This window comes from Bacteroides sp. AM07-18, from assembly GCF_003602695.1.
GTDB classification, from domain to species: Bacteria; Bacteroidota; Bacteroidia; order Bacteroidales; family Bacteroidaceae; genus Bacteroides; species Bacteroides uniformis.
The window spans coordinates 231,168-346,510 of the sequence record NZ_QTLM01000004.1; the positions used below are offsets into that span (position 1 = coordinate 231,168).

Sequence of the window (115,343 nt, forward strand, 5' to 3'; positions counted from 1 at the left end):
ACATTTGTGCAGAATAACCAGCCATTTACTGACAGCAAGCCGAATCTCCCCCCTGCTGAAAGCACAATGCATAGAACACGCTACTTATGAAAGAAGAAATATCCTTTACCCAAGTCCCCTTCGACTACCCCTTATGCCTCAACGGGCAATGCCCCAAGGCTGCCACCTGCCTCCGCCAGCTCGCCATGCAGAGCATGCCTACCGAAAAGGATTACTGGAAAATCATCAGCCCCAAACGCCTTGCCACCGTCAAAGGGGAATGCCCCTTCTACCGCTCCAGTCAGAAGGCGCGTTACGCCAAAGGCTTCATGAACATGCTGAACAGCCTACCCTACAACAAGCGGGGAATCGCCATCGCCAACCTGATAGCCGGCTTCGGCCAACGCACCTACTACCGCGCCCGCAAAGGCGAACGCCTGCTGCTCCCCGAAGAGCAACAATCCGTACTGAACGTCTTCAGACATCTGGATGCCGGCATGGCTACAGAATTTGATAGTTACGCAGAAGGCTACCTTTGGTAACGCACTGACCATCAGAGACTAATTTTGCCAACTCTTTGCCTCACCTTTGGCAAAACTTTGCCATGCCTATGGCAAAAGTTTGCCAACGCGGTGGCAAAGTCTTGCCAATAAGGTGGCAAAAACTTGTCAACTTGTTGGCAAGAAGAGCAAAATACAGTTTAACGATTTTCATTCCCCATCAGCGCTTCATAAACTCCTTGCGCTCCTCCTCCGGAAACTTCTCTATGGCATAGCGCAACATCGTTCGCGGCATCGTCCTGCAATACTTCTCCAAGAATTGTACCAGCAAGTCCTTGTCCCGCTTACCCATCTCCCGGAGCATCCATCCTACCGCCTTTTGCATCAAGTCATGCTTATGATGGAGCAGCCGTTCCGAAAGGGCTAATATATCGATGAAATCACTATTTTTGATAAGAGTATAGGTAGATACCACAGCAATGCGCTGGTCCCAAAGCAGCGGACTATCCGCCAGCCGGTAGAGGTCTTTACGAAGTTTGTCTTTCAAATATTCGCCCACAATGCCGGGGGCAGACAAATCGACCAAATCCCAATTATTGATACGGCCCGTTTGCGAAAGGTAAAAGTCATAAATCTCCTTTTTCCCCTTTTCATCGCTCTTTTTGAATCGCTCCACCAACATCAGCAAGGCACAAAGGCGACACTCGTGCCATTCACTCTGAAGCAAGGTTGCCATTACCCCAAAAGGTTCGTGCTTGTGCTGCTTTGCCACCTGCCGGGTGTTGGGTACCACCACTCCCAGAAACTTATCCCCCTCGCCATACTGCCCCTTTCCGGTCTTGAAGAAACGGGGAAGATACTCCCTTTTCACCGGGTCGATATACGCCTCCAATTCCTGCTGAATCTGTACCGAGATGCACGCCACTTCTTCTGCCGAAAGCACACGTTCGCACAAGACGGTTTCCACTGCTTCATTCTTCTTTTTCATCCTTCTCTCATTTGATTTACACGGATTTGAATTCATCCACCAACGGACAAAAATACGACATTTATATCGGAACTATGGAAAGTTATCTTTAATTTTGCAACCGGTATGTCCAATCCTTAAAACCGTACGACATGTATAAAGCTGTTTTGGGAGCAATCTGCTGCCTTTCTTTCGCACTATCCTTACATGCACAATCTCCACAAGAAAAGGGATTGCAAAGCATCAGCCGCACTTCGGCCGAGGCTATTGTCGGTTTTCTTGCCGACGATGAGCTGCAAGGACGCGAAGCAGGCATGCACGGTTCACGACTGGCTGCCCGCTATCTGGCATCCTGCCTGAAAGAAGCCGGCATTGCCCCGCTGGAAAAGGACAATTATTATCAACCCTTCGAGGCATACAACAAGGAGCGCCAGCAACGGGGACGGTGGCAAGTGCATCCCGACTCCATCGCCATCCTCGAACAAGGCGTCCACCGCATCCTGCAGATGAGTAATGTATTGGGAACCATCCCGGGAGAACGACCGGATGAATATGTCATCGTAGGTGCCCACTTCGACCATCTGGGTGTGGACGAGACGCTGGCAAACGACCGGATATACAACGGTGCAGACGACAATGCCTCCGGTGTCTCTGCCGTCCTGCAGATAGCCCGTGCATTTCTTGCCACCGGACAGAAGCCTCTGCGCACGGTCATCTTTGCCTTTTGGGATGGGGAAGAAAAGGGATTGCTCGGCTCAAAATACTTTGTACAAAGCTGTCCTTTCATCAGCCAGGTGAAAGGTTATCTCAATTTCGACATGATAGGCCGTAACAATAAGCCCGAGCAGCCTCAACACGTTGTCTACTTCTACACCGCCGCCCACCCCGTATTCGGCGACTGGCTGAAGCAGGACATTGCACGCTACAGCTTGCGCCTGCAACCGGACTACCGCGCCTGGGACCGCCCCACGGGAGGAAGTGACAATGCTTCTTTTGCCCTGTGCAACATCCCCATCATCTGGTACCACACAGACGGACATCCCGATTATCACCAGCCTTCGGACCACACCGATCGGCTGAACTGGGAGAAAATGATAGAAATAACCAAAGCAGCTTTCCTCAACGCCTGGAATCTTGCCAACGAAAACAAATATTAATCCATTAGAACAAAGTAACGATACATGGTTTTAAATTACATCTGGGTAGCATTCTTCGTCATCGCATTCATCGTGGCCCTCTGCAAACTCATCTTTATGGGTGATGTGGAGATATTCACAGAACTCGTCAACTCCACCTTCTCCTCTTCCAAAACAGCTTTTGAAATATCCCTGGGACTGACAGGAATACTCGCCCTCTGGCTCGGCGTGATGAAAATAGGCGAAAACAGCGGTATGATCAATGCCCTCTCCCGTTGGTTGAGTCCGGTATTCTGCCGCCTCTTCCCCGAAATACCGAAAGGACATCCTGCCATGGGTTCCATATTCATGAATCTCTCTGCCAACATGCTGGGGCTGGACAATGCCGCTACTCCGATGGGGCTGAAAGCCATGAAGGAACTTCAGGAACTAAACCCGAAAAAGGATACTGCCACCAATCCGATGGTAATGTTCCTTGTCCTCAATACCTCGGGACTGATACTTATCCCCGTCAGCATCATGATGTATCGCTCGCAGATGGGTGCCGCCCAACCCACGGACATCTTTATCCCCACACTGATAACGACTGCCATCTCGACCATTGTCGGTGTCATTGCCGTCAGCATTGCACAACGCATCAACCTGCTGAACAAGCCCATACTTATCCTGATTGGCTGCATCAGTCTTTTCTTTGCCGCACTCATTTATCTGTTCACACAGATTAGCCGCGATGAAATGGGCGTATATTCCACTTTAATTGCCAACATACTGCTGTTCTCCATCATCCTGCTGTTCATCCTCTGGGGGCTATGGAAGAAAATCAATGTATACGATGCCTTTATAGAAGGAGCCAAAGAAGGCTTTACCACTGCCGTACGCATTATCCCTTATCTGGTTGCTTTTCTCGTTGGAATCGCCGTTTTCCGCACTTCCGGCGCCATGGATATACTGGTGAACGGTATCGGTTATGTAGTAGGACTATTCGGTGTAGATACCAGCTTTGTAGGTGCCCTACCCACTGCCCTGATGAAGTCACTGAGCGGCAGCGGTGCCAACGGACTGATGATTGACACCATGAAACAGTATGGCGCCGATTCATTTGTAGGACGCATGAGTTGCGTGGCACGTGGCGCTTCGGACACCACATTCTATATTCTTGCGGTGTATTTCGGCAGCGTAGGTATCACCAAAACGAGGAATGCCGTGACGTGTGGGCTGATTGCCGATTTTTCCGGCATCATTGCAGCCATCATCATCAGTTACTTATTCTTCTTTTAAAAGAACTAGCTTAATCGCAAGAACGTAATTTCAATCGTACATCGTAAATCATTAAATCGTAAATAAAATGATTAGTTATCAGACAGACGGCGTGGAAATGCCATCCATCAAGAAGCGTGAAACCACGGAATGGATAAAATCCGTAGCCGCCACTTACGGAAAAAGAGTCGGTGAAATCGCCTATATCTTCTGCTCGGACGAGAAAATACTCGAAGTGAACCGCCAATATCTGCAACACGATTATTACACAGATATCATCACTTTCGACTACTGTGAAGGCAACCGCCTTAGCGGTGACCTCTTCATCAGCCTCGATACCGTACGCACCAATGCGGAACAGTTCGCCGATAACAACTACGAACGCGAACTGTACCGGGTCATCATCCACGGCATCCTCCACCTTTGCGGCATCAATGACAAAGGGCCGGGAGAACGGGAGATTATGGAGGAGGCGGAGAATAAGGCGCTGGCGATGCGGTAATTCCAAAGAATAAAAACTCTGTCTTGATAAAGTGCTGATTTTACCAAGACAGAGTATTCCAAGAAAAACAAGTTACTTTGCCAACACAGCGATAACTAACGGTTGTTGATATTTGTCTGTTCCTGATTCGATGCGGGCATCCACACCATCTATAGTTACTCTAATAAGTTCAACACTGCCATAACCATCATTGTACTTCCAATGGGAAATAATGGAATGTTCCTCTCCGTCACCAAAGATATAGGGACAAACAAACGTACGCCTCAATACTTCAGTCTTCTTGTCATATTTATATCCATCCCATAGTGCATCAAAGATTGCCAAAGTAAAAAGTCCGTCCCTGCTTTCCACATAGATACAGTCCGGTCCGGTAAAGTCATCTTTAGAATCGGGTTCTACCAATTTATAGGAGTAATCTTTCTCTCTCAAAGCAGGCTTACCATTTCTTCCAAGACCGGTTTGCATTCCCTCAATCAAATCATTGCCATTTTCATCGACAAATGCTAAATTGTATCCATAATGAATAGGAGGATAAGAGTCTTCCTCACTTTTGCAACCCATGAAAATCAAAGGGAATAAAGTAGCCAATAAAAAAACACTAAAGTGTCTCATTGTATATTATATTTTAGATTCACAAAAAAGGCCATACAATAAGAGGGTATCAAAACGGTTGATAGCACACAGATGACACATCCCCTATATTTATTTCTTCACCGAGAAGCGATAAATGCAATGACTGTCATACTTCTCTCCCGGCTTCAGCAATGCAGAAGGCCATTCCGGCTTGTTGGGCGTATCGGGATACTTTTGAGTCTCCAGACAGACAGAAGCACGATGACCGTACACAATACCTTTCTTTCCGGTCAGTGTGCCATCCAGGAAGTTACCGGCATAAATCTGAATGCCCGGTTCGTTGGTATAGACATCAAGCACAATACCCGTTGAGGGAGATTCGAGGGTGGCACACGGGCGGGTGACATCGCCCTTCGTATTGAGTACCCAGTTGTGGTCATAGCCCTTGCCGTTCTTCAACTGCTCAAAGTCATTGTCGATACGGGCGCCAACAGCAGTAGGAGTGCGGAAATCCATATCCGTACCTTCTACGGAAACAATCTCACCGGTAGTCATGAAGGTACTGTCCACGGGGGTATAAGCATCTGCATCGATAGTGAGCAGATAATCCGAATTGGACTTGGAGGGGTCACCGTCCAGGTTAAAGTAAGAATGGTTCGTCATATTGACAACAGTGGTACGGTCTGTTTCGGCACTGTAACGAATGTCGATGGCATCGTCATCTGTCAGCGAGAAAGTGACCTTGCAGGTCAGGTTACCCGGGAAGCCCTCCTCTCCGTCTTTCGACAGATAAGTCAGCTCCAGAACCTGACTGCTCAACTGGCGGGCATCGAACACTTGATATTGGTATCCCTTGGGACCTCCATGTAGGCAATGACCGTAATTGTTGCGCGGCAGCTGATACTCTACCCCATCCACTGTAATCTTACCCTGGTTGATACGGTTGGCATAACGTCCGATGGTAGCGCCGAAATCCGAAGGGAACTTGATGTAGTCCTGAATGGAATCGAAGCCCAGCACCACATCACGCATAACGCCATCCTTGTCCGGCACCATCACTGATACAATACGTCCACCGAAATTCGTAATACAAACTTCCATACCATTCTTATTCTCCAAAACAAACAAGTCTGTCTGCTTGCCATCCACTTCCGTACGGAAGTTCGCAGGTTCCAGTCCAGAAGCAGTCTTTTCACTCGCCTGTTTGCCCGTGCAAGCCGATGCCAATAGCATCACGCTTGCCAACAAAGTCATCATCTTATTCATAAATACAATATTGGTTACTGTTTAGACTATCATTTTTTCAACAAGAACTGCTCCGCACGTCCCGGAGTGAACAACTCCCACAAAGAAGCAACCGTCCAGCCCGGAGCGAAGATATTGTTGTAATATCCCTTTCCGTTACGTCCGTAATCCCAATTGGTATGCTGCACCACTTCCGGGTAATAGCCTACTTTGGCAATGCCACACATGTGTCCTTCATACGGCAGTAACTGGCGCATGGAAGTGGATATCACCTCGGCAAAGTCAGAGAAGCGCGGCTCGTTGTACTCTTTGGAGAGCCAATGCAGCACATCGGCAAATTCGAAGATAAATACATCGATATGGTTATTCTCTACCGACACATTTCCCCAACCACGGGTTTTCAAGCCGATATCTCCCAGCATCTGACCTTCGGCAAAAGGAACATCCCAAGTATAATACCATGACAAGGCAAAATAAGCGGCTTTCTTTGCCAGACCGGCATAGTGTGCACGCTCTTCTCCTTTGGTAACCAAAGCCAGGTAATAAGCAGCCGTAGCAGCATACAAGGAGGCTTCCTTGTCCTCGCAGTTGGCATCCAGCGTAGAAGAGAAATAATCGGCTTTGGATATCAGTTCCTTCTCCAGATAGTCTACCGTACGCTTGGCGCTTGCCAGATAACGCTTGTCTTTGAAATACTTGGACGCCATCACCAAAGGCAATGTTGCCGAAGGCGTGCTACCACCGCTGGCATCCACGACAGAGAAATCATCCTTGAACTTGCGCGGGAAGCTGCCGTCCTCGTTCTGCAACTTGAGGAAGCTGTCCAGCATGCCCTTGATGCGTTTCTCCCATTCGGGGTGTTTACGCTTCTGCTGTTTCTCGTAGTTCAAATAGTTCAAGATGGCATACACTCCCTCGGACTGACGGCGGATGCTATGTCTGGTTTCCTTGAAGCCGCGGTTGTAGTGTACCACTTCGTTGAAGAAACCGGCAGGCGAAAAACCGTTCTGGAGATAAGTGTCAAAGATATGATTGGCATTGTCCACCAGGTCTTGGCGGTTCTGCTGTTTGCCATACTCCAAAGCATTGAAAGCGTTCAGCAATGTACGTCCCACAAAGCCCACTTCGGCAACATCGGTATTGGCACAAGTAGCAGTCTCCAACTCTACACCGGAATAATAATGAGTGGGGGTATTGCCAACATAGCTTTCCACGAAGAAGTTGCTCATCACCTCCTTCATGCGGTCTACCGTGTAAGGTGTGTCAACCGGTTTCGGACGGTTAGTGTCATAACAATACTCCCAGGTGCGCTGTACGCATTCCGAAAAATCGGCAGCATTCCTTTCGGACACCTCCCAAGTCATGGAGATGCTGTCACCCTTACGAAGCAACTGGAAAGCCTCAACGGCAGGAGCCAGCGTCAATTTGCGGATATATGTCTTCGGTGCTTCCTTATAGGGGAAACCGTATGCCAAGACAGTCATACCATCCACATTGCAGAAACCGGTATATCCGATGGAAGTCTCACCGGACAAGATTACCTCTCCCTCCTTATGAGTGGTCAAAGCTTCCTTGTCGAACTTGTCAATACGGATAACCGACATGGACGTACCACTTGCCGGATTGAAAGCTGCCGTCAGCGGAGTGCTCAAACGGTCCTCACGCACCAGCCAACTGTCCGATGTGTGGAAAGAAGGGGCTTCCTTCGGCGAACGCAGGTTGCGGCGATACCAGAAGCCCGGCATGTAGAACTGGCAGTCTGAATGCTTGTAACCGGTCTTTATCTGTTCCCCGTAGTTGAAATACACATTTTCCAGCGCCTTGAGTGTGACGGTAATGCGCTGTTTGCCATCCTTGTCCACCACCTGGCGGATGATGTCCAACGGTAACTTTTCCGAAGCCCGGCAGCTGTACATACCATCCTGCATCTTCTGCAAGGCCAGCGGATATTGCTTGGCATCATTCCCCGGCACTTTCAAGGAAATAGAAGCAGAGATGTCTTCCGGAGCAGCATTTGTCGCTCCGGCACCCGTAATGCCCACCAAAAGCATTACCCCCAAAAACAATCTTTTTAGTCTCATAGTTACATCTGTTTTATTGTTGTTAGAAAAATATCATTCAGACATGAATACATACTTGCCGGAGCCCAATTCGACTACCAGCTTACCGTCAGCCTCCTCCACGGAATGAATTCCCGCCTGACCGGCATCTACCTGTACATGGAAGTCAAGCGGCAGCTTGACCGTAGCGGTTGTATTGGCAGGAATCTCAACGTTCCACTCCAGCTTATTGCCATCACGTTTCCAGGAACTTCCTATTCTGCCATAAGGCGATACATGCGAAGCATTCACATAATTCAGTTTTTCCGGGAATACCGGTTCCATCAGAATCTGCTTGAACCCGACGGAAGCGGGAGTATTCTTTATGCCGGCAAGATCCTCATAGAACCATATCAGCAGATCTCCCAAAAGCATCACATGGTTTCTTGAATTCATCGCCGGATTTGCCGTGTCACCATTCCATAATTCCCAAATGGTGGTTGCACCCTTCTTAATCATGTAACCCCATGAGGGATAAGTGTCATTGGTCACTATCTTATAGGCAAGTTCCAGTCCGCCGTACTCGGTAAGTCCGCGCATCAGATGCTGGATGCCAAGCACACCGGCACTGACATGTCCCTTACAGTCTTTTTCCGTCTTCTCCACGACATTGGCAAATACTTTATCTTCATATCCGTCGGGAACCAGACCCAGTCTGAGGGAAAGCAGGTTTGCCGTCACCGTATTGTTGTCATACTGTGCAGTCTCAGTATTGAAGAATTTCTTGTTATAAGCGTCCTTGACCTTAATGGCAAGTGCTGCATACTCTTCAGCATCTGCCGGAAGTCCGTTCATTTGCGCGAACTTCTCCATCAGTTGCAGAATACTGTAAAACACCGTTGTACTCAACACTTCACCGTTCGTCTTACGGGCAGGGTCCTCCGAATGAATCAGCTCCGGCGACTCGGGAGGCATGCACCAATCCCCGTATTCATCCTTCACCAGAATATAGTCCTTCATTTTGGTCTCCGTCATGTGGTTTACCCAGCGCTTCATGGACGGATAGCGCTCTTTGATGGAGCTATCATCGCCAAACTGGCGGTAAAGCATGTCGGCTACGTAAAAATAGGCAGCCGGCCAAGTCACGTCATCATGGAAGATGGTCCAGTAACGGGGAGATACCACAGAGATACTTCCATTTTCATTCATGGACTCTTCTATATCCACCAGCCACTTCTTATACATCAAGGCATTGCCGAAAATGAAACTTTCACCATAGGCACCGGTAGTGCGGTCGCCCAGCCATCCAAGACGTTCATCACGCTGGGGGCAGTCGGTAGGCATACCGCGATAGTTTCCACGGATTCCCCAATAGGCATTCTTGTGAATTCTGTTAATCAACTCCTCGGAAGTCTCGAACGTACCGTTCGTTGCCATTTCATCATACACCACCTTACCGATGAAATCATCCGCTGCCGGTTCATAGTCCAAACCGGATATTTCCATAAAACGGAAACCATGGTAAACAAACAACGGTTCCCAAACAAACTCACCGTCAGCGGCAGGAGTATAAATATCCGTGACAAGGGCACTGCGCAGGTTGTCAAGATACAGTTCCGTACCATTGTCCTTCAGCACTTCGGCAAAACGCATGGTAATGGGCTTGTCCTTCTTGCCACGCAGTTTCACCTGCTGTATTCCTACCATATTCTGCCCCATATCCACGATATATCTTCCATCACCTACCGATTTAACGGATATTGGCTTTATTTCCTCCATCACCTTCAGACTCGGAGAGAGCTGTGCCACAAGTTTTCCTTTGGGAGCCTCCATCCGTTCGGCCGGTTTCCATCCGGAATCATCATAGCCGCTTTCCGCCCATTTGCCCAATTCCAAGCGGGCATCATACCACTCACCGTCAAACTCGTTGTTTGCGGTTATAGGACCGCAGTTCGTCACTTTCCAGGAGTCATCGCTGGCTACCGACACCGTCTCACCATTGTCGTACTCTATATTCAACTGCGCCATGAGACGGGGTAAACCAAAACCTACCATCCCATTGGCACGCATGGAAAGATACCGGCCGTTGCCCAGAGCCACGCCTATCGTATTGGTACCGGACTTCAACAAGGGGGTGACATCATAGGTCAGATAAGATACAGAAGCATCGTACCAGGTAGGCAAAGGACCGAATACATCGTTTCCAATCCTCTCGCCATTCATATAGCATACGGAAGAGCCTACTCCCGAAACATAAAGGACTGCACGCTTCGGCTGTGACGGCAAATCAAACTCCTTCCGCAGATAACGTGCCGGAAGGATGGTCCGCTCACCGTCCAGTTTCAAGTTTGTACTGTCGTTCAGTCCAATCCAGCCGGCTTTCCAGTCCGAACTGTCCAGCAAAGCCATTGACCAATATTGGATACTACTTTGCGCCTTGTCACCGGTATTTGTCCATACAGTGACACGCCACCAATATTTCTGTCCCGACTCCAAAGACGCCCCTGCGTACTTCACTAGCACCGATTGGCCAGACTCCACACGACCGCTGTTCCATACCAGCCCGGAGCCGGCCTGCAAGCCCTTTTCCGAGTCCGCCACTTCAATCTGATAAGCAGTCTGCATCACATCCTGCTTGTCGGTTACCAGTTGCCATGAGAAACGGGGAGCCGATACAGCTACTCCTTCGGGATTCTTCCGCATTTCAACAGTGGTTTCCTCCACTTTCAAGGAACTGCCACCCGATACTTGACAGCCCATCATCAATAGGGCCAACAAGGAGATTAAAATAGATTTCTTCATACTTGTCAGAATTTCGGTTTCTCCGCTTCCGTGGATGCAACGGAGCCTTCTACCGTCGGCCATCCGTCTTCCCAGCTAATCTTATCCAACATCAATACACGGCCTTCAGGCTTCTTTGTGCTCACCGCATGATAAAAGAACCAGTCATTGCCGGCATTGTCCGTCACAATCTCCGAATTATGACCGGTACCCACAAAGGAATTGCTTTTCTGAATCAGCACTTCGTGCTTGTTATCCATCATGCTACCGCCATTCTTGTCGACATAGGGGCCGAAAAGATTATCTGAACGGCCTACAACAGTAGTGTAAGTACTCTTCAATCCCTCACAACAACTTCCTATGGAAGCGAAGAAGTAGTAATGCCCGTCCTTCTTGTGAATATAGGTACCTTCGTAAGCGGTTCCTGCCACTTGCTGCGGTGTGGCGCCGTCCTTCAGAGAGAGTCCGTCATCAGACAGTTCAATCGCATAGATTCCTCGAAAACTGCCCCAGAAAAGATATTTCTTCCCTCCATCCTCTATATAGAAAGGGTCGATGGAGTTCTGTACATTGATTTCATTGCTGCGGAACATCTTTCCGTGGTCCGTAAAAGGTCCCTCAGGCTTATCGGCAGTAGCACAACCGATGCCGCAAGTTAACTCGCCTCCCCAAACAGACATAGAATAATAGAGCACGTATTTATCACCTATCTTGTTGATGTCCGGCGCCCACAAACCGCCGTTCGGCTCAAAATCAGGCCGCGTACGGTCCGTAAAGGCAGTACCTACATACTCCCAATCCACCAGGTTCTTGGAACGGTGAATCGGCAGATTGCGTATGTCCTCGGTGGCATACAAATAGTAGTATCCATCATCTCCCTCAATGACAGAAGGGTCTGGCAAACTATAATCTATCACCGGATTGCGATAGACATTCTTCGGCTGTTGTTCTTCCGGTTTATCCTCTTTTGTAGCCGATGACGAGGAACAGGCTATCAGACTGCATAACACTGATAATACAAGAAACTTCTTCATACAATGTATTCTTTTCATTCTTTCATTTTACTTTTCGAGTGATGTACTGCCCAATACCTGCGGACGGATAAGAGAGCCACCGATAGAAACCGTTCCCTGGTCGGAAATGGCAAAATCCTTGATATACGAAGTGCGCGGCTGTACTTTCGTGGAATCCCAATGTGCATGGAAAATGTATTTCCAGCTACCGTCCTTACAGCAGAAGGGTGCTCCATGACCGGTACCCATCAAGCCGTCGGCATGTTGCAGAATCGGATTTCCCTCGTATTTCTTCCACGGTCCCATCGGGCTGTTCGAAGTCGCGTAACCCACTCCGTAGTTCTTGCTTTCAAAGTGATTGGCCGAATAAACCAGGTAATAAACGTCCTCTCTCTTCAAGATGGAAGGCCCCTCGGCTACTTTGGCGGGCTTGTCCTGCGAGAGTTCCCAAGGCTCCCCTACTTTGATGCACTCCGTCAGTGTCTCCTGCTTGATGCCGGTCAGGTCATCGTTCATCTCTGCCACCCAGATGACGTTGCCATCCGTGAAACGCACGAAATAGAGGTAAGGCGTGCCGTCATCGTCGATGAAGAGAGAGGTATCGATACTCTTCTCATCCCATATCGGCTGCTTCACCTCCTGACGAAACGGACCTTGGGGAGCATCTGCCGTTGCCACGCAGATATGCTCTTCGGTGGAATAGAACAGATAGAACTTCTTCTTCGACCCGATGTAGTAGACTTCCGGTGCCCAGAATCCCCACGTGCCGTAGGAGTCGGTAGCCGACAATGCCTGGCCTTCACGCGTCCAGCTTTTCAGGTCATCGGAAGAGAAGCAGGCAAAGCCCTCCCCCTCCACCGTACCTCCGGTGCCGTAAGCATAATACTTGCCGTCGTAAAGCATTACGTAAGGGTCGGCAATCGGCAGATAGTCTGATTCTACAACCGTCTTCTCCTTGCAGCCTGCAAAGCAAAGACAAAGCAACAGCAGCAATATATAATTCTTCTTCATATCCATCTCTTATTTTACTATTTTGGGTGTCATATAGTCCTTGCTGATTCTCATGCGGTCCACACCGTCCACTTTCTCGAAAGAAACGTCACTGATGTACATGGCGCGCGGATGGATGCTACTCTTGTCCTTATGGGCATGGAAAACGATACGAAGCTTGCCCGCCTTGTCGGTGAAGGTGGCACTGTGCCCCACCCCAACCAGTTCTCCGGGTTTCTGCAGCAAGGGATTCTCCTCGTATTTGGTCCAGGTACCCATCAAATCGGTAGCTGTGGCGCAACCTATGCCGTAGAAAGGACTCTCATAGCTGTTGGCGGAATAGGTCATATAGTAGAGTCCATTGTGCTTGATGACAAACGGACCTTCATTCACGCGGGGCCACACTTCCTCCCATGCCTGAGAGACGTGGATGCAAGGGTGCATGGTCTCCTTCTTGATAGTCATGAGGTCTTTCTCCAATTCGGCCACCCAGATGTTGAGCCCGTCGTTGAAACGGTCGAAGAAGAGATAAGGCGTGCCGTCATCATCAATGAACAGAGAGTTGTCAATGCATTTCTCATCGGCAATCATCGGTTCCTTCTTACTTTGGGTAAATGGTCCTGCAGGTGAGTCTGCTGTTGCCACACAGATATGCTCGTCTGCCGAGTAATACATATAGAACTTCCCGTTCACTTCGTAGACCTCCGGTGCCCAGAACCAGCGATCGGCCCAGACATCCTTCTTCTGGAGCGCCATGCCCTTATACTTCCAAGTCTTCAAATCATCGGAGGTATAGACTTCGATGCCGTCATCCGCATGGGTGCCATAGGCATAGTAAGTGCCATCGTGCAACATGATGAACGGGTCGCCCAAAAGCACCGGCGTTTCAACTCCTTCGACAACAATATCGTCCACATCCTTATAGTCTGAAGAGCAGGACTGGCAGGAAGCCAGCGTGGCCAACAGAAACAGATACATACATATAAAATTCTTTTTCATGATTCTTTCTTAAACAATTGTTATGATGATAAATATTTACTTTCAAGAAGATGTTCCGTTACACCCGTATATTGAACCCTATTCAGTCGTATACTGAATCCTATTCAATCGTATACTGAAATACATTCAGTCGTATACTGAATCACCCCAGTCCATCACACTGATTCACAAGGAAATACAAACACCAGCTTCTATATACATTTTTCATTACATATATACGGAACGGCACATCCCACGATTGCGTCTAATCGCGCCTCTGCCCTACATGATAATACAACGTACCACTATAAACCGGAGAGCCGCCCTCCGAACAGAATCCGATGCGGGATGCAGGGTAGCGTATATCCAAAGCTCCCAGCTCCCTGCCGTCGACAAACAGATACAGCTTGTCTGCACGACGCACGGCACGGAAATTATAGGATTCCTTCCACAATTCATGTACACCTATCTTATAGATATGGCGTTCCAAATCCTCCGCCTCCTTGTTGATGAAGCGGATGCCTTCTGCCTTTACCGGAGTAAAGGTACAATAATTATATGCAGGATGTTCTGCTATCCCCCTATCTTTGTTTTCTATCGGATGCCATTCGCCGCCATTCAGGTATTCTATGTCGAACTTGCCGAACATGTCATCCACAAATTCGGATTTATTGCCTGCTTCGTGACGATTCAGGTAAAGTGTATCCAACCATGCAGGTGCGGCAAAACGATAACCTTTCTCAATGAAGTCGGTATACTTCACATCCGGATAGAGCGTTTGCAGGCATCCCAACGGGAATTCCTTCTTCCAGGCAGTTTTCCCTTTCTTCACGGCTGTCACCTCAAGCATACGGGTGATGCCATCGAACTGAGCCTTCACATAGTTATCCTTATCCACATAAACCGGATAGCTTCCTGCCTTGTCTTGTCCGGACAAGCCGGACAACTGGAAGCTGAATTCATAATCGTTCAAGAAATCGCCCTTCAACAACTCCTCATTCCCCGAAAGCTGGAAATGCACATCATCGAAGCCGATGGTATAGGTAGCCCCTTCGAACAAGGCAGACTTTGTCTCGTCAAATACTCCGGGAACACCCGCTTCTTCTACCGGAAGAGCCTCTGCAAAGACATGTCTCCCCGGTGCGGGAATCTCATCCAGCCAAATCTTCAGACAGCCACCGTTACGCTCAATGCGCAGATGATGGTACACACCCCAACGGAAATCTTCAGGCAGGGCATAGGATTCCTTATTTTCCTTACCGCCGACAAGTGTACGCAGGTACCAGCTCCGGTTCTCGGCATCCAGACCGACATAGGCACAGTTATCCGCATCCTTCCACCAGGCAACGATGCCGGCTCCACCCTCGGTCTTGACTCCCGTCTCGAACAAGTAAGCCACGGACGGCTGTACTTGTTGCAACACACCGAACGAAGCTGTCTCGCCTTTACCCGCAAAGGTAGGCATCGAAGGTTCGGGATGATAACCTGCCGTGCGAGGGCCGGTGATACCATCCACAAACAACGTCTTGTCGAAGAACTGGACACGGTTGATATATTGCCCCCGATGCTCATCGTTCTTGTTTGCCATATAAATCAGCCACCATTCAAATCCGTTGGGGCCTCTCAAAATATTGGGCTGACCGGGAGTCATCAGAATATCATCGGCAATACCGTCTTTCATATCGAACAGAGAAACGTCGAAGAATTGCGAACGTCCCTTGTTTGTTTCTACGGCAAGCAGATTCGTGCCTTCCTTCAAAGCAGCACGCAGCTTCTTGTCCAGGTTCACGATACAATAATCACGCCCCTGCTTCTCGTAGACAAGTGTTCCGTTCAGATAAATCCGGGTATCTCCGTCGTGAGCGACACGCAATGCCAGGTTGCCGGTTTCGCTACCGGCAGAGAAAGTCTTTCGCAACCATAAGGAGGGCGTATTCCACAAGGTGCCCAGATGCCGGGTGGTGGAACCTTTCACTTCACGGGACGAAAAGCCGGTCTCCCCCCTCGCCCAGCCGGAGTCATCGTAGGTCACTTTTGTCCAATCGCTTCCCGGTTTGCTCTCCGTATAAGCAAACAACGGCTCATACGTGCGGCCATACCGCAATAAATCCACTTGCTTCTCCTCCAGTTGTGTCTGATTGCAGCCTACAACCGGATAGCTATATTTATTACCATTTTGAAAACCTAAAGGAGAGTCTGCCTCAGCAACTCCCAACTGATAATTGCCCCACTCTGTAGAGGTGTGGTTGGCATTGTACATCATATAGTAGCGGCCTCTATACTTCATGACCCACGGTCCCTCCGCTACTCTGTTATCCATCGTTTCCCATGTATCCGGCAATGAGGCGAACTGGCACACCGGTTCGCCGGCAAACTCTGCCGGGTTCTTCATTTTACGTCCCCATATGGTATTTCCATCAGTAAAACGTACCATATACATGTATAGTTGTCCATCATCATCTCTGAATATTTTGGGGTCGATACGGTTATCCATCCATGTCTTCTTGTCCGGTTCTGTATAAGCGCCCAAGACATCTTTGCTCTGCGCATGTACAATGTGAACGGCATGCTTGTCCTTCCCCCAATAATTGACTGACCAGTACAAATGAAAATCTCCATTCAGATAGAACATGTCATTGGCATGAATCTGGTCATCTCCGGCTCCGCTGCCTCTGGTCCAGTCATTGTTCATGGATACGACATGGATAGGTTTCCCCCAATGAACCAGGTCATCGGATACATAGAAATCCCCGTTTGTACGGACCCCGCCAATATAATATTTGCCATTATATTTCATTACACCGGCATCCGCCACTCCCGGAAGTACCGGATTCTGGATGCTCTGCGCAAACAAGCTGCCGCAGCAAGCAAAAACGAATGGTAATAGTAGTTTTTTACAGACAAGCATATAGTATAAGATTTAAGAAAGAAAAGGCTATGCCGGAAGCATCCTGAATGAGAACAGGCTTCCAGGCATAGCCTTCTTTGGTTATCAATAGCCTGGATTCTGGTTGAGATGAATCTCGCCATTTACAGTACTTACATCCACTTCATCTCTAGGAATAGGCAACCGTCTATGCTTACCCACAACGAAGTTTTTGAAGTCTCTATCGCGTTTTTCCAGTTCCTCTATACCCGCTTCGGTATCAAGTAATCCCCAACGCTTCAAGTCGGCCCAACGCCAACCTTCAAAGCAGAGTTCCAAAGTACGTTCCATCTGCAGACGCTTGATAAAGGCATCTTTAGAGCTCAAGCAATCTTTCCATTGGCTGTCTTTCAACTTGGCCAGACCGGCGCGTTCTCTTACCTTGTCCACATAAACAGCAGCATCGGCAGGATTGGCACCCGTTTCAACAAGACACTCTGCATAGTTCATTAGGATGTCAGCATAACGCATGATGCGGTAGTTGTTACGTGCAAAGTAATCTTCAGCATCACGAAAGTAGGATGTGTTGTATTTACGGATGTAGCAATCCTCGGGATCCGTTCCCCAACCATCGTTCCAGTCGGCGTTCTCAAACCTATAATATTTCTTCGATTGGTCAGGGAAGTCCTGCGAAAATCCACGGTAAAGGATGCTGTTGTACAAGCGCAGGTCGTTCTTTCCATCCACGCGCTTCTCTTTCAAGAACTCATCCACCAGCCAGCGGCGTGCCTTACCGTCTCCCCAACCTATACCACTCGGGGCATAGAACTGAGTACGCTGGAAACCGAATGCCATGCTGGCATCATTACCCGTACCACCCTTGTTCTGGTCATCGAACTGAATTTCAAAGATACCTTCCTTGTTGTTCTCGTCCAAATCGGTAAAGTTGTCTTCACGGTTTTCAATAAGGCCATATAAAGAACCTTCCTTGTCAATCAGCCATTGAAGCTCTGCTTTGGCCAAGTCATATTTGTGTTGCTGCATATAAGCCTTGCCCAGCAATGCCTTGGCTGCACCTTTGGTAGCACGGCCCAAGTTGGCAGCATCCCAAGATTCGGGCAGATATTGCATGGCAAATTTCAAGTCTTTCTCTACTTGGTCCCAGATTTCCTGTTCAGAAGCATCTTTCGGAATATAGTTGGCATCAGTAGGTTCCAACGGCATGGTACCCTTATCCCACAACAGATTTACTTGGAAATACCACAAGGCACGCAAGAAAGATGCCTGCGCCAATACGCGGTTCTTCGTGGTTTCATCCATCTCTATGTTGGGCACATTGGCCAACACTTGGTTGCAACGGAAGATGCCTACATAAAAATGTTCCCAGTGAACTGTATTCCCTTCATAAAAGTTGTAGTTGTTGTAAAGGAAACGTGTCCAGTCACCCAATTCAATCCAAGGAGAAGAACTCCAGCCCTCGTCCGATGTCAAGTCGTAGCGGAAAGAGAGCCAACGCATCCAAGTACCTTCCTTATAGAGAAAACTATAGCAAGCATTCACCCCGGCTGTAGCGTCCTCCGGCTTGTTCCAATAAGTAGTGTTAGTCACTTCGTTGGGATTGTCTATATCCAGCAAGTCGGCACTACATCCTGAAAGCAACCCCATGGCACCGACAAGCATCATTTTATATATCTTGTTCATAATTTCTGATTATTAGTTATAAGTTAAAAGGTCAAATCCAGTCCGAACATCACAGAACGCATATTAGGATAGGCAAAGCTGTCCGTACCGCTGTTCCACACAGAGTTCACTCCCTTAAAGTCAGGGTCCAGACCGGAATAGCCGGTAAGGGTAATCAAATTGCTTCCGGTAGCATACAAGCGAAGTTTCTCAATACCCAGATTAGCCAACCATTTCTGACGGAAATTATAACCGACTGAAATGTTCTTCATACGGAAGTAAGAGCCATTTTCCAAGAAACGGTCTGATTGAACAGAGTTGCGGTCATCACCATAAATGATACGCGGAGTATTGGAATTAGGATTTATTTGATAAGGCTCCTCGCCACTCTTGAAGCGAATATAGTTGGAGTTGTCCGAGAACAGGCGACCTTGCCAACGTGCTACATTGAACACCTTGTTGCCAAACTGGCCGTTCCACATCATGCTGAAATCAAAATCCTTCCATTCCGCATTGAACACCAATGACATTTGCATCTTAGCCCAAGGACTACCGCAATAATCACGGTCTTTGTCCGTAATCTGTCCGTCATCATTCAAGTCAAGGTATTTCACATCACCCAATTGAGGACGCTTTCCGTTAATCAAAATAGGAGTACCTGCCTCCACTTTATTCTCAGTTCCTTCGGGTACATGCGTTCCTTTCGTCACATACTCATCTATTTCCTGCTGTGTTCTGAAAAGACCGTCAGTTTGTCTCAAGTAGAATTCTGCCAACGAATGACCTGGTCTCGTTCTTGCCTGCCCCGAATCAATATAATCTCTACGGCTACCGTCACGCCCCAAACTTAACACTTCATTGTCGATAGTAGTGACATTCAGCAAAGCGCTATACTTAAAATCGGATACTTGGTCTTTCCAACCCAGTGTGAACTCAAAACCCTTGTTGCGAAGGCTGGCTGCATTCTTCCACGGAGAGCCACCTTGATTACCGGTAGAGATGGCAATCGGAGTTTCAGCAAGCACATCATTTGTCTTGGAATTGTAATATTCGGCACTAAACGTCAATCGCTGGTCAAGGAAAGCTGCATCAAAGCCTACATTCACTGTTTCCTTTGTCTCCCATAGAAGACCTGCATTTACCAGTTTCACCTGAGCGGCACCTGAATTGATGGCACCACCAAACACGGTTACAATACTTTGGTTGATGGTTCCGATATAATCCCAATCACCGATGGAAGAGTTGCCGAGACGCCCCCAGTTACCTCTAATCTTCAAATCATTAATCCAAGGCACATCGAAGAAGTTCTCCTTTGAAATTCTCCAGGCGCCAGAAATAGAAGGGAAGTTGCCCCAACGGTTTTCCTTGGCCAGACGGGAAGTACCGTCACGACGGAAGGTAGCAGTCAGATAATATTTATCATCATAGATGTAGTTCGCACGTCCCAGGTAAGAAATCATCGCATTCTCACTAATGCTGTTCGAGTTCTGCTGGTTGCTCTGCCCGGCATTCAATACGGTCAGATAGTCACCGTTGCCCAGCATCGGGAAGTTGAGACGAGAAGCCCATAGACCTTCCCATTCGTGGTGCTGGTAAGTTGTACCCACCACGGCATCCACATGATGCTTGCCAAAATCCTTATTAAAGTTCAAGGTGTGTTCAATCAACATGTTGTAGGTATTGTCACGAGCCTTCTGCCCTTCCGGGTCGCGGTGCTCCTGGTTCTGAGTCCAATTACCTTCGCCACGGAACCATGAGTTCTCGTAGAAGTAAAGGTCAATACCCCCGTTGAATTTATAAGAGAGGAAATCGAACGGTTTGAATTCCAACCATAAAGAACCATTCAAACGATTCTGGCGGAAATGGCGGTATTCCAAATCTTCGCGGGCAATCGGGTTCACTCCGAAAGTATTGTACTTGGCAGCATCACCATAGCCATATCCACCCGGATTGTTTTCATCGTAGATGGGAATGGTAGGCATCATGCGCAAAAAGTCATTGTAAGTATTTGTCTGGTTCGGGTCTGTGTTTGTAAGCGAATAAGCCAAGTTTTCACCAAAAGAGAACCACCCTTTCTTGCCTTGTGTATTGACACGGAAACTGTAGCGGTCGAATGTATTGCCATAAGAGACACCGTCATTATTATAGTAACCTGCCGATACGAAATAGTTACCGGAATCTCCACCACCGGAAAGGGACACATTATAATCTTGTACCAAAGCAGTCTTCAATACCTCGTCCTGCCAATTGGTGTCAAACTCGGAATGCTTTTGGGTAGAGTTCACGGTAGCGACGCCATTTTTGATGGCTTCATTATAAGCGATGTCGTTGTACTTGATGTACTCTTTGGCATTCATCAGGTCGTACTTGGGACTCCATTCCAGCGTTTCCTTCACGCTTACATTCACCTTCATGGGACCTTTGGCACCTTTCTTGGTGGTGACGATAATCACACCGTTTGCCGCACGAGAACCGTAGATGGCAGCAGCAGAAGCATCCTTCAAAATTTGAATAGATTCCGCATCGGCCGGATTGAAGTCAACGCCCGGATTGGTAATCATTCCATCGATGACCCACAACGGAGAGTTGTTGCTCAACGAGCCTACACCACGAATCTGAATATCGGCATCCTCGCCTGCACGCCCACTGCTGCGAACATTGACACCGGTTGCCAAACCCTGCATCTGGCTCGCCAGTGTTCCTGCAGCGCTTTTCTTCATTTCCTTGGTATCAACAACGGCAACCGCTCCAGTCAAGTCGGACTTCTTCACAGTCTGATAACCGATGACAACCACCTCTTCCAGTGCTTTCGAATCATCTTTCATCACCACACGCAAGGCAGTTCCCTTATAGACAACTTCCTGCGTAAGCATACCGATATAAGAAAAAACGAGTGTACTTCCTTTCTTTCCACTCACTGAGAAATTACCGTCAATATCGGTAATGGCACCCGTGGTAGTACCCTTCACCAATACATTCACGCCCACCAAAGGCTCACTATTTGCATCCGTCACCGTTCCCGTTATGGTCACATCTTGTGAATAAGCGGTAGCTGCAAACACAACAAAGAATAAGAATAAGATTTTCTTGATCATTTTTTATAGAATTAGATTTTAAAACTATGCGGAAACTAACGTCCGCTTTTAAATACACTGCAGAAAGTGATTAGTCACTTCTGCCAATCATAGAACATTGATTAGGATTTGTTACGTCATAGGCATAGGGGTCATAGTATTATAAATTGTTGGTTTTCGGATGCAAATATATCCGCATAAAGCTAAAATTAATGCAAATATTGCTTCAATCTATGCAATTATAAATCCAATCAAATGCCCCTGAGGTGTCTCTCAGGGGCATTTGATTGGATTGTTATATTTAGCAAGCATTCCATGCTATCATTTCACGAAGTCTTTGGGCAGAATACCGAATTGTTTTTGGAAGCACTTGGTGAAATAGGAAGGAGTATTGAAGCCGGTCATGTAGCAAACCTCATTGATTTTGCACTCCCCTTCCTTTAAAAGCTGCGCCGCTTTCTTCAACCGCTCCAGGCGGATGTAGTCATTGGGAGTCATATCCAATATGCCCTTTATCTTCCGGTTCAGGCTCGACCGGCTCATGTTCAGCAGGCTTGCCATATCATCCAGGCAGAAATCCGGATTCTGCATATTGGCAACCACCACTTCCTTCAATGTTTTAAGGAAAGATTCATCTGCCTTTGTCATTGCCATACTGCCCGTCTGCACAAAAGGAGAATTGACAAAAGAAGCCCGTAGCTTCTCACGGTTGTTCAGCAGATTGGCCACACAAACTTTCAGATATTCCACGGAGAAAGGTTTCTCTATATATACGTCAGCCCCCAGCTTCATTCCCTCTATTTTGGCTTGAAGGGTCGTCTTCGCCGTAAGCAGGATAATCGGTATATGGCTATAGTCAAGCTCGGACTTCAGATGCTCGCACAGCTCCAATCCATCCATCTCGGGCATCATAATGTCTGAAATGACAAGATTTACAGTATGTTCCTTCAACACCTTCAAAGCTTCCACCCCATTCACGGCAGTCAGCACACGATATTCCGAAGAGAGCTGTTTCACAACAAATGCCTGCATTTCCAGACTGTCTTCCACCACCAAAAGAGTATACCGGTGCTGTTCCAAGGCAGTACCTGCACCACTTTCCTCAGAGGATTCCCCGCCCGTTACCGGTTCTTTATGCTCCATAGCCACCGTCTGCTCGTGCTTCAGCGGAAGTGACAGCAGGAAACAGTTGTTCTCCATCGAATCTTCCATGCACAACGTACCCTCATGGAGTTCGGCCAATGAACGGGCAAGTGCAAGCCCGATACCGGTGCCGGGCACAGAGCGCAAGGTACCGGTTTTATACTGGATGAACGGCTTGAAAATCTCCTCGCGCATCTCTACCGGAATGACAAGGCCGTCATTGCATACAGAAAGCAGCAGTCTTTCACCTTCCGAATATAGCCTGATGCGTATATAGGTCTCCGAATACTTTATCGCATTGGTCAGCAGATTGCTGATAATCTTGGTAAGCCCTTCCCTATCAACCGAAGCATACAAGCTTTCGGGAGTCTCTATACTCAATACCAGCCCCCTTTCACGTGCCAAAGGCTTGAAACGCTTATACGTCTTTTGTAAGAGCTCAGACACGTCACATTCCACAAAATTCAATTGGAAGCCTTGCGTCTCCGTCTTCCGGAAGTCCAGCAACTGGTTCACCAAGTCGAGCAGCCGGTTGGTATTCAGTTCCATGGTCTCCAAATCATCCCTGATGTCATCCGAAACAGAACGGGAAGCCAATACATTCTCGAGCGGACTCTTTATCAGTGTAAGCGGTGTACGTATCTCATGCGCCACATTCGTGAAGAAGTCTATCTTCGCAGTATACAACTCCCGTTCCTTTTCCCGCTCAAACTTGTCCATAGCCTGCTGATGCTTCTGCCGAGTCCGTTTTCTGAAATAGATGATTATGGCAGCCAGTGAGCATAACGCCAATACCGTATAAACAGCATACGCCCAAGTGGAGAGATAGAAAGGAGGACGGATATGGATGTCGAGCACACGTTCCGTCGCGTTCCACTTGCCATCGCTATTGGAACCTTTTATACGCAATGTGTAGCTTCCGTAAGGAAGGTTTGAATAGTTGATACTGGAATTCCGTCCCACCGCATACCAGTCGCGGTCAAAGCCTTCCAATTTACATTCAAGACCGTTCATTTCGGGTGCCTGGTAACTCAGGGCCGCAACCTGGAAAGAGAACGAATTCTGGTCGGCATCCAGCTCTATCTCATCCGCATAGGTGATGCTCTTCTCCAAAGGGGAATCCGGACTGTCCGCCGAAAGCCGTTTGTTGAACAGAAAGAAGTCCGTAATCACTACGGGAGGGAGAAAAGTGTTCTCCACAAAAGTCTCCGGGTCGAAGGCTATGAATCCGTTGATACTTCCCAAATAGATGCGTCCCTCCTTGTCAATGTAACCGGACTGGAAATTAAATTGGTTGCTCAGTAGCCCGTTGGCAGTGGTATAGACATGCTTGCTCTCCGTATCGGGATTGAAGCATACCAAGCCGTCGTTGGAAGTAATCCATAAGTTTCCCCGCTTGTCCTCGACCATCTTGTAGATGGTATTGCTCGGAAATCCTTTCGACATGTCATAACGGGTAAAATTATCCGTTTTCGGATTGTAGCGGCAGAAGCCCTCACCCAGTGTCATGAACCACAGACGCTTCCTGCTGTCTTCGTAGATACTGATTACCTTATTGTAGGGAAGAGAAGTCGAATCATTCTCATTAGACAGATAATTCCTCCACTGCCGGCTTCTTACATTGTAGCAGAACACTCCATTGGAAAAAGTAGCAAACCACAGATTTCCGTTGAAGTCCTCCAGAATGTTATAAGTAAACATATTCTTCAGCTGAGGAATCCGGGTAAAGTCATCTGTGGAGCGATTGTACTTCAACAAACCGGACGTGGTGCCTATCCACACGTCTCCCGTAGTGGTCCTGCAAATGGTAAAAGCGTCATTGGCGACCATGGAATTCTCACTCTCACCCTTGCTGTAATGCTTCACCTGCCTGGTCCGAAGATTCACCCTGTTCAGACCACCGGAGAACGTACCTACCCACAAATCATCCCCGTCCAGGCATAGGCCGTGGATGTTCTGATAAATGGCCGGATGCTCAAAAGGCTCTATCCTGCCGTTTTCCGGATTGTAATTGAACAAGCCTTTGTCTTCGGTGCCTATCCACAAGGTGCCGTCATTGCTTTCACAGATTTCCCGTACACGACGGCCGAAATGCCTGAGATTGTCTCTCGGATAGAACTTCTCAAAATAAGTCCACTGATAAGGGCAATAGTTCACCCCACCGAAATAAGAGCCTATCCACATGCCGTTCTCCTTGTCGCAGCAGAGCGAATAAATGGCATTGTCCGACAATGCATACGAATCATCCTGGCCGGGAACGGTCAAATGGGTAATCTTGTCATTCGCCAGGTTGTAAATATACAAGCCGGACTCCGCACCCACCCACAGTTCGTCGTCAGATTTGAACTGCAAAGCCCTCACATAGGTATCCAGCAGCCTGCGTGTCTTGCCTGTGGTCTGGTTTATCTCGGTCAGCCCGTTCTGCGAAGCGACATACACACAATTATGGGGTCCGCTGACCTGCCAGTTGATAATATCATTCTTGAAAATCTCATTTCCTTCCGTGTCCTTGAAAGGCTGCAGAGGAGTTTCAAAGTCAGCTTTCGCATAATAAAGATTATCCGCATACAAGGCCAGCCAACACGTATTCCCATTCAGCCAGAAGCGGGTGACATTGGGCAGTCCCGAATCGTGCAGATGGTTCAACAGCCTCCCTTCAGCCGGTTTATAGCAGAACAACCCCTGGTTTTCTACCGATATCCAGATATTGTCGTCCTCGTCACTTCCAATCATGGTGACGAAATCCCTGATGATACTGCCGTTATCACTGGCCTCATCGAAAGCGGTAAAGGAATCCAGTACCGGGTCGTAAATAAAGACTCCCCCATCGGTACCAATCCAGATATTGCCCCGGCGGTCCTCGTAGAGCGCAGTTATGAAATTCTTGCCTAAACCGGAATTCTCTTTCTTGTAAATACGGAAAGACAATCCGTCATAACGGTTCAGACCGTCCTTGGTTCCGAACCACATAAAGCCTTTCCTATCCTGCAAAATCTGATACACGGTGTTCTGCGAAAGACCGTTCCGGATATCCATCGTTCTGAAATAGTAATGAACAGCATCCTGCGCACAGACCGGCAATACCGCCCATAGGCACAGACTAAGGAAAAGCTTTATAATCAATCGTTTCATAACAACATTTTTAATGTACAATTTACCATTTACAAAGTACAATTTAACTATGCAGATGACAGCGCAGCCAAATTGTACTTTGTATAGTCAAACAGAAATGAATTGCGAAGAAAAGAGGTGAAATAGAGAGTAACTTAATTCCCCTCCTCCGGGGGAGGAGGGGTGCCCAACGGGCAGGGTGGTAGGGAATACAAAGTAATGAAAAACAATGCTATATATATCGCTACCACCTCCCCCTTCGGGTACTCCTCCTCCCCGGAGGAGGAGAAGTAAGTTACTCCGTATTTTTCGCAAATCATTTCTGTTCTACTATAAATGGTAAATTGTAAATGCCCCTATTTCTTAAGTGAATTGCAGATGCGTGTATTTATCTCCTTCACGCGTTTCTCATCCAGCTTTATCACCTTGCGGTCGTAAGTCATCAGACCGTTCACTTCCACCTCCACATCCGTGGTCTGTGTATAGACGGCTGCCGAGAAACCCTTGGAGACAAGCCGGTACAGTATGTCGGCATACTTCTCGTATTCATCCGTAACCTCCTTGGAAGAGTTGAACTGAACATATCCCCAATTGCGGTTCGGTTCCCAGATATGGTCTTTCAAGACAAGGCCGATACCGCCATACTCACCCAGAACTGTGGCACGCTGGCCGTCGTACAAGAACAGTTCCGGTTGCGGATAATGATGCAGGTCGAGCATGTCGCCACAGGGATAGTGGTTGCCGCCGCTTGCGGGGTTCACCAGGCGGGTGGGGTCATATTGTTTCGTCCATTCGGCTATCTCCACACACTTGAACTGTCCCCAGGCTTCGTTGAACGGTACCCAGGTGCCGATACACGGATAAGAGTAGAGGCAATCCATTATTTCCTTCCATTCCTTGCGGTAGGTTGCTTCCGATTCGGCAGAGCGTTTCCTCTCCGTGCCATTGAAGTACTGCCGCATTTGCCATTCCGGATTACGGTCACCGCTCGGCATATCCTGCCATACGATGATACCCAAACGGTCACAATGTGTGTACCAACGTGCCGGTTCCACCTTGATATGCTTGCGAATCATATTGAAACCGAAATCTTTCGTCTTCTGTACATCATACAGCAAAGCCTCGTCTGTGGGAGCTGTATACAGTCCGTCGGGCCACCAACCCTGGTCCAGCGGTCCAAACTGGAACAAAGCCTCGTTATTCAGTTCCAGGCGTACGATGCCATCCGCGTCACGACGGGTGGAGTACTTACGCATGGCAGCATAGCTGTCCACCTTATCCACTACCTTGCCTCCGCTTTTCAGCGTCACTTTCAGCGTATAGAGGAAGGGGGAATCCGGACTCCACAACTTGGCATTCCGGGGCATGGACACCTCCACCGGCTCTGCATTGATACTTTTGCCGGTGGCTACCAGTTGATTGCCGTCATACACATTCACTTCCACAAAGTCGGAAGGGCATGCACTATTCAATTCAGCCCTCACTGTCAACAGATTACGGTCAATATCGGGAGTGATACGGAGATTCTCGATATGTTTTCCGGCAACCGGCTCCATCCATACCGTCTGCCAGATACCGCTTACGGGAGTATACCAGATACCTTCCGGATTGCTGACCTGCTTTCCACGGGGTTGAGGTCCTTTATCCGTCGGGTCCCAAACCTTTACGACCAACTGATTATTGCCTTTGCCAGAAAGGGCGGCAGTAATATCGAAGGAGAACGGAGTAAATCCACCCGTATGGCTGCCTACTTTCACATCATTCACCCATACATCCGTTTTCCAGTCGACAGCACCAAAGTGCAACAGCACTTGTTTTCCCTTCCAGGCGGAAGGAATATCAAAACTGCGCTGGTAGACCAGTTCCTGGTTTTCATTGATTCTTTTTCCAACTCCAGACAAGGAGGATTCGATGGCAAAGGGAACAAGTATCTGCCCTTCGAACTCTGCCGGAAGATGCTCACCTTTATTTATAACGGCATAATTCCACAGTCCGTTCAAGTTCTTCCAGTCACTCCGTTCCATGATGGGACGAGGATATTCGGGCAACACATTCGCGGGATTGATCTGGGATGCCCAGTCCGTTTTGATTTTATCACCTGCCGGCTTCCATTGCGCCGAGCTTCCGATTGCAAACAACGTCAAGAATGACGATATGAGGAAAAATCTTCTCATAGTATTATAACTTTTTATTGGTTTCTACGAAAGCAAAGATAAGCCGATTCAGAAAAAAAGAATAGAAATTTCGAACCAATAAATAGTATTTTTGTGGAATATCAAGGTATTACCATCTCATTTTATCAAAGAAATTCATCAAAGGCACCTTTTTCCGCTTTTCTTGCCACGCCTATGACAAGGTTTTGCCTTCCCATTGGCAAGACTTTGCCACCGCGTTGGCAAAACTTTGCCATAGGCGTGGCAAAAGTTTGCCAAGGCAGTGACAACTTGTTGGCAAAATACCTCCCTGATATACAAGGAGTAGCAAACAATAGACAGCAGGGAACGACTAATATCCCGGATTCTGCTGGTTCTCCAATGCCGGATTGGCATTTATCTCATCCTGCGAAATAGGAAGCACAATCTTCTCGAAAGTACGGTCGATTGTTTTTCCACGGTGACTCACCGGAATATCTTGAAAATCGTCGTTGAATTCGATGGTTCTGCCCATACGCATCATGTCGAAGAAGCGTTGTCCTTCACCAAAAAGCTCCTTGCTGCGCTCGTCCAGAATCATATCATCGGTAATGGTAGCGGCAGTGGCCGGTGCCAGTCCGGGAGAACGCCTGCGGATTTCATTCAGGTAACCGGCGGCGGCATCTGCGCCTGCTTCCTGCTTCGTGGAGTGCAAGGCTGCTTCGGCGGCAATCAGATATATCTCGGAAAGACGGATTATCTTGATATTGACGGCTGTATTGGTTGCCTTGCCGTCACCTGCCAGGGTGGTACTGCCCATATACTTGTAGCAGGCTCCCTTGCGTTCAATCTCATTGTCCACCCAGTATTCATCGTTGTCCATGATTCCCCAACGCACATCCGTCTCGTCTTCACCCAGACGGTTCAGGAAATAATCGCTGGCAAGATACCAGCCCATGGCATTCTTCAACTGTCCGTAGCGCATCAGGTAAAAGCCCAAAGAAGAAGTTCCCAGGTCTGATTCCTCAGTGGTGATGCCCAGCTCAAAGATGGACTCGGAACCAAACTGCTTGCTCCAGGAAGCCGTCCAATCGGCAGGCTCATACAGTTTGTACACACCGCTTTCTATAATCTCCCGGGCAGCGTTCAAAGCACCGTCATAATCTTCCATATAGAGTTTCACACGCGCTTGCAGGGCTATGTTGGTGTAATAGTCCGCATATCCGCTCTGCTTTGTCTTCTTCTTGGCAAGAAGGGCCGCCCCGTCCGACAAGTCCTGCAGAATCTGGCGATAGTTCTCCTCCACAGTAGCACGGGTGGGCTGGGCGTTCACCGTAAGCGGCTCGGTTACATTGGGAACTCCATAAGAGGTCTTGTTGTAATTGTAAGGAAGCCCGTAGAGACGGACCAAATCGAAATAGAACAGCGCCCTCAGAGTCAACGCCTGCCCTTTGGCTTCGGAAAAGTCTTCCATACTGCCCGATTCTTCCAGCTTCTCAATGTTGCTCAACAAGGTGTTGACCTGCAGAATGCAGTAATATCCACGGCTCCAGAAACCGGAATAAGTATTGCTGTTGGAAGTGTGGTTGAACGTATAGAATGCATCCAGTCCGCGTCCGGCAGCAAAAATCGTGAGGTCACCGCCCTTAGCATCACCGTACATAAAAAGGTTTCTGCCGTAATAGGACGATGAGGTCATCGCACTCATCACACCGTTGATAACCACCTGCGCATCGGCTACCGTACCGACAGCACCTTCTGCATTTCCGGAGTTGGTGGGCTGCATATCCAGAAAATCGTCACACGAAGTGAATGTAAAGGCACCAAGTATCACAAGTGCCAATAAATGATATATCTTTTTCATTGTTAGTTCCTCCAGTTCATTAAAATTTCAATTCAACGCCAACGACAAATGTTTTTCCGATAGGGGTTTCCCAACCACGTGTGCCGTATTCGCTCACTTCGGGGTCTGCCTCCTTGTATTTGGCTATTGTCCAAAGGTTGCTGGCAGTGAAGAAAAGGCGGGCATTCTCGATGAAAGCCTTGCGGGTCATGGCTTTGGGCAGCGTATAGGCCAATGAGAGATTCTTCAAGCGCAGATAACTGGCATTGAACAAGTGGCGGCTGCTGTATTGTTGCGGGTCATCGAGGTCTACACCTTCGATACGGGGCTCTGTACCGTTCGTATGGTCTGGCGTCCAAAGGTTGTTGTAGTAGCTTTTAGCACGGATACGCTCCCAATAATAACCGTCGTCGGCCACATCCATGTAGGCTCCATCGTACAAGTCTCCTCCTATCTTATAGGTAAAGCCCAACGAAAGGGCTATGCCTTTGTAGGAGACCGAGGTATTGATGCCCCCATACACTTTGGGAACGGCATTGCCGATGATGGTGTAGTTGGCATTGTTATAGTCATAAGTAGCTCCGCGTCCGTTATACTCAAAATCTCCGGCCTTGCCATTCTTGGGGTCATTTACATAGTAGACGTTCTTGCCGTTGGTCTTGTCCACACCTGCCCATTCGTATCCATAGAAAGCCAGCGTGGACTGACCTTCCCGGTATACATATTGCGCACGGCTGTCGCTACTGGTGGGGTCGTACCAGATAATGTCCGCACCGCCATACAACTCTTTCACCTCAGAACGGAGGAAGGTTGCGTTGACACCGGCACTCCATAACCATCCTTTACTATCAATGATGTCACCACTCAACTCCACCTCTACCCCATGGTTGTTGATGCATCCTACGTTCCGCAACGTAGAGGAAAATCCCGTAACCATCGAAATGGGAACATCCTGGAGCAGGTTCTTCGAATCACGGTTGAAGTATTCCACCGTACCGCGCAGACGTTGGCCGAAGAAGCCGAAGTCGATACCCACATTCGTGTTGTAGCTCGTCTCCCAAGACAGCTTGTCATTGGTGACGGTAGTGATTGTACCGCCCGGGTTACCCATGTACTTACTGGTATAGCTCATCAAGCTCATATAGCCGTAATTGTCCGAAGGCAGCGTACCGTTAATACCATAAGAGGCACGTATACGCAGGTTGCTCAGGAAAGAATATTTGCTCATAAAACCCTCGCGCATGATGTTCCACGCTCCTGCCACTGACCAGAAGTTTCCCCAACGTTCCTGCTTGCTGAGCCGGGAAGAACCGTCGCGGCGGTAAGAACCGGAAATGAAGTAGCGTTCATCGTAATTATAATCCAACTTGGAGAGCACGGACACCATCGAGTTTCCCCAGGAATATCCGGCAGAAGTCTGCGTTCCGGCAGTAGAAACTGTATGAATGGTGCTGACCGCAAGATTGCTTCCTGTGGCACGCACATAGTCTGTCTTGTTCTTCTCCGCTTCGAAACCCACCATGGTGCCAACTGTGTGTTTGTCGAAGGTGCCGGTATAATTGGCGGTAGTGGAGGTAACCATCTTCTCGTATGTAGTACGGTATTCGTTGACATTCCCATTGTCTGCCGAGCCTTTATAGTGATTGGCACTGTAATAGATATGGTCTTTTACAGTAGTATTGTCGTAAGAGTAGATAGAACGAAGGTCCAGGCCCGGCATCAGATGCAGGGTGAGCGTCTCCGCAGCCATGATTTTGGTACTGGTAGAACCGTTCTCCCACTCTTTGTCATAATAAAGCCCATTGTAGGCGTAGCTACCGTAACGTTCGGTCCAGAGCTCGCCGGTCTTGTAATCAGTGGGCCAGTAGAGTCCCCACAGCAAGTTACGGGTCTGCATGAAGTAATTACTGCCCGTGTTGCGTGTATCATTATAACCGCTTTTCTTGGTACGCGCCAGGCTGGCATTGGTGGTCAGTTCAAGGAATTTCCCCACCTTCTGGGTGAGGTTCAGGCGACCGGAAACACGGTCGAAGCTGTTCATCTTCAAACGTCCCTCGTCCTGGGTATAGGAAAGGGAAGTGTAATAGTTGGTATTCTGCGTAGCACCACTGACGGACATATCGTAGGTCTGGTAAATGGCGGTACGGAAATATGCCTTGTCCCAATCGTAGTATTTGCCTCCACGCCCGGAGTTGTCGTACTCAAGGATATTGACGTTCTCGTAAGCTCCCGTACCATTTGTGGTAAATTGGTAGCCATGTTTGTTGAAACGGCTGTTCAACTGGCCTATGGCATAGGCTGCCGCCTTTTCGTCCGTTTCGCCCTTACCGCTTGTACGGGCATCGTGAAATACGGTGTAGAGCATATTCACATTCTCCTGTACGCTGGCCGTTTCATAGTTGTCCGTTGCCCAGCAGGGCGTGAAGCCCACTTCGGCTTTCAGCGTCACCACCGGCTTGCCAATCTGTCCTTTTTTGGTAGTAATCAGAATGACGCCGTTTGCCGCACGCGACCCATAAAGCGAGCTGGCCGCCGCATCTTTCAATACAGAAATAGATTCGATGTCTTCCGGGTTCAACGTATTCATGATGTTGTTGGTAGAATAGAGCTCACCGCTCATCTGCCCCGTATTGCCCGAAGAGACCGGAACACCGTCCACTACATACAACGGTTCATTCCCGGCATTCATAGAACCTATGCCACGGATGCGGATGGCCGGTGCGGAACCCGCCTGGCCGGAATTATTCGTCAGTTGCAAGCCCGCCACTTTACCGTTCAACGCGTTTTCAAAGCTGGTCGTCGGAATGTCTTTCAGCGCATCCGCTTTCACTAAAGAAGCCGAACCTGCATAGCTGCTCTTTTTGGCCGTGCCGTAAGCCACCACCATCACTTCATCCAGTAGTTCCGAATCCGATTTCAGCACCACCTTCATAGCAGGCTTTATGGCAGCTTCTACTTTCTGCATACCTACAAAAGAGACAATCACTGTCTTTGCCGTGCCCGGCACATTCAAGATTGTAAATTTACCTTCGATATCGGTCACGGCCCCCAGCGTTGTGCCCTTCACCAATACCGATGCCCCAATAATCGGCTCATTGTTGTCCTCGGCAAATACTGTTCCCGAGACCGTAGACGTCTGAGCCATCACTCCCGCCCCCATAACCAGGCAGACAATGATTAACAAGAAGAATTTCTTTCTCATGCTTCTCTTCCTTAAAATTAGTCAATCAAAACACTTTTTAATATCCAAACGCTGCAAAGGTATGTATCTTTTTCAAAAAGAAAAGCAATAGTATTCAAAAAGCTTCATTTTGATTGTATTTTAAGCCAAACACAAGCAATATGTCTACAACCTAAGCATTCCAAGCAATAAGTATGATGCTGGATACGGAAATATAAGCAATGCCAAAGAAGATATATCCGGATTTTAAGATATGACACGTCCCGGCATACAACTTTTTTCGTAACTTTGCACAGTTTTAAAATACACTGAACGAATGGAGTTTAAGTATGACGTTATTGTAATCGGCGCCGGACACGCAGGATGCGAAGCCGCTGCCGCTGCTGCAAACCTGGGTTCGAAGACTTGTCTTATCACAATGGATATGAACAAAATCGGACAGATGAGTTGTAACCCGGCAGTGGGAGGCATCGCCAAAGGACAGATAGTACGCGAAATAGACGCCTTGGGAGGATATATGGGATTGGTGACAGACCAGACAGCCATACAGTTCCGTATACTGAACCGTTCCAAAGGTCCCGCTATGTGGAGTCCGCGCGCGCAGTGCGACCGCAACAAATTCATCTGGGCATGGAGAGAGATACTGGAAAATATCCCCAACCTGCATATCTGGCAGGATACCGTGCAGGAAATCCTCGTTGAAAACGGTGAGATTACGGGAGTAGTCACATTATGGGGAGTAACGTTCCATGCCAAATGTGTAGTACTCACCGCAGGAACTTTCCTCAATGGACTGATGCACGTGGGACGTACCATGCTTCCAGGCGGACGTATGGCAGAACCTGCATCCTACCAATTAACCGAATCCATCGCAAAGCATGGCATCACCTTTGGACGCATGAAGACGGGAACCCCCGTACGCATAGATGGACGCAGCGTGCATTATGAGGATATGGAAATCCAAGACGGAGAATGTGACTTCCACAAGTTCTCGTTCATGGACACTCATGTACGCCATTTGAAACAGCTCCCTTGCTGGACCTGCTTCACCAACGAAGAAGCACACCGCATCCTGCAGGAAGGTCTGCCGGATTCTCCCCTTTTCAACGGACAAATCCAAAGTATCGGCCCACGTTATTGCCCCAGTATAGAAACCAAGATTGTGACTTTCCCCGACAAACCGCAGCACCAGCTTTTCCTGGAGCCCGAAGGGGAAACAACCCAAGAGCTCTACTTGAATGGATTCTCTTCTTCATTGCCCATGAACATCCAGATTGCAGCATTGAAACAGATACCGGCGTTCAGAGACCTCGTCATCTACCGCCCGGGCTATGCCATCGAATACGACTTCTTTGACCCCACCCAACTGAAACATACGCTGGAAACGAAGAATATAAAGAATCTGTTCTTTGCCGGACAAGTAAACGGAACAACCGGTTACGAGGAAGCAGCTGGACAAGGAATCATGGCAGGTATCAACGCCCACATCAATTGCCACGGCGGAGAACCGTTCACCCTTGCAAGGGATGAAGCATATATCGGCGTTTTAATCGATGACTTGGTAACAAAAGGTGTGGACGAGCCTTACCGTATGTTTACTTCCCGTGCCGAATATCGCATCCTGCTCCGTATGGATGATGCGGACATGCGACTCACGGAAAAAGCCTGGAAGCTGGGACTCGCCAAGGAAGAGCGGTACAAGCTGCTGACAGAAAAACGTGAAGCCGTGAACCGGATTATAGACTTCGCGCGGAATTACTCGATGAAACCGGCATTAATCAATCCGGTATTGGAGCAGCTCGGCACAACTCCACTGCGCCAGGGATGCAAATTGATAGATTTGATAAACCGTCCGCAGATAACGATTGAGAACATTGCCGAACACGTCAGTGCCTTTAAACGAGAACTGGATAAAATATCCGATAGAAAGGAAGAAATTGTAGAAGCTGCAGAAATACTCATCAAGTACGAGGGATACATCGGACGCGAACGGATTATTGCGGATAAATTGGCAAGATTGGAAAGTATCAAGATAAAAGGTAAGTTTGACTATAATTCCATTCAATCCCTTTCTACCGAAGCTAGACAGAAGCTGATGAAGATAGATCCGGAAACAATAGCCCAAGCGGGTCGGATTCCGGGAGTATCTCCAAGCGACATCAACGTGCTACTGGTACTTTGCGGACGATAGAGCGCAAAGTTCCACGTGAAACAAAGAATTCAATAAACGTATTAAACAAACTGATTATGAGTAAAGAAACTCTTACCAAAAGCATCCGAGAAATACCCGACTTCCCCATTCCGGGAATTCTATTCTACGATGTAACTACCTTGTTCAAGGAGCCTACCGCCTTGCAGGAACTCTCGGACACACTATACGAGATGTATAAAGACAAAGGCATCACCAAAGTAGTGGGTATAGAATCAAGAGGATTCATTATGGGCCCCATTCTCGCCACCAGACTGGGGGCAGGCTTCGTACCTATCCGCAAGCCGGGAAAGCTTCCTGCAGAAACCATTGAAGAAAGCTATGATAAAGAATATGGCAAAGACACCGTGCAGATGCACAAGGATGCCATCAATGAAGACGATGTAGTATTGCTACACGACGACTTGCTGGCAACCGGTGGAACAATGGAAGCCGCCTGCAAACTGGTGAAACAGATGAACCCCAAGAAAGTGTATGTAAACTTCATCATCGAGCTGAAAGAGCTTCATGGCAAGGATGTGTTTGGAGATGATGTGGAAGTGGAGGCTGTGCTGTCGCTTTAGCCATTTCATATTTCACCACAGATTACACAGATTAACACAGATTATTTATCCACCACAAAACACAGTTTTATCAAAGAGAAATCTGCGCTAATCTGTGTAATCTGTGGTGAAACGTCGGTATTATGGAAGAACTCAGAACTAACGACTACCTCAAAGGGATTGTATCCAACCTTCCCGAAAGTCCCGGTATTTACCAATATCTGAATACCGAAGGGACTATTATATATGTAGGAAAGGCAAAGAATCTGAAGCGAAGAGTGTCTTCCTACTTCAACCGGGAGCACGAACCGGGAAAGACGAGGGTGCTGGTCAGCAAGATTGCAGATATCCGATATATCGTGGTGAATACGGAAGAAGACGCGCTATTGTTGGAAAACAATCTTATCAAGAAATACAAGCCTCGCTACAACGTACTGTTGAAAGACGACAAGACGTATCCCAGCATCTGCGTGCAGAACGAATACTTTCCACGTGTATTCAGAACCCGGAAGATAATCCGTAACGGTTCCTCCTATTATGGCCCTTACAGCCATATACCTTCCATGTACGCATTACTCGACCTCATCAAGCATCTGTACCCTTTGCGTACATGCCACCTGAACCTCTCTCCGGAAAACATACGTGCCGGAAAGTTCAATGTTTGCCTGGAATACCACATCAAGAACTGTGCAGGACCTTGCATCGGGAAGCAAAGTCAAGAAGAGTATCTGAAAAACATCGCTGAAATCAAGGAAATACTCAAAGGGAATACCCAGGAGATAGAACGGATGCTTTTCCAGCAAATGCAGGAACTGGCAGCCGAAATGAAGTTTGAAGAAGCACAGAAGATAAAGAAGAAATACCTGCTGCTGGAAAACTACCGGGCGAAATCGGAAGTGGTAAGCAACGTGCTGCACAATATCGACGTGTTCTCCATCGAGGAAGACAGCGATGAAAAGTCCGCTTTCGTCAACTACCTGCACATTACGAACGGTGCCATCAACCAGGCTTTCACCTTTGAATACAAGAAACGATTGAATGAGAGCAAAGAAGAACTGCTCTCTCTCGGCATCATCGAAATGCGGGAAAGATACAAGAGCCTTTCTCGCGAAATCATCGTGCCTTTTGAGCTGGATATGGAGCTGAAAGATGTCGTCTTTACCATCCCGCAACGGGGAGACAAAAAGAAGCTGCTGGAACTCTCCATCCTCAACGTGAAGCAGTACAAAGCCGACCGCCTGAAGCAAGCCGAAAAGCTGAATCCGGAGCAACGGACCGTGCGCCTGCTGAAAGAGATACAGCAAGAGCTGCACCTGGACCGCCTGCCCATGCAGATAGAATGTTTCGACAACTCCAACATCCAGGGTTCCGACCCCGTGGCCGGGTGCGTGGTCTTCGTCAAGGGGAAACCTTCCAAGAAGGATTACCGCAAGTACAATATCAAGACCGTAGAGGGACCGGATGACTATGCCTCCATGAAAGAGGTCGTAAAACGGCGCTATCAGCGCGCTATAGAAGAGAAAGCACCCCTGCCCGACCTTCTTATCACCGACGGTGGAAAAGGGCAAATGAGCGCCGTAAAAGAGGTGATAGACGAGCTTGGCCTGAACATCCCCATTGCCGGACTTGCCAAAGATGGCAAACATCGCACTTCCGAGCTATTGTATGGCTACCCTCCCCAGACCATCGGATTGAAACAGAACACCCCCCTCTTCCGACTGCTGACGCAGATTCAAGATGAAGTGCACCGCTTCGCCATTACCTTCCACCGCGACAAGCGCAGCAAACGGCAGATTGCCTCCGCACTGGACGAGATAAAAGGTATCGGTGAAAAGACGAAAAGCACGTTGCTCAAGGAGTTCAAAAGCGTGAAGCGTATCCGCGAAGCATCTGCCGAGGAGCTTGCCGCCGTGGTGGGAGAAGCGAAAGCCAAAATCATCCAGACCTATTTCTCAGAGAAATAATGACTGATAAATCAGCCTGCAGAGCCATGCACACAACGAATTAATTCGTAACTTTGTCCCCTCAAAAAGACAAGAACAACATGAGAGTAGTGATACAACGTGCCGGACACGCTTCCGTCACCATCAACGGAACCTGCAAAGCCTCCATTGGAAAGGGCCTCATGATACTCGTAGGCATCGAAGAATCCGATGGAAAAGAAGATATTGACTGGCTTTGCAAGAAGATAGTCAACCTGCGCATTTTCGATGACGAAAACGGCGTAATGAACAAATCCATTCTTGAAGCAGACGGCGAGATACTGGTTATCAGCCAGTTCACCCTCCACGCCTCCACCAAGAAAGGCAACCGTCCCTCCTACATACGGGCAGCACGGCCGGAAATATCCGTCCCACTGTACGAACAATTCTGCCGGGAACTGAGTTTAGCATTAGGTAAAGAAATAGGTACCGGCGAATTTGGTGCCGATATGAAAGTAGAACTGATGAACGATGGTCCCGTGACCATCTGTATAGATACAAAAAACAAGGAATAATGACGTTAGAAGAAGCACAGAAACAAGTGGATTCCTGGATAAAGGAATACGGAGTGCGCTATTTCAGCGAACTCACCAATATGGCGATACTGACCGAAGAAGTGGGCGAACTCGCCCGCGTCATGGCACGCAAGTATGGCGACCAATCCTTCAAGAAAGGAGAAAAAGACAATCTCGACGATGAGATGGCAGATGTTCTTTGGGTACTTCTCTGCCTTGCGAACCAGACCGGAGTGAACCTGACAGACGCCTTCTGCCGCAACTTCGAGAAGAAAACCAGACGTGACCAGACAAGACATATCAATAACCCTAAATTGAAAGACCATGGAGAAGAATGAGCCTACCCAGAGTAAGTATGACGCCGCCCTGGCAAAGTACAACACCCAACTGGATGATGCAGAAATAGCTGCACAAGCTGCCAGAATCATTGCAGAGAAGGTACCGGCAAACAATACACCGGAGGTAAAGAAATTCCTGTTCAACTGCATCGACCTTACCACCCTGAAGAGTGAAGACAGCGATGAAAGCGTCATGAAATTCACCCAGAAAGTGAATAAATTCGACGAAGAGTTCCCCGACCTGAAGAATGTGGCAGCCATCTGTGTATACCCCAATTTTGCAGAAGTCGTAAAAGACACGCTGGAAGTGGAGGATGTAAAAATAGCTTGTGTATCAGCAGGTTTCCCCTCCTCCCAGACTTTCATTGAAGTGAAAGTGGCAGAAACTGCCATGGCACTGATGGAAGGCGCCGATGAAATAGACATCGTTATTTCGGTGGGCAAGTTCCTGGCTGGAGACTATGAAGGCATGTGCGAGGAGATACAAGAACTCAAAGCAACCTGCAAAGAGCACCACATGAAGGTAATCCTCGAAACCGGAGCTTTGAAGACGGCTTCGAACATCAAAAAAGCATCCATCCTTTCCATGTATTCGGGTGCCGATTTCATCAAGACTTCCACCGGCAAGCAGCAGCCTGCCGCCACGCCGGAGGCCGCCCTGGTTATGTGCCAGGCCATCAAGGAATATCACGAGCTGACGGGTATCAAGGTAGGCTTTAAGCCCGCAGGAGGAATCAACTGCGTGAACGATGCACTGATTTATTACACCATCGTCAAGGAAGTGCTCGGCGAAGAATGGCTGAACAACGAACTGTTCCGCTTGGGAACCAGTCGTCTTGCCAACCTGCTGCTTTCGGAAATCAAGGGCGAGGAAATGAAATTCTTTTAAGAGGAAGCTGCATTTACCTATAAATAAAGCCTGATGGAATCCACTCCATCAGGCTTTTTCATATTATCAACCGAAAACAGTTCTGTTATTTTTCCCGTTCCACCACATAGTCCAGATACCCGGTAAGCGCCGCTTTTACCTCCGTATCGGGCAAAGAAGCCAACAAAGAAAGGGCTTTTCCCTTATAATCATACATCACTTGCGAAGCATACTCTATGCCACCATACTGCTTGGTAAATTCGATTAAATGGGCTATTTCGCCAGGCGTTGCCTCCCCATTCTTTATCTTTACGGCAATTTCTTCCGCTGTTTTATCCTTCACGGTATTGAGCACATGAAGCGCGGGCAGAGTCAACTTCCCCTCCACCATATCATTTCCGGTAGGTTTGCCTATTTCCTTGCTCTCGGAGTAATCGAAAATATCATCCTTTATCTGAAAACAAAGCCCGATATATTCACCGAACAGACGCGCAGATTCCGCCTTTTCATCGCTAGCCCCCACCGAGAGAGCGCCCGCCTTCGTACAAGCTGCAAAGAGCACGGCCGTCTTCTTGCGGATAACGTCGAAATAGACTTCCTCGGAGAAATGAAGATTGCTGACGTTGGAAAGCTGCAGAAGTTCACCATCTGCCAAATCCTGCCCCAGGCAAGAGACGATATCGATAATGTCATGGTTACGGGTCATGCTCACTTGCACCAACGCTGTTGCAAGCAGATAATCGCCTGCCAGTACGGCTACTTTATTATTGAAAATGGCATTAACGGAGAGTTGTCCACGGCGTTCAGTACTTTCGTCCACTACATCATCGTGCACAAGGCTGGCGTTATGAAGAAGTTCCAACGCAACCGCAGCATGCAGGGTTGCAGGACATACCTTGCCAAAAAGCTTCGCAGCCAGAAGTACCAGAATGGGGCGCATCATCTTCCCGTTCTTCTGCCGGATATGCGCAATTACGCTGTTCAGCAAAAGGTTGGAACTGGAGAGGGTACTTTCAAAAAGCTTCTTGAAGTCCTCCAATTCCTCAGAAATCGGAGATTTTATCAATGATGAGTTGTCCATGCATCGCTATTTGCCTACAAAAATAGTAATAAAACGGTTAATACGGTATTTTTTTGTACTTTTACCATGAAAAAAAGGATTAAATGTATGAATTCAATCGATAAACTGTTTTTGCTCGATGCCTATGCACTGATATATCGAGCCTATTACGCGTTCATCAAGAACCCGAGAATCAATTCAAAAGGATTCAACACTTCGGCCATTCTGGGCTTTGTAAACACCCTGGAAGAAGTGCTCAAAAAAGAGAATCCCACACACATAGGAGTAGCCTTCGACCCGTCGGGCCCCACCTTCCGCCACGAGGCCTACGAACAATACAAGGCACAGCGCGAGGAGACGCCCGAGGCCATCCGCCTCTCCGTTCCTATTATAAAGGATATCATCCGTGCCTACCGCATCCCCATCCTCGAGGTAGCCGGTTATGAGGCAGACGACGTGATAGGCACGCTTGCCACCGAAGCCGGACGACAGGGCATCACCACCTATATGATGACTCCCGACAAGGACTACGGGCAACTGGTATCGGACAATGTTTTCATGTACCGTCCCAAGCACACCGGCGGATTCGAAATCATGGGTACGGAAGAGGTAAAGACGAAGTTCAGCATACAATCCACCGCACAAGTCATCGACATGCTCGGACTGATGGGCGATGCTTCCGACAACATCCCCGGCTGTCCGGGTGTGGGCGAGAAAACCGCACAGAAACTGATTGCCGAATTCGGCAGTATCGAAAACCTGCTGGAACATACCGACCAGCTGAAAGGCGCACTGAAAACGAAAGTGGAAACCAACCGCGAGATGATAACCTTCTCCAAATTCCTTGCCACCATCAAAACAGATGTTCCCATTCAGCTCGACATGGATTCGCTCGTCCGCGAAGAACCGAACGAAGAAGAACTCCGCAAGATTTTCGAGGAGTTGGAATTCCGCACACTCATCGACCGGGTACTTAAAAAGGGAAGCGGCAATTCGTCCTCCCCTACTCCAACCTCTCCGGTACCCGACCTCTTTGCCGGGACTCTGTTTGCCCAGTCGCAAACCTCCACTCCCGAAAACAGCGCCCCGATTCAAGGCGATTTGTTTGCAAATTTTGCGGGCGAGGGGACGGGCGTTTCTGAAAATTCAAACCTGACGCGGTTAGAAATGCTCGATGTAGACTACCAACTCATTGATACAGAAGATAAAAGAGCAGAAATTATTCAAAAGTTACTTACAAGCGAAATTCTCTCAATAGATACCGAGACTACCGGAACCGAGCCAATGGACGCCGAACTTGTAGGAATGAGCTTCAGCGATGCCGAAAACCGTGCATACTACGTACCCGTTCCCGCCGAACGAGAGGAAGTCTTAAAAATTGTAAACGAGTTCCGTCCCCTCTTCGAAAACGAGAAATCCATGAAGGTGGGACAAAATATCAAGTACGATATGATTATCCTCCAAAATTACGGCGTCCAGGTGAAAGGCAAACTTTTCGACACCATGCTTGCCCACTACGTGCTTCAACCCGAACTGCGACACAACATGGACTATCTGGCGGAAATCTACCTGCACTACCAGACCATCCACATCGATGAGCTAATTGGAGCGCGAGGCAAAAACCAAAAGAACATGCGCGACCTTCCACCCGAAGATGTCTACCGTTATGCCTGCGAGGATGCGGACGTCACCCTCAAACTGAAAAACGTGCTGGAAAAGGAACTGAAGGAGCAAGGTGCCGAACATCTGTTCTACGAAATAGAGATGCCGCTCGTCCCCGTACTTGTCAATATAGAGAGCAACGGAGTGCTGCTCGATACGGAAGCATTGAAGCAGTCGTCCCAGCACTTCACTGTCCGCCTGCAGGAGATTGAAAAGGAAATCTACGAGATGGCTGGCGAGACATTCAATATCAGCTCCGCCAAGCAGGTAGGCGAAGTGCTGTTCGACAAGCTGAAAATCGTGGAGAAAGCGAAAAAGACCAAGACCGGACAATACGTCACCTCCGAAGAGGTGCTGCAAAGCTACCGCAGCAAGCACGACATCATCGGGAAGATACTGGAATACCGCGGACTGAAGAAACTGCTGAGCACCTATATAGATGCCCTGCCCCAGCTCATCAACCCACGTACGGGCCGCATACACACCTCCTTCAACCAGGCGGTAACCGCTACCGGACGCCTCAGCTCCAGCAATCCCAACCTGCAGAACATCCCCATCCGCGACGAAGACGGAAAGGAAATCCGCAAGGCGTTCATCCCCGACACCGACTGCGAGTTCTTCTCTGCCGACTACTCGCAGATAGAGCTGCGCATCATGGCACACCTCAGCGAAGATAAGAACATGATAGACGCCTTCCTCAGCGGACACGACATCCACGCCGCTACCGCTGCCAAGATATATAAGATAGATATAAACGACGTAACCGCCGACATGCGCCGCAAGGCAAAAACGGCAAACTTCGGCATCATCTACGGCATCTCCGTCTTCGGGCTTGCCGAACGCATGGGCGTTTCTCGCCAGGAAGCCAAAGAGCTGATAGACGGCTACTTTGAAACCTACCCACAAGTGAAGGAGTATATGGACAAAAGCATCCAGGTGGCACGCGAGCAGGGCTACGTGGAAACCATCTTCCACCGCAAGCGCTTCCTGCCGGACATCAACTCAAGAAACGGGGTGGTACGGGGCTATGCCGAACGGAATGCCATCAACGCCCCCATCCAGGGAAGTGCCGCCGACATCATAAAAGTAGCGATGGCACACATCTATCAGCGCTTCCAAGCTTACAATCTGAAAGCAAAGATGATTTTACAGGTCCATGACGAACTAAATTTCAGCGTTCCAGAGGCAGAAAAAGAGCTTGTACAGAAAATCGTAATCGAAGAGATGGAGCAGGCATATCGCATGCACGTACCTCTGAAAGCCGATTGTGGGTGGGGAAACAACTGGTTACAGGCACACTAAACAGCCCAATAACTTTATTTAACTTACAATCAGAAAGCAACAGAAGCAATCCTTTCCAAATACAGTTTGCTCATCAGAATATCCGGCAACCTCGCTGCCGGATATTTTTTATTCACCAATCTTGCCAAAAGGAAAGCATACCGAAACCCTCACTACTGACATATTGATAAAATTTAATCCGATATTTATATTTATGTCAATTTAATACGTACCTTTGCAGCGAAATCAATGACATATTGATAGAAAATAGAAAGTTAAACTAAAAAAGACATAAAACCATGAAAGCAAAAGTATCTTTAAAAACAGTGATTGTTTCAGCACTTCTCTTAGTTTGCGGATTAAATGCCTCAGCCGACAATAAGAGCAACCTCATTTACAATTCGGAAGAAGTAAATGGCATGAAGGTGGCAGAGACCGTATACAAGATGGACGGAAACACGCTTGCCAACTATATGAAGTACAATTATAAGTACGACGACCAGAACCGCATGACGGAAAGCGAAGCCCTGAAATGGAACAGCACCAAGAATACATGGGGCAAGGACATGTGCATCCGCTATGCATACCAAGGCAAGACGATGACTACCACATACTACAAATGGAACAACAAGAAAGGCGAATACATACTGGTTCCCGAGATGACAGTAATCATGGACAACCCTAACATGTAATTGACAAACTCTCTCTTAAAGTAAGAAATCTTATTCCTAACAACAATAACCGAAACCTTTCATAAAAGAGCCGGAATGATTCGCACATTCCGGCTCTTTTATTATATCTTCGCCTCCTAAAAAGGAATGCCACATGATACCCGAGACCCTCATTACCTATATCGAGACAGCAATCATTCCCCGGTACAAGGAGTTTGACAAGGCACACAACCTCTCACACGTCCGCACCGTCATCGAAGAAAGCCTTGCCCTCGCCCGGCAATATCCCGAAGCGGACGAACGCCTGGCATACGTCATTGCCGCCTACCATGACACGGGACTGTGCCGCGACCGCGCCACCCACCACCTTGTCTCCGGCGAGATACTGATGGCGGACTCCACCCTGCGGCAATGGTTCTCCGACACGGAAATCCTCCTCATGAAAGAAGCCGTAGAGGACCACCGGGCCTCTACAGACCACGAGCCGCGCAGCATCTACGGCAAGATTGTTGCCGAAGCAGACCGCATCATCGACCCGGACATCACCCTACGCCGCACCGTACAGTACGGATTGAAACAGAATCCTGCCGCCGACAAGGAGTGGCACTACCAGCGGTTCCATCAGCATCTCATGGCAAAATATGCACCCGGCGGTTATCTGAAGCTCTGGTTTCCCGAGGGGAAGAATGCGGAACAGCTGAAGAAGTTCCAAGCCATTATCGCAGACGAAGGACGGCTGCGGCAAGTTTTCAACCGAATATTCGAAGAGGAAAAGCAATAGCGGTATCAATGAAGCATATGCCCCATTTCATTTTCGACTATGGAAACGGTTTGTTTCCCATAATGGAACAGAGTGTTCTCTATAAGGAAACAAAGTGTTTCCTATAACGGAACAAATCGTTTTATCCCGTCGAAACAAGTCGTTTCATACAAGAGAAACAATCTGTTCCGACGGGGTGTAACAAAGTGTTCAGTACTGTGAACTAATACAATAGCTCTATTTAGAAGGTCTCACAAGATAAGTATCCGCCTCCATAAGTATAAAGACTTATGGGCGTGCCAACATGAGGAAATCATAAAACTCACAGATGGACTGGCCTTCGGTCTCTGATTCGAAGACAAAGAAGAGCGGCTGCTTTCCCTTATGCAGCTTTGCCGGAATAGAGAGCGAAGCATAGAACTCCCTGCAAGTGCTGCCAGCCTTCACATTCACAAGTCCTATCTCTACACCGCCTTTTGTTGTCCAAGGGCTACCCAGCATGATGCGGATGCGTCCGTCGGTATCTTCAGCCTTCAACCTTAACTGCATCTGCAAAGACTTATCTCGCGGAACGGCATTCATATTCAGGTATTTATATCCTACAATCGACCCACTTGTGTTATTCACCACCGGAGCGAACGGGATTTTGTGGTTGTTATCGCCGGCATAGGGATTATTATCCCGGTACACAGGCCGGATATAAGACCCCGTATACACATAATGGGGATAGACCTCTTTGATTCCTCCGGGATTGGTGTGCCAACAAGCCAGCCCGGCCGAGATGCGCTGCATAGGATTGAGCCCTTCAAGAAGGAAACCTTCAGAGTTGAACTCTCCGCGTGAAATCACGACTTTCCCGCCTTTTCCTTTTTCCACCTTTACATCAATGGCCGACACCATAGCTTGGCGTGCATAGCAATCGGTACCTATCTGGCGATGATAGAACACGTACCATTGCTCACCTATCTTGCAGATACTGCCATGCGTATTTCCACCGGGCATGGCCGAAGCTATCACATTGCCTTTTTCATCATATTCGCGCGCCCGCGCATCGATGATTGTCCCACCATAGGTCCACGGGCCCAAGGGATGCTCGCTGTAGGCATAGGCCAACGTATAGTTGCTGGCGTTTGGCAGGCCATCTTCACCCTCAGCGGTAGTACGGCTATAGATAAACACATACTTATCCTCAATCTTGCGGATAGAAGATGCCTCAAAGAAGCGGAATATACCTTCCTGCCGATAGCCCGAAATCATGTTCTCCACCACTTCGGTACCGGGCTTTACCGTGCACATGGTAGCAGGGTCCAACTCCGCGCCATGCGAAATGCCAAATCCCCAATAACCATACACGCGTCCATCATCGTCAACAAACACTGCGGGGTCGAATCCCAAGCAACCGAAAGTCTCACGAGGACGTTCCTTGTTCCAATTGCATACTGTAAACGGACCATCGGGACGGTCGCTTTTGGCAATCATGGAATTGCGCCCGCCACCTTGATTATTCGGAAAGAGGTAATAAGTTTTCTTACCATCGGCATCGGTAGTTACTGTCACGTCAGGAGCAAAAAGCACGTCGTCGGTTCCATCAGCATTCAGTTTATACAGCTCGGGCGACTCATTGACTTTAAATATCACGCCGTCATATCTCCAACGGGTCAGGTCCTCTATGGGTGCCGACCACACCACTTGGTCACGTCCGCAATACATCCACTTGAGATTGTCGTGCGAACCATAAATATAGACACGGTACTTGCCGGGACAGTCAGGATCCTCAAACACATAGGGCTCACCATCAGGAATAAATTCCCAAAGCGGCAGATAAGGATTCTGTGCAGATAATGTAAAAGACAAGCTGATGAGACATGATAAAATCATCAGAATTTTTCTTACTTTGTTTTTCATAATCGCATTGATTTATAGAATGATACTTAAATTATAATTGCGACAAAACTATCAATTTATCGTTTCATCGTCATGCTTTTAATGCAAATTAACACGTTCAATACGAATTTCTAAATACCGTTCCGGCGGCTCTCCCATCTCCTCCTTTCTTCGTTGGTGTATGCAAAAATCAGCTATTTTTCAGTAAGTTTGTCCGGTTTGCACTATCTTTGCTTAAAAAAGCGAAGATAGGCTGCACCTCAGCATAAAAAATGAACGAGTTCATTTTATTCTGCATTCGGTTTGCACTATCTTTGCATCCAATTAACTGAACAATAACTAAAAAAACAAGATAACACTATGGCATTAAAAGCTGGTATCGTGGGCCTTCCCAACGTAGGAAAATCCACTCTTTTCAACTGCTTGAGCAGCGCAAAGGCACAAGCGGCAAACTTCCCGTTCTGTACAATCGACGCCCAAATGGGACAAGTGTCCGTACCCGACGAACGACTGACGAAGCTCGCCGAGCTGGTTCACCCGGGGCGTATCGTACCCGCCGTGTGCGACATCGTCGACATTGCCGGACTGGTGAAGGGCGCCAGCAAAGGTGAAGGACTCGGCAACCAGTTCTTGGGCAACATCCGCGAGTGCGACGCCATCATCCACGTGCTGCGCTGCTTCGACAACGGCAACATCGTCCACGTGGACGGTTCGGTGAACCCCGTGCGCGACAAGGAAATCATCGACACAGAGCTACAACTGAAGGACCTCGACACGGTGGAAAACCGCATCAAGCGTGTAGAGAAGATAGCCAAAGTGGGTGGCGACAAGGCGGCAAAGATAGAGTACGAACTCCTGCTCCGCTACAAGGATGCCCTGGAACAAGGACAAAGCGCCCGCACCGCCATTCCGCAGAACGACGACGAGGAACAATGCGCCAAGCAGATGTTCCTGCTTACTACCAAGCCTGTGCTCTACGTCTGCAACGTGGATGACGTCAGTGCCGCCAGCGGCAACCAGTACGTAGAGCAGGTGCGTGAAGCCATCAAGGGCGAGGATGCGGAACTCATCATCATCTCCGCCCAGACCGAGGCCGACATCGCCGAACTGGAGACATACGAAGAAAAGCAGATGTTCCTCGAAGACCTGGGACTGAAAGAAAGCGGCTGCAACCGTTTGATTAAAGCTATCTACAGCCTGCTGAACCTCGAAACCTTCATCACTGCCGGAGAGATGGAAGTAAAAGCATGGACCTATCGCAAGGGCTGGAAAGCGCCGCAATGCGCCGGCGTTATCCATACGGATTTCGAGAAAGGGTTTATCCGGGCAGAGGTCATCAAGTATGAGGATTATATCAAGTATGGCAGCGAAGCAGCCGTGCGCGAAGCCGGAAAGTTGGGTGTGGAAGGTAAGGAATACGTGGTGCAGGATGGGGACATCATGCACTTCAGGTTCAATGTGTAATGATATTCATTCCAGATGGCAATGTACTTTCTTTGTACATTGCCATTTTCTAATAAACTCCATACAATAACAATATGAAACAGATTATCTTCCTTTTATTCTTATTGTCCTGTACTGCCGTTTATGCACAACAGCAAGACTCGGTAACCATTCACGGACGGGTGACTGATTACAACGGACAGCCGATAGACAGTGCCAGCGTCTGGTGGCAAAACCCGCAGTTCAATGACATCATAGAAGCCATAACCGACAAAGACGGGCATTACACGGCCCGTATACCCAAAGGGAAATATCAAAGTGCAGCCTCTATTTATCTGCCCTCCTATGCGCACATTGCCATGAAAAGCGGGCTGCCCGAGACTGAACACCGCCTGGAGTTCTGGGCCTGGGATTTCATCGCCGACCGCGACACTACACTCGACATACGTTATCATCGTATGGAAGCTTATGGCCTGCGTGCTTTCTGCATCCCCGGAGCCATGCCTACTTATCAGATATACGTCCGTCCCATGAGCTTGACACGTACCTACCAATGGATGAAAGAAACAAAGCCCGAGTCATTGGTACACGGTGAAAACCTAAGTGACATTGAGCAACAAGAACAAAACAAAGAAGCCAGAGAATGCCAGATGGCTCCCCGCCCCGGGCAACTGAAAGTCACCGTCTGGATAGACGGCGAGAAAGTCCCCGTGCTGATGAAGCAGGAAATAAAAGAATATTTCGACAGCAACGAATATGGCAACGCCTATCTATTGACAGTAGACATGCCCAAGCATCCCAAAAAAGACCTTCCCTACCGTATCTTCAAAGTAGAGCTGGAAGACATGGAAAACGGTGACCGGGGCGAAGGGCTTTACTATATGGAAAAGGAAAACTACGTTCAATAAACCATACACAACAAATGGCAAACAGTAATCTGAAATACCTCATAGCAGGTACCGGCGGCGTAGGCGGAAGCATCGCCGCCTTTCTTTCATTATCCGGCAAAGACGTCACTTGCATTGCACGTGGCGAACACCTTGCCGCCATACGCGGGAACGGTCTGCAACTGCACTCCGATTTGAAAGGTGAACATTGTCTGAAAGTGGCGGCATTTACCGCAGAAGAATTCCAAGGCAAAGCGGATGTTATCTTCGTCTGCGTCAAAGGTTATTCCGTAGACTCCATTACGGAACTCATCAAACGTGCCTCACACGAGCGTACAGTGGTAATCCCCATCCTGAATGTTTACGGAACCGGTCCCCGTATCCAGCGGTTGGTCCCCGGCGTCACGGTGCTCGACGGCTGCATCTACATCGTAGGATTCGTATCCGGACGGGGAGAAATCACGCAGATGGGAAAGATTTTCCGGCTCGTCTACGGAGCACACCGCAGCACGATTGTTTCCCGTGAAACATTGGAAGCCGTGCAACGCGATTTGCAGGAAAGCGGCATCAAAGCCGAAATCTCCGACGACATCAACCGGGACACATTCGTCAAGTGGTCCTTCATTTCTGCTATGGCCGTCACCGGAGCCTATTACGACGTACCTATGGGCGAAGTCCAGAAACCGGGCAAAGTGCGCGACACCTTTATCGGACTGTCACAAGAGAGTGCAGCTTTGGGCAGGAAGTTGGGTATAGAATTCAAGGAAGACATCGTGCAGTATAACCTCAAAGTAATAGACAAACTCGCCCCTGAAAGTACCGCCTCCATGCAGAAAGATATGGCCAAAGGACATCAGAGCGAAGTACAAGGCTTGTTGTTCGACATGATTACGGCTGCAGAGGAACAAGGGATTGAGGTGCCGACGTATAGGATGGTGGCGGAGAAATTCAAATAAACTGCCACGATGAACTGCCAAACGAGATAATTTCATACCTTTGTCCCGAACAACCCCGTAATTCAGTAATTTAATTCTTCATAAATATGTTATCACTACTCACCATCAACTGGAACCCCGACCCCGAACTATTCAACTTCTTCGGCATATCCATCCGCTACTACGGTTTGTTATGGATTATCGGCCTCGCTTTTGCCTACCTTATCGTGCAACACCAGTACCGCGACCGCAAAATAGACGAAAAGAAATTCGAACCTCTTTTCTTCTATTGCTTCTTCGGCATACTGATAGGCGCACGACTGGGCCACTGCATATTTTACGACTGGGCCTACTACCAAGACCACTTCGTTGAAATGATTCTCCCCATCAAGCAGACCGCCGCAGGATGGAAAATGACGGGTTACACCGGCCTTGCCAGCCACGGCGGCACGCTGGGCCTGATTATCGCCCTCTGGATGTACTGCCGCAAGACGAAGATGCACTACATGGACGTGCTCGACATGATAGCCGTTGCCACTCCCATCACCGCCTGCTGCATCCGCCTTGCCAACCTGATGAACTCCGAAATCATCGGCAAACCGACCGACGTGCCCTGGGCATTCATCTTCGAGCGCGAAGACATGCTGCCCCGCCATCCGGCACAGCTCTACGAAGCCATCGCCTACTTCATCTTCTTCCTGGGGATGGTCTGGCTATACAAACGCGGACAGAAGAAACAAGAGACCAAGCTCGAAACAGATTTCAGCACCACCAAGCGGAAATCAACCACCGTGCAGGCCGAAGCCTCCCTGCCCTATCACCGCGGTTTCTTCTTCGGACTCTGCCTGACGGAGATTTTCACCTTCCGTTTCTTCATCGAGTTCCTGAAAGAAAACCAGGTGAACTTTGAGGACAGCATGACGCTGAACATGGGCCAGTGGCTCAGTATCCCGTTTGTGATTATCGGGGTATATTTCATGTGTTTCTACGGGAAGAAAGCTTCCAAATAAACATTTCAGCCCTACATAAGCAACATACCCACCCCTTTCATCTGTGTGGATTTCTCTACTTTTACGGCATCGAAACAGTAACCGTAAATCATATATTTATCATGAAAGAGAAACAACTGATGAAAGGGGCAGCTTTTATGCTGCTGGCAGCAACTGCCACCCTGCCTGCGCATGCCCAACTGAAAACAAATGCCGGCGTGCAATACCTGCTTTCCCAGTCGAAAGACATGAGCCAGGATTTTCTGGACCTCAGCAACACCTATTTCTTTGCCGACAGCCTGGTATCGTTCGACACCTCCACCGGCAAGGGGACTGTCCAGTGGAAACGCCAGCAACTGATGCCCCGCCAGGCATTCAATGCAAACACCTACCTGCACCAGCCCCTCCAGTCGCTGGACTTCCCGGAGACGGCCTACGACAACAATCCACAACTGACGTTCACCGTCGAACCGGTCAGCGAACGTACCCTCCGCATCCGTATGCTTACCTCGCCCATCGTACCGAAAGAAGATGCCGACGACCCCATGCTCATAGGAAAGCCTGCCGACGGACGCTCCTTCTGGAAAGCCGAGAAGACAGATAAAGGTACCCTGTACACCTCCCGATACGGCAGCCTGCTCATCGAGAATTACCCCTGGCGCCTGGTGCTGAAAGATGCCGACGGACGCCTGCTGACACAGACTCGTTGCTGGAGCGACAACGACTCCACACAGGTCAAGATACCTCCATTCAGCTTCATCAAGCGCGGCTCGGACAACTCACGCAGCATCAATCCCGTATTCAGCCTCGCGCCAAACGAGAAAATCTACGGTTGCGGCGAGTCCGCCACCGCACTGAACAAGGCCGGGCAGAAGGTCAACCTCTTTGTCACCGACCCGCAGGGCCCCGAAACTCCGGATATGTACAAGCCTATCCCCTTCTTTTTCAGTAACCGTGGCTACGGCATGTTCATGCACACTTCCGCCCCCGTGACCTGCGACTTCGGCTGTTCCTACATCGGAGCCACCAAACTCTTCATGGCAGACGAAGCGATGGACATCTTCCTCTTCCTGGGTTCGCCGAAGGAGATGCTGAGCGAATACACCGCACTGGTAGGACGGCCCGAAATGCCCCCCTTGTGGAGCTTCGGCACCTGGATGAGCCGCATCACCTACTTCAGCGAAGCAGAAGGCCGCGATGTAGCCCGGAAACTGCGTGAGAACAAGATACCGAGTGATGTCATCCACTTCGATACCGGCTGGTTCGGCGTGGACTGGCAATGCGACTACGCCTTTGCCGCCGACCGCTTCGACAATCCCCGGCAGATGCTCACCGACCTAAGGTCACAAGGCTTCCGCACCTGCCTCTGGCAACTCCCCTACTTCACTCCGAAAAACAAGTTCTTCCCCGAGCTGGTGGAACGCGGTCTGTACGTACGCAACGGTAAGGGGCAGCTCCCCTACGAGGACGTGGTGCTGGACTTCACCAACCCCGAAACCGTACAGTGGTATCAAGAGAAGCTCGGCAATCTGATTGAAATGGGTGTAGGCGCCATCAAAGTAGACTTCGGCGAAGGTGCCCCACTGGATGCCATCTATGCCAACGGCCGCAGCGGACTATACGAACACAACCTCTATCCCCTGCGCTACAACAAAACTGTGGCCGAGGTAATCAAGAAGATACACGGTGAAAACATTATCTGGGCACGTTCCGCATGGGCAGGTTCACAACGCTATCCATTGCACTGGGGCGGTGACGCCGCAACCACCGAAACCGGTTTCGAGGGAACCATCCGCAGCGGCCTCTCCATCGGACTAAGCGGATTCTGCTTCTGGAGCAATGACATAGGCGGCTTCGTGACCCAAAGCCCCGAAAGCCTCTACCGCCGCTGGCTGCCCTTCGGCTTCCTCACCAGCCACAGCCGCGTGCACGGAGCACCTCCCACCGAACCGTGGTACTACGGGAAAGAGTTCACAGACTATTTCCGCCGTTGTGCCGAACTGAAGTACAAGCTGATGCCCTACGTATATGCACAATCCAAAGAGTGCACCGAAAACGGCTGGCCGATGCTCCGCGCCCTGTTGCTGGAGTATCCCGACGACCCGGGTGCATGGCTGGTAGAGGACGAGTACATGTTCGGCTCCAATCTCCTCGTGGCCCCCATGCTCGAAGAGGGTAACGGACGGGATGTCTACCTCCCCGGACGACAGAAGTGGATAGATTACCAGAACGGAAAGGTGTATGCTCCGGGATGGAACCATATCGAGTGCGGCGTCCTGCCCATCGTCATTCTTGTAAAGGACGGTTCGGCCATCCCCCATATACCCGTGGCACAATGTACAGACCAGATGAAATGGGACAAGATTACGTGGAAGAAATATCTGGCAGACGAAAAGAAAGCCGAAGGGTTGCTCTGCCTGCCGCAGGACGGACGGTTGCAACGAATATCAATCCCATAACCGATATATCAAACACATTAAAACCCTAATACCCCATGCGAAACAAATTATTACTCCTCGCCTTGCCCCTGCTGTTCGGCTTGCAGGCAAGCGCGCAACACACACAAGCCTTTCAAGATACCACGCTCAGTGACGAACAGCGCGTGGAACATCTTCTCTCCATCCTGACATTGGATGAAAAGATAAACCTTCTTTCCACCGACCTCGGTGTCCCCCGCTTCAACATTCCCCGTTGCGGACACTACGAAGGACTGCACGGGCTGACCCTCGGCGGTCCTGCCATGTGGGGCGGACGCCAAAGAACGGAAGACGGGAAAGTAGTCCCCACAGACTGCCCCACCACCATATTCCCCCAATCCTACGGTCTGGGCTCCACATGGGACACCGATTTAGTGCGGAAAGTAGCGGAACAAGCCGCTGAAGAAGCCCGCTACTACATGCAGACCACCGGCAACAAGCGTCATGCCCTCGTAATGCGCGCTCCGAATGCCGACCTTGCCCGCGACCCGCGCTGGGGACGTACCGAGGAGAGTTTCGGCGAAGATGCCTTCCTCACCGCCCAACTCACCATTGCCAGCGTACGCGGCCTGCAAGGCAATCACCCCCGCTACTGGAAAACCGCCTCTCTGATGAAGCATTTCCTTGCCAACAGCAACGAGGACGGACGGGACAGCACTTCCTCCGACTTCGACACGCGGCTGTTCCACGAATACTATGCTTATCCTTTCTATAAAGGTATCACCGAGGGAGGCAGCCGCGCTTTCATGGCTGCCTACAACAGTTGGAACGGCATCCCCATGTCCATCCATCCCTGCCTCGAAGAGATTACCCGCAAGCAGTGGGGCAACAACGGTATCATCTGTACGGACGGTGGCGCCCTGAAACTGCTGATTGAAGCGCACAAGAGTTTTCCGAGCTTTGCGGAGGGTGCCGCTGCCGTAGTAAAAGCCACCACAGGACAGTTTCTCGACGCATACGTTCCCTACGTCAAGGAAGCACTGAAAAAGGGATTACTGACCGAAGCCGACATTGACAAAGCCATCCGCGGAAACATCTTCGTCGCCCTCAAGCTCGGCTTGCTCGACGGGGACAACTCCCGTAACCCTTATCTCTCCATTGGAAAGGACAGTACGGAAACACCGCCTTTCATGACAGCAGAAGCCCGCAGGCTGGCACGGGAAGTCACCGCCAAGTCTGTGGTGTTATTGAAAAACAAGAATCTCCTGCCTCTTGATGCCGGAAAGCTGCGCAAAATAGCCGTTATAGGCCCATATTCGGACAAAATCGTGCAAGACTGGTATAGTGGTACCCCGCCTTACGAAACAACGATTCTGAGCGGCATACGCAATGCTGTAAAGGAAGATACCGAAGTCATCCACGCCGAAGACAACCGCATGGGCCAGGCGGAAAAGGCTGCCGCAGCCACCGACATCGCCATCGTGTGTGTAGGAAACCATCCTTACGGTACACGTGCGGACTGGAAGTTCTCTCCCGTTCCCAGTGACGGCCGCGAAGCTGTCGACCGCAAATCACTGATGCTGCCCGATGAGGATTTGGTGAAGCTAGTGCTCAAGGCCAATCCCAATACCATACTGGTGCTCGTCAGCAGCTTCCCCTACACCATCAACTGGAGCCAGGAGCACGTGCCTGCCATCGTCCACATCACCCACTGCAGCCAGGAGCAGGGAAACGGACTGGCCGACGTACTCTTCGGCAAGGTGAATCCAGCCGGACGTACCGTACAGACGTGGGTGAAAGACATCACTGACCTACCCGACATAATGGACTACGACATCCGCAACGGACGTACGTATATGTACCACCAAGGCCCTGTGCTCTATCCTTTCGGCTATGGTCTGAGCTATTCCGACTTTACGTACGAGAAGATTGAATCCTTCAAGCAAGACAAGAAGAACATCCGCGTGACGGTATCAGTGAAGAATACCAGCGGACGCGACGGGGAAGAAGTCGTGCAGCTCTATGCCAGCTATCCGGAATCCAAAGTGGAACGTCCTTCCAAGCAGTTGCGCGCCTTCAGGCGTATCCCCATCAAGGCCGGCGAAACCCGGAAAGTGACGCTTACCGTGCCCAAAGAAGAGCTCGGCTATTGGAACGAAGGAAAGCAGATGTTCGTTGTAGAACCCGGAACGGTGAAGCTGCTGATAGGGGCTTCATCGGAAGATATACGGTTGGAGGGAAAGATCAGGCTATAAGAATGAAAAAGCCATCCCTTAACATACCGACTATAAAAATTAGCGAGTTATGCCACAACAACGTGGCAAACCCGCTAATTACATATTTGCAAGCATAAATGAAAAGTACAGGGTCACTTTACAATAAACTCATATCTTCCTGCCGCCAGTTCCACCACCCGTACATTCTCGGCCTTGTCAGGTAAAGTGAGTGTAGCTGTACTGTTAGCGGGCACTGTAACTTCATAATGCACACATTTCCCTTTCCATTCCCAGCGAGAAACAATTTCACCGTAAGGCGACCGATGACGAGCTTCAAACCGTTTCAATCCCTTTATGAAATGGGGACGGAGCAGAATGTTTTGAAAACCAGGTTGCACGGGATCAGGGAAAATACCTCCCAGCCCCTTGTAGAACCAAGCACCTATTTCACCGAACATCATATGATTGTCCGAGATGTCACGAGTAGCCTGCAAATCCCAGTTCTCGAGCAGCGTAGTGGCACCGTTCACCATCCACCAACCCCATGAAGGATAAGTGTCCTGTACAGCCACCTTATAAGCTGTTTCAGCATAACCATTTTCGCTGAGTGCATTCAGAATAGCTTTAGCTCCTAATACACCCACATCCAAGTGAAAACCGTCCTCCTCTACCTTATGTGCCAAGTTAGCTGCCACTTTTCCTATCAACTCTTCGGGCACAATCTTCCATTGCAAGGGAACACTCAATTCGGTTTGTGAACCTTCGGCATAGATGCCTGTTTCTCGATTCAGGAACTTATCATTGACAGCTTGCTTTATCTCCTCCGACAAGGCATTATAATATTCGTAATCGGCCTGTTTGCCGAAGAGTTTGGCAGCAGCGGCCAAAATCTTGGTATCTACATAAAAGTAGACCGAGGAAGTCAGCTCTTTATTGGATTTTGACTTCACCGGCACCCAGTCTCCGCGCCCCCACGTAGTGAGATGATTGTTAGAGATACGCTCCACATAATCCACATAACGTTTGATGCTCTCGTAACAATCGCTCAAGGGCTTGCTATCACCGTAGAAGAGGTAGATATTCCAAGGGATGATGGCAATAGTACTAGTCCAGTCCAGCCCGTTGTCTGTACCATATCCCCATCCACCAGTTGGAATAATATCGGGCAGCACTCCGTTGGGCTGCTGTTCGTCACGATGGTCGGCCAACCATTTTTCGTAAACGGTAATTCCATCAAAGTTATAAAATGCTGCCTCAATGGCAAAATGACCGTCACCAGTCCAACCGTTCTTCTCGCGCTGAGGGCAATCGGTGGGGTAGCCCATCAGATTGGAAAGGTAAGAGTGATTGGCAGCATGGAGCAGCTTGCCTATCAGTGGGCTCGAAGATTCCAAGCTACCTACTGCCGGCACATCACTGTGCATGAAGTAAGCAATCAAGCTGTTTTGGTCAAGCTCAATAGGCTTATCTGCCACTACCTCCACATAACGAAATCCCTTGTAATTAAATCGGGGCATGAACTCATCCTCTTCTCCACTCAGAATGAGAATGTCCGTCTGAAAAGGGTCTTTCTCCTTATCGCCTCGAAAGTAGACATCAATGTTCGAGAGATCGAGGCGGCCATTTGGATGTAAGCGTTCGCCATGTTTGATTCTGACCTCCGTTCCCCGTTCACCCGAAACATGAATACAAGTCACACCGGACATATTTTGCCCGAAATCATAGATGTATGTTTTCTCGTCCACTTTGCGGAAAGAGACGGCGGGGAAAATCTTTACATTACGGATGGGATGTACTTGCTGGGCAGTGACATTGGAAGAAGGTACACTCCGATAGGCTACTCCGCGCCACTTGGAATCATCGAATTCCGGAGTGCTCCATCCTTTCTGCTCCAGACGTGCATCGTAGTGCTCGCCAGTATAGATACTATTAAAAGTGATTGCACCCGACGCTGTCCGCCAACTGAGATCGGTGGGAATAGTCTCCACGCTTCCATCGGTGTAGGTAATGCGCAAGTCCAGACAGAAAGTGGGACGGTTGCGCCAAGGGGCACGGTCGAAGTCCCACACTGCTTTGGATTGATGGTTATACCAGCCGTTACCCAAAAGTACGCCAATAGCGTTGTCACCATTCTGTAATTGTGAAGTCACATCATAAGCCACATACAAGTTGCGGCGATCAAAGCGGGTATAGAGAGGGGCAAGGCAGTGGTCTCCTATCTTCTCGCCATTGATGTAAAGCTCATATAGTCCAGCAGCGGCAATATAAGCACGCGCTGACTTTACCTTTTTGCCGGTCTTGAACTCTTTTCGGAAGTAAGGGGCAGGCCCATAATGAATATCCTTGCCATCGCCAATCCAAGCACCTTGCCAATGTTGCATCCCCATCATGCCCGTTTCAAAGTAAGAGACAGGAGAAGCAGTCTCCTTATATTCCATGTCGCTGCAGATTACTTTCCAATAATATCTAGTGAAAGGCTGCAGTTTTTTGCCCGCATAGGCCACAAGCTGATTACGGGAATCGTTCTTTCCACTATCCCACATCCTGCCACAGCCATTGACCACATTCAACGAGTCTTCGTCTACCACAATCCGCCAGGAAGTCTGCACAGCTCCCTGCCTACCATCTTCCATCCGCCAAGAAAGGCGTGGAACGGGATTATCCAAACCTATAGGTCTGTCAAGATGTTCGCTCCTCAGATCAACCAAACGAACCGGAGTCTGCCCTTGTACAGTAATGCAAGCAAAGAATGTGAATAGAAGCAGTATATTTCTTTTCATAACTCCATTGTTTATCTATTCCGTAGTAATCACCAGTTCCTTGCCCTCCCTCAGTTGGTCATGGGTGATAAAGTAACCGTCAATCTTTTTACCGTCATAAGTAATGTCAATAATCTTCTTGCCGCTTCCTTTCTTCACAATCGTAAAGGGACGACCATTCAGATTGAACGTCACTTTATCGAACAAGGGAACAGTAACAATATATTCAGGATCGGCAGGCGAATAAGTGTAAAGTCCAATAGCATTGAGCACATACCACGAAGACATCTCGCCGGCATCATCCATCCCTGCATAAGCCAGCTTGTCGGCACCCATGTCATAGTAGTGGTTCATCAGGCTGTCGAGAATGCATTGGGCTTTCTCTTGTTTGTCTATGAAATAATAGGTGTAAGGAATGCTGTGTCCCGGCTGGTTTCCGTGACAATAGTTTCCGATGAATCCGGTCAGGTTGTGGGCCTCGTAACCTCTCCACGGTTCGCTGAATAAGGAATCCAGTTTAGCCTCCACCGCCTCTTTACTGGGATAGAGCTTAATCATGCCTTCGGGGTCGTGGGGGGCGAAGAAGAGGGCGTTCCATGCATTGGCCTCACGGTACATGTACTGGTAATAGGGATAATACGGATCGAAATCCTGAATCCAGCTACCATCGTCAATCTTACCTCTCCAAAAGCCGGTAGAGGGGTCGAATAGCGTCTTGTAGTTGTTGGAGCGTTCCATCATCAGCTTGTAGTTGGCTTCATCTCCCAGCTCCTTGGCTACCAAGGCTACGGCATAGTCATCGTAAGCATATTCCTGGGTCTTGGTCACAGCCCCTTTGTATTCGTCCCATGTGGGTACATTCACTGTGTCTTTTTCAGCAATCCAACCTCGCTCCATATACTCATCCAAATAGCGACGTCCTCCTTTACCGGGCACCGTAGCATTTTTCAGAATCAACTTATAAGCACGCTCCAGATCGAAATCATGCAAACCACGCAACCAAGAACCAGAAATAAAAGTGGAAGCGTGATCACCATGGAAGAAGGTGGGCATGTAGCCGTCACGCTTCTCGCCTTTGTCAATAATAGACCTAATGATGTCAGTAGTCACATCGGGAGAAATCATACCTATGAGTACCAGTTTGTTGCGATAATCGTCCCAAAAAGAAGGGTCAGTGTAATAGTGGAAGCCGTTATTCACTACTTCGCCACGGACATCAGTATATTCATGATTCACATCGCTACGCAAAGCCGGCCATTTAAAAGCATGGAAGAAAGTAGAATAAAACAATCTCTTTTCACGTTCCGTGCCACCTGCAACTTGAATCTTGGAGAGGAGTGCTTCCCAAGCCGCATCGGCTTCTTCTGCCACTTGTGCAAAACTTTTGTTCAACATTTCGGCCTTCAAATTCATTTGAGCATTCTCTATACTCACAAACGAGAAACCAGCCTTCACTTCCAAAGGTTCAACACCTTTGCTGTCGATAAAACGCAGCACAGCCACCTCATGTTTGTCGTCTTTTACCATTTCCACTTGGCCTATTTTATAGTTGGTCTTAGCGTAAAAGTAGATTTTACCATCGCCATCTTGATAACCCGTGAACGTATTATCGTCAACCTTCTCAATCTTCCAATCACGGACATCATTATTAGAACGGCGGATGTCTACCAATAATGACTTATCGTCGCCCTTGCCGAAAGTATATTTATGGTAGGCACAACGCAAGGTACTGGTCAACTCGGCGTTCACTTTATAGCGTTCCAGATAAACTTGGTAATACCCCGGATGCGCAGATTCCTTCTCGTGACTAAACCCGGAGCAATAATTACCCGGAGCGATAGTTCCCACCACTGGCAACATGGGGACATGCAACAAGTTCCAATGCCCTTTAGCAGTATGTGAAAAACCATAAATCACAGTGTCCTCATATTGATAGCCCGCACCGCTACGAAACTGTGTAACGGGGCTGAGCTGCACCATTGCGTTGGGCAAGGTAGCACCCGGATAAGTTTCCGCACCCCATGTACGTGACTTTATTTTGCGCGTATACCCTAAGTCCTCAGGCTCCCACAAAGTAGCCGTACCCAAGAAAGGATTGACATATTCGGTTAATTTCTTCTGCGTACCGCCACAGCCCGTCAGAACAATCAGGGCGAACAGTAGAAATAAATATTGATTCTGTTTCATCTTTTGTGTTTATTTTATATAAAAAACTGTTGTCTCTAAAAACATTATTTCCAAAATAACTGCCAATTAAAACTGGCTCTAAAAAAAAATGTGCCGAAACCCAATAACCAGATTGAGTTTCGACACACTTTTAATTGCTAACTTATTTCAGGCTCTTTTCAAAGAGAGCTTTGGCTTCAATCAAAGTACAACCACTTGTCTGCGTAGTCAAATGGTTGTTACCGCTATTGTTCATTGCCCAGTTAGTATTATACAGCAAATCAAGTTTATTGATTCCCTTTCGCCACAAGATTTCAGCATTATTGTTAAAGAAAGTGATGAATTTCTTCTTATATATGGGGTCCAAATTCGGTTCCATAATCAACTGCACATAATAACGCATGAAAATACCCTTAAACAAACCTCCGTCACCATCGCCTTCATCACGAAGTAAATTGTTTCCAGTATCTATCATGCTGCTATTACTGATACCGAAATTGGCAGCCTTACGAGCATCTTTCAAATAGGACTCTTCTCCTGTGATCTTATACAGTTCGTAAGCAGCACCCAAGAATGTACCTTGGTTATAAGAAAGAGAAAGTGTACTCAACTCACCCGTTTCACCGTTCACATTATCATAGATGGCGCCGGTAGCAGGGTTAAATAAATTTTCACGCTCCCATTTATAAATATTGACAGCCCAATCCAAATCCTCCTGATTCCCGTTAATACGGTAAAGACGAGCAGCAATCAAAGCAGCAGGACCGTTGGAACAAGCATTTTTGCTCCATAGCCGGTCGTGAGTCCAAGCAATGCCACCACCTGCGTAATCGTTCCAACCGGTCTTGATTTCATTCCACATCTCTTGAGAAGTTTCCAGATACTTGTTTTCATCAGTAACTTCGTACAAGCGAATCATGGTGAGAGCAATCCACTCCATATCATCATAAAAGTTGTTCCAATAACTGCCACCGTTCTTTGCCTTGATACCGACATACCATTTGTCGAACAAGTCGCTGTACTTGCTATCTCCGGTACGATTGTAAGCATCTATCATCACATCCATAGCATGAGCCTGCGGCCAATAATGGAAATCCTTGATTGAACCGTCATTCCCGTAGTTGAAATAATTCTCTTCCGTATTCCAGAAACGATCTATCAGGGTCACAGAACTGCTGTCGGCAGCCGCATCCCAATCTATGGTGTAAAGCCCCTTATCATACATATACTCATCTTCTATCTCGCACGATTGAAGTGCCAAAAGAAGCAGGGGCAGACAAAATAATATTTTTTTCATAATCTCTCCTTAAATTAGTTGGCCAATTCCACTTTATGAGTATAGTTCTCCACATTGAATATCACACTAATCTTGGTGATGGCACCCGGATTGTGGCCATCGGCCGCACCATCGAATTCATTGTTCAGTTTCCACTTCTGATCCCATTGGTTATCAGGAGTCTCCATAATGTAGAAATAAGGATCTTCGGGAGTAGCCGCACCAGGATTAGAGTCTGTAGTATTCTTGGTTCCCCAATACTGTATACTACCATCAGCATAAGTCATCAAGAACTTATAGCGTTGGTCGCGCCCCCATCCTTCTTGCTTGAACTCAATTTTATCCTGACCGCAGAACACACCGTTTCCAACATAAGGCAATTCAAAAGTTGCGGCACCACTCGGACAGAAGTAGAATTCCATCTTACTTACTTCCCTGACGGTTACAGATGCAATGGAGAAATCCATCTCAATGCGGTAAACTCCCGTCTTTTCTACGGTTGTCTCGCCTTCGCCTTCCATAATCTTATTGCCATTGATATAAAACACCTTGGCACCTTCGGCTGCTCTATCTACCAGTTTGTAAGTCTTTCCGCCTTCCAACTTCGTAAAGACTTCGAACTTATCCTTTTCGGGTGAAGCACACGCCACAGCCTTAGAAGCATCCATACCACCTTCAGTAGCACTTCCGGTCAAGTAAAGCTGTGCCGGAATCTCTTCAAATCCCACCAAGCGAGTGATGGTGAGCTTCTTGCTTTCCTTTGCCATTACAGAATTCAAACCTCTGGAAGCCATTACTGTCCAAACAAGTGTACCCGTCTCACCACTGTTCAATCCGGCAGCCGCACCAACCTTGTTCAATGTCTTGTGGCTGATGGTAGCATAGCTCAAAGAACCGCCATTGTCAGAAAGCACTTTGTAAATAGGCTTAGAAAAATCTCCACCTTCTTTATCGAATACCACTTCATAAAGAGGGGCACCGCTATCTTCAGCCTTGGCCGACTCCCATTCAAAGAACAGGCTGGCGCTGGCCGACGATTGCAAGACTACTTCCTTGCCGTCAGTGGGTTCATACAACTGATTTACTGAGGAAACTTTGGAATCCTTGTATTCTATGTCTTCCGTACAAGACGTAGCAAAGAGGACTGCCGAAAAAAGAGCTATTGTTGAGAATATTGTTTTCATTGTTCTATTGTTTTTAATGAGTTTAGATACACGTTAATTTCCATATCCCGGATTGTTAGGCGCCAGATTGGGATTCAAATTGATTTCACTGATAGGAACTGCCCAAAGATAATCTCTTGCCTCTTCGAACTTGCGAGTGTCAAGCTTGTTCTCGTCCACGAAGCTTGCACCGCGCACCTTGCCCGACAAGTATTCGTTACCAGCCTTCCAACGCTTAATATCATACCAGCGCAAACCTTCCATCGCCATTTCTACACGACGTTCGTCGCGAATAATCTGCCTCATCTCTTCCTTGCTCTTTCCGGCAGGAAAGTTCAAGGCTGCATCGGCAGTAAATCCGGCACGTTCGCGGATGGGACGGATGGTCTTGTTCCATACCTCTTCAGTCATACCGCTTGTTTCGTGAACAGCCTCAGCATACATCAGCAAGATGTCAGCATAGCGCATAGTGATGATATTCATACCGGAATTCTGGTCACCGGGAGCCTGCGGATTATAATACTTACGGGTGAAATAACCGGTAGAAGTGCCGTTTCCACCACCATCGTAGGCATCGGTTCCCGAACCCGGACGAATGTTGATGACTACGTCTTTACTGCCATCGTCCACATTGCCACTCCAGTCATAGCCATCATAAATGATAGTAGCGGTGAGACGTGGGTCACGGTTGTCGTAAGGATAAGCAGGGTTATAATCTGTCCCGGCTTCACTGATAGTCTTTCCACTAAGCATCAGATAAGTGTCTACCAACGATTGCTGCGGCACACGGTTCACGGCACGTCCGCCTCTTGACAAAGGAATCATGTCTACCATCTCACCCCAAGTAATCAAATTGGGTACATAAGAACGGTCCATGATAATCTCTTCATTATACTCATTGGCTTCATCAAAAAGCCCGGCATAATCAGGAAATAAGGCATAAGTACCATATTCGCCCTGTTTGTTCATCAGATTGTCGCAATAAAGCATCACATTGTTCCAGTCGCTATCCATCAAGTAGACACGAGCCTGCAAAGCACAAACGGCACCTTTAGTAATTTTGCCCTTGTCTTCTTCGGGCAATTGGTCGCGAGTGGGAAGCGCATCCTTGATGTCTTCCAATTCTTGGTGAATGAAGCTGATAATGGTTTCGCGGTCTGTACGACTTACACTCCGCGATTCTTCCAGCGTGATGTCCTCCGTAAAGAAAGGTACTGCACCATAAAGGTTAGTCAGACGGAAGTAGAGGCTTGCACGGATATAGCGTATCTCGGCAATCATACGTGCTTTAACAGATGCGTCCATGTTGGGTACCAGATCCACCTTTTCAAGGAACACGTGGCAGGTCTTTATGCCTCCGTAAAGGTCTTTCCATTCATTCTTGAAGATGTCGAGCGAGGGAGTAGCCATACCTTTGCGAATGGCACGTTGGTCGTCCACACTGCGACCGTCGTAAGCATTGTCACTCAAACTTTCATCGCTCCACATACGGCCTGCATTGTACATCTGGCTGTAAGCCATGTTCACCACATACTGGGCTTTGGTGGTGGAAGTCCAATAAGAGTTATCCGTAAATTTGTTTGTCGGTGCGTTCTCCATCTCGTTGCAACTGCAAAGCATCAGAACAGCCATTCCGGCAAAAGCTATATATTTTCTTAGTCTCATAGTTATCTGTTGTTTTTAGAATTCAATGTCTATACCGAAACCATAGTAACGGAGCGTCGGGTAGTTTCTACCAGAATTGGCGCCACTATTACCCATCTTAGAGTCGAACTCAGAAGATTCAGGGTCAATAAACGAGTTATTACTGAAAGTCAGCAAGTTTTGTCCGTTGACATAGATACGTGCCTTTTCCATACCCACCTTGCGGCTCCATGTTTTAGGGAATGTGTAACCAATCTGCAAGTTCTTCAGACGCAGGTATTTTCCATCCATCAAGAATAGGTCGGAACCTTGTCCGTTTCCGTAGTTGTTTCTGTTGGAAGTAGAACCCGGAGCAGTAAGTCTCGGCCAACGTGCATCGGTGTTGGTAGGAGTCCAGAAATCCAGTTGATGCTTATAGATATTATAAGAGTAATTGGCGTGGAACGGTTCAATCAATTCACCACGAAGCATCATGTCACGCTTGCCCACACCCTGCCAGAACATACCGAAATCGAATCCTTTCCATTCTACATTGTAGTTGAAACCGAAAGTAAGACGAGGGAAGGCATTACCCAAGATAAACTTATCCTTCGAGTCGATGACACCATCTTCGTTACGGTCTACAAACTTCACGTCACCCGGCTGTACCTTTCCACCTACAGGAATAGCCGATGCCTCAATCTCCTCGTAGCTTTGGAAAAAGCCGTCCATCTTGTAACCGTAGTAAGACTCCAACGGACATCCTTCACGGGTGATACGGCTCAACTCCTCTATTTGTGAGATTCTTTCGTGACCAGGGTACTTCAGCACTTCATTCCAAGAGTCACCAAGATTGAAGTTGAAGTTATGATTTGCGGCTCCCGTTTTCAAACGATAGTTGATAGAGAGGTCCCAACCTTGATTCTGCATCTCACCAATGTTGTCCATCGCCATATCCGTACCGAATACCGAAGGCACAAGGGGCTTCATTAAAATGTCGCTCGTACGCTTGTAGAAATAGTCGAACGTCACATTCAAAGCGTTATTGAAGAACGAAGCGTCTACACCCACGTTGAAGGTTTTGGTCTTTTCCCAAGTCAAATTATCCTTACCTAACTTAAAACCTGCGCCTGATACTGTCTGGTTATTATATGCGTAAGAGTTGTTGTACAGTTCGTAAACAGTAAAACGGTCATAAGTACCAATAGACTGGTTACCCAAGATACCAAAAGAAGTACGCAGTTTCAAGTCACCCACACGTTCCTTGTAAGCCTGCATAAAGTTCTCCTCGCTCAAACGCCAGCCTAATGAAACAGAGGGGAAGAAACCCCATCGGTAGTCTTTATGAAACTTGGAAGAAGCGTCATAACGGAAGCTGAATTCTGTATAATATCTGTCAGCGTAAGAATACCCCACACGTCCCAACAGAGAAGTCAGACTGGTACGGTTGGATTCATCTACAAATGTTTTTCCTGTGATGTTTCCCACAGTACTATTGGTAATGTCTGTACCGATACCCAAGTCGGGATCTACCCCCTTCTTCTCAATCTCATTGCTAGACGAAGTAAACGATTCATTGGTTACTCCAAAAAGCCCGCTGACATTGTGTTTACCGAATGTCTTGTTGTAATCCAACAAAAGTTGGCTATTAATAAGGTAAGCCGTATGATTCCAGTTACTGGTCCGATAGTCAGTATCTTTCACTGGACGTGGTTCGGTAGCCTCTTCATTCAAGTAATAGGATACGCCCAAATTGCGGGTAGAACGCATGTCGTTTATCACATCCGCACCCAACACTCCACGCAACTTCAATCCGTCAATAAGCCGGAATTCAGCATTGACATTAGCGTTCAGATAATTGTTACGATACTTGTTACGGCCACCAGCTTCCAATGCTCCCAATGGGTTAAATTCAGTCAATACATCATTTAACAAATATCTTCCATCTTCCGATTTCATTTTGTAATAATAATAAGTAGGTACACGGGCGGCATCCACTTCCAAACTCCCACCGGTGGTACTTACACTATTATTACGTGTATAAGCCAAAATAGCATTCAGTTTCAAACGTCCCACTTCCGTGCTAACATTGGTACGAAAATTATAACGCTGCACGCCAAAATCACTGTTGCCCACATAATTACTTTCCTGGTCATAATAACCCATGGACACCATGTAAGTAGTTTTATCACTACCTCCAGATACGCTTAGATTGTAATTCTGCTGTAAGGCTGTGCGGACTATCTGATCAAAAAACCAGCTTTCTTCATTTTGATGGGCAGCCAGGTCACGGATTTGATCGGGTGTATACAAAGGAGCCTCTCCAGCATTGGTGGCAGCTAAATTGCGCAAAGTAGCGTTCTGATAGCCTTTCACCGGAGAAAACAAGATATCCGGATTCTGCCATCCCATCATACCACTTAACCGAACTGTCGCACGCTGGTTCTTCTTACCTTTCTTAGTAGTAACCAAAACTACACCATTGGAAGAACGTGAACCATAAATAGCAGCTGTACCGGCATCTTTCAAGATGGAAATGTTCTCAATATCATTGGGATTCAATTTATCGAAACTACCGCCATCAGCTACCAATCCGTCTATGACAAAAAGCGGACTATTGTCATTCACAGTGCTGATACCACGGATATTAAAGTTAGTCTTACGATCATTAGGATTGCTACTGCGCTGCTGGATAACCACGTTGGGCGCAGCCCCTTGCAAAGCATCTGTCATGTTAGCCACGGGACGGTCTTCGATCATGGAAGCCTTTACCTGGTCTACAGCACCTACGGCACTCTTGCGGGTAGTAGTACCATAACCGATGACAATAACTTCATCCAGCACCTTGGTATCCTCCTTTAAGACAACATTCAATTGTTTTTGATTTTTCACAGCAATTTCCTGAGTGGCATATCCCACATAGGAAAAGACGAGAACATCTTGGGCACTACAAACAATGGAATAGTTTCCATCCACATCTGTAATGGTACCCACACCTTCTTTACCCTTAACAGTAACACTCACTCCAATCAGGCTTTCACCTGTGGCATCCTTAACGGAACCTCTCACCGTGGCATTGTTTTGCTGCACCACAGTAATAGTCTCCGCATGTGCATAAACCGCAGGAGCCTGCGCCAGCATAGTCACAGCAGGCAAGGCAATAAGCCAGAACTTATAGTTCCCACTTATCCGAGCCAGCAATGAATTTACTGTGTACACTCGATTCTTTTTCATATTCTTTAAGATTAAACATTATAATAAATCACGATAAAAAAAGGAAAAGAACACAAATAATACCAACGAACAACCAATTCATGCAATTTGTATCCTAATCCTCCTTCCAGCGCACTTTATTGATTTTAAATAATTCCTATTTTTACAAGCTGTTCAGCAAATCCACTTTACCCTCGTTCACTAATTTCAGAATCAATTCTCCAAACAGCGTGTTCTGCCAAGCAAACCATGCACGGGTAAAGTTAGTGGGGTCATCCTTGTGGAAAGACTCGTGCATGAATCCCGTACCGGCATCCGTATCCATCAGCATTTTGATACAAATCTTTATCTCCTCATCATTCTGGCTGGTGAATGCCTTCATCATGATACTCATAGGCCATACCATATCATAACCAATGTGCGGACCTCCGATACCTTCACCGGCTTTACCTTTAAAAAAGTAAGGGTTGCTGCCACTCCACACAAAGCGGCGTGTATTCTGATAGATAGGATCGTTTACGTCCACATCACCCAAATAAGGCATAGCAAGAAGGCTGGGTACATTGGCATCGTCCATTAACAGATGATTGCCGAATCCATCTACTTCAAATGCATAGATTGTCCCAAACTCAGGATGATTGTAAGTGGCATATTTCTTCAGGGCTGCCTCCACTTCGGCTGCCAAATCGGTGCATTCTTTGGCCAAGGATGTTTCCTTGTTTACTTCCGTCAGAATTTCAGCAGCCTTTCTCAAAGAAGAGACAGCGAAAAAGTTGGAAGGGACCAGGTACTGAAGCGTAGTGGCATCGTCCGATGGGCGGAAAGCGGAAACAATCAGTCCCACCGGTTTGACCGGAGCACCCAAGCCGTCGTTATTCAGCGTATCAAGAGCACGTTCCGTCTTACGTTGGAAACGGTAAGGGCCTACACCGTCCTTACGCTGCTGTTCCTTGAAAGTCTTCAGGATAGCAGTAATTGCCTTCATCCATTCACCGTCGAAGATACTGCTGTCACCAGTTACTTTCCAATACTGGTAAGCCAGACGAAGCGGGTAACAAAGAGAGTCTATCTCCCATTTGCGCTCGTGCAGTTCGGGCTTCATATCTGTCAAGTCAGTCATCCAGTTGCCACCCGTAGGTCCGTCGTTGAAAGCATTGGCGTACGGATCAATGTTGATGCAAAGGAACTGACGGCGAATGACACCTTCGAGCATCTCTTTCAATTGCGCATCATTGTTAGCTAACTGCACATATGGCCACACCTGCGCACCGGAGTCACGCAGCCACATAGCATGGATGTCACCGGTATAAACAAAAGTATCGGGTTTACCGTCCAGCATGCGAAAGTGTACAGTAGTGTCAAGCGTATTAGGAAAGCAATTCTCAAACATCCACGCCAACTTAGGATTGGTAAGCAGTTTCTTCACGCGAAGAATCTCAGCTTCCACCGCTTTTGAGGTGAAAAGGCGTTTCTTCATTTTTGGACGATTGCTCTTGTAAGCAGCAGTCATCTGAGCATAGTTCTCCACACAAGTGTTGTCACCTTTCAGGGTAAAAGTGTCTGCCTTAGCATAGCCTTGCATACAGAGCATGGCAACAGCGCACAAGGTAATGTTTCTCTTTTTCATTTGGTCTGATTCGTTTTAATTATAAAGACTGATTAGCGAACACGGCCAAACGCGCGTACATCTCTACCATGGCGGCTTGTGTCAGCAGCCATTTACGATTGTCGCAGCTCTTGCCGGTGAAATCAGTATTGAAAAGGCCGTTATCTTCACGGGCATGCGTCCAAGCATAGTCCAGACTGCGGGCAAAGGAATCAAGATAAACCTTGTTACCGTCCACCTGATAGAGCTCTATAAAACCACGCAACATAACGGCGGTGAACCACACATCGCCCTTCTTCAGCATACGGAACGGTTCTCCCTGTCCGGGGGTGAATTCCATGAAGAAATAATTATGGCAAGCGGCAGCAATCGCTTGCGCATCCTTCAGATACTGCCCATTACCGGTAAGCTGATAGAGCAAAGCAGCCGACTGCATCATCTGACCGCTGTTATAGGCAAATTTGGCACGTCCTATCTCACCGTCCAAACGCATGTTGTCGAAGTAAAGGCAGTCTGTTGTGTCCTGCAATGTTGCTTTAGTCCACTCGTACAAACTCTTCCCTTTCTCAAAATAGGAGCTGTCTTGCGTAGCCTTGAAAAGTTTCAGGGCAAAGACGGAACCAGGGGCGTTGGAACAAGTGTTCTTTGATTCCTTCTTCTGTTCGCACCAATAGATACCTCCTCCCAAACAATCGTCCATACCGCTTTCTATAAACTTCCAGATAAGCTTGGCGCTCTGCAGATAGTTCTCTTGGCTAGTCATCAGATAGACGTCTGTGAAGTCAATGCCGAGCCACACGTTGTCATCGTAAAAGCGGTCGGACAACGGAGCGTCCTTGATGTAAGAAGCATACGCTTCGGGCATACGACGAGTATCGAAATATTCAGCAAGTCCCGGAAGCACCTTCTCATCAAGCAACTTCTGATAGTTCCCGAAATCTTTCTTGTTATCTTTAGTGGCCTCCATCAACGCATTCACTGCGGAGAAGGTACCGGAATAAGGCCACAAATAAGAGTAGAGATTGGGACGGTTCTTCTGTTCCTCGGAAGCCAGATAAGTAGCGGTATAGCCTTCCACGTCCGAAGGATAATTCTCACGCAACAGACAAGTGCCCGGTGCGGAATAGTGAGCATATAAGGAATCAAGTGTTTGTGTAGATCTGACCAGCATTTCGTTGTCTGCTACAGCCGGTTCTTTCTGTGTCTTGCATCCGGTTACTGCCAAGGCGCATGACAATAGGCAGAGGAGTGCTTTCTTGGAATTTTTCATCTTTTTTCTACGGCATTAAATTGTTCGACTTGTTTTTCACTCCGTCGCAGGAGTCTTCTTTATAATATATAAACCCTATTAAAAACGATTGCAAAAATAGACAGTAAGGTTAAAAGCCAACTATAAATCCGTGACATAACCGTCCACATTCCGGACATGGCAGAATTCTGAAACAAGTTTGTCACAAAACAAACACACCGTTCCCCCCATACCTCGGAAACATCATTTCCCAACAACTGGAAATTCTGAAATACGCAGGGTTGTACAACCGTAGGGTATCAGCGTGATTTCTTGTTCTCCTCCTTCGGCACTGCCACAGAAAGAGAAAGGCTGGGGCCCTGCCATTTCATTATATACTGTCCAAGTAGGGATAAGACGAGCCTTCATCTTTATTTCAACCGGTGCATTTTCCTGATTCCAAGGAAAGTCCAATTGCTGTTTTTGGCTATTGATACTTACTTGGGCCACCTCGTTCATTCTGTTACGGTCAAAATCCACCAATCCGTAGTTCCATGGATCCGAAGAAGTCACCTGATAATAATAAGAACCATACCAACTATCCTTAAACTCTTTCTTTTCCCAATTTTCTTCCATTTTCAGGGCATATACCAACGGACCTCTTTCAATAGATACTGCGTTTTCATACCAAGTGCTAGTAAAGACCTCCATGGGCAGATACAGTTCAATCTTATCATTCCGCTTCCATATACGGTCTACGATAGCTATTTTCCCACCTTTGACAGTTTGCTCCATCTTTCCATTTACCCGTATTTCAGCTTGCTTGCACCACTTCGGAACACGCAGGTGAAATGGAAATTTCACTTGTTTCACCTTATTTCTCACCTCTTTAATGGTAAAAGTTATCTGATGATCCATCGGATAGTAAGTATCTTCACTGATAACCACCGGTACATTATCACCCACATTGGCTGTTACTTCCGACGGAGAATAGACAATGGCTGCAATGCCGTTATCAGGTGTGGCATACCATAGGTGCTGTGTAAATTTTGGCCAACCTTGGTGCATATTCGAAAAACAACATGGGTATCCAGTCAGAGTGCCAAAAGCAAGGTCTGTCCCTTCATGATCCTGGTCGAAGTTGCGACGATGGCGTGTTACCATCACCTGATTCGGTTGCTGGAAATATTGCTTAGTCATAAAGTCATCGGATATTTGGGCTGGTAAAGCATTAAAAGCAATGCGTTCCAAATGGTCGGCAAAGTCTATGTCTCCTGTAATCTCCACCATTTTTTCCAGCGAGTACATCAACTCTACGGCCGAACACAACTCCGAGCCTTGTGTAGGATTGTTTCCATGCAAAGCCTCATCGCCTCCATACATGCCTTGCGGCTGTCCATGGAACCGGCGAATATCTCGAAAGCCTTCCTTGACAGCATCAATATATTTCCGGTCGGTATCTTGCTGATAATAAATAATCGGTTCTTTGATGCCTTGTGCCAAATTAACACAGTGTATAGTGCAGGTTCTGCGCAAGTCTCCCCTATCTACCATATCTATGAAACTGAAACTCTGCCGGTGCAGCAAATGCCCCAATTCAAGCAAAAAATCCTCCCCCGTAAGATTATAAAGCCAATATACAGCTTGCAAATTGTCACAAGCACGGAATTCTGCCCAACTGCTCCAGTGTCCTAAAGGTTTTTGCGGCAAGGTATTCAGTTGATAACGGAAATATTTTGTCATAAAAGCGACGACTCTCTTATCGTTCGTTGCCGAATAATACTGCTGTAGGATTTTCAGCACGACCATACGCGGCCACCAGTCTTGCGAGTTATCACGTTGCAGTCCAGGCTCTCCCGGATAATCTTTTTCAGGACCGAAGAATCCGTCCTCACGCTGGCTCTGCAAAGCCCATTCTATCCAAGGTTGCACTTTGGCTTTCAAGACATCATCATCCAGTATATACGCCAAAGGAAGTAGACCGTCTATCCAGTATGGACCGCGTTCCCACTGGTCTCCATCACCACCTAACCAACCATTGCGTTTGCCCATAACCGAAGGGTAAAGAACATCCATCTGACCACTGGCGCCATTTTTCTGACGAACCAGCATTTCGTGCAACCAGCCTTTAGGTTTGATACTGCCTAAAGGAAGTTCCATTAAGGGCTTACGGAGTAGAGGATAGCGATTATTCTTGTAGTTTCCTTCTACTACCTGGCTCAAAAGAGCATCCACTTGTTTCTCCGCCTCAGGCGTAAACCACTTTTGAGCAGATATTGTAAAGAGATTAGCAGCTAATAAACATACAACAGCAAATATTCTAATTTTCATTTTTCAAGGTATTTGTTATTTCCAATAAATTTACTTCAATAGAGTTGTTAACTTACTCACATTAAGCACTTACACCTGAGAATCATCAGATCCTTGTGTCTGTGGTGACAGACACAAGGATCTGAAAAATGGGAATATAATAACTGTTTATTCGTATACTTCCATTTCATAAATGCGCACATCTTTACCAGAAGCCGATTGCATGGGCTGTGTCACTAAAAGACGCAGGTAGCGAACACTTTCAGACTTATTTAGCGTGCGATTCAGTACATTCTTACCATTACCCGAAACATAGTCCAGTGTGCGCCATTCACCATTCTTGTCGCTCTTACCTTGCAGAAAGCAGGAGGAAGTGACGTAGGAATGGTTTTCGCCGGCAGCGTTCAGTAACTTCCAGCCATTAATGCTTCTTTCACCGCCCAAATCAAAGTCTACGTAGTGGGGCATTTCAGCAATAGCACACCACTTTGTGTTTTCGTCGCCATCTACCATGAAAGCCGGCTTCTCTTTCTCGTTCACATAGCTTGAATAGCCCATTACCATGTCCTGCTTCAGAATGTTCACTCTCTCTGTGGAGCTTTCCGTCTGATAGCGATTGCACTTGTTTGCCGTACGGAACAGTTCGGAAGCGGGACAAACAGAAGTAGCAGCAACATCAGTCAAAGTGGCGGCAAAAATAACAATATCCTTATTATCGGGCAATACCACCTCAGTAGCCCTTTCTGGCAGGTCTATTGCGAACTTAAACATGTAAGTGAACTCATACGGCTGATCGCCTTCACCGGAATGGCGGTGCGTACCCACATAGGCAACTTCAGCATCTTTCAGATAACCTTCAGTATGTCCGGTGTGCCCCCACTGACCGATGAAGCCAGTATAAGAAGGAACAATGACTTCCTGCACATACTTGCCTACGCGGAATATCCCCTTCACATCTTTATCAGAAGCGGCAGCAGCAAGGATATAGAGTCTGTTATAAGTACAGTCGGCGGGCAGTTTCAGTACATTGCCCTTGCAAGCCATACCATTCAGCTCTTCACGTGTCTCCAATTTGAAAGGCACTCCATGCACATTCATCTCGGCAGGTATCAATTCAGCAGCATAAGAATAACCAGACTCAAAGTTGGCAGCAGCCTTGAACTCGTTCCAACTGAAGCACTTCTTATCATAAACAAGGGGCAATGGTTCGGCCACCGTCTGCACCTTTTTATTGGAAGCGAAACGTACCTTGTAGGTCTTAATGCTGTTTGGATTGACTGACACTTCCAAGCGATTTCCACTGAATGTAGCCTTACCGATGGTCTTTTCCGTACCATCTGCTTCTACAGCAGCCACAAGGTTGTCGGCAAAGACAATCGAGGCTTTCTGCGCCTGCTTGCCTGCAGCTTCATACACGCGTACCACATATTCATCTGAACTTTCGGCTTTCTTTAAGGCTTTAATAAGTACATTCCGGTTATCGGAAAAAGCCAATGAATAGCTCTTACCTAATTCGCCGCGATGCTTTCCAACAACGAACGCCTTGATGCGCTGGTTCAGCAGTTCAGCATTCTCGCGGGTTTGAACTACATCCAAAGCGCCCACATGACCTACCAAGCTGTAAGTAAAGGTATGGTGACCGAAGTCCTGACGATCTTGATAAGCATAGTTCTTTTTTGTCTTCGGAGTGTGCAGCAAAGTGAGACGTAGGGTGTTGTTATCAGGCTTGTCCCAGCCATATTTGCTGTCGTTCATGATGGAAACGCCATAAGAACCGTTAGCGTCCGTTAAATCTGCCCAATATTGAGCATATACTTCGTAAGCGGTCAAGATGTTGTTTCCTCTCTGCACGCTGCCTACGCCCAAGTCGTAAGTGGCCACCTCATTATTCAAATTGAGGGGAAACTCAGCCTTCAACAGAGCGTTGGTAGACTGCCAGTCCACTTCGTTAGTAAAGTCAATGCGGTGGGCCAATACACCTTCATACAAATGGATGTACTGGCGGAAAAAAGAATCATCGTGACGTTTCTCCACGCAGAGAGTCTTACGTAATGCGCCGTTTTCGCAAAGAGTCACTTTCACATCCTCGGTGATGGAGATAGGAGTAGCGTCCACAGTCTCTTTCAATATCTCCCATGCCGGCCATTCGAATGACTTGTTTTCAGTGAAGAGGGCTAAACGAATAGCCTTACCAGCCTTTACCAATTCCTTGTTGTTTCTCTTGTCAAACAGTGAAGTAATGTCACCGTTCTCATTCAATGTCAGTTTGTAGAACGAATTTTCAACACTTGCAGCTTCAACAGCAGGCATCTCTTTTCCTTCGCCGGAGAGGCGGACATCGTAAACTGCGTATCCATTGGCGGGTACAGTGGCTTCTACTAACAAGCGGACCTTTCCATCAGTATATGAAACCAACTGAGAAACCACCAACTTGCCTTGTTCGTTATATACAGCCACACTTTTGGGAAAACGGGAAGCCTCCACTTCGATGATCACCACATCTGCAGCCTTGAAGCCCGAAGCGTTATAGAGCACTACGGGAATCCCCTTGACACGAGTATCAAGCTTGCCTGCCACACTTCCCACAGAATGAGTCAGGATACCGGAGAACTGTTTCAGAGAGAGAAGTTCATCGTTCCAAGAAAATTCATAGGCACGGGGAATGCTGGTACCAGTCAAATCATCGTGGAATTGGTGGAATATGAAGCGCTGCCAAGACTCCGTCAGGCTCTTGCCAGGATATTCGGCAACCCCCAAAAGGGCAGCAGCCACAGAAGCACGTTCAGCGGCATCACCCAAAAGTTCATTTTGACGATTATAGAGTTTCATAGCAGCCTGTGAAGTGTAGCAGCCGGTTCCATGAACGTCCATCAGCAATTCACCGTCAAATACGGGGAGCTCGGGATGGCTGCCATAGGGCTGGTAATCCTTGAACAACTGGTCACTGGCTGCACTGATAATCTTCAACGGACCGTCTCCCTTGATACCTTTCTCCACGGAAGCCACAGAAGCGATGGTAGGTGAACCGCCCACATCACCTGTTCCATAGTAGCGGTAAACGGTATTCAGGGGAGTGCATTTGGAGAGTTCCATCAAATATTTATTTTCTGAAAGGTCTTCATTATCCCAACGACGACCGTAATCATATCCGTGAGCCAGCATGACGGACGCTCCATCCACTCCTTTCCACAGTCCGATGGTAAAGGGATGCTTGCTCTTACCGTAGAAAGGATTGTTACGCCAATCCAGCTTCTGTGAAGAGAAACCTATCAGTCCACAATGGGCAGCAACAGTAGGCAATGTCCAACCGAATCCGAAGCAATCGGGAAGGAAGATGTCGGTACTTTCTACCCCCAGCTCCTTACGATAGAACTCCTGCCCCAGCATAATGTTGCGAATAAACGATTCAACAGACGGCACCAAAGTGTCGGTAGCATCCCAACTGGCCCCACTCACATGCCATCGACCTGCCTTTACAAAAGCCTTCATCAGTTCGTATTCACGAGGATAATATTCCTTCATCCAAGCATATTTCACTCCACCTTCAAAATTAAAGATATAGTCGGGGTACTGGTTCAAAAGGAAAAGGTTCTGATTCAAGGTATTCCAAACATAATCCTTAATAGTAGTCTGAATGTCCCAGTTCCACTGCGTGTCCAAGTGGGCATCTGCCACCATGTACGCTTTTGCTTTCTTCGGTGCAACGGTCTGAGCCGATAATTGTCCTCCTGCAACGGCCAACATCACGGCTCCCGCTATCAGATGGGTCTTCCCCATCAGTATTCGTCTCTTTTTCATGGTTTTGTTATTATTGTTTTTTCGTAAAAGATAATGTCAATTCGATATAAACCACCGCATTCTTTGTTATAAATGTGCTGCCTCCTCTAACCGCAAACCGCTCTTTCACCTTCTCTCTTTAGCCTCCATCCGGCAACAATAGTTTTCTGACATGTGGAATGTTGGTAACAAAAATAGCCCATCCTTCACTCTCATACTGTACAGATTCGCGACATAGATATGTAAAAAGTCGTCTGTGGCATGATTTTATATATTTATGTCATAAATAGCATACATTTCCTACAGAATACAAACTACTTTTGTATATTGTAAAAATCCAAAAGCTAAGAACATGAAAAAACAATTCCTACTCTCGGCAGTTCTCTGCCTCTCACTGACCGCTTTCGGACAGAAAGTACATCAACTGGCCTCACCCAGCGGAAACATCCGCATCTCGGTGGAGCTGACCGATCAAATCCAATATGATGTAACCCAAGGAAATCAAACACTGATGGACAACTGTGTCATTGGTCTGGAAACTGCCAACCACCAGCTGGGCATCCATCCTAAACTAAACAAAGTAGTACGCCAAAATGTAAACGAGGAACTGACTCCCATCGTACCCCTGAAATTCTCTACTATAACCAACCGCTACAACCAATTGCTACTGAAGTTTAAAGGAGGCTATTCAGTAGAGTTCCGTGCCTTTGATGACGGATTCGCCTACCGCTTCCTTACTGACCTGAAAGGCGAGCAAGAAATAATGAATGAAATCCTCCGCCTGAACTTTGTGGATGATTGCCTGCTACATCTTCAGCAACCTGACGGCTTTAAGACTTCCTATGAAGAAGAATATCGCCACCAAACAAGCAGCGAGTGGAAAAACTCCAATCGCATGGCTCTGCTTCCCCTTTTAGCCAGCACACCCAAAGGTGACAAAATCCTCATGAGTGAAACCAATCTGACAGACTATCCCGCCATGTTTCTGAAAAACGATGGACAAGGCGGCATTACCGCCGTCTTCCCCCGTCTGCCTCTTGAATTCGGAGAAGACGGTGACCGCAGTCTCAAGATTCTGAAAGAAGCCAACTGCATAGCCCGTACCGCAGGCAAGCGCAGTTATCCATGGCGTTACTTCGTCATTACCGACGATGACCGCAAACTTATAGAAAACACTCTATCCTATCGCCTCGCTGAAAAGAATGTCATAGAAAACACCTCTTGGATTAAACCAGGACTAGCCAGCTGGGAATGGTGGAACGGAGCCACACCCTACGGCCCCGACGTGGACTTCAAAGCAGGTTGCAACCTTGACACCTACAAATACTTCATCGACTTCGCATCCCACTACGGCGTAGAATATATAGTAATGGACGAAGGCTGGGCCATGAACACCCGCAACCCCTATAAACCCAATCCCTCGGTAGACATACACGAACTCATCCGCTACGGCAAAGAAAAAAACGTAGGCATTGTGTTATGGCTCACTTGGCTTACGGTAGAAAACCACTTTGACCTATTCGAAACTTTCGAAAAGTGGGGTGTGAAAGGCGTAAAGATAGATTTCATGGATCGTAGCGACCAATGGATGGTAAACTTCTATGAACGCGTAGCACATGAAGCCGCCAAACACCATCTCTTCGTTGACTTTCACGGTGCTTTCAAACCTGCCGGATTAGAATACAAATACCCAAACGTACTCTCCTACGAAGGCGTAAGAGGTATGGAGCAAATGGGCGGATGCCGTCCCGACAACAGTGTCTATTTCCCCTTCATACGCAACGCAGTAGGAGCCATGGACTATACTCCCGGCGCCATGCTTAGCATGCAGCCTGAAGTCTACCATTCCGAACGTCCCAATTCTGCCAGCATCGGCACACGTGCCTATCAGATGGCACTCTTTGTTCTTTTTGAAACCGGCCTGCAGATGATGGCAGACAATCCTACCCTCTATTATCGCAACGACGAGTGTACACGTTTCATCACCCAAGTACCCCAAACATGGGACGAAACCATCGCTCTCGAAGCCAAAGCAGGAGAATATGCCATCGTGGCCAAACGCAAAGGAGAACAATGGTATATAGGAGGCATGACCAACAACCGCGAACGTGAACGGGTCTTTAACATCTCCCTTGATTTCCTGCAAGAAGGAAAAAATTATCTCATGACCTCTTTTGAAGACGGCATCAACGCTGACCACCAAGCCATGGACTATCGCAAGCAAGAACAATCCTTGAAGAAAGGCAACCATATCACAGTCCGTTTGGCACGCAACGGTGGATTCGCTGCGGTCATTCGCTAATCATATCCATACCTATCTGCTCCGTACAAATACATTTCTAAGGATACGGAGCAGATACAAAGCAAACTGTAAGCCTACAACTAAAGAAATATATTGCAAATATTGACTGTTTCCACCTTAAAATATATCTTTGCAACTCAAAATCAATACAACAAGCCACATGAAAGACATATACTGGAAAGGCCATACGATTTTATTGCTTATCAGCCTCTTATGCTGTTTTCCGGATTTTGTGTACGCTTACAGCCTACGGCAATTCTCCAATAAAAACGGTCTTTCCAATAGTGCCATCCAATCCCTTTACCAAGATAGCCAAGGTGTACTATGGATAGGAACATGCGACGGACTGAACGTGTTTGACGGCAACAATATCCACCTATATACGCCCGTTGATGTGTCACGCAACCTATTGTCAGGCAACATTATCAGCCAGATCGTAGAATCAGAGCCAGGCATACTGTGGTTACAAACCAACTACGGGTTAGACAGATTGGATACATACCGACAGACCTGCCGGACCTTTACCGAATTCAAGGACAACATCTTCTTGGCACGAAGCAACAACAAGTGCATGTTAGTGCTGAAAGATGACGGAAATCTGTATCACTACCAACAAGAGAACCAGAAATTTCTCCAGTTAAACATCTCTTCCATGGATTTTAATAAAGTACTGTCCATGACCATTGATTCCAACAACCTGCTTTGGATATTCGCAACTGGAAACAACACTCGTTGCTATCGTCTGAACCACACGGGAAAAAGCGTGACACTGATTCCGGAAAAGCCATTTGGACATCACGGCTTGAAGCATGCCTTCATCGGAGAAGATTCAGCCTACTTCATTGATGAAACCTATGCCCTCTACGAATATAGTTTCAGCAACCGACAGTGTTACTACATTGCCGACCTGAAAGACGAAATAGAAAAACGAGGTGAAGTATCTTCCATCATCAAACGAGAAAATGACTTCTGTATCGGTTTCAAAAGCAGCGGCTTGATAGTACTGAAATATGAAGCAAACCAAAAGATTAAATACCGTATAGAATACACTGAAATACAGTCGGGCATCTTCTGTCTGATGAAAGACAAATTTCAAGATATCGTATGGGTAGCTACCGACGGAGAAGGGTTATACATGCTTTACAATGACACATTCACCATGACCAACACCCTGCTCAACACTCCCGCATATCAGGTGAACAACCCGGTACGCAGCCTTTACCTCGACCCACAGCAAACCTTATGGATAGGAACCAAAGGCAGTGGCATATTGCGTATACCGAATTATCTTGTCAACAATACACCCGAAAAACATGATCGTCTCATCACCGGTAACAGCACATTGACCGACAACTCCGTCTACTGTTTTGCACCCGGTGGAAAAGACCGACTTTGGATAGGTACGGAAAACGGAATCAATTATTATTCCTACTCTACCCACCAATTGAAAGAACTGGCGGTACAAGCCAATGGAACCAAAGTGAAATATGTGCACTCCATTGATCAAACCAATGACAGTACACTTTGGATTTCCACCGTGGGCGAAGGAATCGTAAAGGTGACATTAGAAAATCAGAGAAAAGATCCTATTGTGAAGCATGCTACACGGACTTTGGTGAGTAACGGACATATGGCATCAAACTATTTTTTCACCTCCTACCGTGAAAGCAGCTCTACGCTGTGGTTCGGGAACAGAGGGCTCGGAGCCTACCGCATTGATGTACGTACTGGAGAAATGGCACAGTTCCGCTTCAACAACTTGGTAAACAGCCAAACCGCCAACGATGTGTTCGCCATACACAAAAACGAGCAAGGCTACTGGCTGGGCACTGGATCAGGGCTTCTCCGCTTCTACTCAAACGAAGACGGAAACCCAGACAGCATCAGTGCAAAGCTCTACACCAACAGCACCGTACATGGTATCTTGGAGGACAACCGAGGCAATCTCTGGGTGAGTACCAATCAAGGATTAATGAGACTCAATCCCCAAGAACAGACCAAGCAGACCTACAACAACGGAAACGGACTGGCCGTGACCGAATTTAGTGATGGAGCCTTCTACAAAGACAATGCTACGGGAATCCTTTTCTTTGGAGGTGTAAACGGCTTCGTCACCGTGAAGCCCGATTCTTACATCACCACGGACTATATGCCCGAAATCAGCCTGAAAGGACTTTCCATCTTCGGTAAGGAATACAACCTGCATGACTTTTTACATTACAAAGACGGGAAGCCCGTGCTACAACTGGACTACAAACACAACTTCTTCCAGCTCAACTTCCGGATAACAGACTACATTAACGGAAACGACTATTTCTACTCCTATAAACTAAAGGAAGCAAGCGACCAATGGATAGAAAACGGAGTTTCACCCAATGCCATCTTCTCCAACCTTTCCCCCGGAGAATATACTCTGTTTGTGAAATACCGCAACAACATCAACGGTAAAGAAAGCCATCCGCAAGCCTTCACCATTTACATCGCTCCTCCCTGGTATCTCAGTACCTGGGCCTATGTGGGCTACTTTTTGTTAGGGTTACTATTATGTACAGGCATAGTCGCCTATGCATTCTATACCTACCGCCTGAAGCGGCAGCACATGATGAAGAAAATGGAACGACAGAAAAAAGAGGAAGTCTATGAATCAAAACTACGCTTCTTCACCAACATCACCCACGAGTTTTGCACCCCCCTCACCCTGATTCAGGGACCGTGCGAGAAGATACTCACCCACAAGGAGACAGATATCTACACGCACCGCTACGCCAAGATGATTCAGCAAAATGTGGAAAAGCTGAATGGTCTCATTGTGGAATTGCTGGAGTTCAGAAGACTGGAAACGGAAAACAAAATGCTCTCCATACAGCCGCAACCTGTTTCCGAAAAGTTAAGGGACATCGCCGAATCCTTCGGTGACATGGCGGAAAACAGAGAAATGAACTACTGCCTTGACATAGCCCCCGAACTGACATGGAACACCGACCTGAGCTGCTTCAACAAAATAGCCGGAAACCTCATATCCAACGCTTTCAAGTACACACCCGACAAGGGGAACATCAGCGTAACATTGTACACGAAAAACGAACGTCTTATTTTGAAGATAGCCAATACCGGCAAAGGCATCACACCGGAAAATCTCGGAAAGATATTCGACCGCTATAAGATTCTCGACTCCGTGGAGATGAACGGCAAAAACTCAAGAAACGGACTGGGGTTGGCCATCTGCAAAAACATGGTGACACTGTTGGAAGGAGACATAAACATCGAAAGCACACCGGGCGAACTGACCACCTTCACTGTAAGCCTTCCCTCGCTCCCCCCCAACGGACAAGAAGTACCGCAAACAGCATACGAAGCGGCTTCTCCAAGCATTCCCACCGAAGAAGTGCAAGAATTGCCCGAAAAATACACCCAAGAATTCGACGCAAACAAGCAGACGGTCATGGTGATAGATGATGACCCTTCCATGCTGTGGTTCGTATCCGAAATATTCACAGAGAAATACAACGTACTCTCTTTCAATAATGCCCAAAAGGCATTAGACAGCCTGGAGCAACGACAGCCAGATCTCATCATCTCAGACGTGATGATGCCCGATATAGATGGGTTATCCTTCACCTCCACCATCAAGCAACACAAGCTGTGGAGCCATATTCCCCTAATCCTGCTCTCAGCACTGCATCACGAAGACGACCAAGTAAAAGGACTGGAATCGGGGGCGGATGCCTATGTCACCAAGCCTTTCAATGTGAAATATTTGGAAAAGATGGTCTATCATCTCATCCGCCGCGAAGAAAACCTGAAGGAATATTATAGTTCGGCACTCAGCACCTTTACCTGGAAAGAAGGAAGCTGCTTGCACAAAGAAGAACAAGAATTCTTAGAGAAAATGACAGAAGTCATTGAAAAGAACTTAGCCAATCCAGACCTGCAAGTAGAACTTTTGAGTAAGGAAATGGGCTACAGCAGCCGGCAGTTCTACCGCAAACTGAAACCACTTACTGACAAATCGCCTGCCGACATCATCAAAGAATACCGCCTCTCCACGGCGGAACGCTTGTTAGTCTCCAGCAACTTCACCATCGAAGAGCTGATGGACCGCACGGGATTCACCAACCGAAGCACTTTCTATAAAGCTTTTTCACAACGTTACGGAATGCCGCCCCGTCAATACTGCGAACGGCAAAAGAAGAACGTGAGGGAAGGACAGGAAATCACTAATACTTAATCATCTTATACCATCTGCATTTATGAAAAGAAGCTCTTTTTTGAGTATCGCATTCACCGGGCTGCTTGCTACCGCAGCCGCAACAGCACAAACTCACGAACAGCCCGAATGGAATGACCTGAACATTTCGGGAGTGAACAAAGAAACGGCATGCCAAACCGCCATTCCCTTTGCCGACGAAGGACAAGCCCTACGCCTGAGCATCGAGGAATCCCCCTATTATCAAACTCTGAACGGTACATGGAAATTCCATTGGGTGGCCGACCCCGAAAAACGGCCGAAGGATTTCTTCAAGCCCGACTACGACGTAAGTGACTGGGATAACATCAAAGTGCCCGCCACATGGCAGATAGAGGCTGTACGCCATAACAAGCCCTGGGACAAGCCTTTGTATTGTAATACCATTTACCCTTTCTGTGATTACAGTAAAGGAGTACAATGGCCCAACGTCATCCAACCTCGCCCGGCAGACTATACTTTTGCCAACATGCCCAATCCCGTAGGCAGTTACCGACGTGAATTCACTTTGCCCACATCTTGGAAGGGCAGAGATGTATTTATTCGCTTCAATGGAGTGGAAGCAGGTTTCTATCTTTGGTTGAACGGTAAAAAAGTGGGCTATTCAGAAGACAGCTACTTACCTGCCGAGTTCAATCTGACTCCCTATTTACAAGAAGGAAAAAACACATTGGCAGTTGAAGTGTACCGTTTCACCGATGGAAGTTTTCTTGAATGTCAAGATTTCTGGCGGTTCAGCGGTATCTTCCGCGATGTATTCCTATGGTCAGCACCACGCACGCAAATTAGGGACTTCTTCTTCCGAACCGACTTGGACGGAGATTATCGTAATGCTACAGTTTTTTTGGACGTGGAAATCACCGGTAAGAAAAGTTCTGCCGAACTCATAGTGAAGCTCTCCGACACAGAAGGAAAGGAAGTGCTATCACGCACTATCCACGCCACAAAAACAGGTAGTACCCATCTGGAATTCGATGTGGAGAACCCACTGAAATGGACAGCCGAAACACCCAGCCTCTACAACCTGACCCTGACCCTAAAACAGAAGGGAAAAGTGACAGACCTACGTAGTGTAAAGGTAGGCTTCCGCGAAATAGAGTTTGCCAAAAACGGACAACTGCTGATTAACGGCAAACCCACTCTTTTCAAAGGTGTCAACCGCCACGATCACAGCCCATTGAATGGCCGTACCGTCTCCAAAGAAGAGATGGAAAAGGACGTACAACTAATGAAAGCGCTGAACGTAAACGCCGTCCGTACCTCCCATTACCCCAACAACCCTTACTTTTACGACCTATGCGACCGCTATGGCATCTATGTATTGGCAGAAGCCAATGTAGAGTGTCACGGCGAAATGCGTCTCTCACACGAGCCACAATGGGAAAAATCATTCACCGAGCGCAACGAGAACCAAGTGAAACGTTTCCGTAACCACGCTTCCATCGTAATGTGGTCCATGGGCAACGAATCGGGAAACGGAAACAACTTCTCCACTGCTGAAAAGGCCATCAAACGTTTGGATACTACCCGCCCCACCCACTACGAGGGAAACAGTTCTTTCTGCGACGTGACCAGTTGCATGTACCCAAGTGTGGACTGGCTGGAAAACGTAGGCCGTGAACGATTGGAGAAAATACAAAAGGGCGAGATCGTGAAACCGCACGTAGTATGCGAGTATGCCCATGCCATGGGAAATTCCATAGGAAACTTCAAGGAATACTGGGAAACCTACGAACGCTATCCGGCACTCATCGGAGGTTTCATCTGGGATTGGGTAGACCAAAGCCTGCGTATGCCCACTCCCGACGGCAAAGGCTTCTACATGGCCGTAGGCGGTGACTTTGGTGACAAGCCCAACGACGGTAACTTCTGTACCAACGGCGTCATCTTCTCCGACCGTACATTATCTGCCAAATCCTATGAAATGAAGAAGATACATCAACCCATCCGCATAGAAGCATTAGGGAATGGCAAATATAGAATCAGCAACAAGCGATTCCATGCCAATATGGAAGACCTCTACGGGAGATATGAAATAACGGAAGATGGAAGGACCGTCTGCTCAGGCAATCTGGAAGATTTGAAGCTGGAAGCACAGGCAAGCAAAGTCATCACCCTGCCAGACATACCCGCAACGAAGGTACCCGGAGCAGAATACTTTATCAATTTCAGTTTCTGCCAAAAAAGAGATACCGAATGGGCAAAAGCCGACTACGAGGTAGCCACCGAACAATTCAAGCTATCAAGCAGCGAGAAACCTATATTCGTACCCGAAAAAGGAAACATCAATCTAAACGAAACTGCCGACGCATTGGTGGTGAAAGGTGAACGTTTTGAAGCTGTCTTCTCCAAGGAAGAAGGAACTTTATCGGCATATACATTGAATAATATCCCCCTGATAAGTAAAGGACTCGAACTGAACCTCTTCCGTGCTCCCACCGACAACGATAAACAGGTAAGTGGCGATTGGCAACGCAAAGGCCTTTACCAGCTGCAAGCGGAAACCGGCAAATGGGAAACCCACCAAGAAGAGGACAGAATAACCCTGCACATCCGGAACTGCCACAAAGGTAAACTCGGTTTTGAGTATCGCACAGAAATAGAATACACCGTAAATGCCGATGGTTCCATCATGGTGAACAGTGTCATCATCCCGGTATCCGACAGCGAAATCATTCCGCGTGTGGGCTATCGAATGGAACTGCCCGAAGGCTTCGAGCGTATGCGTTGGTATGGACGTGGCCCATGGGAAAACTACGTAGACCGCAAGGATGCCACCCCAATAGGCGTATACGAAAGTACAGTATCCGACCAATGGGTGAACTATGTAAAGCCTCAGGAGATGGGTAACCATGAAGAGGTACGCTGGATTTCCATCACCAACGCCGACGGTATGGGCTTCGTTTTCGTGGCAGGCGACCAAATGGCGGCTTCTGCCCTGCATGTCAGAGCACAAGACATGGCAGATCCCGACCATCTGCAAAAACTGATTCACAAATACGACATCCCGATGCGCAAGGAGACAGTTCTTTGTCTTGATGCCCACAATCGTCCTCTGGGCAACGCAAGCTGCGGTCCGGGCCCGATGAAAAAATACGAACTGCAAGCAACTCCCGTAGCATTCAGCTTCATCATGATGCCTTTGGAAAGAAGCTACACGCAAAGTGAGCTTACCAAGAAAGCACGCGTACAGATGCCTGCATGCATGCCCGTAATGGTAGAACGCGATAACAACGGTTACCTGCAAATGAGTACTGGAACTCCGGACGCGACCATCTTCTACAGCCTTAACGGTAACGAATACCGGGAATACACAGCTCCATTCGAGTTCATTGACGGTGGAAAGATACAAACATACGCTGTTTCCGGAAAATTAGGCAAGAGCCTGGTCACTACTATGGAACTACCCATATTCGTAGACCACTCGGCATGGAAGGTGGTCTCCTCCAGCAGCGACAGCCAAGGAGAAGAGGCGCAAAACGCCATCGACGGAGACCCTTCCACGTATTGGCACACCCGTTGGCACGAACCCATTCCAGAGTTTCCACACAGCATTGTGGTAGACATGGCTTCCCTACTGGTAGTGGACAAATTCATCTACACAGCACGACATTCCAATGATAACGGACACGTCAAAGACTACGAGCTAAGCTTCAGCAAAGACGGAAAAAATTGGGAAAGCACCGTCAAAGGTACATTCTCCAATCTGACGTCTGCCCAAACCATAACATTGGAAACACCCGTCACTGCCCGTTACTTCAAATTCGTTCCCTTGTCCGAAATGCACGGCAGGAAATGGGCTTCGGCAGCCGAACTGAATGTGAGCATCCTGAAAAACATCAGCGGAGCATCCCAGAGACAAATAGTGGTCTCCGTAGACAGCGATGCAGACAACAGCATGAAGCTGGCGGCAGACGGTAACATAAACACCTATTGGCACACGGTACACAACCAATTCTACATAGCTCCCTACCCTCATGAGATACATCTTTCCCTATCCAAAGAGGCCACTATAAAGGGTATCCGCTACACTCCGCGACAAGATAGCGAAGAAGGACGGATAGCTTCCTATGAAGTATATGCAAGCAAAGATGGAAAAAATTGGGGGCAGCCCATTATCTATGGCACCTTCCATATAGGTACAGCAACGCAAACTATAGAATTTACTCCTTGCCGGGCACGTTATGTGAAACTATTGGGATTATCGGCCCATGACAAAGGAAAGAAAGCTGCCATAGCAGAATTAGAGATAATCTTGGAAGAATAATTTTAGAGGAAAAACTATTAACCATGGAGTTTCAGGGCTTGTGCAAAAACTTGTACAAGTCCTGAAATTCCACGTTTTCTCCTATAAGTAAAAATCACTTTCCCTTCACTATCCGCTTAATATCATTCAGCTTGTTCAGCGCCTCCAGCGGCGTCAAGTTATTCACATCCAGATTCAGTATCTCATCGCGTATCTGGCACAGCACCGGGTCGTCGAGCTGAAAGAAGCTGAGCTGCATACCACCGCGTGTCTCTCCCACTTCCACCATCGGTTTGCTGGAAATCCCCTGCTGGCGGTTGTCTGTTTCCAGTTGTTTCAGAATGTCATTGGCACGTTTCACGATGCTTTTGGGCATACCCGCCATTTTGGCTACATGAATACCGAAGGAGTGTTCGCTGCCACCGCGCTCCAATTTGCGCAGGAAGATGACTTTGTTATCTATCTCCTTCACCGAAACGTTGTAGTTCTTAATACGCTTGAAGCTTTTCTCCATCTCGTTCAACTCATGGTAGTGCGTGGCAAACAAGGTGCGTGCCTTCGCCTTTGGATGCTCATGGATATGCTCCACAATCGCCCAGGCGATGGAAATACCGTCGTACGTAGAAGTACCACGTCCCAGCTCGTCGAACAGCACCAGGCTGCGGGGAGAAAGGTTGTTCAAGATATCCGCCGCCTCGTTCATCTCCACCATAAAGGTAGACTCGCCCACGGAAATATTATCGCTGGCACCTACACGGGTGAATATCTTATCCACCAACCCGATATGGGCACTCTCCGCAGGCACAAAACTGCCGATTTGAGCCAGCAGCGTAATCAGCGCCGTCTGCCTCAGCAAAGCAGACTTACCCGCCATGTTGGGACCCGTAATGATGATAATCTGCTGCGTCTGGCTATCCAACATCACATCATTGGCAATATACTTCTCGCCGATGGGGAGTTGCTTCTCAATCACCGGGTGGCGCCCCTGGCGGATTTCCAGTACGTCGTCGTCGGCAATGACGGGGCGTATATAGTTGTTCTCGCGCGCTGCCGTGGCAAAGGAGAGCAGGCAGTCCAGACGCGCTATCTGGTTCGCATTGATTTGAATGGCGGGGATGAACTCGCTCAATGATTGCACCAATTCTGCATAGAGTTGTGTTTCCAGTACCAGTATCTTGTCCTCCGCACCGAGAATCTTCTCCTCGTACTCTTTCAATTCCTGGGTAATGTAGCGTTCGGCATTGGCAAGGGTCTGCTTGCGTATCCACTCTGCCGGCACTTTGTCCTTATGCGTGTTGCGCACTTCGATGTAATAACCGAAGACATTGTTGTAGCCTATCTTCAAGCTGGGAATCTCCGTCAGCTCACTCTCGCGCTGCTGTATCTGCAACAGATAATCCTTACCGGAGTAGGCTATCTGGCGCAACTCGTCCAACTCGGCACTAACACCGGACTTGATGACACCGCCCTTATTAATCAGCAACGGCGGGTCATTGTCTATCTCCCGGTCTATGCGGTCGCGGATGGACTGGCAGATGTTCAACTGCTCGCCTATATGATTCAAGCTGGCATTATCGGCATCCATGCAAGCCGCTTTGATGGGTTCTATCGCCTGCAAAGCCACCTTCAGCGCCACTACCTCACGCGGAGAGACACGGCCTACCGCCACTTTGGAGATGATGCGCTCCAAGTCACCTATCAAATGCAGTTGCTCCTCTATCAACTCCTTGAAATCGGGCTGGCGGAAGAAGTATTCCACTACATTCAGCCGTTCGTTAATCGGCTGCACGTCCTTCAACGGGAATACCAGCCAGCGTTTCAGCAGGCGGGCACCCATCGGGCTGATGGTCTTGTCTATCACATTCAGCAGACTGCTACCGCCGTCGTTCATCGACCCCATCAGCTCCAGGCTGCGCACTGTGAACTTATCCAGACGGACGTACTTATCCTCCTCGATGCGTGCCAGCGAAGTGACATGCCCTATCTGCGTATGCTGCGTCATGATGAGGTATTGCAGGATAGCTCCCGAAGCGATGATACCGTTCTTGAGATGCTCCACACCGAAACCTTTCAGGTTCTTCACCTCGAAATGCTTCAGCAGCTTCTCGCGGGCGGAAGTCTCGGTAAACACCCAGTCGTCCAGCTCGAAAGTGAAGAACTTGCTGCCGAAGTTCCCTTCGAACATCAACCGCTTGCCACGCTCGAAAAGCACCTCTTTGGGGGCAAAGTTGTTCAGCAACTTGTCCACATAGTCGAAAGGGCCTTCCGCCGTCAGAAATTCGCCCGTAGATATGTCCAGGAAAGCCACACCGCAGGCACCCTTGCCGAAGTGTACGGCAGCCAGGAAGTTGTTCTCCCGGTAGTTCAGCACATTGTCGTTGATGGAGACTCCCGGCGTCACCAGCTCCGTGATGCCCCGCTTTACGAGTTTCTTTGTCAACTTCGGGTCCTCCAACTGGTCGCAGATGGCCACGCGCTTGCCGGCACGTATCAGCTTGGGCAGATAGGTGTCGAGTGCATGATGCGGAAAGCCCGCCATTTCGATGGTTTTCCCCTTGCCGTTGGCACGTTTGGTCAAGGTAATACCGAGGATTTCGGACGCGACGACGGCATCGGTGGAATAGGTTTCATAGAAGTCACCACAACGAAACAGCATGACAGCATCGGGATGCTTTGCCTTCAAGTCGAGGAACTGTTTCATCATCGGGGTAAGGACAATATCTTCGTGCATACAAGTCTTTAATTTTTAATTTCCAGGATTTTGAGCCAAGAGAGCAGAAAATCGTCAAGTAAGGCCCAAAACTTAATGTGACAAAGATAATTCTTTTTTAGAAAACAGCTGCGTAGAGGCTTCAAAACCTTAGCAAGCCTTAACAAAGAGACGCATTTTCCTAAAACATGTTATAAAACAGCCTTTTTTATTTGCTTTATTTGGAGATAAGCAAAAAGTCCGTACCTTTGCAATGTGTTTTTCATAGTATTAGATTTAAGGTTAACAAAGGTTGGAGTACAGCGGTACTCCTTTTTTTATGCCCACACCTTTCGTATCTTCCCCTTTTCCCTTACAAAAAGACATATTCACTCGGCGAAACGCCCTTCATCTTCTTGAAAACCCGGTTGAAATAAGGAACATTGTTGAATCCCACCTGATAGCAGATTTCTGCTACGGATACCTTTTGTTGTTTCAGCAGCCGGCAGGCAAGCTCAATGCGGTATTCATTGAGATAAGTGACGAAAGTCTTCCCCGAGACTTTCTTGAAAAAGATACAGAAAGAAGTGCGGTTCATCCCCACGTGGCGGGCAACGTCATCCAGCGTAATATCCCGCTTGGCGTTACAAACGACGTAGACTTGTATCCTATTCATTCGCTCCCGTTCCGGGTCCATCTTCTGATACTGCCCCACCACACTCTCTTCCTCGCTCCCGGCAAGAATAAGCAGCAGTTTTATCATCAGCGGGATGCGTTCAGCCCTCCCCAAAGGACGCATCTCCTCGAGGACGGAAGCAATAGCCGACGACTTTTCCTTCCCGAACTTCACGGCATCCCTTTTCCGTTTCAGCTTCTCCGTACATTCCTGCAGCTCAGGGAAAGCAACACAGCAGTTGTCAAGAAATTCCCGGCCGAAAGTTATCGTGATATTGGCAATATGCCCCTGCGCATCTGTCACATCATTCTCGAAATACCAGCAATGCGGTATCTCCGGAGGAACTATCACTACTTCCCCACTCCCGAAAGGTTCAGTACGGTCACCTATCAGCCGCATGCCTGAGCCTACGATGATATACGACAACTCCCACGTTGCCTGCTCATGCAGACCTATCTGCTCGCCGGGAGCCAGGCATACATCGTCGAAGGTAAAAGAAGTGTTTTCCGGCCGAGGCACTGCATTATCATTCATAATTTGGGTAAAATATCTCCCTGAAGGGGAGTAAATGCAAATATAAGACAATCCTAATAAACAATAAGAGAAATGCCCGGAGAAATTGCAGACTAACTTTGCCCGCGAAATAAAGTTATGCCGGGAATCCGGATTGTCTGAGGATATGTCAAAATACACACTCGCCACAGATTACACAGATTAACACCGATAAAAGTTCTTGATTATCAGAGCTCCTAAAATAATCTGTGTAATCTGTGGTGAGTCATGACACGTCCGCATTTTAGAAGAATATTAATCTAACAACAAACATAATTCCAATGAAGACAACAACTTATTTAGCATCCAAGCCGCGTTACGAAATACTGGACGGGCTTCGCGGCGTAGCCGCAATAATCGTGGTAGCTTTCCATCTTTTTGAAACCTATTCCGCAGGGCCTGCCCACCAGATTTTGAACCACGGCTACTTGGCCGTGGACTTCTTCTTTGTACTCTCCGGCTTCGTCATCGGTTATGCCTACGACGACCGCTGGGACCGTATGACAACGTGGGACTTCTTCAAGCGACGCTTGGTACGCCTGCACCCCATGGTGATTATGGGCACACTCCTCGGCGCCTCCCTATTCTACTTCAGTGCCTGCTCCGCCTTCCCGATGGTGATGCAGACACCGTGGTGGAACGTGCTGCTGATGACACTCCTGGGCTGCCTTATGTTCCCCACCCCCACTTCATGGGACATCCGGGGCTGGTGGGAGACAAACGCGTTGAACGGCCCCACCTGGTCGCTGATGTGGGAATATATTGCCAATGTGCTCTATGCCCTATTCATCCGTCGCTTCTCCAAACTGGCACTGGGCATATTCGTCGGACTCTCTGCCTGCCTTACGCTCGACGTCACGCTCAACATAGATACCTTTGGGCTGCTTTCATCGCGGGGAGAAGCCACCTACACCCTCATCGGCGGCTGGAGCCTGACACCCGGCCAGCTCTATATAGGCATTTCACGCCTGCTCTATCCCTTCTTCATGGGTCTGCTGTTGTCTCGCATAGGCAAGCTGGTGAAGGTGAAGAGAGGATTCTACTGGTGTTCCCTGCTGGTGACTGTTATCCTCGTGATGCCGCGCATCGGAGGCGAGACCAGCCAATGGATGAACGGCGTCTACGAAGCCGTAAGCGTGCTCGCCCTCTTTCCGCTGATAGTGGCTATGGGAGCAGGCAGCAACGTCACGGGCAAGCGTTCCGTAGCCCTCTGCAAATTCCTGGGCGAACTATCCTATCCGCTGTACATCACACACTTCCCGCTGATATACATGCAGATAGCCTGGGCACGGAATAACCCCGACGCACCGGCAGGAATGCACTTGTTCATTGCCGTATCCGTCTTTGTACTCTCCATTGCCATTGCATACGCTTGCCTCAAACTGTATGACGAACCGGTACGCGAGTGGCTGAAACAACACTGGTTGATGAAGAAGAATACCAAAACATCCAAATGATTGTTGAACCCAAATACACACTACCATGAATAGAATAAAATCTTTCTTGTTGGCAAGCATGTTTCTCCTGCCAACAATGGCGCAGCAAGCAGCTGCTCCAGCTATTCCACAAGACAAAAAAATAGAGCAGAAAGTGGAAGCCCTACTGAAAAAAATGACCCTTGAAGAGAAAATAGGCCATGAGAGAAATCGGCATACCCTGCATCTATGGACTGGACCAAAATCACGGGACAACCTACACAATGGGTGGAACGCTCTTTCCTCAAAACATCAATGTGGCTGCTTCCTTCAACCGCAACCTGGTCCGTGAAGCCGCACGTATTACTGCCTATGAAACCAAAGCCGGCAGCTGCCCGTGGACTTATTCTCCCACCATCGACCTGGGACGCGATCCCCGCTGGCCACGCATATGGGAGAATTATGGCGAAGACTGCTACGTCAATGCAGAAATGGGGCGGGCTGCCGTACTCGGCTTCCAAGGAGAAGACCCGAACCATATCGGCAAACAAAATATTGCCGTATCACTAAAGCATTATATGGGCTACAGCGTCCCCTTCACCGGAAAAGACCGTAAACCGGTATACATCTCGGCTCAAGACCTTCGTGAGAAACACTTTGCTCCTTTCCTGGCTTGTGTAAAAGCAGGAGCATTATCCGTCATGGCAAATTCGTGTTCTGTCAACGGATTGCCCGTACACGCCAATTACAAACTCTTGACCCAATGGCTGAAAGAAGAACTGAACTGGGATGGAGTACTTGTCACGGACTGGGCTGACATCAACAACCTCTGGCGCCGCGAAAAAGTGGCAGCCGACAAGAAAGAAGCCATCAAAATCGCCATCAACGCAGGTATCGACATGGCCATGGAACCTTATGAATGGGATTTCTGTACACTGCTGAAAGAACTTGTACACGAAGGCGAAGTACCCATAAGCCGCATTAATGACGCCACCCGGCGCGTGCTACGCATGAAATTCCGCCTGGGACTGTTTGACACCCCGACCTACGACACCAAGGATTTCCCCCTATTCGGCAGAAAAGAACATGCCACAACAGCCCTCCATGCTGCCGAAGAAACCATGGTACTGCTCAAGAATACGGATAACATCCTGCCACTGGCAAAAGGCAAGAGACTGCTCGTCACAGGACCGAATGCCAACTCCATGCGTTGTCTGAACGGAGGATGGTCTTATACTTGGCAAGGACACCTGACCAACCATTTTACTGATGAATACAATACTATCCTCGAAGCCCTTGCCAACCTGCTCAGCGGTGATGAAAACTTCAGTGGAAAGCTGCCCTTCACCTATCCGAAAGAAATCAACTCACTCATCAACTACGACTACAAGGTGAGCGAGGAAATGGAAAAAATGGAAGGGGCCTACGACTATGACGCGGTTGTATCCGTGCAATGGGCTTTTGGGTACGAACTAAGCTATACCAGCTTCAGCTATAGTAATCTGAAAGTAAACAAGGCAGACTTCACAGCCGATGACGAGCTTATCTTCACTGTGGACGTAAAAAATACAGGAAGCCGTGCCAGCAAAGAAAGTGTTCTTCTTTTCAGCAGTGACCTCATAGCTTCAATGACCCCCGACAGCCGTCGCCTGCGAGCTCCCAATCGGTAGTCTATATTGCCAGTCTCCCATTTACTACATTCCCTATTTAAGCAACAATTCCTGCAATACTGCATTTTAAATTCTTGCTTACTAAAACTTATTCGTCCGACAGCCGTTGAATTATCGTCCGACAGTTGTCGGACGAATCTGCAACAGCTGTCGGACGATAATTCAACAAGTATCGGACGAATAAATCTTAGCAAAGAAAAAGATAGATGGCTTACCGCTTGATTTATTTGTGAGTACCCGCGTACACAATCAGTACCTTCCCCAAAGAATCAAGTTGCCAATGAGTTCTCATGAGCTTGTCATTGCAACTTCAAGAATGGTAACGTATTTCCACCGGTAGACAATGGCAACTTGCAGCACATCGTTGGGTTTCACGGACGACTGTATGTTGGTAAACGTAAAGCCACAGGTACTGAGACGCTCCTTCAGTAATGCCTCCACCTCCTTCTCCATCATCCACTCCACGCTCACTACCGGCCAGATTGACGATGATGCCCGTCTGTCCCGAATCAATACCGGTCATTTTTGGAGAAAAGAAGGCCTCCCTTCAGCGCAAGTCCCTCGGTACGGGTAGTGCCGGATGCCGTGATACGGATGTCACTGTTTACCCAGAAACAGATGCGCAGAGCTGTAATATCACTGCCGATGAAATCTTCTGCTTTGCCGGCGCCTTTACTTCCTTCTCGCAAGATACTCGATGGCATAAACCGGCCAGCGGGGAACTTTGCGGATATTTGTACGGACAGCAGGAATGTCGCACAGCAGGAAGAGGGCGGCAAGGCCTAAAGCGAACCAGATAACATAGCCATAGACCTGCTTCATTGCCACCATCATCATGGAGTGCAGGAAGTCGCGGCCAACGTATTCGCCGAGGTTGAAGTGCGCCATATCCAAATGCGTGAGAGTGAGTTGCTGTCCGTAGCTCATCATGTTGTCGTTCATAAAGTGCGAGAAGATAGTGGTATAAATGCCATAACCTGCCGCTCCTGCCAGATACATGTGGAGGATGTTGAACACGAACAAGCCCATGAAGAACTGCTCAAGACTCGGCACTGATTCGTCTAAAGCCCACATCAATGTCGGGGCAAGGATGGCATACGCAAATCCTCGCAAAAAGATGGCAAAGCGGTACTGCTCGATATTGACGTTTATGTCAAGCGTGAAGTACATCAGCATGCCATAGAGTGCGATACCGATAAAGGCAATGCCGAAGAGTTTCCACACCTTCCACTTCTTGACTTTCAGCCAATAGAGATCGAGCAGGATACCGAGGTACATACCGGGAAGTGCCCACATATACTGCGACTCTTTGGTCAGCTCCTCCAGCCGGATGACTTCGCTGTAGAGTATCTCTTCCATCGTGTGTTCAGCACCGAAAGCGAGTTCGGCAAAGAAGGTGACGAGGAGGATGGGAACAACGTTGCGACGTGTAAAAAGACCAAGCTCGATGTAGGGGTAACGGTAGTAGCGCAGGCGGTAGAGCACAATGCCGGAAAGCACGATGGCAGCACCGAACAGAAGGCGTATGCGGAGGGTATCGAACCACATGAAATAGTCGCCGTACACCACAATGTACGACACCACGAGCATCAGTCCGCAGATGAGCAATGCTCCCTGAAAGTCGATACCTTTGAGCGACAGACGCTGGGGCATAGGACAAAACGGACGGCAGAAGATGGCCTGCGTGAACAGTACGAACGACATAGTGCCGATGGTGAAGACGTGCATCATCTGCCATGTGAAATGATGACCGAACCAGGCGGCAAGCCATCCGCTACCCTCGATGGCGGTGAGCAGGATGATGTGAAGCACGGGGAAGAAAACGGCAAAATCGCGTCGGGGGGTAATCCAAAGCTGGATGTTGCTCATGCACTCGAACGTGCCCTGTATCTTAGCCATTCCGGCTATGAAGCACACTATCATGAGCACAGGCATCGCCTGGCAATGCATCGTCAGCACATTGCATACGGCAAGAACGATGGCAGAACCGCAGAGCAACTGCTTGTTGGTGAAGCGGAACTTCATGCGGAAAAGCATCGGAAAATAGACAGCCATGCCCGCGAGGGTGGCATAAAGCAGAAAGAGCACGTCCTCGATCATGAAGTCGGTGGTGCCACGAATGCCATCCAGTGCACCAAGGTAGATGCCACCGCCGAACTGGAAGCAAAAGGCGGTCAGCACGTACAGCCACGGCTGTATCCGGCGAGGTACCCATCCCTTCATCATAGGCATGGAAAAGCCCATGCCGGGTGGAGGGCCACCGGCGCTCTTCATAAAGAATTCAGTCAATTGTCCCATTACTCCTCAACGATACATTCCACATTATAACCGCCCTTGAGCCTGGCAACATCAGCATTCTCATCGAGCTTGATGCGTACGGTGACGCGCTGTTCGACCTTCACAAAATTACCCGTGGCATTGTCGATGGGAATAAGTGAGAAGGCACTGCCGGTAGCATCAGAGATACGTTCCACCGTACCCGTATATTGTATACCGGGAACGGCATCGGCTGTAATCTCAGCCTTACTGCCCACCTTGATGTGAGGCAACTGGCTTTCCTTGTAGTTCGCCTCAACCCAACGTTCACCATTGTCAACAATACTCACCAGTACCTGGTCCGGATTGACAAGCTGACCTACGTGAATATCCTTCGTGCCAACGGTACCGTTACAAGTGGCAATGATGTAGCAATAGGAGAGGTTGAGACGGGCGAGGTCGACGGCACGACGAGCCAGTTCGATGCCCTGCTCCGAAACGGAAAGGTGATGCCCCTGTTCGGCCACAACAGCCGACTGCATCTGACGTGAACGAACCGCCTGCTCGTAGGCTGCCTTGGCACTCAGATAGCCCGTATGTACTTTATCATATTGTTGTCGGGTAACAGCATCCTGACTGAGGAGCTTCTTGAAACGAGTATCCTCACGCATGGCATTCTCCATCTGTACACGTGCGGATTCGATGCCGGCTTCGGTAACGGTCATGCTTGTCTTGGTGGTAACGATGCTGCTTGCCGTTCCCTGCGAACCGTGTTCGGCACGGATAAGGTCGGTCTCGGCTTGGGCCAGTCGCAAGCGAAATTCGGCATCCTCGATGATGGCAAGCGTATCGCCTTTCTTTACTTGCTGGAAATCCGCGAACCGTACCTCACGGATGAAGCCTTGCACACGGCTGCTCTGAGGCACGACGTTCTGGCGTACACGGGCATTGTCGGTAAATTCTCCACCGCCGAAGTGCATAAACTGGCTCACCACATAAACGGCTCCACCCAAGAGGCAAAGCACGATGAGCGCATTGTATAAATAGATGTGTATCTTGTTCTTTTCTATTATTATAAAGTATTTGTTACGTATTTGAGTGTATAGAAATTATAAAGCATGCTGATGCGGGCATTGACCAGTGCCATTTCGGCAGAGAGTTTCATGTTGGAAGCATCGACCATGTCGGTAAGGAGTGCAAGGTCGTTCTGATAACGGTTCTGCACCACGGAGTAGTTCTGATTGGCAAGTTCCACCTGCTTCTGCTGTGTCTTCACCTCGGTGTAGGACGTAAGGAGGTTGGTGTAGTTTGCCTGTACAGCATTCTCCACACCCTCACGAGCCAAGGCGAGCGCTTCCCTCGACTGCCGATGCTCTGTACGTGCCTTGCGGATATGGTGTTTGTTCTTCCAAAGACTGCCAAGATTAAACTTTACGCCTATCCCGACAAACCACACGTTTACATTGCAATCCTTCGGGATGAGGTCTTGTGTATAAGGACCAAAGAGATGATTCTTTGCCACGACAGCCACCGAAGGCAATGACTCCGCCTTTGCCTGCTTCACCTTCTGCTCTGCCAGATTTGTGGCAACCGTTGCCTGGCGGATACCAAGATTGTTGTCCGTTGCCGTCTGCTGCCATGTGTCTTGAACGGCGATTGCCGAGAGTGCGTCTATTTCTGTATTGAGCTCATTCTTATCGGGAACTATAACCGTCTGCTCCGGTAAATGAAGCGTTGTAACCAGTTGATGGTTGATGATGGTAGAAACATCGGTGAGCTTTGTCAGTGTGAGTTCAAGACTCTGCAACTGGAATTCATAGCGAGTGATGTCGTTCTGCAAAACAGTACCCTGCTCACGGCGGGCTTTCATTTGGTCAATCTCCTTCTGCGTAAGTGCGATATTCTGACGCACCACTTCTATCTGATTGCCTAACTTGTAGAGGTCAAGATAGTAACCCGTCAACAAGAAGCGCACCTCCTGGCGGTTCTTCTCCACATCGAGTTCTGCCATTTTTTCGCCCAATTCCGCCATGCGGATGCCCGAACGGATAGCGCCACCGGCATACACAACCTGCGACACCTGAGCCGTGAAACTATTTCCCCAATGGGGGGTGTCCTGCTTGCCATTTGCCACGGGAATAGCTCCCATACCCGGCACGATGTAATCGGTCGTTCCACCGGTCGAAAAACCTCGCGACAGCATGAAGGCATTGCCCGTATAACTGCCCTGAAGGCTCAAATCCACACTCGGCAGCAAAGCCGATTTGGCTGCTGCCACCCCTTCGCTGACTGCCTGCAAAGCCACCTCACTCACCCTCACCTTCTGACTCTGTTGGTCAGCAAGATTGTAAAGTGCCGTGAGTGTCATCGCCTGCACAGCCTTGTCTTGTGCATATATATGCACAAGACAAGGCTCTCCGGCCATCAGAGCGACAGCCAGAGCAGAATAAACCATAAGTTTGTTCATGAAATAAAAATAGATGTATTGTTGTTCATTATTTTTTCCTCTAACCGTTAACTATAAGCCGTTAACCTCTGTTCATTCCCTCGGAAATACTAATAATGAACCATAAGAGTCCGGACAGCACAACATCTGCCACAATGCGCTACAAACGGCCTCATCAGGGAATATAAAAAAGATGAGAACCGAATTTCGAGCACTATTGATTAAGAAATCCGGTGCAAAAGTACAAATAAAAAGTCGAAATAGAGTAAAAAAAAGTCGGTAAGTATCAAAAATTAATGTTTGAAAAGTATAGTATCATCCTTTTTCTTATTGACAATTTTGACTTAAAACAAATCGCAGTCAATAAATCACTGCACATCATATGACAATAGGGAATAGCCTGCACCACAGACCATCCCCTATCACCTTAATTTTACTTGTGTGACTTCCTCTTACTTCACCACACCGTCCGTCATCGTAAAGCCTTCCAGAGAGCCGGCTTTCACCTGAATACAAATCACACTTATGGCGCTGTCTGCCGCAGCCGACAATTGGCGTTCTCCTGCCGGAGCCACGCGAAGCCAGTCACCCGCCTGCAGTTCTACGGTTTCTCCGTCAACCACCATGGTGCCGCGTCCGGAGAGGACGGCATAAATTTCTTCATTTTGCTTGTGCGAATGCACAAAAGGTACTCCTGCACCAGCCGGCAAATTGCTGATAGATACTTCTGCACCAGTCAGATTCAATGAATCGTGCAACTCGACACGTGCCTCGCCTGCGGGCACATTTACTTTCTGATAGTTCTTCATAATCACTTCTCCTTAGTATGTTTTGATTTACGGCTGCAAAGTTAGCCAACTAGCAGACATCGTACAAGAAGGCACTTGAAGCTCAGTTAGTTACCTCCATGTTACCATTATTGGCAAATAAGGAGTTAGAAAAATAAGATTAACAAAAATTATTACTATTTTTGCCGAAAAAGCAAATATCGACTAAACTCTATAAAACATGAAGATTCTGAAAAAAATTTCAAAAGTAATAGTCATCGTAATGGCTGTACTGGCAACCATTTGGTGTGGTTTGTATGTTTATGCCAACTATTTCTATAATGACAAGCAGATTGATGTAGAAAACTTCTACATCGCGGAACTACCGTTAACCCCCTCGCAGTTTGAAGAAGATTTCAAAGAAATACACCAGATTGTCATGGAGAATTATTCATTATACCAAGCCAAGCATCTGAATATGGATTCATTGTATCAAGCTTGTGACGCCCGCGTTCGCCAGGCGCAGACCACCACAGACTACGGACTGATAGTGCAGGAATACATCTCTGCCTTACAATGCGCCCACGCCATTACCTGCTACAAGAGGTACACAGCCAATCAGCGCGTAGCCTTTATAGAGGATTCCTTGTTCGTTGACAAACCCAGTGACTATCTGACAGAATACGGCTTCCAGGACAAAGACCGGATTATAGCTATCAACGGACTCCCCTATAAACAATGGATTGAACAGAACGAAAAATATACCGAAGCATCTACCGTCCCCCACAGACGGCTCCGTACAGCCTATGATGCGTTCCGTAGTTATGCAGACACCCTAAGAAACTATACACTGCTGAGAGGGGGCGATACTCTGACCGTCACCCTTCCCTTGAAACAAAGGGACTATTTTCCGGATAACGAAGAACAAACTGTGGAGAGCAGGATATTACAAGACAGCATTGGTTACCTTACCATCAAAACCATGATGAACCCCGTCATGGAAGATTTCAAGGCGGTCTATCCCAAAGTCAAGGATTTACCATACCTCATTATAGACGTACGTAGAAACGGCGGAGGAAACAGCATGAATGGAGTAAACATCTGCAAGTACTTCATCTGCGAAACACAACCACACTGCGTCAGCAAGAGCTACATCATGCAGCCCGAAGCCGACGCCTATAAAGGTAAAATCTATCTGCTGACCGACACATATACGCTCTCTGCTGCCGAGAGCTTCACACTCGACATGAAGGAAAGCGGAAATGTCACCCTCATCGGCGAAGCTACCGGAGGGGATACCGGCAATGGCCCCCGTCCTTTCTGTACCAAACAGCGGACCTATTTCCGTATCCCTACCCGCCAGCCGGACGTCTCTTCTAAAGGTTTCCCCATGGAAGGTATAGGCATACCGCCCCATCATCCAGTATCCCAAACCGTAGCAGATTTCATGAAAGATGAAGATACAGTGCTGAATTATACTGTCGGACTGATAACAGAGAAACAATAATACATTTCCTCAACGAAAAAAAAGCCAAGTATCAAAGGTGTGTCACCTCACGATACCTGGCTCTCTTGTATTGAAAGTATTTCTACATTGGCAGCAATATCATGTAACAGTAGTAATTTGTCCGATATCAGAACTAACGGGAAATTTATGGTATGCCGTTCCGATAATAAGATTATCTCTGCAAAAAGCAGATTTATACTTATCTTATCTCAATAGCGGTATCCGAAAACTTTAAAAGCTACACAGTCCGAAGCCTGATACCGCAAAGCTCCCGAAGTACTGAAAGCCTGCCCGGTGGAATGAATCATATGATACCCAGTACGCTGGTCTGCCCACCGGAACCGAACAACATGCCGTGAGGATAGCATTTTATTATAGGAAAGGAACTGATACAAAAAAGACAGCCTTGGACTTTTGTTTGTCCAAGGCTATCAATGCAAGTATAATCCCTGCGATAGAGATGTCTACAGAATTATCTGCGAAGAGTCAACTTATCAATTCCAAAGAAACCGGTATCATGTCCCGGAACCAGTGCAATCGACTCAATCTGCAACTCGTTCTTTCCTTTTTTCAAATTGACCCGTCCAAGATTCACCAGAAGCAGAGACACTTCTCCATTGGTAAGACAGACTTCCGGAGTAATCACCTTATCATTTATACGAAGGGCAAATATACCATAATCAGGCGCCACAGTGAACTGTATTTTCGCATAATAAGTCCCTTCCACTTCACTGTCAAAAACCAATGACAGCTTATCTCCCGATTTAAACTCTTTCCAGTAGAGCTGCATACCCTCACTCCACAAGGGGTGGAAGTTGGTCTGCAATTCAACGGACCCCATATGCCCCGGACGAGGCTGCATGGCTTCGCCTTCCACAACCAGGCTCATCCCTGAACCGAAAATATCCGACGGTTGGTTGGCAACCCGTTCGCGTACATCGCTCACAAAGGGTTTCGGCTGTATTTCACCTCCGGGAAGCATATACCAGAAGGTTATCGGAGCATAATTAAGGTGTATATTCGACCAGTCGAACAGTTCCATATCAAAGCGCAGGCTCCGGGTAAACGGAATCGCATCCAAACTGCGAACACGGGTATTCTGCGCCAGACCGATATGGGCATAGCAACCATCTCCTATGGGTTGGGCAACAAAAGGATGGTTTATCCACGGTTCATAGCGCCCCCAGGCGTAGCCATAATAATCTTCTGTACCCGTTCCAAAGTGTGACGGAAAGGTTTCTCCGTCCACATACACCTTTTCATCTCCTTCTCCCCACCAACCTAAGTTGGGGTTATAGACAGTAACCGCATCTCCCACATACACGCCCCTACCCTTAAGATCGGCAAACGTAAGGTCCTGGGCAAACTCATCGCCCCGGGCATGGATATGCGTAAACTGCTGCCATGTGGTACCAAAATGCATGGAACGCTCATCCCACTGCCACTTTCCACTAACTGCAGCCGCCTTGGATATTTCCACCGGCTGTTCCCCATAATTGGTCAAGGTAATCGTACAGTTCCGCTCGAAAGGCATCACCCACCATGCACTCATCACGTCATCCTGCACGGCCCGCGTATACCACGTACCGGTTGCAACGGGATAATAGCCTACCCCGAAAAACTCACCGACCGGAGCCCAGACAGTTAGTTCCCCATCAAAGGCAATGGACAAGACCGTAGAGCGAAGTGCTTGGCGACGGTCATCGGCATCAATCCGCATCGAAAGACGACGAATGGCACGAGAGCCGTCAATCGTAAAACTACGGCTTTCACCCGGAGCCAGAGAAGCCGCCAGATTGAGCGTACTTTCTCCTCCCGCAAGCGGAGTATCAATACCAGGTGCTCCTTCCGACAGCTTCTTATTGACAGCAGCTATCAGCCGGGCATTCTTCTTCAACTCTTTGGCCGAGAAAGAAACCACCTTGACCGGAGAAATATAAGTACGGTAATTGATGGCATAGTATACAATGGTCTTACTTTCAATTTTCCCCTCCGGAGTAATCTTCAAGTCCGGCGATTCGATGGTCACCTTGCACCTTTTGGCGTAAGGTATGGGCAAATACAAATTATGCCCCCTTTCTTCCATCGGAGCCTCATCGGGCACTGAAGTTGAAAGAGGTTCCCCACAAAGGACTTGTCCGCTCAATATATCACGTACATTGCCTTCAATTACCGGTTTTTCCTCATTGTCTATGTAGATGCGCAGAGTTCCTTGCCCCCGGTTTATACCGGAGAAAGTCATCCAGAAACGAACCATGGCGCCAGGACCTTCGGCATCCATCATCACATATTCTGTCCTCCCCCCGTTCTCTTCCTGACGGATAAACTGTCCCTGGTCGAAATTACCAAACCAGGCACGCTTATCCGTCATATTATGCGAACTACGGTCGTAGCTGCTGAACTGCTTGCACGTATAGGTATTTTCGGGCCAACGCGCCAGCGCGGAGCGGTCTGTCATCTCATGCAACAATGTCTTAAGAGAGATAACCGGGTCGGCCATAGCCAAACTGCTATAGAGAAATATCAACTGAATTACAAAAACTAGTTTTTTCATCATAGCCGATTATTTTAGTAAATCTCCATCTCATTGATGCGTAACACCTTTCCTCCTGCATGCTGCATAGGACGGGTTATCATCAAGCGTACATAGCGAACCTGCGCCGGAGTGTCAATCATACGTGATACGACATTCTGCCGGTTTCCATCTATATTGTCAAGTGTCTTCCATTCTTCAGTCTGGCTGTTTCTGCCTTGCAGGAAGCAAGCGGAAGTAATGTACCCTTTGTCCTCACGGCCTGCATTCACCAGTTTCCAACCGCTCACCGTTTTCGCTTCACCCAAATCAAAATCCACATAGTTCAACGCACTTCCCACTTCGCACCATTTGGTATCGACATCCCCGTCAACGATGCGTTCAGGTTTCTCATTATCATTGAAATAACCGGAATAAGCGATAATCTTCGCACCCTTCAACAGATTCTCTTTTTCTGCCTCCACATTGTTCAACTCCATCTCATTGTTGCGGATGGCTGTATGGAACAAGGTAGTGGCAACCTGGACAGGTTTCTGAGTTTCCTCCACCAATGTGGCAGCAAAAAGAACAACCTTTTCATTCTTCGGAAGTATAAGGCTGGCGGCACCTTCCGGAATATCGATACCGAACTTGAACATATAGGTAAACTCATAGGCCTCATCGTCTGTAGGAGAGTGGCGGTGAGTCCCCACATAAGCCACTTCGGCATCCTTCAGATAACCTTTGGTATGTCCGGAATGTCCCCACTGTCCGACAAATCCGGTATAGGAAGGTACAATGACCTCACTCTTGTTACGTCCGCACCGGAAAGTGGCAGCATAGTCCCCGTCCGTAGCAGCAGCCAGGAAATACAGTTTATTATACTTTTTACCTTCCGGTAGAACAATAGTATCACCATTGCATGTCATTCCGTTGGCGGCATCTTTCTCACCGAGTTGGAAAGGAATCCCGTTTACAGCCAGGGATTCGGGCAACAGTTCTGCCGCAAACGAATAGCCCGACTCAAAATCAGCTTCACCGCGAAACTCGTTGAATGATGAACATTTATAGTTATAGGACAGCGACAAAGAGGCATACTGCAATTGATAAGCGTCCTCGCCCGATGACTTCAAACGTACCTTGAATGTCTTTATAGAATAAGGCTTTATACTTATAGACAGCCCGTTTCCACTGAATTCGGCCGAACCGATACTCTTTTCAGTGCCATCCGCTTCGCAGGCACTGGCAATCTCGCCTGCAAAAGAAAGTACCGCATCCTGCACCTTCTCACCGCCCATCTCATAGACACGCACTACATACTCATCCGAGTTCTCGGCTTTCTTCAATGCCTTGATAATGACATTGCGGTTATTGGAAGAGACGAAAGAGAACTCCTTACCCAACGTACCCTTGTGTTTGTCGGTACGGAAAGCTTTCAACCTCTGGTTCAACATCTCCGCTTTCTCTATGGTGGCAGCCTTGTCAAGTCCGCCGGCATGACCCACCAGACTGTATGTAAAGCAATGATGACCGAAGTCCTGGCGATTCTGGTAAGCATAATCCTTGTCTGTTTCGGGGGTATGCAGCAGAGTCAGGCGGAGGGTGTTGTCGTCCGGTTTGTCCCAACCGTATTTGCTGTCATTCAGGACAGACACACCATAGTTTCCACTACGGTCAGTCAAATCGGCCCAATACTGTGCATAGACTTCATAGGCAGTCTCCGTATTGTTGCCCCGCTTCACGCTTCCAAGTCCCAAATCGTAAGTAGCTTCCGTATTTGCTATGTTCAAGGGGAATTCGGCCTTCAATAAGGCATTGGACAACTGCCAGTCCACCTCATTGTAGAAGTCTATGCGGTCAGCACGGTTGCCTTCATACAAGCGGATGTATTGCTTGAAGAGTGACTCTCCATAACGTTTCTCGATGCAGAGTGACTTGCGCAGCTCACCATCCTCCACCAATGTCATCTTCACATCCTCTGTGATGGAAACCGGTTCCCGGTCTATGGTCTCCTTCAAGATTTCCCAAGCAGGCCATATGTAGGACTTGTTCTGCGTGAAAAGCGCCAAACGAATGGATTTACCGGGTTTCACCAGCTCCTTGCCATTCTTCTTGTCAAACAGTGAAATGATGTCTCCCTTCTTATCCAACGTTATCTTGTAAACAGAATTCTCCAATGCATTGGCATTCACAGATACCCGGGCATCAGCCGACGGACCGGATGTGCGGACATCATATACCGCATAACCGGTAGCAGGTACAACGGCTTCCATCAAGAGTCTGGCTTTACCGTCGGCATAGGACAGCAGTTGGGAGGCCACTTTCCGACCATTCATATCATATACGGCAACCCCTTTCGGTTCCTTTGGCAAGGCAAGTTCCACCTCTGCCATATCGGAAACCTGGAATCCAAGCGCATTGTAAAGCACCACCGGTATCCCTTTCACCTTGGTATCCATCTTTCTTGCCACAGCGTCAATGGAGGAAGTAAGAATACCGGAGAACTGCTTGAGGGAAATCAACTCGTCATTCCATGAGAATTCATAAGCCCGCGGTATACTTGTTCCCGTAAGGTCATCATGGAACTGATGGAAAATGAAACGCTGCCAGTTCTCAGTCAATGCAGCTCCGGGATAGGAAGCTTGGTTCAGCCATTCGGCTACAACGGAAGAGCGTTCCGCTGCATCCCCCAAAAGCTCATTCTGACGGTTGTACAGCTTCATGGCAGCCTGGGAAGTATAACATCCGGTACCGTGAACATCCATCAACAGTTCACCGTTGAACTTGGGCAGTTCCGGATGGCTTGCGTAAGGCTGGAAGTCTTTATATATCCGGTCACTCGTGGCACTGACAATCTGCAACGGACCATTGCCTTGCAAGCCTTTCTCTACGGCACGTACAGACTCCAATGTAGGTGAACCGCCTATGTCTCCCGTACCGTAATAGCGGTAGACCATGTGAAGCGGAGAGTGGCCGGTCAATTCCAACAAGTCCTTGTTTTCCGACAGGTCCCCGTCCTCAAAACGTTGGTTATAATCATATCCATGGGTCATCATGATGGTAGAGCCGTCTATACCTTGCCATAAGCCGACAGTGAAAGGATATTTGTCGTTGCCGTAGAACGGCTTGTTGCGCCACTGCAACTTCTGAGAAGAGAAACCAATCAGTCCGCAATGGGACGCAATGGCAGGAAGTGTCCAGCCAAAACCGAAACAGTCCGGCAAGAAAATGTCCGTGCTCTCCACACCGAATTCCTTCCGGTAATAATCCTGGCCGAGCATGATGTTACGAAGCGCAGACTCTATGGAAGGAACCAGCGTATCAGTGGCATCCCAGCTGGCTCCGCTGATATGCCAACGGCCGCTCTCTATGAATTTCTTCATCTCTTCGTATTGCGCCGGATAATATTCCTTCATCCAAGCATATTTCACACCTCCTTCAAAATTAAAAATATATTCCGGATACTGCTTCAGCAGAAACAGATTCTGGCTGATCGTATTCCACACATAATCCTTGATTGTGGTCTGGATATCCCAGTTCCACTGTGTGTCCAAATGTGCATCAGACACCATGTAGGCTTTCGGCTTTTGTGTCTGCAACGCATTCTGAGCATAAACTCCGCCCCCTAACAGCAAGGCGGAAGCCAATACTGCAATCTGTTTTCTCATTTTCTGTTTATTTATTACATTTATACTTCATACAGCAATATTCCATCATTCACAAAGGATGGATAACTAATACTTAACAATGACCGGAAGGACTCACTCCAACTTCATATCGGCACACATCAGAAAAGCATTGTACGGCCCCCACATGGACATGATGAACCAAAGCTGGTCATCATTGTCTTTCAACGGATGTATGTAAGCGCAATACAAAGCTGGATATCTGTCCGCTTCCGCCAATACTTTCGGCTCGCTCCACTGGACGAGATCCTTCGATGTACAATAAAGAATGGCATGCCTTTTGGTCAAAGGAGTCTCGTCATGATTCGGATCATAATTATAAGTCAGAATCCAACGCTCAAACTTCTTGTGCCATATCAGCGACGCTTCTCCTACGGGACCTCTCAATACCGGAGTAGCGGCAGCCTCATTTCCACGTATCCACTCTTTACTTTCACCGTTCCAGTATTCATAGGCCTTCATATCCAGAAGATCGTTCTCAAGGAAACGCGCCAGATACGCAGCATCACCACGTCCGGCCTGTGTGCCGAGCATATAAATCCATCCGTCACGTTTGGCATAAGCCACTTGCGAGAAATGACTGTCGGGAGAAAAAGTCACCTCTTCACGTCGCTCCCATGTCCGACCGTCATCATTGGAAGTATAGACAGAAGAAAAATTGGTAAGCCAGCGTCCATGAGGCGCTCCCCAATCATAAATGTTCATGATATGGACACAATCCGTTTTCCCGGCACGAATGGCACTCGTGGGGATGGAAGTCTGGTATACCTCCGGATTCGTCTTACCGCCTGCACATACCTCAAGCGCCTTACCATCGGCATCAAGCAGCATTGAATCTATTTTAAGACCGTCTGTAAGCTCTGTATCCGATGAAAAAGCCAGTACGTTGGAACGCCAGTTGGAACCATTACCACCATTTTTATTCACGACAAAGCCTTCTCCACTGGTATCTCCGAAAAACATGCCCACACGGTTTCCATCCATATGCCACATTAACCCCAAATCCGTTCCATATACATCAAAATCAGGTCCGGTATTATTGGGATTCAGCAATGTATCTCCCGGCAAAGGATCACCCGTGACACGGGATATCATGCGTACATTATCAATACACAGCGTTTTTTCACTATCAGCATCCTTACAAGCCATATTGCCCGTCAAACTACAGGTAACAAGCCCGAACAGTAAAATTTGTTTAGTTCTCATTCTTATCAATTCCATATACAAGTACACATTCCCACATCTATTCCTTTATTCTTTCCAGGATAATCAGTCCCAGTTCAAACTGGTCCCCACCGTTATTATTTCTCACATGGAAAGTGACCGAATTGGTTTGTTCCGTCAAATTGATGTCTCCTACATGTACTCTGTCTTTAGACACTTCTTTGTCCTTCTTAGTAGAGATCCATCCGGACAGTTGCTTCTGGCGTTGCCAAACCTGGAAGTCGGCACCATTCGGTTTCTCGAAATAGTTTATCAGCACTTTATATTTTCCTTCGGGCACATCGTTCAGCATGATGCGCACTACTCCTCCATGCTGGGTGGTCATACGGATTCCACGCTCATTTGTTACCTGGACACCTCCACCAAGACTCAGCTGCATCAATTGAGGGAAATAAATATGTTCTGTCGGCTGATATACAGTGCGTAATTCAGCAGTAGGTTCTTCTCTGCCTTGCAATGGCTGGGCTGCATAGAAGAATCCAACAGATGTATAATCTACCGGGAAATTATTTTTTACTTCACCATGTTCCATTCCATGATAGATTTCCTTCTCATAGGACATTTTGTCGGCCAAGAAGAAACGGTATCCACCGGTTCTGGCCATCGGAAGTGAATAATCCAGACAACCATGGAGAGGGAGGCTGTTTCCTCTGTCCCAACGATCCAATAAAGCATACCAGCCACCGTTGTAATAGTCTTCGGAACCGGTGCCGTGCAGACGCATTTTATTATCTACGTAAGTGCTGTCGTCCCCTTCGAAGAACAAGGTCATTCCCGGACGCAGGCCTTGTGCCTGATGGATGGTTCCTACATAATGTCCTTTTCCTTTTTGTGCAGCAAACTTATGGAAAATGCCGAGAGGAGTTTTCTCTCTACGCCATACAGAATAGAACTTACCCTCTTCCTTCACATTACGCTTATTACTGTTATAGTACACTTTAACGTTTACAGAAATAGGAGATTGCTGAATACCTTCTCTCTTTTTATAAATCATCTTCATAGAAGCTGACTTGTCAAAAGGCATTGGCAGATAGCAGTAGTTGGAAGTACCTTGCTTACCCATTAAGATACTCCGCATTGCTCCTTTTCCATAGGCATATCCAAAAAAATCAGCAACGGGGGCATAAATAGCCTCCACCTTCTCATTATCCCATTTAGCTGAAAGAATCACATCTTTGTATAAACCTTCGAAAGATGTTCCGCCATCAATCGACATACCTACAATACGTCCCGGTTCTGCCATCTCAAAGAAAGAAACTTCTTCTCCCGGACTCAGTGTAAATACCTTTTCTTCCGTCTGTACACCAGCTGATTTTCCAAAGGTATAATTCGTTACAGCAGGAGACAAGTCAGCCCATATTCTATTCACCTCAGCCAACAAATCCTTATCCTGCTGTGAGAATTCACCGGTATAGGTTTCCACCTTCTTTTCCGGCAAGTTACGGTATTGTATCTGAATGAATTCCAATTTAGGTCCATCGAAAACAATTTTGCAGGACTTTTTGTACGTAATGGGCAGATAACAATAAAAACCACCGATTTCATTACCACAAACGGGCTTTGTAAACGGATAAACCTTACCGGAAAACAAATCCGAGAACTTTATTTTCAGACCGGGCTCTTTCTGTCCATCAAAATAGAAATAGAGCATATTGTCCGTCGGTGTAGGAGTCCAGATTCGGTTGATGACTCCGGGGCCTTCCATCTCAGCAATCACCAACTTATCACCTTCCTTACGAAGGAAAGAATAAGTACCCGCAAAACCATCATCATTGCCTCCGGTACGGTCGTAACTCGAGAACTGCTCCACATAAGAGCCAGTGCGATACTCCGGCAATTTATCCACTCTTTTCAATAACTCCAGCTCATCCGTCCATCTGTATGGGTTCTGAGCCACGGCATACGAGCCTGCCAATAGAATGGCAGACAAGAAAACAGAAACTTCTTTCAAATTAATTTTCATAAACTATTTTACTATATGTTTTTTAAAAAGGCAAGGAGAGAATGCCTGTTTAAACGGTATCTCTCCTCACTGACAGTATTATTTCAATAGAAAGGATTATGGTCTATAAAACCACATCAATTCTCCTCTTCTGAAAGTACCATGGTATTTACGCCAAAGAATTTGGCCCATTGTACATTGTTCGGGCCCGGTTTCATCTCGATATAAACAACACCTTCGTCATTAGGCTCAATACCCTTAATCTCTACCGTTCTATCTAAATTATAGTCATTAACCAAATAAGCAACGCCATCGTTCTTTCCGATTACATGGAACTCGGTTTCAGTTCCACGGTCATTGATGTGAGCATAGAAACTGAACGTATATTTTGTTCCTTGAGAGAGACCTGTCACCTTAAATCCACTGAGCGGAATCTTAATACCGTCGCTGAAAAACATATCCTCAGAAGCTGTTTTTGGAAGACCCAAATTATTATTCAAACCGCGAGCCAATTTTCCGGAAAACGGTTTGTCCACCTCGATGCCGAAAGTAGTAGGACGACCTCTATGGTCGAGCATATTTACCAATCCGGGGTCTCTGGGATTCCTATAGTTGTTAAACGGAGCCGGAGAATCAATGACACCAAAGTCAATGTAACACGTCTTAGGAGTCTTGGTAACAGTCAAGTCACTAAAGTAGCACAACTTGCCATCGGCTGTCTCTACCTTGATAACCGTTTTTCCAACGGCAATAGGCGTAATGACGGCTGCGTTGTTTTCTACACCTTCAATGGTCGCTACATCGGAATCGAGCACGCTCCATTTCAACAGATAGGAATCACCCGCCAAAGTGTCAACGGAAGCGGTGACAGTGACATTCTCGTCAATCTCCACATAAACTGCCGATTGATCGATACGGACAAACTTACGATTGGACAAGTCCACCTCATTATCATCCGAGCAAGACATCAATGTGGTAAACGCTAACGCCATCGTACAAAAAATGAATTTTATTGATTTCATACTTGTTCTCTAATTATTTATTAATATCCGGGAGCTTGTCTCAAATTGGGGTTGATGTCCATCTGAGCCTGCGGAACGGGCCATAAATACATTCTTTTGTTGAAGGTACGGCTCTTGTAGTAAGTTCTCTTATAAAAAGCCTTCGAATTGTTCACATCATCGCTCTTCTCAGAACCGTCATGATTCATACCATAAAGCTTGCCGCCCAGGTATTTGTCGGCAATCTTCCAACGACGGAGGTCATGGAAACGGATACCTTCACAATTGAACTCTACCCGACGTTCTTGCTGAATGGCGGCACGCATTTCTTCCTTACTCAGCCCTTCCTTCAAAGCGGGAATTCCGGCACGTTCACGAATCAAGTTCACATACTTATATACATCGGGAGTGGGAGCTGGCGAAGACTCGTTCAATGCTTCCGCATAGCCCAAATACGCTTCAGCCATTCTGTATAAGATACCCGGCTGATATACATGCTTTTTATCTCTGGGAAATACATCCAAAGAGATTCGCTTACGGACATTATAACCGTTCTGCGGAGAGTCGAAAGTCATATCCGTATCACGGCCTCCTTGAAGGAAGTTCACACGACGGTTATCAACTCCCAGCCATGCGCCATTATAGATGACGGAAACATAGAAGCGAGGCTCCCGGTTGCAATACATGTTGTAGGTACCTTCTTCTGTTACCGGGCTTACACCGGTTTCTTTATTGGCAAGGTTCGAAGGTCCACCGCCCGGCCACTTCGTGGTTCTATACTCTGTATTGGTAGAGAATCCGTTTTCCACATACCCCGATTCCGGGTTGATAATGGGCGAACCATCCTCGTTATATCCCAATATAGGCATTTCACCGTTCTTCATATAAAAAGCGTCCACCAGTTCCTGAGTAACACCCATAGCGGCATTTCCACCGATACCTTTCGGCAGATGATGAGCCTGCCAGGAGTTCAGGTTCTCATTTTCGGGGCGTCCGAAAAGAATCTCCTTATTACCTTCTGAGAAGCGTTTCAACGACATGTTATAGTAAGACATGAAGGGGTCAATGCTTCCATCCACATTATATTCATAGTACAGCTTATGTCCGGCTGCTTCGGCTGCCTTTATCAAGTCGAGATGAGCTTTGGCAGCCTTTTCCCATCTTTCCGGTTTGGCTTCGGCATCAAAAAGGAATTCTCCTTCTGAGTTCTTCCAGTCCTTGAGGTCCGGATTGCCATTGAACAACGGACTTGCGGCAAATAACAGTGTTTTGGCACGTATTGCCAAAGCCATGATAGAGGTGGCCCTGCCCCAATCGGTATTATTGGGATAGACAGCGGGCAGATGTTCTGACACTTCCAGCAGCTCTTTGTCAATCCAATCTACCACTTCGGCATAGGGTCTTTGGGGCGTCATCATCTCCGATTCGGGCGCATCGACGGCAACAAGCACACCGGGAGTAAACGGTATGGCACCATACAACTCAATCATCAAAGAGTAATAGTAGGCTATCAAGAAGCGGACTTCGTACTTCATCTGGTTGACATAAGATTCCGTCAGGTCTTTTTCCGGAAGTACTTTTGCCTCCTGCAAGAAGATAAGGCCGGAACGTATGCGCTTGTGCAATTCTACCCAATAATAGGGGGCCCATGTTGAGATAGGACTCCAGTTTCCGGTGGTGTAGGCATACACACTGCTCCATCCATACGGCGACCAATCTTGGGGAATAGTGATATCATCGCCCATAATGTTATAACCTTGCTCCTTGAAATACCCCCACATGGGGCTGGGAATGGATGAATAAACACCTGCCAACCAGTCCTCAGTCCTTATCTTGTCCGTGAAAATCATCTCCATGGTAAGCTGGTCGTCGGGAGCCTTGTCCAAGAAATCGTTGCAACTCGTTGTCAATGCCAGGGTGCACGACAATAAGACAGCTTTTGCTATAGATTTATATTTTTTCATTTTCTTCGTATCTTAATTAATTGTTGAAATTGATGCTAAAACCCACTGATACAGATTTCATCTGTGGGTATCTCAATCCATCGGTAGTTTCCAGTTCGGGGTCCCAAAGCTTGAAGTTGGAGAACGTCAGCAGATTGGTTCCTCTTGCAAACAAACGGCAGCCGCGGATGCCAATTTTGGTAGTCCAACGTTGCGGAAGAGTATATCCAAGTTCCAGATTCTTCAGGCGCAGGAAACTCATGTCACGCAACCACCATGTGGAAGCTTGTTCATTGTTTGCCACAGCCTTGTCTCCCATACGGGGCCAGAATACATCTTGCCTCGGATTTTCAGGTGTCCAACGGTCGTCAATGTTCGAATAGATGTTACCAGCACCTAAGGAAGAACCCGGCAACCAGGTCTCTCCGCCCAAGAGCTGGTAGGTTTTACCTGTTCCTTGGAAGAATACTCCCAAATCGAACGACTTATAGCTTACTGTAGCTCCAAAACCATAGACAATCTCGGGAATACGTGTACCACCAATGGCTGTTTTATCTACTGCGGTCACTTCACCATCCCCGTTCAAATCTTTGTATTTAATGTCACCGGGACGTAGGTTACTCATATCACTGAACTTCTGTGCCGGAATTCCTTCCTTAAGCATACCGTTTTCATCGAAATCATCTTCCGTAAAGAGCCTTTCCGCTATCAAGCCAAACAATTGCCCTACAGGTTTACCAGTTTGCGAACGGTATGTACCCAAGATGGCGGCAGGTTCGTCTATTTCCACAACCTTATTGTGTGCGTAGGTATAGTTTGCCATAGCGGAAATGGCCCAATCGCTATTGAACTTGTGGTTGACATTCAAAGACACATCAAATCCCTGATTATCGACCTTGCCATAATTGGCCCAAACAGGGCGGTTGAATCCGGCAGAACCAGGCACATTCTTACGCTGCATGAAGATGTCATCGCGCTTTTCCTTGAACACATCCACTACGAGGTTCACGCTACCATTCCATAGACCTAAGTCGATACCGGCATTCATCTTGGTCACGGTTTCCCATGTCAAGTTGTTCACACCGATTTCGCCTTCCGAACGTCCAAGGCGATAGATTTCCGCATCTGTACCCCATCTGTACGAACCGGTATTGACAATGGTAGAAATATAGGCGAAACGTCTGTTACCACCAATGTTACTGTTACCGGCCTTACCCCAAGTAGCTCTCAGCTTCAAGTTGGAGATGACATCGGAAACCGGCTCCATGAATTTCTCGGAAGATACAATCCATCCCAACGCCACGGCGGGGAAGAAGCCGAAGCGCTTGCCTTTGGCAAAGTTCTCGGAGCCGTTGTAACCGAAGTTCAGCTCGGCAACATAGCGGCTGTCGTAAGTATAAGAGAATCTTCCGGCTATGCCTTGGGTACGATAGGGAAGCGCATCACCATTGTCATACTCCTTCTGGTTGTAGAGGAACATGGCGTTCACATCG

66 protein-coding genes and 1 pseudogene (1 of these 67 only partly in view) are annotated in these 115,343 nt (G+C 47.9%); 25 read left to right on the top strand and 42 right to left on the bottom strand.

Features of this window, described 5'->3' with window-relative positions; translation table 11 throughout:
• Window positions 1–86: 86 nt before the first annotated feature.
• Window positions 87–521: a DUF6078 family protein gene (locus tag DW096_RS08405; protein ID WP_005833904.1), complete on the top strand. Its 435-nt coding sequence runs from the start codon at window positions 87–89 to the stop codon at window positions 519–521.
• Window positions 522–699: 178 nt separating this feature from the next.
• On the opposite strand, the gene DW096_RS08410 is transcribed toward DW096_RS08405, so the two are convergent.
• Window positions 700–1,467 (bottom strand): DNA alkylation repair protein, encoded by a 768-nt coding sequence (locus DW096_RS08410; RefSeq protein WP_117963401.1) that lies wholly within the window; start codon window positions 1,465–1,467, stop codon window positions 700–702.
• A gap of 131 nt (window positions 1,468–1,598) precedes the next feature.
• Here DW096_RS08410 and DW096_RS08415 point away from each other — a divergent pair, with 131 nt between their 5' ends.
• The 3 genes from DW096_RS08415 (at window position 1,599) to ybeY (ending at window position 4,341) form a co-directional block, all read left to right on the top strand.
• Window positions 1,599–2,603 (top strand): M28 family metallopeptidase, encoded by a 1,005-nt coding sequence (locus DW096_RS08415; RefSeq protein ID WP_057087335.1) that lies wholly within the window; start codon window positions 1,599–1,601, stop codon window positions 2,601–2,603.
• Window positions 2,604–2,627: 24 nt separating this feature from the next.
• Window positions 2,628–3,860 carry a nucleoside recognition domain-containing protein gene (locus DW096_RS08420; protein ID WP_016272134.1) on the top strand — a complete coding sequence of 411 codons (1,233 nt, stop codon included), beginning with the start codon at window positions 2,628–2,630 and terminating at the stop codon, window positions 3,858–3,860.
• A gap of 67 nt (window positions 3,861–3,927) precedes the next feature.
• Entirely contained in the window at window positions 3,928–4,341 is a 414-nt protein-coding gene (gene ybeY, locus DW096_RS08425; protein WP_005826129.1) for an rRNA maturation RNase YbeY, read from the top strand.
• A 72-nt stretch (window positions 4,342–4,413) separates the two neighbouring features.
• On the opposite strand, the gene DW096_RS08430 is transcribed toward ybeY, so the two are convergent.
• From DW096_RS08430 to DW096_RS08495, 14 genes are all read right to left on the bottom strand, one after another.
• Window positions 4,414–4,953 (bottom strand): hypothetical protein, encoded by a 540-nt coding sequence (locus DW096_RS08430; RefSeq protein WP_118931075.1) that lies wholly within the window; start codon window positions 4,951–4,953, stop codon window positions 4,414–4,416.
• Between the two features lie 90 nt (window positions 4,954–5,043).
• Window positions 5,044–6,180, bottom strand: coding sequence for an aldose epimerase family protein (locus DW096_RS08435; protein WP_117878330.1), 1,137 nt, complete (start codon window positions 6,178–6,180; stop codon window positions 5,044–5,046).
• Window positions 6,181–6,209: 29 nt separating this feature from the next.
• Window positions 6,210–8,240: a hypothetical protein gene (locus DW096_RS08440; protein WP_117963403.1), complete on the bottom strand. Its 2,031-nt coding sequence runs from the start codon at window positions 8,238–8,240 to the stop codon at window positions 6,210–6,212.
• 33 nt (window positions 8,241–8,273) lie between these two features.
• On the bottom strand, window positions 8,274–11,000 hold the full coding sequence (locus DW096_RS08445) for a glycoside hydrolase family 78 protein (protein WP_117963405.1): 2,727 nt from the start codon (window positions 10,998–11,000) through the stop codon (window positions 8,274–8,276).
• A gap of 5 nt (window positions 11,001–11,005) precedes the next feature.
• Complete coding sequence (locus DW096_RS08450; RefSeq protein ID WP_005826142.1) at window positions 11,006–12,013, bottom strand: family 43 glycosylhydrolase; 1,008 nt, start codon at window positions 12,011–12,013, stop codon at window positions 11,006–11,008.
• A gap of 27 nt (window positions 12,014–12,040) precedes the next feature.
• A complete protein-coding gene (locus tag DW096_RS08455; RefSeq protein WP_005826144.1) occupies window positions 12,041–13,009 on the bottom strand; it encodes a glycoside hydrolase family 43 protein in 969 nt (322 codons plus the stop codon).
• A gap of 3 nt (window positions 13,010–13,012) precedes the next feature.
• Window positions 13,013–13,981: a glycoside hydrolase family 43 protein gene (locus DW096_RS08460; protein WP_005826146.1), complete on the bottom strand. Its 969-nt coding sequence runs from the start codon at window positions 13,979–13,981 to the stop codon at window positions 13,013–13,015.
• A gap of 244 nt (window positions 13,982–14,225) precedes the next feature.
• On the bottom strand, window positions 14,226–16,868 hold the full coding sequence (locus DW096_RS08465; RefSeq protein WP_118931076.1) for a family 43 glycosylhydrolase: 2,643 nt from the start codon (window positions 16,866–16,868) through the stop codon (window positions 14,226–14,228).
• An 84-nt stretch (window positions 16,869–16,952) separates the two neighbouring features.
• Window positions 16,953–18,527, bottom strand: coding sequence for a RagB/SusD family nutrient uptake outer membrane protein (locus DW096_RS08470; protein WP_117866487.1), 1,575 nt, complete (start codon window positions 18,525–18,527; stop codon window positions 16,953–16,955).
• 23 nt (window positions 18,528–18,550) lie between these two features.
• A complete protein-coding gene (locus tag DW096_RS08475) occupies window positions 18,551–21,601 on the bottom strand; it encodes a TonB-dependent receptor (RefSeq protein WP_117866488.1) in 3,051 nt (1,016 codons plus the stop codon).
• A gap of 300 nt (window positions 21,602–21,901) precedes the next feature.
• Entirely contained in the window at window positions 21,902–25,855 is a 3,954-nt protein-coding gene (locus tag DW096_RS08480) for a hybrid sensor histidine kinase/response regulator transcription factor (protein WP_120028728.1), read from the bottom strand.
• 335 nt (window positions 25,856–26,190) lie between these two features.
• The gene (locus tag DW096_RS08485) at window positions 26,191–28,008 is read right to left on the bottom strand and encodes a glycoside hydrolase family 2 protein (RefSeq protein WP_118931077.1); all 1,818 of its coding nucleotides are present in this window, start codon (window positions 28,006–28,008) and stop codon (window positions 26,191–26,193) included.
• 331 nt (window positions 28,009–28,339) lie between these two features.
• Window positions 28,340–29,830 carry a RagB/SusD family nutrient uptake outer membrane protein gene (locus DW096_RS08490; RefSeq protein ID WP_005833916.1) on the bottom strand — a complete coding sequence of 497 codons (1,491 nt, stop codon included), beginning with the start codon at window positions 29,828–29,830 and terminating at the stop codon, window positions 28,340–28,342.
• Window positions 29,831–29,849: 19 nt separating this feature from the next.
• Window positions 29,850–33,011: a TonB-dependent receptor gene (locus DW096_RS08495; protein ID WP_005826161.1), complete on the bottom strand. Its 3,162-nt coding sequence runs from the start codon at window positions 33,009–33,011 to the stop codon at window positions 29,850–29,852.
• 295 nt (window positions 33,012–33,306) lie between these two features.
• Between DW096_RS08495 and mnmG the strand changes: the two genes are divergently transcribed.
• From mnmG to deoC, 6 genes are all read left to right on the top strand, one after another.
• The gene (gene mnmG / locus DW096_RS08500; protein WP_117963413.1) at window positions 33,307–35,181 is read left to right on the top strand and encodes a tRNA uridine-5-carboxymethylaminomethyl(34) synthesis enzyme MnmG; all 1,875 of its coding nucleotides are present in this window, start codon (window positions 33,307–33,309) and stop codon (window positions 35,179–35,181) included.
• Window positions 35,182–35,237: 56 nt separating this feature from the next.
• On the top strand, window positions 35,238–35,762 hold the full coding sequence (locus DW096_RS08505) for an adenine phosphoribosyltransferase (RefSeq protein ID WP_005826167.1): 525 nt from the start codon (window positions 35,238–35,240) through the stop codon (window positions 35,760–35,762).
• 122 nt (window positions 35,763–35,884) lie between these two features.
• Window positions 35,885–37,705 carry an excinuclease ABC subunit UvrC gene (gene uvrC, locus DW096_RS08510; RefSeq protein WP_005833920.1) on the top strand — a complete coding sequence of 607 codons (1,821 nt, stop codon included), beginning with the start codon at window positions 35,885–35,887 and terminating at the stop codon, window positions 37,703–37,705.
• Between the two features lie 80 nt (window positions 37,706–37,785).
• Window positions 37,786–38,238, top strand: a complete 453-nt coding sequence (dtd, locus tag DW096_RS08515) for a D-aminoacyl-tRNA deacylase (RefSeq protein ID WP_005826171.1) — start codon at window positions 37,786–37,788, stop codon at window positions 38,236–38,238.
• Window positions 38,238–38,576 (top strand): nucleotide pyrophosphohydrolase, encoded by a 339-nt coding sequence (locus DW096_RS08520; protein ID WP_005826173.1) that lies wholly within the window; start codon window positions 38,238–38,240, stop codon window positions 38,574–38,576. Before dtd ends, DW096_RS08520 begins: the two co-directional genes overlap by 1 nt.
• Window positions 38,563–39,465, top strand: coding sequence for a deoxyribose-phosphate aldolase (gene deoC / locus DW096_RS08525; protein WP_009037467.1), 903 nt, complete (start codon window positions 38,563–38,565; stop codon window positions 39,463–39,465). The genes DW096_RS08520 and deoC overlap by 14 nt, the downstream gene beginning before the upstream one ends.
• 85 nt (window positions 39,466–39,550) lie before the next feature.
• Here the strand turns inward: deoC and DW096_RS08530 are convergent, their stop codons facing one another.
• The gene (locus DW096_RS08530) at window positions 39,551–40,525 is read right to left on the bottom strand and encodes a polyprenyl synthetase family protein (protein WP_120028729.1); all 975 of its coding nucleotides are present in this window, start codon (window positions 40,523–40,525) and stop codon (window positions 39,551–39,553) included.
• Window positions 40,526–40,612: 87 nt separating this feature from the next.
• Between DW096_RS08530 and polA the strand changes: the two genes are divergently transcribed.
• The 3 genes from polA (at window position 40,613) to DW096_RS08545 (ending at window position 44,899) form a co-directional block, all read left to right on the top strand.
• Window positions 40,613–43,468, top strand: coding sequence for a DNA polymerase I (gene polA / locus DW096_RS08535; RefSeq protein WP_120028730.1), 2,856 nt, complete (start codon window positions 40,613–40,615; stop codon window positions 43,466–43,468).
• A gap of 278 nt (window positions 43,469–43,746) precedes the next feature.
• The gene (locus DW096_RS08540; RefSeq protein ID WP_005826180.1) at window positions 43,747–44,139 is read left to right on the top strand and encodes a DUF3836 domain-containing protein; all 393 of its coding nucleotides are present in this window, start codon (window positions 43,747–43,749) and stop codon (window positions 44,137–44,139) included.
• Window positions 44,140–44,272: 133 nt separating this feature from the next.
• Window positions 44,273–44,899: an HD domain-containing protein gene (locus DW096_RS08545; protein WP_118931078.1), complete on the top strand. Its 627-nt coding sequence runs from the start codon at window positions 44,273–44,275 to the stop codon at window positions 44,897–44,899.
• Between the two features lie 267 nt (window positions 44,900–45,166).
• Here the strand turns inward: DW096_RS08545 and DW096_RS08550 are convergent, their stop codons facing one another.
• Window positions 45,167–46,783: a family 43 glycosylhydrolase gene (locus DW096_RS08550; RefSeq protein ID WP_117963415.1), complete on the bottom strand. Its 1,617-nt coding sequence runs from the start codon at window positions 46,781–46,783 to the stop codon at window positions 45,167–45,169.
• A 339-nt stretch (window positions 46,784–47,122) separates the two neighbouring features.
• Here DW096_RS08550 and ychF point away from each other — a divergent pair, with 339 nt between their 5' ends.
• From ychF to DW096_RS08580, 6 genes are all read left to right on the top strand, one after another.
• Window positions 47,123–48,226: a redox-regulated ATPase YchF gene (gene ychF, locus DW096_RS08555; RefSeq protein ID WP_117963416.1), complete on the top strand. Its 1,104-nt coding sequence runs from the start codon at window positions 47,123–47,125 to the stop codon at window positions 48,224–48,226.
• Window positions 48,227–48,300: 74 nt separating this feature from the next.
• Window positions 48,301–49,113: a carboxypeptidase-like regulatory domain-containing protein gene (locus DW096_RS08560; protein WP_005824864.1), complete on the top strand. Its 813-nt coding sequence runs from the start codon at window positions 48,301–48,303 to the stop codon at window positions 49,111–49,113.
• Window positions 49,114–49,127: 14 nt separating this feature from the next.
• Window positions 49,128–50,048: a ketopantoate reductase family protein gene (locus tag DW096_RS08565; protein ID WP_005833928.1), complete on the top strand. Its 921-nt coding sequence runs from the start codon at window positions 49,128–49,130 to the stop codon at window positions 50,046–50,048.
• 86 nt (window positions 50,049–50,134) lie between these two features.
• Window positions 50,135–51,037, top strand: coding sequence for a prolipoprotein diacylglyceryl transferase (gene lgt, locus DW096_RS08570; RefSeq protein WP_022401919.1), 903 nt, complete (start codon window positions 50,135–50,137; stop codon window positions 51,035–51,037).
• 101 nt (window positions 51,038–51,138) lie between these two features.
• Complete coding sequence (locus DW096_RS08575; protein WP_117963418.1) at window positions 51,139–53,475, top strand: alpha-xylosidase; 2,337 nt, start codon at window positions 51,139–51,141, stop codon at window positions 53,473–53,475.
• 35 nt (window positions 53,476–53,510) lie between these two features.
• A complete protein-coding gene (locus DW096_RS08580; protein ID WP_118931079.1) occupies window positions 53,511–55,688 on the top strand; it encodes a glycoside hydrolase family 3 C-terminal domain-containing protein in 2,178 nt (725 codons plus the stop codon).
• A 113-nt stretch (window positions 55,689–55,801) separates the two neighbouring features.
• On the opposite strand, the gene DW096_RS08585 is transcribed toward DW096_RS08580, so the two are convergent.
• From DW096_RS08585 to DW096_RS08630, 10 genes are all read right to left on the bottom strand, one after another.
• Entirely contained in the window at window positions 55,802–58,429 is a 2,628-nt protein-coding gene (locus DW096_RS08585; RefSeq protein WP_057087315.1) for a glycoside hydrolase family 78 protein, read from the bottom strand.
• 15 nt (window positions 58,430–58,444) lie between these two features.
• Complete coding sequence (locus DW096_RS08590) at window positions 58,445–60,595, bottom strand: GH92 family glycosyl hydrolase (RefSeq protein WP_005833933.1); 2,151 nt, start codon at window positions 60,593–60,595, stop codon at window positions 58,445–58,447.
• A 142-nt stretch (window positions 60,596–60,737) separates the two neighbouring features.
• Window positions 60,738–61,871 carry a glycoside hydrolase family 76 protein gene (locus tag DW096_RS08595; RefSeq protein WP_005833934.1) on the bottom strand — a complete coding sequence of 378 codons (1,134 nt, stop codon included), beginning with the start codon at window positions 61,869–61,871 and terminating at the stop codon, window positions 60,738–60,740.
• A gap of 14 nt (window positions 61,872–61,885) precedes the next feature.
• Window positions 61,886–63,034 (bottom strand): SusE domain-containing protein, encoded by a 1,149-nt coding sequence (locus tag DW096_RS08600; RefSeq protein ID WP_118931080.1) that lies wholly within the window; start codon window positions 63,032–63,034, stop codon window positions 61,886–61,888.
• 33 nt (window positions 63,035–63,067) lie between these two features.
• The gene (locus DW096_RS08605) at window positions 63,068–64,678 is read right to left on the bottom strand and encodes a RagB/SusD family nutrient uptake outer membrane protein (protein ID WP_005833936.1); all 1,611 of its coding nucleotides are present in this window, start codon (window positions 64,676–64,678) and stop codon (window positions 63,068–63,070) included.
• 15 nt (window positions 64,679–64,693) lie between these two features.
• A complete protein-coding gene (locus DW096_RS08610) occupies window positions 64,694–67,870 on the bottom strand; it encodes a TonB-dependent receptor (RefSeq protein WP_005833937.1) in 3,177 nt (1,058 codons plus the stop codon).
• Between the two features lie 142 nt (window positions 67,871–68,012).
• Window positions 68,013–69,476, bottom strand: coding sequence for a glycoside hydrolase family 125 protein (locus DW096_RS08615; RefSeq protein WP_005833938.1), 1,464 nt, complete (start codon window positions 69,474–69,476; stop codon window positions 68,013–68,015).
• A 19-nt stretch (window positions 69,477–69,495) separates the two neighbouring features.
• Window positions 69,496–70,725 (bottom strand): glycoside hydrolase family 76 protein, encoded by a 1,230-nt coding sequence (locus DW096_RS08620; RefSeq protein WP_016272160.1) that lies wholly within the window; start codon window positions 70,723–70,725, stop codon window positions 69,496–69,498.
• A 222-nt stretch (window positions 70,726–70,947) separates the two neighbouring features.
• Complete coding sequence (locus DW096_RS08625) at window positions 70,948–73,014, bottom strand: beta-L-arabinofuranosidase domain-containing protein (RefSeq protein ID WP_016272161.1); 2,067 nt, start codon at window positions 73,012–73,014, stop codon at window positions 70,948–70,950.
• Window positions 73,015–73,161: 147 nt separating this feature from the next.
• Window positions 73,162–76,791, bottom strand: a complete 3,630-nt coding sequence (locus DW096_RS08630) for a glycoside hydrolase family 38 C-terminal domain-containing protein (RefSeq protein ID WP_016272162.1) — start codon at window positions 76,789–76,791, stop codon at window positions 73,162–73,164.
• Window positions 76,792–77,122: 331 nt separating this feature from the next.
• On the opposite strand from DW096_RS08630, the gene DW096_RS08635 reads away from it, so the two are divergent.
• The 3 genes from DW096_RS08635 (at window position 77,123) to DW096_RS08645 (ending at window position 87,585) form a co-directional block, all read left to right on the top strand.
• Window positions 77,123–79,072 (top strand): glycoside hydrolase family 97 protein, encoded by a 1,950-nt coding sequence (locus DW096_RS08635; protein ID WP_005824831.1) that lies wholly within the window; start codon window positions 77,123–77,125, stop codon window positions 79,070–79,072.
• Between the two features lie 160 nt (window positions 79,073–79,232).
• On the top strand, window positions 79,233–83,300 hold the full coding sequence (locus tag DW096_RS08640) for a hybrid sensor histidine kinase/response regulator transcription factor (protein ID WP_022401927.1): 4,068 nt from the start codon (window positions 79,233–79,235) through the stop codon (window positions 83,298–83,300).
• Between the two features lie 22 nt (window positions 83,301–83,322).
• Window positions 83,323–87,585 (top strand): glycoside hydrolase family 2 TIM barrel-domain containing protein, encoded by a 4,263-nt coding sequence (locus DW096_RS08645; RefSeq protein ID WP_057087311.1) that lies wholly within the window; start codon window positions 83,323–83,325, stop codon window positions 87,583–87,585.
• 94 nt (window positions 87,586–87,679) lie between these two features.
• Here the strand turns inward: DW096_RS08645 and mutS are convergent, their stop codons facing one another.
• Both mutS and DW096_RS08660 read right to left on the bottom strand, forming a co-directional pair.
• Window positions 87,680–90,295: a DNA mismatch repair protein MutS gene (mutS, locus tag DW096_RS08650; protein ID WP_098031901.1), complete on the bottom strand. Its 2,616-nt coding sequence runs from the start codon at window positions 90,293–90,295 to the stop codon at window positions 87,680–87,682.
• Window positions 90,296–90,626: 331 nt separating this feature from the next.
• Complete coding sequence (locus DW096_RS08660; protein WP_227212800.1) at window positions 90,627–91,463, bottom strand: AraC family transcriptional regulator; 837 nt, start codon at window positions 91,461–91,463, stop codon at window positions 90,627–90,629.
• Window positions 91,464–91,762: 299 nt separating this feature from the next.
• On the opposite strand from DW096_RS08660, the gene DW096_RS08665 reads away from it, so the two are divergent.
• Window positions 91,763–92,938, top strand: coding sequence for an acyltransferase (locus tag DW096_RS08665; protein ID WP_120028731.1), 1,176 nt, complete (start codon window positions 91,763–91,765; stop codon window positions 92,936–92,938).
• A 25-nt stretch (window positions 92,939–92,963) separates the two neighbouring features.
• Window positions 92,964–94,554 (top strand): annotated as a pseudogene (locus tag DW096_RS08670) (glycoside hydrolase family 3 N-terminal domain-containing protein); the annotation flags it as partial.
• 300 nt (window positions 94,555–94,854) lie between these two features.
• Here DW096_RS08670 and DW096_RS08675 read toward each other — a convergent pair.
• The 6 genes from DW096_RS08675 to DW096_RS08700 form a co-directional block, all read right to left on the bottom strand.
• The gene (locus tag DW096_RS08675; protein WP_227212798.1) at window positions 94,855–95,079 is read right to left on the bottom strand and encodes a hypothetical protein; all 225 of its coding nucleotides are present in this window, start codon (window positions 95,077–95,079) and stop codon (window positions 94,855–94,857) included.
• Entirely contained in the window at window positions 95,076–95,255 is a 180-nt protein-coding gene (locus DW096_RS08680; RefSeq protein ID WP_087332804.1) for a hypothetical protein, read from the bottom strand. Before DW096_RS08680 ends, DW096_RS08675 begins: the two co-directional genes overlap by 4 nt.
• On the bottom strand, window positions 95,239–96,864 hold the full coding sequence (locus DW096_RS08685) for a hypothetical protein (protein ID WP_117680994.1): 1,626 nt from the start codon (window positions 96,862–96,864) through the stop codon (window positions 95,239–95,241). The genes DW096_RS08680 and DW096_RS08685 overlap by 17 nt, the downstream gene beginning before the upstream one ends.
• Window positions 96,864–97,892: an HlyD family secretion protein gene (locus DW096_RS08690; protein WP_117680995.1), complete on the bottom strand. Its 1,029-nt coding sequence runs from the start codon at window positions 97,890–97,892 to the stop codon at window positions 96,864–96,866. The genes DW096_RS08685 and DW096_RS08690 overlap by 1 nt, the downstream gene beginning before the upstream one ends.
• A 2-nt stretch (window positions 97,893–97,894) precedes the next feature.
• Window positions 97,895–99,277 (bottom strand): TolC family protein, encoded by a 1,383-nt coding sequence (locus DW096_RS08695; RefSeq protein WP_227212796.1) that lies wholly within the window; start codon window positions 99,275–99,277, stop codon window positions 97,895–97,897.
• 443 nt (window positions 99,278–99,720) lie between these two features.
• Window positions 99,721–100,077: a cupin domain-containing protein gene (locus DW096_RS08700; protein WP_005824807.1), complete on the bottom strand. Its 357-nt coding sequence runs from the start codon at window positions 100,075–100,077 to the stop codon at window positions 99,721–99,723.
• A gap of 199 nt (window positions 100,078–100,276) precedes the next feature.
• Here DW096_RS08700 and DW096_RS08705 point away from each other — a divergent pair, with 199 nt between their 5' ends.
• Window positions 100,277–101,542 (top strand): S41 family peptidase, encoded by a 1,266-nt coding sequence (locus DW096_RS08705; RefSeq protein WP_117680997.1) that lies wholly within the window; start codon window positions 100,277–100,279, stop codon window positions 101,540–101,542.
• Window positions 101,543–102,014: 472 nt separating this feature from the next.
• Here DW096_RS08705 and DW096_RS08710 read toward each other — a convergent pair whose 3' ends face one another.
• The 7 genes from DW096_RS08710 to DW096_RS08740 all read right to left on the bottom strand — a co-directional run.
• Window positions 102,015–104,099 carry a DUF2961 domain-containing protein gene (locus tag DW096_RS08710; RefSeq protein ID WP_117866499.1) on the bottom strand — a complete coding sequence of 695 codons (2,085 nt, stop codon included), beginning with the start codon at window positions 104,097–104,099 and terminating at the stop codon, window positions 102,015–102,017.
• Between the two features lie 11 nt (window positions 104,100–104,110).
• Window positions 104,111–107,722 carry a glycoside hydrolase family 38 C-terminal domain-containing protein gene (locus DW096_RS08715; protein ID WP_118931254.1) on the bottom strand — a complete coding sequence of 1,204 codons (3,612 nt, stop codon included), beginning with the start codon at window positions 107,720–107,722 and terminating at the stop codon, window positions 104,111–104,113.
• A gap of 93 nt (window positions 107,723–107,815) precedes the next feature.
• A complete protein-coding gene (locus DW096_RS08720) occupies window positions 107,816–108,961 on the bottom strand; it encodes a DUF4185 domain-containing protein (protein WP_117680999.1) in 1,146 nt (381 codons plus the stop codon).
• 22 nt (window positions 108,962–108,983) lie between these two features.
• Window positions 108,984–110,927, bottom strand: coding sequence for a glycoside hydrolase family 172 protein (locus DW096_RS08725; RefSeq protein WP_005824777.1), 1,944 nt, complete (start codon window positions 110,925–110,927; stop codon window positions 108,984–108,986).
• Between the two features lie 116 nt (window positions 110,928–111,043).
• Complete coding sequence (locus DW096_RS08730; protein WP_120028732.1) at window positions 111,044–111,928, bottom strand: hypothetical protein; 885 nt, start codon at window positions 111,926–111,928, stop codon at window positions 111,044–111,046.
• Window positions 111,929–111,948: 20 nt separating this feature from the next.
• Window positions 111,949–113,871 carry a RagB/SusD family nutrient uptake outer membrane protein gene (locus DW096_RS08735; protein ID WP_118931255.1) on the bottom strand — a complete coding sequence of 641 codons (1,923 nt, stop codon included), beginning with the start codon at window positions 113,869–113,871 and terminating at the stop codon, window positions 111,949–111,951.
• A 16-nt stretch (window positions 113,872–113,887) separates the two neighbouring features.
• Window positions 113,888–115,343 carry the 3' end of a TonB-dependent receptor gene (locus tag DW096_RS08740; protein ID WP_118931256.1) on the bottom strand. Its footprint extends 1,631 nt past the window's final position, so 1,456 of the gene's 3,087 nt are visible here — the last part of the coding sequence; its start codon lies beyond the right edge, outside the window — the gene reads right to left on this strand; the stop codon is at window positions 113,888–113,890.

Bases quoted from the DNA above. Each gene is read 5' to 3' on its own strand.
- DW096_RS08660 (WP_227212800.1), bottom strand. From the start codon at position 91,463: ATGAATGATAATGCAGTGCCTCGGCCGGAAAACACTTCTTTTACCTTC.
- DW096_RS08480 (WP_120028728.1), bottom strand. From the start codon at position 25,855: ATGAAACGATTGATTATAAAGCTTTTCCTTAGTCTGTGCCTATGGGCG.
- DW096_RS08505 (WP_005826167.1), top strand. From the start codon at position 35,238: ATGAGTAAAGAAACTCTTACCAAAAGCATCCGAGAAATACCCGACTTC.
- DW096_RS08590 (WP_005833933.1), bottom strand. From the start codon at position 60,595: ATGAAACAGAATCAATATTTATTTCTACTGTTCGCCCTGATTGTTCTG.
- lgt (WP_022401919.1), top strand. From the start codon at position 50,135: ATGTTATCACTACTCACCATCAACTGGAACCCCGACCCCGAACTATTC.
- DW096_RS08540 (WP_005826180.1), top strand. From the start codon at position 43,747: ATGAAAGCAAAAGTATCTTTAAAAACAGTGATTGTTTCAGCACTTCTC.
- DW096_RS08720 (WP_117680999.1), bottom strand. From the start codon at position 108,961: ATGGAATTGATAAGAATGAGAACTAAACAAATTTTACTGTTCGGGCTT.
- DW096_RS08530 (WP_120028729.1), bottom strand. From the start codon at position 40,525: ATGGACAACTCATCATTGATAAAATCTCCGATTTCTGAGGAATTGGAG.
- DW096_RS08445 (WP_117963405.1), bottom strand. From the start codon at position 11,000: ATGAAGAAATCTATTTTAATCTCCTTGTTGGCCCTATTGATGATGGGC.
- DW096_RS08725 (WP_005824777.1), bottom strand. From the start codon at position 110,927: ATGAAAATTAATTTGAAAGAAGTTTCTGTTTTCTTGTCTGCCATTCTA.
- mutS (WP_098031901.1), bottom strand. From the start codon at position 90,295: ATGCACGAAGATATTGTCCTTACCCCGATGATGAAACAGTTCCTCGAC.
- DW096_RS08550 (WP_117963415.1), bottom strand. From the start codon at position 46,783: ATGAAAAACAAAGTAAGAAAAATTCTGATGATTTTATCATGTCTCATC.
- DW096_RS08415 (WP_057087335.1), top strand. From the start codon at position 1,599: ATGTATAAAGCTGTTTTGGGAGCAATCTGCTGCCTTTCTTTCGCACTA.
- uvrC (WP_005833920.1), top strand. From the start codon at position 35,885: ATGGAAGAACTCAGAACTAACGACTACCTCAAAGGGATTGTATCCAAC.
- DW096_RS08630 (WP_016272162.1), bottom strand. From the start codon at position 76,791: ATGAAAAAGAGACGAATACTGATGGGGAAGACCCATCTGATAGCGGGA.
- DW096_RS08640 (WP_022401927.1), top strand. From the start codon at position 79,233: ATGAAAGACATATACTGGAAAGGCCATACGATTTTATTGCTTATCAGC.
- DW096_RS08580 (WP_118931079.1), top strand. From the start codon at position 53,511: ATGCGAAACAAATTATTACTCCTCGCCTTGCCCCTGCTGTTCGGCTTG.
- DW096_RS08520 (WP_005826173.1), top strand. From the start codon at position 38,238: ATGACGTTAGAAGAAGCACAGAAACAAGTGGATTCCTGGATAAAGGAA.
- DW096_RS08545 (WP_118931078.1), top strand. From the start codon at position 44,273: ATGATACCCGAGACCCTCATTACCTATATCGAGACAGCAATCATTCCC.
- DW096_RS08575 (WP_117963418.1), top strand. From the start codon at position 51,139: ATGAAAGAGAAACAACTGATGAAAGGGGCAGCTTTTATGCTGCTGGCA.
- DW096_RS08615 (WP_005833938.1), bottom strand. From the start codon at position 69,476: ATGAAAAAGAGAAACATTACCTTGTGCGCTGTTGCCATGCTCTGTATG.
- DW096_RS08420 (WP_016272134.1), top strand. From the start codon at position 2,628: ATGGTTTTAAATTACATCTGGGTAGCATTCTTCGTCATCGCATTCATC.
- dtd (WP_005826171.1), top strand. From the start codon at position 37,786: ATGAGAGTAGTGATACAACGTGCCGGACACGCTTCCGTCACCATCAAC.
- DW096_RS08695 (WP_227212796.1), bottom strand. From the start codon at position 99,277: ATGGTTTATTCTGCTCTGGCTGTCGCTCTGATGGCCGGAGAGCCTTGT.
- DW096_RS08450 (WP_005826142.1), bottom strand. From the start codon at position 12,013: ATGAAGAAGTTTCTTGTATTATCAGTGTTATGCAGTCTGATAGCCTGT.
- DW096_RS08495 (WP_005826161.1), bottom strand. From the start codon at position 33,011: ATGAGAAAGAAATTCTTCTTGTTAATCATTGTCTGCCTGGTTATGGGG.
- deoC (WP_009037467.1), top strand. From the start codon at position 38,563: ATGGAGAAGAATGAGCCTACCCAGAGTAAGTATGACGCCGCCCTGGCA.
- DW096_RS08635 (WP_005824831.1), top strand. From the start codon at position 77,123: ATGAAAAAACAATTCCTACTCTCGGCAGTTCTCTGCCTCTCACTGACC.
- DW096_RS08440 (WP_117963403.1), bottom strand. From the start codon at position 8,240: ATGAGACTAAAAAGATTGTTTTTGGGGGTAATGCTTTTGGTGGGCATT.
- DW096_RS08665 (WP_120028731.1), top strand. From the start codon at position 91,763: ATGAAGACAACAACTTATTTAGCATCCAAGCCGCGTTACGAAATACTG.
- DW096_RS08465 (WP_118931076.1), bottom strand. From the start codon at position 16,868: ATGCTTGTCTGTAAAAAACTACTATTACCATTCGTTTTTGCTTGCTGC.
- DW096_RS08490 (WP_005833916.1), bottom strand. From the start codon at position 29,830: ATGAAAAAGATATATCATTTATTGGCACTTGTGATACTTGGTGCCTTT.
- DW096_RS08405 (WP_005833904.1), top strand. From the start codon at position 87: ATGAAAGAAGAAATATCCTTTACCCAAGTCCCCTTCGACTACCCCTTA.
- DW096_RS08620 (WP_016272160.1), bottom strand. From the start codon at position 70,725: ATGAAAAATTCCAAGAAAGCACTCCTCTGCCTATTGTCATGCGCCTTG.
- DW096_RS08460 (WP_005826146.1), bottom strand. From the start codon at position 13,981: ATGAAAAAGAATTTTATATGTATGTATCTGTTTCTGTTGGCCACGCTG.
- DW096_RS08730 (WP_120028732.1), bottom strand. From the start codon at position 111,928: ATGAAATCAATAAAATTCATTTTTTGTACGATGGCGTTAGCGTTTACC.
- DW096_RS08595 (WP_005833934.1), bottom strand. From the start codon at position 61,871: ATGAAAAAAATATTATTTTGTCTGCCCCTGCTTCTTTTGGCACTTCAA.
- DW096_RS08410 (WP_117963401.1), bottom strand. From the start codon at position 1,467: ATGAAAAAGAAGAATGAAGCAGTGGAAACCGTCTTGTGCGAACGTGTG.
- mnmG (WP_117963413.1), top strand. From the start codon at position 33,307: ATGGAGTTTAAGTATGACGTTATTGTAATCGGCGCCGGACACGCAGGA.
- DW096_RS08645 (WP_057087311.1), top strand. From the start codon at position 83,323: ATGAAAAGAAGCTCTTTTTTGAGTATCGCATTCACCGGGCTGCTTGCT.
- DW096_RS08735 (WP_118931255.1), bottom strand. From the start codon at position 113,871: ATGAAAAAATATAAATCTATAGCAAAAGCTGTCTTATTGTCGTGCACC.
- DW096_RS08625 (WP_016272161.1), bottom strand. From the start codon at position 73,014: ATGAAAATTAGAATATTTGCTGTTGTATGTTTATTAGCTGCTAATCTC.
- DW096_RS08605 (WP_005833936.1), bottom strand. From the start codon at position 64,678: ATGAGACTAAGAAAATATATAGCTTTTGCCGGAATGGCTGTTCTGATG.
- DW096_RS08565 (WP_005833928.1), top strand. From the start codon at position 49,128: ATGGCAAACAGTAATCTGAAATACCTCATAGCAGGTACCGGCGGCGTA.
- ychF (WP_117963416.1), top strand. From the start codon at position 47,123: ATGGCATTAAAAGCTGGTATCGTGGGCCTTCCCAACGTAGGAAAATCC.
- DW096_RS08715 (WP_118931254.1), bottom strand. From the start codon at position 107,722: ATGAGAAAACAGATTGCAGTATTGGCTTCCGCCTTGCTGTTAGGGGGC.
- DW096_RS08685 (WP_117680994.1), bottom strand. From the start codon at position 96,864: ATGGGACAATTGACTGAATTCTTTATGAAGAGCGCCGGTGGCCCTCCA.
- DW096_RS08470 (WP_117866487.1), bottom strand. From the start codon at position 18,527: ATGAACAAGATATATAAAATGATGCTTGTCGGTGCCATGGGGTTGCTT.
- DW096_RS08585 (WP_057087315.1), bottom strand. From the start codon at position 58,429: ATGAAAAGAAATATACTGCTTCTATTCACATTCTTTGCTTGCATTACT.
- DW096_RS08610 (WP_005833937.1), bottom strand. From the start codon at position 67,870: ATGAAAAAGAATCGAGTGTACACAGTAAATTCATTGCTGGCTCGGATA.
- DW096_RS08710 (WP_117866499.1), bottom strand. From the start codon at position 104,099: ATGATGAAAAAACTAGTTTTTGTAATTCAGTTGATATTTCTCTATAGC.
- DW096_RS08705 (WP_117680997.1), top strand. From the start codon at position 100,277: ATGAAGATTCTGAAAAAAATTTCAAAAGTAATAGTCATCGTAATGGCT.
- DW096_RS08430 (WP_118931075.1), bottom strand. From the start codon at position 4,953: ATGAGACACTTTAGTGTTTTTTTATTGGCTACTTTATTCCCTTTGATT.
- DW096_RS08455 (WP_005826144.1), bottom strand. From the start codon at position 13,009: ATGGATATGAAGAAGAATTATATATTGCTGCTGTTGCTTTGTCTTTGC.
- DW096_RS08485 (WP_118931077.1), bottom strand. From the start codon at position 28,008: ATGAGAAGATTTTTCCTCATATCGTCATTCTTGACGTTGTTTGCAATC.
- DW096_RS08435 (WP_117878330.1), bottom strand. From the start codon at position 6,180: ATGAATAAGATGATGACTTTGTTGGCAAGCGTGATGCTATTGGCATCG.
- DW096_RS08475 (WP_117866488.1), bottom strand. From the start codon at position 21,601: ATGATCAAGAAAATCTTATTCTTATTCTTTGTTGTGTTTGCAGCTACC.
- DW096_RS08560 (WP_005824864.1), top strand. From the start codon at position 48,301: ATGAAACAGATTATCTTCCTTTTATTCTTATTGTCCTGTACTGCCGTT.
- polA (WP_120028730.1), top strand. From the start codon at position 40,613: ATGAATTCAATCGATAAACTGTTTTTGCTCGATGCCTATGCACTGATA.
- ybeY (WP_005826129.1), top strand. From the start codon at position 3,928: ATGATTAGTTATCAGACAGACGGCGTGGAAATGCCATCCATCAAGAAG.
- DW096_RS08700 (WP_005824807.1), bottom strand. From the start codon at position 100,077: ATGAAGAACTATCAGAAAGTAAATGTGCCCGCAGGCGAGGCACGTGTC.
- DW096_RS08600 (WP_118931080.1), bottom strand. From the start codon at position 63,034: ATGAAAACAATATTCTCAACAATAGCTCTTTTTTCGGCAGTCCTCTTT.